We start from the raw sequence: 113,429 nt of genomic DNA, 5'->3' as shown, positions 1-113,429 counted from the left end.
CGTCCTGGGCGGCGGCGCCCGGCTCGGCGACCGGTCGCTCGCCGTCCGGCCCTCCCCGGAGCTCGGCCAGGCCCTGGTCGCGACCGGCTTCGGCTACGTCCAGGAGCGCCGCGCCCACCAGGCCGAGGTGGTCGCACAGCTGCTCCCGCAGGTCCGTGACATCCGCCGCGGCGGCTCCGCGGCCATCGACCTCTGCGACGTCGCGGCCGGCCGGTTCGACGCGTACTACGAGCGCGGCCTCAACCCCTGGGACTTGGCCGCGGGCGAGCTGATCGCGCGCGAGGCGGGTGCCCTGACCGGTGGCCGGGCGGGGGAGCGCGCCTCCGGCGAGCTGCTCCTCGCCGCCCCGGAGGGCCTGTTCGGGATGCTCCAGGAGTTCCTGGAGCGGGCGGGTGCCTGGCACGACTGAGGCCGGTCGGGCCCCGCCCGCCGGACGGAGTCCGGCCAGGCGTCCGAAGCCTGTGAGGCCCCCTGGGGCCGAGCAGTGCGAGGGCGGCCAGGAAGGGTGGTGCCTGACGGCCGGCATACGGAAGGGCCCCCGGAGCCGATGGCTCCGGGGGCCCTTCCGCGTTCGCGGGGTCAGGCGCGGGAGGCGCCGACCTCCACGCCGTGTTCGGCGGCCAGGCGGTGCAGGTCGTCAAGCTCGGCCTGCTCGACCTCCACAAGGAAGTCGTCGCCCGCCTCGCGAGCGCGCGTGAGGTCCGACTGCGTGGTCCTGATGCGGTGCAGCAGTCCTGCGGTGAAAGCGTCCATCGTGCGCCCCCTCGTCGTGGGTCGGTGGCACGGGGAGTGCCGGGGGTGGGTGGATCACGCACTGCCATCTCTGGGGGACAGAGAGCGGTAGGTGGCACGCCACCTACAGGGTGTGATCGCGGGGTGTGCAGTCGTCCTCCCCAGCCCTTTGTGGGCGGAAACCTCAACTGGCCCGTGAACCAGGTGAATTCTTCCGGCGCCCCGCGCGGCCGGCCCGCCCGGACCGGGCGGATCCGGCGCCGTACGGCGGCCCCGCCGCCCGCGCACCCCGCCTTACAGCCGGTTTACGGGCGTTCGGGGCAGGATGGACACGCACAGTCAGTGCGCAGAGCCGCCCGGTCCGCATGCGGGACCAGGGCGCCCAGGAAAGGACTTACGGACGTGCGCGTACTCGTCGTCGAGGACGAGCAGCTCCTCGCGGATGCGGTGGCCACCGGTCTGCGCCGGGAGGCCATGGCGGTCGACGTCGTGTACGACGGGGCCGCCGCCCTGGAGCGCGTCGGGGTCAACGACTACGACGTCGTGGTGCTCGACCGCGACCTGCCCCTGGTCCACGGCGACGACGTCTGCCGCAAGATCGTCGAGCTCGGCATGCCCACCCGGGTGCTGATGCTGACCGCCTCCGGCGACGTCAGCGACCGGGTCGAGGGCCTGGAGCTCGGCGCCGACGACTACCTGCCCAAGCCCTTCGCCTTCAGCGAGCTCACCGCCCGCGTCCGCGCCCTGGGGCGGCGCACCTCCGTGCCGCTGCCGCCCGTCCTGGAGCGGGCCGGCATCAAGCTCGACCCCAACCGCCGCGAGGTCTTCCGCGACGGCAAGGAGGTCCAGCTCGCGCCGAAGGAGTTCGCCGTCCTGGAGGTCCTGATGCGCAGCGAGGGCGCGGTCGTCTCGGCCGAGCAGCTCCTGGAGAAGGCCTGGGACGAGAACACCGACCCGTTCACCAACGTCGTCCGCGTCACGGTGATGACCCTGCGCCGCAAGCTCGGCGAGCCACCGGTGATCGTCACCGTCCCCGGCTCGGGATACCGGATCTGAGCCGATGGCCTCGAACACCACGACCGTCAACGCGCCGCCGAAACCGCACTGGGACCCCCGGGACCCGGTTCGCCCGCTGCTGCGCCCCACCATCCGGATAAGGCTCACCCTGCTCTACGGCGGGATGTTCCTGATCGCCGGCATCATCCTGCTGGCGATCATCTACCTGTTCACCGCGCAGGCCGTCCGGGACACCACCGCCACCCTGCCCTTCAAGGTGGTCAGCGGCACGGTCACGGCCACCACCGACTGGTGCCAGCTGCCCGACAAGTCCACCGGCGACCAGCTCAACAACGCCGTCTCCATGTGTGTGCGGCACCAGAGCGACCTGGCCCTGGACGACCTGCTGCGGCGCTCCCTGTTCGCCCTGCTCGGCCTGAGCATCATCGCCTTCGCCTTCGGCTACGCCATGGCCGGCCGGGTGCTCTCGCCGCTCGGCCGGATCACCCGGACCGCCCGCCAGGTGGCCGGCACCGACCTGTCCCGGCGCATCGAGCTGGACGGGCCGGACGACGAGCTGAAGGAGCTCGCCGACACCTTCGACGAGATGCTGGAGCGCCTGGAGCGGGCCTTCAGCGCCCAGCAGCGCTTCGTCGCCAACGCCTCGCACGAGCTGCGCACGCCGCTGGCGATCAACCGCACGCTCCTGGAGGTCACGCTCTCCGACCCGGCGGCGCCGGTGGAGATCCAGCAGCTCGGCAAGACCCTGCTCGCGACCAACGAGCGCAGTGAGCAGCTGGTCGAGGGCCTGCTGCTGCTCGCCCGCAGCGACAACGAGATCGTCGAGCGCAAAGCGGTGGACCTGGCCGAGGTGGCCTCGCGGGCCATGGACCAGACACGCTCCGAGGCCGAGGCCAAGGGCGTGGAGTTCCGCGGCGAGCGGGCCCCGGCCGTGGTCCAGGGCAACGGTGTGCTCCTGGAGCGGATCGCCCTGAACCTGGTGCAGAACGCCGTCCGGTACAACGTGCCGGAGGACGGCTGGGTGGAGGTCGTCACCACCGTGGCGGAGGGCCAGGCGGTCCTCGAGGTGTCCAACACGGGGCCGGTCGTCCCGGCATACGAGATCGACAACCTTTTCGAGCCATTCCGGCGCCTCCGTCAGGAGCGCACGGGGAGTGACAAGGGCGTCGGCCTCGGCCTGTCGATCGCGCGCTCCGTCGCGCGGGCGCACGGCGGCCGTATCATCGCCGAGCCGCGCGAGGGCGGCGGACTCGTGATGCGTGTCACGCTGCCGACCTGACACACTGCACGAAGCCGACCGGATTTGTTCGCTTTGCGCTGAATTTCCGCTTCTCTTTATCCTGGTCGTTCTGTGTGATCGATCACAGGAAAGAGTGTCCGGCTCTCCACTCTCCGTGTCCGCGAATTCCCTCGGAAAACCCGGAAAAGTCCGGGTTTCCGAGGGGTTGAATGACGGGAAGTACACGGGGTGGCACCCGTGAGGGAGCGCCACAGGACCGTGTACGGTCCGCTTCGCCACCCAACGCCGGTCACTCGTGAGAGGGCGGATTGGGTGTCGATTGAGTAACAGACCTTGATGTGAGGCAAAATCTCCGCCTCAGGTCGGGCACAAGTCCGGCCTCTCACGCGTTACGTGCGCTGGAGACACCGCAACCACCCAGAGGGGGAGAGCAGACATGGCAACGGATTACGACACCCCACGCAAGACCGACGACGACGTCGACTCGGACAGCCTTGAGGAACTGAAGGCCCGGCGGAACGACAAGTCGACCTCGACCGTCGACGTCGACGAGTTCGAGGCCGCCGAGGGCCTGGAGCTCCCGGGCGCCGACCTCTCGAACGAGGAGTTGGCCGTCCGGGTCCTGCCCAAGCAGGCGGACGAGTTCACCTGCATGAGCTGCTTCCTCGTGCACCACCGGAGCCAGCTGGCCCGGGAGAAGAACGGTCAGCCGATCTGCCGCGACTGCGACTGAGATCGAGTGGCCGTGGCAGGCGACACACCGTCTCGGAAGCGACGGCTCCGGCTCCCCGGGAGGCCGAAGGCGTACCAGGGCGGCTCGGGCCCGGCAGAGGGCGTCATGGACGCTCCCTCCGCCGAGCACTCCGCCCTCCTGCCCGCACCTGGCGCACGTGACGACGAGCGAGGCCCCGCGGCCTCGCTCGAAGCATCCGGCGCGCCGGACCCCGCCGGTCACCGGCCGCCCGCTCCTGACGGAGCGGTCGCCCCCGTGGACGGCAGCACCCCGGACACCGGCCGCGACGGCACCCACGAGGGCACCGGCACCGGTGACAGCGCCGGCGGGCGCGGCGTCCTGCGGCGCGTGGCCAATCCCGCGCGCGTCCAGCTCGACCGCATCAAGCTCGACAGCGCCCGCATCGAAGCCGTACGGCGCGGAGTCAGGCGCGGCGGCCAGGGCGCGAAGGCCGGCATCGGCTATCTCGCGGACCGCGTCATGGAGATCGCCCCGCGCGTCCCCGTACGCGACCTGGCGACCCTCCGGCGGCAGTTCCCGGGCCTCGGGCCCGAGCAGATCGCCGACAGACTGATCTCCGGCGCGGCCAACGCCAGCGCCACCGTCGGAGCCGGCGTCGGCGCCGCCGCCATGCTGCCCGTGCCGCCCGCGATGCCCGCCGAGCTGGCCGCCGAGATCACCGGCGTCGCCGCCATCGAGCTCAAACTCATCGCCGAGCTGCACGAGGTCTACGGCCTGCGGCCGCCGGGCTCGCTCACCCAGCGCTCCACCGCGTACCTGGTCTCGTGGACCGAGGAGCGCGGCATCGACCCCACCAAGCCGACCACGGTCAACGCGGCGCTCGGCGGTCAGATGAAGCGCGAACTGCGCCAGCAGATCATGAAGCGCATGATGCGCAACCTGCCGAACCTCACCCCGTTCATGGTCGGCGCGGCCGTCGGCGCCGTGATGAACCGGCGCGACACCAAGAAGGTCGCCGCGCACGTCCGCAAGGACCTGCGGGCCCGCCAGATCCCCTGGGACGCCCTCCCGGCCCTGCCTCCCCTGGAGCAGCCGGAGAACCCCAAGGAGATCGGCTTCTAGCCCCTGGAGGGCCCCTGGGGCCCTCACGGGTTTCCTGCGGGCCGGTCGGCCGGCCCCAGGACCGTCGGTGTTCTTCGTGGCCCTTCGTGGCCCGTCGTGCGGCTAGCGCGCCTCGGCGCGGGCCGCCTCCAGGGCCGTCGCGAGCGCCTGGGGATCACGGCTGGACAGATAGACGTACGGGGTCGGGTCCGCCGGGTCCGTCACCTCGACCCGCACCGCCGTCGGCACATAGCCGCGCATCACCATGAACGCGCGCGGGTCGGCCTTGTACGTGCGCCACGCGCGCGCCTCCTCGGCGTCGAGCACCTCGGGCACCCCCAGCGCCGACGCCGGAATCCGTGCCTCCCCCGCGACCAGCGAGCCCGCGACCACCCGGATCCGGGCGGAGCCGTACGAGGAGACGCCCGCCCCGGCGAGCGCCGTCGCCACGATCAGCCCGGCGAGCGCCGGCACGATACCCAGCGGGAGCATGATCAGGGCGCCGGACAGGCCGAGGAGGGCCGCGATCAGCCACCAGGACCGGGGCGCGGTCAGACGTTCGTCGAAGCTCGGGGCGGTGGAGGGCGCGGAAGGCTGCTGCATGCCCCCAAGCTTGGCACGGCGCGACCCGCGCCCGGCCGCGCGGGTAAGGTCTGCGCCTGTGACTGGAACATCTGCCGCTCTCACCCCGCCGGCCGACGCCATAGCGCCGGTACGCCACCCCGACGCGCCCGTCCCCGGCGAGCCGCTCGGTGCGCACTACGAGTACTGCTTCGGGTGCGGCGGCGGGCAGTCCCACGGGCTGCACCTGGAGGCGCGCGCGGGCGAGGGCGTGACGGTCACCGCGGAGTTCACCGTGACCCCCGACCACCAGGGCGCTCCCGGCCTCGCGCACGGCGGCGTGCTCGCCACCGCGCTCGACGAGACCCTCGGCTCCCTGAACTGGCTGCTGCGGGTCATCGCCGTGACCGGGCGCCTGGAGACCGACTTCGCCCGGCCCGTCCCGGTCGGCACCGTGCTCCACCTCCAGGCCGAGGTCACCGCCGTGCACGGCCGCAAGATCTACTCGACCGCCGTCGGCCGGATCGGCGGGCCCGAGGGCCCCGTCGCCGTCCGCGCCGACGCCCTCTTCATCGAGGTCAAGGTCGACCACTTCATCGACAACGGGCGCCCGGAGGAGATCCGGGCGGCCATGTCCGACCCCGACCAGGTCAGGCGCGCCCGCGCCTTCGAGGTGAACCCCTGATGCGCAATCCCGTCGACGTACTCATCCGCCGAGTGGACCCGGAGGTGCCGCTCCCCGCGTACGGGCACCCCGGTGACGCCGGTGCCGATCTGGTGACCACCGAGGCCGCCGTGCTCGCCCCGGGGGAGCGGGCCGTGCTGCCCACCGGCGTCTCCATCGCGCTGCCGGACGGCTACGCGGCCTTCGTGCATCCGCGCTCCGGGCTGGCCGCCCGCTGCGGCGTCGCGCTGGTCAATGCCCCGGGGACGGTCGATGCCGGGTACCGTGGAGAGATCAAGGTGATCGTCGTCAATCTGGATCCGCGCGAGAGCGTGCGGTTCGAACGATTCGACCGGATTGCCCAACTGGTCGTCCAGCAGGTCGAGAAGGTGCGCTTCCACGAGGTCGCGGAGCTTCCCGGCTCCGCGCGGGCCGAGGGGGGCTTCGGGTCCACCGGCGGTCATGCCGCCGTGGACGGCACTACGGGTGGGAATCGATACGCTTCGGTCGTATCCGACCGGGAAGGACAGTGACGTGTTCGGACGTCGCAAGAAGAGCGGTGCCGCCGAGGACGCCGCCGAGCAGGTCGTCGACGCGGTGGACACCGAAGACACGGCCGACGCCGCCGAGGGGCAGCGCCGGGTGAACCTTCCGCCGGCGCCCCGGCCCGACGGTCCGTGGGACATCTCCGAGGTCAGCAGGCCGGAGGAGGGCCGCGTGGACCTCGGCGGCATCTTCGTGCCCGGCGTCGAGGGCATGGAGCTTCGGGTCGAGGTGGCGGGCGACGCGATCGTCGCGGCCACCGTCGTGCTGCGCGACAGCGCCGTGCAGCTCCAGGCCTTCGCCGCCCCCAAGAAGGAGGGCATCTGGGGCGAGGTCCGCGACGAGATCGCGACCGGCATCACCCAGCAGGGCGGTGCCATCGAGGAGATCGAGGGCCCGCTGGGCTGGGAGCTGCGCGCCCAGGTCCCGGTGCAGCTGCCCGACGGCAACCGGGGCGTCCAGCTGGTGCGCTTCGTCGGCGTCGACGGCCCGCGCTGGTTCCTGCGCGGTGTGATCTCCGGGCAGGGTGCGGTGCAGCCCGAGGCCGCGGGGCTCCTGGAGCAGATCGTCCGGGACACCGTGGTCGTGCGCGGCGAGGGCCCGATGGCCCCGCGCGACCCGATCGTCCTCAAGCTGCCCAGCGACGCCCAGATGGTGCCGGACGGCGTGCAGCAGGAGGACCAGTCCGGCTCCCGCTTCTCCGGCGGCATGGGCCAGCTGCAGCGCGGTCCGGAGATCTCCGAGATCCGCTGACACGGATGCGCTGACATGAATGCGGTGGCACGGATGCGGTGACACGGATCCGCTGACGCCCACGAGGTGAGCAGGCCCGGTGGGCCGTTCCTCCCCGCCCGTACACCAGGTACGGGCGTGGCGGGAGCGGCCCACCGGGCTTTTCGGCAACCGACGGGTGCCCGGGGCAACCGGGTTTTCCACAGGCCTGGCACCGGCGCCCGCCCCATGCACATACTGGCGGCGCACACGTTCGAACCAGGGGGGTACCAGGTGAGTGAGAGCAACGCGCGGACCGGCACGGCCGTCCTCGACGACCCGGCGGCCGCGCCGATGGTCCGGGTGGAGAACCTGCACCGGTCGTACGGGACGGGGGCAGCGGCCGTGCACGCCCTGCGGGGTGTGTCCTTCGACGTCCCGCGCGGCGAGCTGGTCGCCCTCAAGGGCCGCTCCGGCTCCGGCAAGACCACGCTGCTCAACCTGGTGGGCGGCCTGGACACCGCCGACGAGGGGCGCATCGTCATCGACGGCACCGACCTCGCCGATCTCGGCGAGGAGGGACTGCTCGAACTGCGGCGGGACCGGATCGGATTCATCTTCCAGTCCTTCGGGCTCATACCGATCCTCACCGCCGCGGAGAACGTCGGTGTGCCGATGCGGCTGCGCAAGGCCGACCCGAAGGAGCGCGAGGACCGCGTCGCCCTGCTCCTCGCCCTCGTCGGGCTCGCCGATCACACCGCCCAGCGCCCCGGAGAGCTCTCCGGCGGCCAGCAGCAGCGGGTCGCCATCGCCCGCGCCCTCGCCAACCGGCCCGCGCTGCTGATAGCCGACGAGCCGACCGGACAGCTGGACGCCGAGACCGGCCTCGCGGTCATGGAGCTGCTGCGGGCCGTGGTGCGCAGCGAGGGCTGCACGGCCCTGGTCGCCACCCACGACTCCCAGCTCCTCGGCCTCGCGGACCGGGTCCTGGAGCTGCGCGACGGCGAGATCATCGAGCACTGACGAGGCTGTCCGAGCACGGACAAGGCCGCTCATCAGCTGCTCATCAGCCTTCCGGCCGGATGCATCAGGATCACGTCAAGACGGCCCCGAGCGCCGCCACCCGTGCGGAATGTCCGATTAGCTGGACGTAAGGTCTTGGCATGGGACGCGGCAGACTCCGGATCTACCTGGGAGCGGCACCGGGCGTCGGCAAGACGTACGCGATGCTCTCCGAGGCGCACCGCCGTGTCGAGCGCGGCACGGACGTGGTCGTCGCGTTCGTCGAGCACCACGGCCGGCCGCGTACCGAGGTGATGCTGCACGGCCTGGAGCAGATACCCCGGCGGCGGCTCGACCACCGGGGCGGCGTCTTCTCCGAGATGGACGTGGACGCGGTCCTGGCACGGAAGCCGGCCGTGGCCCTGGTGGACGAGCTCGCGCACACCAATGTGCCGGGCTCGCGCAACGCCAAGCGCTGGCAGGACGTCGAGGAACTGCTCGCCGCCGGGATCGACGTGATCTCGACGGTGAACATCCAGCACCTGGAGTCGCTCGGCGACGTGGTCGAGTCGATCACCGGGGTGCGGCAGCGGGAGACCGTGCCGGACGAGGTGGTGCGGCGGGCCGACCAGATCGAGCTGGTCGACATGTCGCCGCAGGCGCTGCGGCGGCGGATGGCGCACGGCAACATCTACCAGCCGGACAAGGTCGACGCGGCCCTGTCGAACTACTTCCGGCCGGGGAACCTGACGGCGCTGCGCGAGCTGGCGCTGCTGTGGACCGCCGACCGGGTCGACGAGTACCTGCGGCAGTACCGGGGCGAGCACAACATCCGCTCCACCTGGCAGGCCCGGGAGCGGATCGTCGTCGGCCTCACCGGCGGCCCTGAGGGCCGCACCCTGATACGGCGCGCCGCCCGGCTCGCCGAGAAGGGCGCGGGCGGCGAGGTCCTGGCCGTCTACATCTCCCGCAGCGACGGCCTCACCGCGGCCTCGCCGAAGGAGCTCGCGGTGCAGCGGACGCTCGTCGAGGACCTCGGCGGCACGTTCCACCACGTGATAGGCGACGACGTGCCGCACGCCCTCCTGGAGTTCGCCCGGGGCGTCAACGCCACCCAGATCGTGCTCGGCTCCAGCCGGCGCCGCACCTGGCAGTACGTCTTCGGGCCGGGCGTCGGCCAGACCGTGGCCCGCGAGTCGGGCCCCGACCTCGACGTGCACATCGTGACCCACGAGGAGGCCAACAAGGGCCGCGGCCTGCCCGTGGCGCGCGGTGCCCGGCTCGGCCGTGCCCGGATTCTGTGGGGCTGGCTGGTCGGCATCGCCGGACCCGCCCTGCTCACCCTGCTGCTCACCCATGTCGACGCGGACCTCGGCCTCGCCAACGACATGCTGCTCTTCCTCACCCTGACGGTCGCCTCCGCGCTCCTCGGCGGCTTCCTGCCGGCCCTGGCCTCGGCGGCCTTCGGCTCCCTGCTGCTCAACTGGTTCTTCACCCCGCCGCTGCACCGGCTGACCATCGCCGACCCGCTGAACATCGTGGCCATCGCCGTCTTCTTCGCCGTCGGCATGTCCGTGGCCTCCGTGGTCGACCTCGCCGCCCGGCGCACCCAGCAGGCCGCCCGGCTGCGTGCCGAGTCCGAGGTGCTGTCCTACCTCGCCGGCAGCGTGCTGCGCGGAGAGACCAGCCTGGAGGCCCTGCTCGAACGGGTCCGGGAGACCTTCTCCATGGAGTCCGTCGCCCTCCTGGAGCGCACCGACGACCTCGAACCCTGGACCTGCGCCGCGAGCGTCGGCGCCCACCCGGCGGTCCGGCCCGAGGATGCCGACGTCGACATGCCCGTCGGCGACCGTCTGGCGCTCGCCCTCAACGGCCGGGTGCTGCCCGCCGAGGACCGGCGTGTCCTCGGCGCCTTCGCCGCCCAGGCCGCCGTCGTCCTCGACCGGCAGCGGCTGGTCGACGAGGCCGAGGAGGCCCGCAAGCTCGCCGAGGGCAACAAGATCCGCACCTCGCTGCTCGCCGCCGTCAGCCACGACCTGCGCACCCCGCTCGCCGGCATCAAGGCCTCCGTCTCCTCGCTCCGCTCCGACGACGTCGAATGGTCCGAGGAGGACCGGGCGCTGCTCCTCGAAGGCATCGAGGAGGGTGCCGACCGGCTCGACCACCTCGTCGGGAACCTGCTCGACATGTCGCGGCTCCAGACCGGCACCGTCACCCCGCTCATCCGCGCCACCGACCTCGACGAGGTCGTCCCCATGGCCCTCGGCGGCGTCCCCGACGGCAGCGTCGAGCTCGACATCCCCGAGACGCTTCCCATGGTCGACGTCGACCGCGGCCTGCTGGAGCGGGCCGTCGCGAACATCGTCGAGAACGCGGTCAAGTACAGCCCCGCCGGCGTCCCCGTGCTCGTCTCCGCCAGCATCCTCGGCGAACGCCTCGAACTGCGCGTCACCGACCGCGGCCCCGGCGTCCCGGACGAGGGCAAGGACGGCATCTTCGAGCCCTTCCAGCGCTTCGGCGACGCCCCGCGCGGCGCCGGCGTGGGCCTCGGCCTCGCGGTCGCCCGCGGCTTCGTCGAGGCCATGGGCGGCACCCTCGCCGCCGAGGACACCCCCGGCGGCGGCCTGACCATGGTGCTCACCCTGCGCACGGCCCGCGGCTCCGCGCCGCCGCCCCCGGACACCAGGGCGGCCGCCCAGGAGACCCTCCACACGTTCACGTGACCCGGGCCCGGCCCGTAACACTCCCTGCACCAACCAACAGGAAGGCCATTCTTCATGACCCGGGTCCTCGTGGTCGACGACGAGCCACAGATCGTCCGCGCCCTGGTGATCAACCTCAAGGCACGGAAGTACGAGGTCGACGCGGCGCCCGACGGCGCCACCGCCCTCCGGCTCGCCGCCGAGCGCCATCCCGATGTCGTCGTCCTCGACCTCGGCCTGCCCGACATGGACGGCGTCGAGGTGATCAAGGGCCTGCGCGGCTGGACCCGGGTGCCGATCCTGGTGCTCTCCGCCCGGCAGACCTCCGACGAGAAGGTCGAGGCGCTCGACGCCGGCGCCGACGACTACGTCACCAAGCCCTTCGGCATGGACGAGCTGCTCGCCCGGCTGCGCGCCGCCGTCCGCCGCGCCGAGCCGGTCGGCCGCGAGGACGGCGTCGTGGTCGTCGAGACCTCGGACTTCACCGTCGACCTGGCCGCCAAGAAGGTGCACCGGTCCGGCAGGGACGTCCGGCTCACCCCGACCGAGTGGCACCTCCTGGAGGTGCTGGTCCGCAACAGCGGCCGCCTGGTGAGCCAGAAGCAGCTGCTCCAGGAGGTCTGGGGCCCCTCGTACGGCACCGAGACCAACTATCTGCGGGTCTACATGGCGCAGCTGCGGCGCAAGCTGGAGCAGGATCCCTCGCATCCGCGCCACTTCGTCACCGAGCCGGGCATGGGCTACCGCTTCGAACACTGAGTCCGGTCCCGGCCGGGCCGTCGGCGGCGGCCGGTACGCTTTCTGTATGAGTGCCGCACCGCGTACAGAGAAGCCCGCCGGGCGCTTCCGCCGCATGCTCGACCGGCTGTCCACCTCGCAGGAGGAGCTGGAGTCGGTGGAGCTCCAGGAGGACTCCGCGGCCTCGGGGTGCACCCGGATCTCCGACTGCCACGACCGCGAGATAGTCAAGGTGACTGGTACGTTGCGGACGGTCACCCTGCGCCCCCGTGCGGGTGTGCCCGCGCTGGAGGCCGAGCTCTTCGACGGCACGGCCCCGCTGGACGTCGTCTGGCTGGGCCGCCGCTCCATCGTGGGCATCGAGCCGGGCCGCAAGCTGATCGCCTCCGGCCGCATCTCCATGAGCCGCGGCCGGCGGGTCCTCTTCAACCCCAAATACGAGCTCCGACCGCTCGGACAGGAGTAGCCGGTGACGTCCGTCGACAAGCCGACCACCACCGACCCGTCGACCGCCGACAAGCCGGCCTCCGGGCGGCACGCCCGGGTCCAGGACCCGCAGGCCCAGACCGACAAGGCGGTGACCGAGGCCGCCCTCTTCGAGGCCTTCGGCGGCGTGCGCGGCATGGTGGAGACGGTCCTGCCCGGACTGCTCTTCGTCACGATCTACACGATCAACAAGAACCTGCATGTCTCGGCGATCGCCGCGCTCGGGGTCTCGCTCGTCCTCGTGGCCGTCCGGCTGATCCGCCGCGACACCGTCAAGCACGCCTTCAGCGGCGTCTTCGGTGTCGCCTTCGGTGTCGTCTTCGCGATGATGACCGGCAACGCCAAGGACTTCTACCTGCCGGGCATGCTCTACACCCTCGGCCTGGCCCTGGCGTACATCGTCACGACCCTGGCCGGCGTGCCGCTGATCGGCCTGCTCCTCGGCCCGGTCTTCAAGGAGAACCTCTCCTGGCGCACCCGCAACCCGGGCCGCAAGAGGGCGTACGCGAAGGCCAGCTGGGCCTGGGGCCTGATCCTGCTCGGCAAGTGCGCGATCCTCTTCCCGCTGTACTGGTGGGCCGACCCGACCAAGTTCGGCTGGGTATCGGTCGCCCTGAAGATCCCGCCGTTCCTGCTCGCGGTGTATCTGACCTGGGTCTTCCTGGCCAAGGCGCCGCCGCCGATCGACGTGTTCGCGGAGATGGAGGCCGAGGAGGAGGCCGAGAAGGCCGAAGAGGCCCGCAAGGCCGCGGCTCAGGGCCGTACGGACGGCTAGCCCAGAGACGTACAGGCGTACAGACGTACAGACGTACAGGCCTACGCGAAGGGGCCCGGGACCTGTCACAGGTCCCGGGCCCCTCCCCGTAGCTCCGTAGGGCCTACTCGCCGCCCGCCTGGCGGACCGAGAGCAGCTCCTCCAGCTGCTCCTCGCGCGCCTGCGTGGCCACGAACAGCAGCTCGTCGCCCGCCTCCAGGGTCTCCTCCGGGCTCGGGGTGAGCACCCGGGCGCCACGGATGATGGTGACCAGGGAGGTGTCCTGCGGCCAGGCCACCTCGCCGACCTGCGTGCCCGCGAGCGCGGACTCCGGCGGCAGGGTCAGCTCGACCAGGTTGGCGTCGCCGTGGCTGAAGCGCAGCAGCCGGACCAGGTCGCCGACGCTCACCGCCTCCTCGACCAGGGCCGACATCAGGCGCGGCGTCGACACGGCGACGTCCACGCCCCACGCCTCGTTGAACAGCCACTCGTTCTTCGGGTTGTTCACGCGCGCGACCACACGCGGCACGCCGTACTCGGTCTTGGCGAGCAGCGAGACGACCAGGTTCACCTTGTCGTCACCGGTCGCCGCGATCACGACGTTGCAGCGCTGCAGCGCCGCCTCGTCGAGCGAGGTGATCTCACAGGCGTCGGCGAGCAGCCACTCCGCCTGCGGCACCCGCTCCACCGAGATGGCGGTCGGGGCCTTGTCGATGAGGAGGACCTCGTGGCCGTTCTCCAGGAGCTCGCCCGCGATGGAACGGCCCACCGCTCCGGCGCCGGCAATAGCGACACGCATCAGTGACCGCCCTCCTCGGGACCCTCGGCGAAGGCTGCCTCGACCTTGTCGATCTCGTCCGTCCGCATCATGACGTGCACGAGGTCGCCCTCCTGGAGCACCGTCTGCGAGGACGGGATGACGGCTTCGCCCAGCCGGGTGAGGAAGGCCACGCGCACGCCCGTCTCGTCCTGGAGGCGGCTGATCTTGTGCCCGATCCACGCCGGCGAGGTGTGCACCTCGGCGAGCTGCACTCCGCCGCTCGGGTCACGCCACAGCGGCTCCGCGCCCGAGGGCAGCAGCCGCCGCAGCATCTGGTCGGCGGTCCAGCGGACCGTCGCGACCGTCGGAATGCCCAGGCGCTGGTACACCTCGGCGCGCCGCGGGTCGTAGATACGGGCGGCCACGTTCTCGATGCCGAACATCTCGCGCGCGACCCGCGCCGCGATGATGTTCGAGTTGTCGCCGCTGCTCACCGCGGCGAAGGCACCGGCCTCCTCGATGCCCGCCTCACGCAGCGTGTCCTGGTCGAAGCCCACGCCGGTGACCCTGCGGCCGCCGAAGCCCGAGCCCAGCCGGCGGAAGGCCGTCGGGTCCTGGTCCACGACCGCGACGGTGTGCCCCTGCTGTTCGAGGGTCTGCGCGAGAGCGGCTCCCACTCGCCCGCAGCCCATGATGACGATGTGCACGTCCCCTTACCCCGCACTCCTGATCGTCTTGCTGACCTGCGAATACACCCTGCTCACAACTTTCCTGGCCCGAGTCGCCCGGCCGCGGCGGACCGCGCACCGACGCGCTGTCCGGACCGAGCTTATGCGGCCACGGTGGCCGGGACCTCACCGGCGGTGGTATCCAGGGAGATTCCGTGCCGATCGGGGCCCGCTGTGGTCTTGACGCTTTCCTAACGCTTACGATCCTCCGCGTGTCAAAACTGACTGACGTGCCCAAACGGATCCTCATCGGACGGGCCCTGAGCAGCGACAAGCTCGGGGAGACCCTTCTCCCCAAGCGGATCGCCCTTCCCGTTTTCGCCTCCGACCCGCTGTCCTCGGTGGCGTACGCGCCGGGTGAGGTGCTCCTCGTCCTCTCCGTCGCGGGCCTGTCGGCCTACCACTTCAGCCCGTGGATCGCGCTCGCCGTCGTGGTGCTGATGTTCACGGTCGTCGCCTCGTACCGGCAGAACGTGCACGCGTACCCCAGCGGCGGCGGTGACTACGAGGTCGCCACCACCAACCTCGGGCCGAAGGCCGGACTGACCGTCGCGAGCGCCCTGCTCGTCGACTACGTCCTCACCGTCGCGGTCTCCATCTCCTCCGGCATCGAGAACCTCGGCTCCGCCGTCCCGTTCGTCGTCGAGCACAAGGTCGCCTCGGCCGTCGCGGTGATCGTTCTCCTCACCCTGATGAACCTCCGGGGCGTCAAGGAGTCCGGCGGCCTCTTCGCCATCCCGACGTACGTCTTCGTCTTCGGCGTCTTCGTCATGATCCTCTGGGGCGCCTGGCGCGGGCTCGTCCTCGGCGACGACATGCGGGCCCCCACCGCCGGCTTCGAGATCAGGGCCGAGCACGGCGGACTCGCCGGCTTCGCGCTGGTCTTCCTGCTGCTCCGTGCCTTCTCCTCCGGCTGTGCCGCCCTGACCGGCGTCGAGGCGATCTCCAACGGTGTGCCCGCCTTCCGCAAGCCGAAGTCGAAGAACGCCGCCACGACGCTGGCGCTCATGGGCGGCCTCGCCGTCACCATGTTCTGCGGCATCATCTTCCTGGCCATGGCCACCGACGTCCGGATGGCCGAGACGCCCGCCACCGACCTGCTGAACAACGGCACCCCGGTCGGCGCGAGCTACGTCCAGGACCCGGTGATCTCCCAGGTCGCCGCCGCCGTCTTCGGCGACGGAACGTTCTTCTTCATCCTGCTCGCCGCCGCCACCGCGCTCGTCCTCTTCCTGGCGGCCAACACGGCGTACAACGGCTTCCCGCTCCTCGGCTCGATCCTCGCCCAGGACCGCTACCTGCCGCGCCAGCTGCACACCCGCGGCGACCGCCTCGCCTTCTCCAACGGCATCGTGGTGCTCGCCGGCGCCGCCGCCCTCCTCGTGTGGATCTACGGCGCCGACTCGACGCGCCTCATCCAGCTCTACATCGTGGGCGTCTTCGTCTCCTTCACGCTCAGCCAGACCGGCATGGTCCGGCACTGGAACCGGCATCTGAAGACCGAGCGCGACCCGGCCAAGCGCCGCCACATGATCCGCTCCCGCGCGATCAACGCCTTCGGCGCCTTCTTCACCGGCCTGGTCCTGGTCGTCGTCCTGGCCACCAAGTTCACCCACGGCGCCTGGGTCGCGCTGCTCGGCATGGTGATCTTCTACGTGACGATGACCGCGATCCGCCGCCACTACGACGCCGTCTCCGAGGAGATCGCCGCCGCCGAGCAGCGCCCGGACGAGTACGTACGCCCCTCCCGGGTCCGCTCCCTCGTCCTCGTCTCCAAGCTCCACAAGCCCACCCTGCGCGCCCTCGCCTACGCCGAGCTCATGCACGCGAGCGAGCTGGAGGCCCTCACCGTCAACGTCGACCCGGCGGAGACCAAGGCGCTGAAGGAGGAGTGGGAGCGGCGCGGCATCAACGTACCGCTGAAGATCCTCGACTCGCCGTACCGCGAGATCACCCGGCCGGTCATCGAGTACGTGAAGACCCTGCGCCAGGAGAGCCCGCGCGACGCCGTCTCCGTCTACATCCCGGAGTACGTGGTCGGCCACTGGTACGAGCACCTGCTGCACAACCAGAGCGCGCTGCGCCTCAAGGGCCGGCTGCTGTTCACGCCGGGCGTGATGGTGACCTCGGTGCCGTACCAGCTCCAGTCCTCCGAGGCCGCGAGGAAGCGGGCGCGCAGGCGCTCGGAGTGGAACGCGCCGGGCTCGGTGCGGCGGGGCCCGGTGGAGAAGGCCCGTAAGGAACCGGCCGGCAAGAGCGACTAGAAAAGTGGAACTAGACTGGTGGGCTGCTGTGAGAACAGCAGCCCACCGTCTCTTTCTCTTCGCTTGCTTACGGAGCCCCCGATCATGCAGAACACCCCTGTGAAGTCCTTGATCGGGGAGGAGTACGAGGTCGAGGTCGGCCCGGTGGCCCACGGCGGCCACTGCATCGCCCGTACGGAGGAGGGCCGGGTCCTCTTCGTGCGCCACGCGCTGCCGGGCGAGCGGGTCGTGGCCCGGGTCACCGAGGGCGAGGAGAGCTCGCGCTTCCTGCGCGCCGACGCGGTCGAGATCCTGGAGGCCTCCAAGGACCGCATCGAGGCGCCGTGCCCCTTCGCGGGCCCGGGCAGGTGCGGCGGCTGCGACTGGCAGCACGCCAAGCCGGGCGCCCAGCGCCGGCTGAAGGGCGAGGTGGTGGCCGAGCAGCTGAAGCGGCTGGCCGGCCTCACGCCCGAGGAGGCGGGCTGGGACGGCACCGTCGTCCCCGCCGAGGGCGACAAGCTCCCGGCGGGCGAGGTCCCGAAGTGGCGCACCCGCGTCCAGTACGCGATCGACCCCGACGGCCGGGTGGGTCTGCGCAAGCACCGCTCGCACGAGGTCGAGGTGATCGACCACTGCATGATCGCCGCCGAGGGCGTCTCCGAGCTGGGCATCGAGCACCGCACCTGGGAGGGCATGGCCTCGATCGAGGCCATCGCCGCGACCGGCTCCCAGGACCGCCAGGTCATCCTGACCCCGCGCCCGGGCGCCCGCCTCCCCATCGTGGAGCTCGACAAGCCGGTGTCGGTGATGCGCGTCGGCGAGAAGGACGGCGGCGTCCACCGCGTCCACGGCCGCCCCTTCGTCCGCGAGCGCGCCGACGACCGCACCTACCGCGTGGGCAGCGGCGGCTTCTGGCAGGTCCACCCGAAGGCCGCGCAGACCCTGATGCTCGCGGTCATGCAGGGCCTGACCCCCCGCAAGGGCGAGACCGCCCTTGACCTCTACTGCGGCGTCGGCCTCTTCGCGGGCGCCCTCGCCGACCGCGTCGGCGACCAGGGCGCGGTCCTCGGCATCGAGTCCGGCAAGCGCGCGGTCGAGGACGCCCGCCACAACCTGGCCGACTTCCCCCGCGTCCGCATCGAACAGGGCAAGGTCGAATCCGTCCTCCCGCGCACCGGCATCACGGACGTCGACCTCATCGTCCTCGACCCCCCGCGCGCCGGCGCCGGCAAGCAGACCGTCCACCACCTGGCCGGCCTGGGCGCCCGCCGCATCGCCTACGTCGCCTGCGACCCGGCGGCCCTGGCCCGCGACCTGGCCTACTTCCGCGAGGGCGGCTACCGGGTGCGGACGCTGCGGGTGTTCGACCTGTTCCCGATGACGCACCACGTGGAGTGCGTGGCGATTCTGGAGCCGGTGAAGTAGGGCGCCTGACCTGGGGTTTTGCGGGTGCGCCGTATGTGCGGTGTGGGCGTTACAGGCGATATCTTGACGCTGAAATGACGCTCATTTGACGCTCGTTCTGATGGGGTGTCAGTCGATTGCCGGGGAGAGCCAGGCCGTGGCGCGCACCGATGAACAGACGCGCTGCGGCGAAGGCGACGGAGCACGGCGAGCGAGGCTCGTCGGCTCCGTTTCGCTCTTGTGCGCTCGATGAGGAAGCGTTGCCGACCATTGCCTGAGAAGGCAGTGCCTATCGCCTCGACGCGCGGCTAATATCCAGCTCTCAGGTACCGGCATGCGTCCGGCCTTTGGCCTGCTGCACGTCTGAAGGAGATCGGAAGCCCGGTGAGCAGTGCTCGTTCTGGTGGGCGGGTGCTGGCTGCCCACCCCGGTGACCCCAAGCGCGTCGGCCCCTACCGGATCATCGGGCGCCTCGGGTCAGGGGGCATGGGCACGGTGTTCGCCGGCCTCGACGCCGCCGGTCTGCGGGTCGCGGTCAAGGTCGTCCACCCTGCCCAGGCGGACGACGCGGAGTTCCGGGCGCGCTTCCGCCGAGAAGTCCAGCTCTCCGCCCGTGTCCAGGGCCCCTGCCTCATACCCCTGATCGCGGCTGACGCCGAAGCACCGTCACCGTGGCTGGCCACTGCCTATGCCCCAGGGCTCACCCTCGATCGGTACATCGCCGCGCACGGGCCGCTGGCCGGTGGAACCCTCTACGCCTTTGCTACGGGCACAGCCCAGGCCCTCGCGGCCATCCACGCCGCGGGTGTCGTCCACAGGGACGTCAAGCCGCAGAACGTCATCCTGACCCCGGTCGGCCCCCGAGTCCTGGACTTCGGCATCGCCCATGCCGCCGACGGCACATCCGTGACGCGCACCGGCATTCTGACCGGAACCCCAGGATGGATCAGCCCCGAGCACTACCGCACCGGTACAACGGGTCCCGAGGGCGACATGTTCGTCTGGGGCGCCCTCATAGCCTTCGCAGCCACCGGTCGCACGCCTTTCGGCGGGGGAGCCCCCGACGCGGTCGCCTACCGGGTCATGTCCGAGGATCCTGATCTGCGTGGCCTTCCTGGCGAACTCCACGCCATCGTGCGCAGCGCTCTCGCCAAGGAGCCGGGGGACCGAGCCACCGCGTGGGATGCTGCCGAGACATGTGCCGTCCTCCTCGCAGCACAGGCCACACAGGTTGCGCCGACGGGTGCGGAGCCGACACTGGTGGGCGATCTCGTCGCTGCCCAGTGGGACGTCCCCACTCTGGACGACCCGAACTGGAGACGTCCTGCCCGTTCCAACAGACGACTCGTCGGCATCGCGGCGGTGGTGGGCACTGTCATAGGTGGCCTGGCGGGTGGAGCGCTGGCCCTGCAGCCCGACAAGACGGAGACGACTTCGACGAGTTCCCGTCCTCCCGCCAGCGCATCCCCCAGCAAGACCGCCACCATGCCGGCTTCCGCTTCACCCGCAGCAAGCTCCCAGGCTGTGGTGGACGCCGCGTCATCCCCTCCTCCTGTGAACGCGGACGAGGCGACGATCGCCACGTGGCGTGCAGCTCGTCGTGCCAAAGGAGAAGCGGAGATCGAGACCGAGGCCGCACTCGGGCACGACCTCAGCTACGGCATGGGCGAGGAGTATAACTACAGCGGTCAGTACGACGTGGGCTACGCCCCGTCCCGGAGAGAGCTCTACATAGCCATTAGCGGCCCGGCCGTGGAGTCACGCGTCGTGCAGGGAGTGGCCAAGAACGCCTGCCTCACCTTGCGCATGATGGCGGGCATCTACAAGTCCCTTCCGTACGACGAGTACGTCCTGGTCGACAACACCACGTCCACGGCGCCGGCGATCGTGTGGGAGGACGACTTCCGCGCCAACACCGGCTGCATCACGCAGACCATCGACCGCACCGCCGCCGACCCCGGGCAGGAGCCGAGCTGGCACCCCACCGAAGAAGGACTGGCCGCGGCCCAGATCCCCAGCGTCGACAAGCGCGAAATCAGAGTGGCAACCGAGGCGGTCCACCAGCTCTTTGTCGACTGGAACGCCAACTCCCGGCTGTTCGAAGACCCCCGCTATATCAGCGACGAGAACACCAGCATCGGCTTCGCTCCGCACGAAGGTGTGATGTACGTGTGGGCCACGAAGCCCGAGTGGGACCAGAGCACACGAGAGGAATGGGCAGAGGCCGCCGCCGGCGTGGCCTGCCAGACTGTTCTCGCGGAATCTCGCACGGGGCAGGAGTGGGGCTACGCCCAGTACGCCGTGGCGGTCCTCGACGGCGCTGGGGGCACGGAGTTCCTGCGTTGGGGCACGGCCGGCAGCTGTACGAGCTGACCTTCCCTCGGCCCTCCATGGTTGCGTCCGGTGGAGGTCAGCCGAACGCGACGTTTGCAGAAGCCGAACGCGGGACCTTTGGCCTGCCAGCCCAGCGAGTGCACCCCGCTGGGCACGCATTGAAGTTTGGTGAGGTTCCACTGGGGCCTACACGCCTTTGGCGTGCCGCGCAGCTTCGCTGCCGAGTGCTTAGAAGGCACTGGCTGGGTTGGGGAGCGGGGTGGCTCTGACCTGCGCGAACATGTCTGGCCGCTGGCTGCTGCCGAAAACTTCGGGCGTTTTCGGGACAGCGGGAGGCCGGGTGGTCCCGTAGGCGATGCGCCGAGCTTCCGACTGGCTCGTCTTTGCGCTCTGGAAGGCGCCTCCGACAGATTCGACCCGGGTGTGGTGTCACTGTTCGATTCGCGCCTGTTCACCGACCGCAATGAGCCGAGGGCCGACATCACCCAGACAACGGCGACCTGCCTGAGATAGGTTGGCGATTTACGTCTGCAATGGGGTGCGGCGGTGACCGGGCTTGCTCCGAACGTCAAGTTCATCGCGGAAGGAATGATCCGTGGTTCCATGGGGCTTCTCGACACGATGCGGGGAGCACGTGACACGGCTATCGCCCTGGGCCACGAACTGGCGCGCCAGCACGGGATGGCAGGGGACGATTATGCCGGGCGAGCCTTTGCCAAGGTGTATGTCTCGGCAGCCTCGGTGACGCTCGACAAGATGGGCTTCAGCTCCTACGTCCTGGGCGAGACGAGCAAGGGGCTGATGCGTAACGCCCGCGAGTTCATGGCCGAGGAGAGCCGCCAGGTCGCCGCCTTCCTCGGGCGGCAGGGTGACCTCACGGCAGGAATGGGTGACCCCGGCGCTGACTGCACTGAGAACTACCTCGGGCTCGGCCAGGAACTCCCCGAGGTGGTGGGAGAGACCGCCTGGTACGAGCAGTACGCCCCCAGCCGCGGCAGTGACCGCTTCCGCGGTTCCCCGGAGAAGATCCGGGACGTGGCCGGTTCGTGGCGCCATGCGGGAGTGCTCATGCAGCGCTTCCTGGAGGACGCGCAGGCCTACTCCCTCACCGCGAGCAAGGCCCACTCCGGAGAGGCCGCCGATGCCTTCCAGACGTACGTCAAGCACAGCGTCGGCCTCACCTGCCCGCCGGCGAAGGCCGAGGAAGGCGAGCCGCTGGTGACGAACCTCGTCGCCGCCTGCACGCAGATCGCCAAAGCATGCGACCGGTACGCCGAGCACGTGGAAGCGGCCAAGGCTAAGATCGCCCAGCACAAGCTGGACCTCTTTGCCGTCGACATGCCCTGGGACCAACCGATGTTCGGGGGCAACGGATACGACGGCGGCCTGCTCGACGCCGTACTCGGAGACACCTGGATCCAGGACCTCGGCTCAGTGGGGCACGCACTGGACTCCTCCGCCGCACGAATCACGCTTCCCGCCGCCGATCCGCCGGCGGCGCCTGCCATCCCCGGATTCCCGTTCCTGCCGCCCCTCATACCCGCGCCGGCGCCCGTGCCGATTGCGCTCGCGTCGTACACGGGGCAGGTGCCGGCGCTCGCCCCGATGAGCAACAAGGTCGACCCCGCGATCTCCTCCGCCGACCCGATTCCGCCGATGCCTTGCACGACGCGTCTGCTCACCGCGGCGGAGCAGCAGCAGTTTCGTACGTGGATGAACGGTCTCCAGACCGGTGGCTTCGCGGGAGGCGGCGGACCGATGGATCCGGACAACGCCTACCAGCTCCGTGTGTCCGGCTATCCCGAGCGGGAGGTGCCGTTGCTCGGCAGCAGACGCGGACCGATGGATCCGGACAACGCCTACCAGCTCCGTGTGTCCGGCTATCCCGAGCGGGAGGTGCCGTTGCTCGGCAGCAGACGCGGACTGATGGTGGACGGCATCCGCCCTCTCGACGGATATCTCGTCGAGGCGAAGCATGTACGGGACCCGGACTGCACGAACAAGAGTTTCCGCACAGTCGACCGGGTCGAGGAAGCATTGACGAAGCCCGTCAAGGTGAACAAACAGGGGAAGATCACTTTCGACCCCGTCATCGACTCCATGTACGCGGGCGACGAGAGGGAACTCGTCCGCTACAAGCAGGCCATGGCCAACCCCGCCAACAGCGAGATCAGGGGCCTGGAGATCGTGACGAACGGACCGGACAACGCCGCCTACTGGCAGTCCATGATGGCGATGACGGGCATGCCCGGCTCGACGCGGTACGTCCCCTGAGTACAAGGAAGACCATGGCCACGGAACGAAACGTCAGGACGAACTTCGCCTTCTATCCCCCCGAGGGGGAGGGTGGAGCCTGGCACGCCACGCTGCAGACCCTGGAGCGGGCACTGCGTGAGGCGTTCCCCGATCCGACCATCGGGCACCGGAGGTCCGGCATCCACGAGATGACCGTGCTGGACTTCGAGATCGAGTTGGCGCCGGACGTGTGGCTGGACGGCACTGCGGCCATCACCGAGCCCGACTATGCCTACATCACCCTCACCGATGTGACGGCGGACGAAGCCGGTGCCTTCGCCGTCTGGCTGCGCGACTCCTTCGCTCCGGCGCCGAACCTGGTGCGCTTCGCCAGCAGCCTTGCCATGGCGAACGGCGAGGACACCCCCTCGCCGCTGCCAGCCGAAGGGGGCCGCGAAGACATCGGTGACCTGCTGCGCCGACACCTCGACGCATTCGACTACTGACCGGCAACCACCAAGCGTCTGCCGCCTGTGTGACGCTGCTTCCCGTTGGTTTAATCGGCCGATGGAACGTAGGGCCGCAGTGTCACAGGCCCGGATACCTTCCGCCGAGCCCAGGAGCGGGTCTCGGCTCGAAGAGGCGGCCCGGCGGGTGCAACGCAGGCCGCTCTGCCTCTGCCCGGACGGGACTTGTGCTGACACTGTCGGCGGGTGACCGGATGTGCGCGCATCTCACCGGTCCCGTGCTGCACGCCAGGCGTCGGTGATGCAGCACTCTTCCATGTCCCACCACCCCTGGGCTATGCCGTGATCGAGGAGCCGCTGGACCTTCGCGAGGTCCACCTCCGGCGGCACATCGAGAGCGACCATGCCGAACCGCTCGATCCCCTCTCCACCCACTCCCAGTTCCGCGAAGGCGTTCAGAACGCTTAACCGCGCCGCGCCAGATCCCTTGTCACGCAGCACGATCAGCCGGATCGTGCAGTTCTGCGACGGCGAGACCACTTGGCCCGCCCAGTGAACGCCGTCCTTGTCGGGGTGGGTGGTGAGGACGTCTCCGCACGCTACGCCGCGTACGAACCAAGGAGTGTTGTCTAGTCGCACGGTGCCATCGCCTTGGTCGAGAGCCCACAGACTCTCCCCTGAGGTGGGCGGCCAATCACCGTCAGTCTCAAGGCGGAAGTGCACCTTCACATGTTCGACTCCGGTCTGCGTCATCCGGTCAGGATGCATGATCTCTCCGATTCGGACCCGTGCGGCCCGTGCTTGAATCGGCGAATGATCGAATGGCAGTTGCCGCGGTACGGGCGCGGGCCGTACGACGAGGTTCCGCCCGTTCTCGAGCGGGTTCTCCGATCGCCGTCCAGCGATGAGGAGGCATGGCAGGAACTCTGGCACCTCCTGGCTACCGAGGGGCTGACCGTCTCGGCGGCGAGCTTTGCCGCGCTCCCGTACCTTCGGGATATCGCCCGCGCCGGTGAGACGACTGTCGTGGACCGGGCGTTGGACCTGGCCGGAGCGATCATGGCGGGAGTCCATCAGGACCACGGCGCCGACGATCTCATCAAGACCTTGGCTCCGGTGATCGTCGAACTGAAGCAGATGGTCTCCCGGCGCCTCAACGACAATGACCTGTCAACGGCGACCGCGATGTCTCTCTTCCGCGCTCATCTCGCATTCGCCGGGGCGAGCGCGTGGAGCCTGGCCGAGTACGACTTCGAAGACGGCTTCTACGGGGTCGGCTGCCCTCACTGCCACCTCCGCGTCACCATCGCGATCGGTATCTACGGCCGCTACTCGGCCCATCGCGACTGGGACCAGGGAGACATCTGCCGCCGCCCTCTCCAGCAAGCCGACCCGAACGACCTCGACGGCTTGGCCGCATGGATGCATGAAACAGCCCGTGACCTCGGCTTTGCCCAGTTGGCAGAGGGGATCACCTGGCTGTTCGGCCGTGCCGAATGCCCCGAATGCGCGAGCACTTTCGTCATCGGGGACCAGTACGCGGCCGAGAACGAACCCCACCACTCATCTGACGGGCCCGTACCTGTTGGAGGCTGGTGACGAGACCCGCACCGCGTGTTTCCCGCCACTAGTGCCGCATCAGGCAACGTTCGCCCTGTCGTGACGTGCCGTCCGGTTGCTGTCGCCGGCAGTGCCGGGCGGCCACAATGATCACGTGGCTGAACGTGTGCGGGTGCGAGAGGTCGATGATGACGAGGGCAGACGGCTGCTGCGGATCATCCGCCGGGGCACCGGCTCGGTGGTGACCTGGCGGCGCGCGCAGATGGTGCTGCTGTCCGCCCAGGGCATGCCGGTGGTGAAGATCGCCGAGGTGACGTTCACCAGCGCGGACCGGGTCCGCGACGTGATCCACAACTTCAACACGGACGGCTTCGACTCGCTCTACCCGAAGTACACGGGAGGCCGGCCGAGAACCTTCACGCTGCCCGAGCGCCGCGAGATCAAGAAGATCGCCAAGTCCAAGCCGACCGAGCACGGCCTGCCGTTCTCGACGTGGAGCCTGACCAAGCTGGCGGACTTCCTGGTCGCCGAGGGGGTGGTCGACGACATCAGCCACGAGGGCCTGCGGGTCCTGCTCCGCGAGGAGGGCGTCTCCTTTCAACGCGTGAAGACCTGGAAAACCTCCCGCGACCCTGACTGCGCGGCGAAGAAGGCCCGCGTCGAGCACCTCTACGCGATCGCCGACGGCGAGGTCATACCCGAGGATGGCGAGCCCGAAGTCATCTTCTGCATGGACGAGTTCGGACCGCTCAACCTGATGCCGCACCCGGGGCGGCAGTGGGCCGAACGCGGCGGGAGGCACAAGAACCCCGACCGCGAACCGAGACCCCGCCGACGGGCGACCTACACCCGCCCGCACGGAGTGCGACACCTGTTCGCCGCTTACGACCTGGGCAAGGACCGGCTCTATGGCCACATCAAGAAGACCAAGAACCGCTCCAAATTCCTGGCGTTCTGCCGATACCTGCGCTCGCTGCACCCGGTGGACATCCGCATCGCGATCGTCTGTGACAACTACTGCCCGCGCCTGACCACGAAGCGGTGCCAGCGGGTCGGGACGTGGGCGGCGGCGAACAACGTCGAGATCGCCTACACCCCGACCAACAGCTCCTGGCTCAACCGGATCGAGGCCCAGCTCACCGCCCTGCGCTACTTCGCCCTGGACGGCACCGACCACGCCAGCCACAAGGCTCAGGGCAGCATGATCCGCCGCTACATCATCTGGCGGAACAAACACACCGCCGACGAACGCCTACACGAAGTCGTCAGCAGGACAAACGTTGCCTGATCTATTCGTCTCTACTCGTCGTCGCGGCACAGGCAGAAAGGGTGGCCGGCCGGGTCGAAGAGCACCCGGATGTTTTCCCGCGGCTGGAACTCCGCAACGGTGGCGCCCAGGGCGACCGCTTCGGCGACTGCTGAGTCCAGGTCGCCGACCTGGAAGTCGAAGTGCATCATCGGGCGCTGGTCCCCGTCAGCCGGTGGCCACACCGGAGCCCGATAGCCGTCCGCCTGCTGGAACACGAAGAACGGTCCTTGCGGGGAGGCGGCCACGACGGCTGTTCCCGGCTCTTCGTGCCCGATGTGCCAATCGAGGAGTTCGGCATAGAACTTCGCCAAACCGCTGGGGTCCGGCGCTTCGATCGTCGTCCCCCACCACATGCCGCCTGTTTGAGATCGCATGCTTGAGCGTATCCGAGGCCCCCACACACGCCGAGACCACCCGTTGACTTCGAAGCGACTCAGCCCGCGCAACACGACAGGGCGAACGTTGCCTGATGCGGCACTAGGTCCTAGATCCGGACGTGGAGGGCTCACGGAGGGTTCGGTGAGCCCTCCACGAGGCTGCGGTGAGTGCTCACGGAATCGCCTCTGACCTGAGGATTCGTCATTCACGGCGGGCTCCGTGAGTCCTCCCTGACGACTTGCGGAAGTCTCCACGAGAGCTCCCTGTGTCTGCGGTGAGGGCTCGCGCGGAATCCCGAGATCGTGGTGCGGGCACGGGGGAGTGCGGACGCCGCTGGGCCGGTTGATCTTCTGGTGCTGGGCGAAGGTGACGATGTGCAGGTATCGCTTGCCGTCCCCGGCCTCGTACCGGCAGATCAGCCCGGCGCCGTGGAGCTGGATCAGGTCGTCCTCGACCGCCTCCGGGCCGTGCTCGCGGCGCAGCGACCACAGCTGGCCGGCGATGACGGCGGCCTGGTCGCGGAACCGGCCCTGGTCGTCGGCCTGGGTGAGCAGCCCGAAGAAGGTCCGCTCGGCGGACAGCGACACCGCCGCGAGGGACTCGGACGAGAACGCCTCGGGCTTGATGGTGCGAATACGGGCGATGGCAATCGACCACCTTTCAGGGAAGGGCTGGGGAATCCGGCGGTGCCGGGGTGCATGGCCAACACAGCCACACCTGGGGCGCAGAAGTCTAGACTTTGCACTGGAATTCCGTACCGTCCGTCGGCATGCCGCGTGGGCGAGTCCCGCAACTGTAGGGCCGAATTCCCGGTCACCGAAATCGCTGCGAGAAATCGCCGGGTGTTTTGCATCGCTCACGGCAGACAGGAATGCCCTTCCGGACTGGCCGGCGCGCAAGCTACAACACCACCCATGCCGCCACGCCCCCTCGTCATCGGACCCGCCGGACACGCCGCCGCCCACGCCATCGAACGCACCCGCACCGCCCGCGGCTACTCCCAGCGCCAGCTCGCCGCCCGCGTCACCGCACTGGGCCAGCCCATGACCTTCACCGCGCTCTCCCGCATCGAACGCACCGTCCGCCGCTGCGACATCGACGACCTCGTCGCTATCGCCACAGCCCTCGGAATCGCCCCGCAGACCCTTCTCGCCAGCGCCCTCACGCCAGGGGCGGCCGGGGTGGGCGAAATATAGCCGACGATCCCCGGTTAGCGAAACCGGGGATTCTCCGGATGATTGTGGGTCCCGGAACGCCCGTCGTGCCGGTCCCTGCCAGAAGTCTGCCCACATCCCCAGAGGACGCCTTGCTTGATCCGCCTACGCGCCGGTTTCAGATTCCCTGCCGCGCACACGTAGTCCCGCTCGTTTCCTCTTCTGCTCCGCTCGGAGATTCCGGCCGTACGTAGAAGCCCTATTCGGCAATCTCGCAGCATTGGCTGGGCTTGTTGCCTCCCGTCCCAGGTAGATCTCTCAATTCTCGTCGCTCTTTCTCCCGCAGAGGAACCGCCTATGGCCCCGCGCCTGCTGTCCATACCTGCCGTCGCCGCAGCCCTGGACGTCGACCGCCGAACGGTCTACCGCTTCATCGCCGCCGGCGAGCTGCCCGTCGTCGACCTGCGCACAGGACCGGCTCGCTCTCGCGTCCGCGTCCCCGCCGCGAGTCTGGACGACTTCATCAACAGCCGGGCGGTCTCCTCGCCCGCGCGGCGCCGCTGAGCAGGATCCAGTCCGCCCCAACGCGAAGCAGGAAGGAACGGAACCACGTATCTCCGGAAGCTGAAGTCCGGTAAATGGCAGGCGACCGTCCGCAACCGGGCTGGAGACCGGTTCAGCGAGTCGTTTCCCCTCAAGGCACAGGCCCGTGCCTGGGGCGCCGAGATGGAGACCCAGTTCGCCCGCGGAAGCATGCGGGACCCCCGAGCCGGCGAAATGGCGTTTCACGAGTGGCATGCCCGCTGGTGGCAGGCCCGCGTCGTCGAGCCCCACACGCTGCGCGGCGACGCCTCCAGCATCAAGAACCACGTGCTGTCCCATTGGGCCGACTGGGAGATGCGGGCCGTCACCCGCATGGAGGTCCAGAGCTGGATCCGTGGACTGGTCGAGAAGGGGGTCGGCGCCTCGGCGATCAAGAGGGCGTACAAACCTACTGTCGTCCATCATGCGTGCGGCCGTCGACGACGATGTCATCGCGGTCAGCCCCTGCCGGAACATCGACCTGCCGCAGATCGCGATCAAGCCCCCGCAATGGTTCACCCTCGATTAGGCGCAGAGCATCGTCGACGAGCTCCCGGCCCCGTGGCGCACGATGTGCCTGCTCGGCTTCTACACGGGGCTGCGCTGGGGCGAACTCGCCGGCCTGCATCGCCATCGGATCGATCAGCGCTGTTCCCGCTTGTTCGTGGTGGAGGTCAACGCCAAGAGCGGCATCAAGGAGTACCCCAAGAGTTCGAGGAGCCGCCGGGAGGTCCCGCTCCCGCCACACGTCCTGGACACACTCGAACGGCACATCCAACCGCTCGACCGTGATGCCCTGGTCTTCACCACCGTCACCAAGGGCGTGCCGGCCGTCGTCTCGACGACGGCAACTGGCGGCGCCAGACCTGGTGGCCGGCCATCGAGAACGCCCACTACTTCGACACCGACGGTGAGCAGCTCCCCGTCCCGCACTATCCGCCCCACTCCATGCGGCACACCTGCGCCTCGTGGCTCGTCCAGAAGGGAGTCTCCCTCTACGAGGTCCAGCACCTCCTCGGCCACGAGAGCTTCCAGACCACCCAGCGCTACGCCCACCTTCAGCCTGATGCCCACAAGGCCGTGCTCGGGGCGTGGGAGCGCCTGGACGTTCCGCTGACCATTGCTGCATGAGCCCGCATGAGAGGTGTGTCCGCCCTAGCCTGCATGGTTAGGACCGGAGACGTCTGCGTGCTCAGGCGGCCTTGGGTTCCTCTCCAGACTGCGATCAGCTCCTCCCTGCCCAGCTCGGGACCGAGCACGTTCCCGCTCATGAGCCCCATTCCGAGGTAGCTAGGGAGCGTCTGGGCAAAGGCCCGAACGGTACGGCTCCCCTCGCTGCATATCTCGCAGAACGGCCGCTTGGCAGCGCAGCTCGCTGGCATGATGGGCGTCCGGGGCGAGCTGCGACCGCAGCAAGGTTGAGCGAGGAGCAATGGGTGGGGACGACGATCAACGGCCGGTTTCTGTTGCTTGCTCAGGAGCCCCGGCGCGGGGGTCTGTCAGAGGTCCGTAAGGCGGTCGATGTCACCACCGAGGGTGGCGACTACGTCGCCGTCAAGCTGCTCAAGCAGCGCGATGACGCTGCTACGAAGATCTTCCTGGAGCGGGAGACGGGAGCGCTTAAGGCTCTCAAGCATCCCAACATCGTGCGCATGCTCGACTCCGGCTGGGATCCCGAAAGTGAGCGGTACTTCATCGCACTGGAGTGGATCGAACGCAGTCTCAAGGATGAGATGGCGGACGGTCGGCCTCTGGACTGGCAGGCCTTCTTCGCCCGTATCGGCAGGCCACTGGCCTCCGCGCTCGCGTACGCGCATGAGCACCAGATCCAACACCGCGACATCAAGCCAGGCAACGTGCTGTTGAGTGGTGACGGCACGGTCAAGCTCGCCGACTTCGGAATCGCCAAGATCCTTTCTGCGGTGACACTCGTCACGGACGAGACAGTGGCCGACTTCCGTTCCAGTCTGTATGCGCCGCCGGAGCAGAGCGAGGCCATCCCGTACGTACGGGATGTCTACGCATATGCAGTCCTTGCGATCCAGGTGCTTTCCCGGAGCAAGGCCAAGGACTATCCCGAACTGTCCACCGTTCTGGACGGGCTGGACCTGGATGCGGAGATCCGGGCGATCCTGAAGTCCTGCATCGACTTCGACCCGCAGAAACGGCCGGCCAACGCCAGTGTTCTGGAGCACCAGCTCCTCGAGGCCGAGCGGGTCTGTGGCAACCGAGACGCACGCCGCCGCAACGGACTCTGGCTGAAGATGACCCGACGTGCAGCCGAGAGCCTCAGCAGTGCCCCGGCTGGCGAGGAGATCGACTGGGTGCGAGCGAAGGCAGATGTACTCCAGGACATCTCCGGCACCGTGCACCTCGACTACGGCTACAACACGCAGACCCAGGAGGTCGACACCAGCACGGTACGGGTGTTCGGCCGGGCGCTGTTCCTGCGTTTGGTCAACGACGAGAACCATCCAGACCGGTGCGTGATCCTCTCTGCAGAGGAGCGGCCGGAGGAATGGATGGCCAAACGCCGTGCCTCAGCCCTCAAGCTCGGCCCTGTTCTGACCTGGACCTTCGACGATCCAGGCGAGGATCCGGCACACCTCGGGCTCAACCTCCTGCTGGACAGTCTTGACGCGCACCTGGAGGCGCGCGAGCAGCAGGACAATGCCCGCGCGAGTAACCAGCTTGGTGACTTGTTCGACGGCTGGCGCCGCGTGCTGGACGCCCGCGAGGACGTCGCGGCCGAGGGTCGGCAGCAGATCGGGTACGAGCGGATGGAAGGGGGTGGCCAGACCCGTGTGTTCCACCTCTCCTCGCCTGATACGGTCATGGAGATCGGCCAGGAGTGGTCGGTTGCTGAGTACCCCTACAGCCGGACTATCGACCGCGGCGAGGTGACCAGCTACACCGGCGATACCGCCGTGCTGCGGATGACACGGCCTGCATCGGTGCTGCCCTCCCGGGGGGTTCTCCTGCCATTTCTCGGGCTGAGTCAGGTCGCCATCAACCGTCAGCGTGATGCTCTGGGCGCTGTTGCTGCTGGCCAGACAGCCAACCCTCGCCTCCGTCAAATCATTGATGATCCTGCGACCATTGCTTCGAGGCCGCCGGCAGAGGTCACCAGCTGGTTCCGTGCCGACCTCGACAAGAGCAAGCGGGACGTCGTCACCCACGCCCTGAGCAGTCAGGAGCTCCTGCTTGTCGAAGGGCCGCCCGGCACCGGCAAGACCACCGTGATCGCCGAGATCGTCGAGCAGACCCTCAAGCGCGATTCGCATGCCCGGATCCTTATCGTGTCCCAGACCCACATCGCCATCGATAACGCGCTCAAGCGCATCCAAGACGCAGGCATCCAAGGCCTAGTTCGCTTGGGCAACGTCGGCGATCCGAGGGTGGCCGAGAGTGTTCAGCCGCTGCTGCTGGACCGGCAGATCAAGAAGTGGACCCAGGGCGTGCGGGCGCGGGCGGAGAAGTACCTGGACGCGGTGGCTACGAGGCGCCAACTGGAGGCTCGTCACCTCAAGGCAGCCCTCGTGCTGGAGGAACTCGCCTCCGTGGCGGCCAGCCTCGCGCACGTGACGGCCAAGCGTGAGGAGCTGTCGAACCGGCCGGCTCCCGATCGAACCACCTCCGCCAGGGATCTCGCCGAGGAGCTCGTCACCACCCGCGCCCGCCAGGAGCAGCTCCTCCAGCAGCGCTCCGAGCTGTTCGCTCAGGTCCAGTCCATGCTCACCGGCGAGCTCACCCTGCGCGAAGACCTCAGTGCTGCCGACGCCCGTGATGCTGTTGAGGTCCTCCTGGGCCCGTCCGGGCCCGGACGGGAGCTGATGGATCTGCTGCGCCTGCAGGGTGAGTGGCTGCAGCGCATCGGCACCGACCAGAACCTCATCGGCGCGTTTCTCCGCACCCGGCAAGTCATCGGCGGTACGGCCCTGGGGTTCCTCGGCCACCGCGCAGTCAGGGATCTGGAGTTCGATCTGTGCATCTTCGACGAGGCGTCGAAGGCGACCGCGACCGAGGCACTGGTACCGCTGGCCCGTGCCAAGCGATGGGTCCTGGTCGGCGACACCAACCAGCTGCCACCCATCGATGAGGATCTGCTGCGCGACGAGAAGGTCATGGCTGACCATCAGCTCATCCCTGAACTCGTGCAGACCACGCTGTTCCAGTACCTCGCCAACCACACGAATGATCCGGTCAAACACCTGCTGCGCGAGCAGTATCGGATGACGCCGGCGATCGGCAACATGATCAGTACCTGTTTCTACAAGGGACAGCTGATCTCGCCCAGCAACCATGAGCTAACCGGATACGCCACGATCAACAAGCCGGTGCTTTGGCTGGACACCAGCGCGCTGCCCGGCCGACGTGAGTCCGACCGGAGCTCTGCCGAAACCAGCATCTCCAATCCCCTGGAGAGCAGGCTGGCGATGAGCCGTTTGGAGGTCATCGACCAGGCCATTGACAAGAAGGTCATCCAGGTTCCCGGCAGCAGGAAGCTGGACGTGCTGGTCATTGCCCCGTACGGGCGCCAGGTCACAGAACTCACGCGACGGCTGGCTTCTCTGAAGCTCAAGCACATCACCCCAGAGGTCCTGTCGGTGGACGCCGTGCAGGGGCGTGAATGCGACCTCGCCGTGTTTTCCGTGACCCGCAGCAACGCCCAGGGACGTTTCGGGTTCCTCGGCCAGCCCTACTGGCGCCGCATCAACGTCGCCCTCAGCCGCGCCCGCTTCGGTCTGATTATCGTGGGTGACGCCGGCTTCTGCCGCAGCAAGCCCGGGGCCCTGCGCGACGTCCTCGACTACATCGGCGCTCACCCGCAGGAGTGCGAGATCCGTGACGCATAGCTTCAGCCCGGACAGCCTGCTGGCTGTCCGCTTTCACAACGCCCGCCCTGGCCTCGAACTGGTCACCATCATCGATGCCGCGTTGCCCGTCGCCCTGATCACGGCCGACGTACTCGCCCAGGACAGCAAGAACCTGCCGTTGTTGGACGAGTTCGTGCTGCGGCTGGTCCAGCAGAGGGTGACCAGCCAACGCGGCATCTCCGGAATGCTCGGCCTGCCCGAGCGCATGGTCGACCAGACCCTCGCCGAGTTGTTCCGTTCCGACGACCTCAGGTGGGCTCCGCCGGCACCAGGAACCGAGCCCGCCAACCTGCGGCTCCGACTGACGGACAAGGGCCGCGTCACCGCCGAGACGGCGGCTGCCGTGGAGCCTGTGCGCGTCAACCAGGCCGTGGTGTACGACCAGATGTTGTGGAAGGTGGCTCCCTACAACCGGAACGCCACCATGCGACGCGGCCAGGCTGAGGATCACGGTCTGATCATGCTGCCCGCCGCTCGGTCCGGGCCCGTTGAGGACGGCGACATCACCGCGGCCGACATCACCGCCCTGCTCCGCGAGAATGGCACGACCAACCGCGAGGTACTCCAAGTCAAGAGCATCTCCCAGGCCCCGTCACGTCGTGTGCTGCCCGTCAAGATCCTCGTGTACGCCGACGAAGAACGCGCCGACATCCAGCTCGGCGTCGTCGTCGACGGCGAGCTCAGTCATGCCCACGAGCTTGTCCTGATCGGCCACGGTGGCGCCAAGGCGCTCGGCATCACCGTTGCCCCGCCGCCCGAACGCCCCGTCCTCGAAGCCGACCTGGAAGCAGCTCGGGTGCCGCTTCAGGAAGTCACCCAGCACCGTGCGGAGCAAGCTGCCTTCCAGCTTGGCGCCCAGCACCCTACCCCAGCACCGCCGGCGACATTGGAGCCTCAGGCGGACGAGATCCGTGCCATTGGTGTCTTCGAGCACCCGGAGATCCTCGAGCAAGCCCTCACCCACGCCCGCCGCCGTCTGCTGCTCATCTCCCCATGGATTAAGAACGCGATCATCACCACCTCGTTCCTTGGCAAGCTGGAGGCCCGCCTGAACCGTGGCGTGAAGATCGACATCGCCTACGGTTACGAGGAGAACGACACCAAGACCGACCCGGCGGCCGTCCGCAAGCTCAATAACCTCGCCGCCCGATACGAGGACAAGTTCACCTTCACCCGCCTGAAGAGCACGCACGCAAAGGTCCTCGTTTACGACGACGTCTGGGTCACCACGTCCTTCAACTGGCTCTCCTTCAAGGGCGATCCCGACCGCACCTACCGGATGGAAGAAGGAAGCCTTGTCCGCAACCGGCAGATCACCGATGTCCAATACACCCGCTACCTCGAACTGATTGACGAACAGCGTCGGTAGCTGTACCCAAAACAGAGTTTCCGGTTTCGCAGTTCCGCATCGGGGAGCAGCGGCTTCGTCGCGGCACTGTGGCGCGCTCGACCGCCGTGGGCAGACTGATTAGCGCGATGCGTGGGCGTTGAGTCGCGCCCATCGAAGGTCAAGCGGCATCACTGTCAGTGCAGCTGTCACCCTGCTGGTCATGACGCACACGGAATTCGGGAACATCTCGTTTCTCTGGGGCTGGTGGACTTTCTTCGAGGCCGTGTGGATCGCCACGCTGTGGCAGAGCCGCACCCGTGTACTGGGTGGCGGAGTGTATCGCCTACCTGGGGTGAGGCGTGTTCGTCGCAACGCTGCCGAAAGGCGCGTCGATGCGCTGCTCGCTGAACTGGAGCGCCTCGATGTACCGGCGGAAGCCTGGCCAAACAGGTGCGACCTCGTTGACCGGTGGCACCGCATCGTCGCCGGGCGGTGCGTCTCAGCTCTTCTGCAGGTGGTTCCCGTCGTGGTTACGGTGGTTCCGTTCTGGTGGGCAGCGTGGGCCGGGGGCGCGGTCGCGCCTTGGATGCCCGGGGTCGTTGCTGGCTTCACTGCCATCTCGCTTACGCTCATGGCGGCTGACTACAGGGCTGCGGTTGTTTCGGACGCGGCTGGGGTCGCTACGGTGGATTCAGTCCGCTTCTTGGAGTTGGTCCTCTTCCCGGCCAGCCGCCGTGCGCAGGACTCGGCACTTGAGGTGTACGGCAGGGGCCTCAGTCGGCTCTGCAACTCTCTGAGTGCGCAGGCGCGCCACACAACTCGCACGATGCCGCCGGAGGCCCGTGAACGGGCGAGGGTCACCACAGAACGCCTGACTGCGGCACTTTCCAGTGCAAGCCAGCGCTACCTCTTCTCTCAGGGAGCAGACCGCGACAGAGCAGTCCGAGACATGGCCTTGCTCGCTGCGGGCGCTCTACGCCAGAGTTGCCGCCCACGTCACCAGCACGACAGCCTGGTGATCATTGAGGGCGTACTCCTGGCGGAAGCGCCAGAGGTGGAGGTGGCGGGGGCAACGGCTGAGCCGCTTAGGGCCCGCCTACTCGCGGGTTTGGGAAGGATGGCGGTGGCTGTGGGCCTCGTTGTCGGGGCATTCCTCTTCCCGGAAGGGGGTATCGTCCCCGATCTCTTGGGTGCTGCTGGGCTCGCCAGCATTGCCTTGGTGTGTGCACCCCTCCGCGAGGCCTTGCATCGAGCCAGGGAACTTATTGTCGGCGGCTCGCCCACCAACGTCGGTTCCCCCGAGCTGGAGGTAGGAGCGCCGGCTTCTCCCGCGGCGGCGTCCTGCGCTCGATGTGTCGGCCGCGAAGTGGGGGGGCACGGCAGGGAGAGTGAGGAACGGCAGGCACGGCAGATGACATAGTGACCAAGAGGAGTGGGCGGTCTGCTTATGGAAGACGTTGAGGTTCGGTGAGGAGTGTCCCCTGCTTGCCATGATGCTCGTTTGACGCTCCGGGCCGAAGAAAGGGTGCTCGGAGCGGGCGTAGAAGCGCGGTGACCTGCGGTTATGAGGGTCTCGGGTTCGGGTGATGACTTTCCGATGACGCACCACGTGGAGTGCGTGGCGATCCTTGAGCCTGCCGACAAGGGCCGCTGACCTGCCGTTTCTCCGAGTGTGCGTGATGGGCGTCACGTGCGTGAGGTGCGATGTCTCGAGGCACGTGACGCACGTGTGACGCATGAACGGCGTCGTTTCTGACTGGTCGTCATGCATGGTTCGGTGGCCGCCTGCGAAGCGCGCAGTCGGGCGGTCGACAGGCCCCCGGAGGGGCGGGGAGACCGGCCGCCGAGCTGTCGGCTGACCTCTCCCTCACATCTGTCGAAGCCGAGTCGGACGTGTGTCGAGATGCTCCGCCGGACCGACCTGTCCGGCACGGGTACGGGCCAGCTGACGGCCGCGCTCGCGCTCACCGTGGTGGAAGCGGCGGCGCGAGTCACCCGTGAGGTGCCGCGCCGCGCCGGTTGAAGGGAAGCCGGCCGAGGGCCACCGCCATGCCGCAGGTGTCGGTGAGCGCCGAGAACACCAGGCCCCCGGCGATCCCCGCCGACAGCAGCTGGAACGCCGGATGCACGAGCAGACCGAGGGCCAGGCCGAGCAGCACCAGGACGCCGGCGGTGAAGCGGACCTGTCGCTCCATCCCCCAGACGGCGCGTACGGGACCGGGCGGGTGCTCAAGCCGGTGACCGGCGGCGGCCCAGGCTCGGGTACCACCGGTGAGGCTGGCCGCCGCGATCCCGTGGGAGGCGAGGACTGTGACGCCCTTCTCGGAGCGGGCGCCGGAGGCGCACACCAGGAGCAGTGGTCCGCTCTCGGCGGCGTCCCGCAGCTCCGCCAGGCTGCCCTCGACGCGCTCCAGGGGAACGTTGACGGCGCCCGGCACGTGGCCGGAGGCGAACTCGCCGGGGGTACGGACGTCGACCACGTTCAGCGCGGCCAGCCGCGGTTCTGCCTCATCGACACTGAGGATGCTGGAAATACTCATGTGGAACCTGCCCTTGGCAGAGATGGGGGACGGCCCCGCACCACCAGCACGGAGCCGTCACCGGATGCTAGGCGTCGCCGAGCGGTTCCGCCGGGAGGCGGACGGTATTGTCACGGGGCTGCCATGACGCCGCCATGCCGTGGCAACAACCCGAGCCGGCGCCGCCCGCGGGCCCCCGTCAGGAGACCGGGCCGCGCTCGCGGGGGATCTGCTCGCCGGCCTCGATCGCGACGGGCAGCCGGTTCTCGGCCGGCGGCAGCGGGCACGTCGCGAAGTCGGTATAGGCACAGGGCAGGTTGGTGGCGCGGTTGAAGTCGAGCACCACGGTGCCGTCGGGCCCGGGCGCGGCCACCGCGAGCTGCCGGTTGGCCGCGTACGTGATGACGCCCGAGGTCGCGTCGGTGAACAGCACCGTGAGGGTCCCGGGTGCGTTTCCGTTGAACGCGGTCAGGCTCAACTCCTGTCCGTCCAGGTGGAAGACGACGCGGCCGGGTGCGTCGTACACGTGCCGAAGACCCTCGACGAAGGCGCCGACCGTGGTCGGCCGCGGCTCGTCGAAGGCTTCGTAGCGGCCCGTGACCACCCAGCGCGGATCGGGCGCGTACGCGGGAGTGCCCGTGAACGCGACCCGCAGCGGGTGGTCGGGGTGCCGCGGCCGGACCACGTCGTGGCCGCCGCGCTTGGCGACCTCGATCACGGTGTCGCCCCACACGGCGTCGATTCCGCCGCGCTCCGGAATGACGCCGAAGAGGTGCCGCGTGCGCACCGCCTCGCCGTCGACGACGAACTCCGTCCCCTCGGCGAGCTCCACGACGACGCCTTCGGGTCCGGTCGACCAGGTCCCCGGCACGCCGGCGAAGCTCTGAGGCTCGGCGGTCAGCCAGTGCAGACCGGTGACCGCGAGGAAGCCGTGCTCCGAGGCGAGCCGGGCGTCCTTGTCCCGGTGCCACTCCTGCCACTCCGCGGCGAAGACCTCCGGATCGGGAACGTCAGCGGTGCTGGTGCGGGCGTCGGGGATGTCATGGACGCTCATACGTCTCCTCCTGGTGCACACGGGCATGAGGTCGTTGTCGGTGGCTATGGCGGCGTCGTACCTGAGGGAAGGTTCAGCCCTTCACCAGGAGGCCGCGGCGGCGCAGCACCGCGCGCTCCACGGGGCTGAAGATCAGCAGGTCGATCGCGACGCCGACGAGCAGGATCAGGATGATGGCCAGGAAGATGCCGGGCATGTCGAAGTTGTTGCGCCCGTTCTCCAGGAGCTGGCCCAGGCCCAGACCCAGGTCGGGGGAGGAGGCGATGATCTCGGCCGCCATCAGGGAGCGCCAGGAGAACGCCCAGCCCTGCTTCAGGCCCGCGAGGTAGCCGGGCAATGCGGCTGGCATGACGATGTGCCAGGCGCCCTTGAGGCCGGTCGCGCCGAGGGTCTTGCCCGCACGCAGGAAGAGCGGGGGTACCTGGTCGACGCCGGCCACCAGGCCGTTGGCGATGGAGGGGACCGCGCCGAGCAGGATCACCGCGAACATCATGGAGTCGTTGAGGCCGAGCCACAGTACCGCCGGGGCCACCCAGGCGACCGAAGGCAGGGACTGCAGACCGGACAGGATCGGTCCGATCGCGGTGCGCACTACGCCCACCCGGGCGACGAGCAGACCGAGCGGCGTACCGATCGCGAGGGCCAGCAGGAAGCCGAGCAGGGCCCGGGAGACGCTGGTCCAGAGGATGCCGAGGAGTGTCCCCTCCATCCACATCGTGGCCAGGCTGTCCCAGACAGCGGACGGCGCGGGCAGCTTGCCCTCGTCGGCGACCTTCAGGGTCACGAGTAGCTGCCACACCGCCACCACGAGCACGATGGCGAGGACCGGCGGCAGGACCTTCTTCAGGAGGACCTCGCGGACGGGCGTACGACTCACCTGCACCGCGTCGAGCGCGTCGAGGCCAGCCTCCAGGCCGGCCAGATCGTCGGCCCGGACGGTCTTCGTCTCAGTGCTGGCCATGGCGGCGGATCTCCCCACGCAGTTCTTCGGTGATCTCGACGGACAACTCCGCCACGGCGGCGTCTTCGATGCGGCGCGGCTGCGGGATGTCGATGGTCCACTCCCGGGCGATCCGGCCGGGCCGGGACGACAGCAGCACCACGCGCTCGGCGAGCCGTACCGCCTCGCGCACGTTGTGGGTGACGAAGAGGACGGAGAGCCGGGTCTCGCGCCAGATCCGGGACAGTTCGTCGTGCAGCACGTCCCGGGTGATGGCGTCGAGCGCGGCGAACGGCTCGTCCATCAGGAGGAGTTGGGAGTCCTGGGCAAGCGCCCGGGCCAGGGCGACGCGTTGGCGCATGCCGCCGGACAGTTCGTGCACCCGCTTGCCGTACGAGCCGCCGAGCCGGACGAGTTCGAGCAGGCGCTCGGCCTCCGGGCGGCGCTCGGCCTTCGGCACCCCGCGCAGCTTGAGCGCGAGCTCGATGTTCTTGCCCGCGGTGAGCCACGGGAACAGTGCGTGCTCCTGGAACATCAGGGCGGGCCGGCCGGCCGTCGTGATCGAACCGGCGGTCGGCGAGTCCAGCCCCGCGACCAGGTTGAGCAGGGTGGACTTGCCGCAGCCCGAGGCCCCCAGGAGGGTGGCGAACTCGCCGGGCGCGACATCGAGCGAGATGTCGTCGAGGACGAGCTGTCCGCCGGCGGGGCCGCCGAAGGACTTCGAGACGTGCTCGATCCGGGCGGCGTGCGTCACCGCCGTACGGCTCTCGTCCTCGCCCTCGCCCTCGCCCTCGGCCTTGGCGAGCGGGGTGGTCGTGGCCATGGTCGTCACCTCCTGGGAGTTCGGGCTGCTACGGGCTCGGGCCTACTTCGCGCCGAGACCGGCGTCGGCGACCTCCGGCTTGCCCGCGGCCTTGAGTACCTTGTTCAGCAGCGTGAGGTCGTAGATGCCCGCCAGCTCGGGCTTCTTCAGCAGGCCGGCGTCCACCGCGTGGTCCGCCTGAGCCTGGAGGGTGGCGGCGAGCGGGTCGTCGGTGATGGTGATGGACGGCCAGGCCGCGTCGATGACCTTGGCCGAGAGCGGCTTGCCGGTCTCCTTCTTCAGCGCCGCGTTCACCGACTCCTTGGCCTTGTCCGGGTTCGCGGTGATCCAGGCGTTGGTCTTCACCGTGCCGCGCAGCACGGCTTCGACGACATCCGGGTGCTCCTTGAGGAACGCCTGCCGCACGATGATGTTCGTGATCACGAACTTCTTGTCCGGCCACAGGTCGGACTCGTCGAGCAGCACCTTCGCGCCCTCGCTGACCAGCTTGGACGCGGTCGGCTCCGGCACCCAGGCGCCGTCGATGGAGCCGGACTTGTAGGCGTCCGGGGTCACCTTGTTGTCCGTACGCAGCACCGAGACGTCGCCCTTGCCGGACTGCGAGTCGACCTTCCAGCCCTTCTCGGAGACCCAGTGCAGGAACGCGACGTCCTGGGTGTTGCCGAGCTGCGGGGTCGCGATCCGCTTGCCCTTGACGTCGTCCAGCGTCTTGATCTTCTCCGGGTTGACCACGAGCTTCACGCCGCCCGAGGCGGAACCGGAGACGATCCGCAGGTTGCTGCCCTTGGACTTGGTGTAGCCGTTGATGGCGGGGGAGGGGCCGATGAAGCCGATGTCGATCGAGCCGGCGTTGAGCGCCTCGATCTCGGACGGGCCGGCGTTGAAGGTGGAGGGCTTGATCGCGGTGCCGCCGAGTTCCTTCTGGAGCAGGCCCTCCTGGACACCCACGAGAGCGGTGGCGTGGGTGAGGTTCGGGAAGTAGCCGATCCTCACCTCACCGGCGGAGAGCTTCTTGGCGTCGGCCGCGACCTTGGGCTGCTCGTCGTCCTCGGCCGCCTGGGAGCCGTAGCCGCAGGCGGTGAGCAGGAGGGGGAGCGCCGCTATGGCGGCGATGGTGCGCAGGGCGGTGAGTGGTCTGGCGGCAGACACGAAGGTGTCCTTTCACGGAATGGGTTTCAGGGAGGTGCGGCGGTGCGACGGCGCGGCGGTGCAGAGGTACGCGACGCGATGCCCTCGGGGCGGGCGCCCGGAGCGCCGTGAGCATTGCCGGGCCCGCCTCACGCGGTCGGCGCGTGCTCGGCCGGGATGAGGACGGCGGTGGCGGAGGCGGTGGCGGTGACGGAGTTCTGCGGGGCGGGAAGACGGATCCGCTGAACGGCCTCAGAGAGGCAGACAGATGGCGCTGGACGTGCGGCCGAGGTCGACGTGCCGGCGGGAGGTGAGACGGGGGAGCGAGCCGTCTGCCTGCTTCAGCGTGCGCACAGCTACTGCCACCTCCAGAATCTCTAGTTTTCCCACCTGGCTGATAGGCATAGTGGCAGAGGCGAGTTTCGGCCCCAAGAGGGATTTCGCATTGTGGACGATCCCGTTTCGTGATCCGAGACGTCGCAGGTCAGCTCGGGGCAGCTCGGGTCAGGTCAGGCGTCCGCTCGTGCCATGGCCTGGCGGCGGCCGTTCAGGTAGTGGTCACCGATGGCGCGCAGGCGGTGGGTGGCCGGGTGGTGGGCTGTCAGGGTGCGGGCATTGCGCCAGAAGCGGTCCAGGCCGAGAGCGTCCCCCAGCTCCAGGACGCGGGTCGTGATGTGAAGGGCCGCCCTGGTCGTGACGGCCTCGGCCGTGGCGACAAGGACGTCCACGGCCGCCGGTTCCTCGGGATCGAGCTCCGTTCCGGCGCTCAGGGCCAGCCCCATCGCGTCCGTCGCCCTCTCGACCACGGCGGCGGCCGTCTGCGCGGCGGAGGCGAGTTCGCCGTACGTGAGGAGCAGGTCGAGGTCGTCGCCCGCCGGTCGGGGGATGCGGGTGTTCCTGCCGAGGTCGCGGGCTTCGATGAGGGCGCCCTCGGCGATGCCCAGGCCGACGTGGCACAGGGCGAGGCGGAGCGCGGGCTCGGCGAGTGCGGTGAACGGCGCGGTCGACTCCTCGTCCTGCGGCCGATTCCCCAGCACCTGCCGGGAGCTGACGACGACGTCGTCCATGACGACCGCGCCCGCGTCGGCGACGCGCTGGCCGAGGCGGTCGCGGGCCGGTTCGGCGATCACGCCCGGGCTGTCGGCCGGTATCCGTACGACGAGCACGTCGCCCGTCACGACGCACGTGGCGTCCAGCACGAACTGGTCGGCGACGGTCACCGCGGTGTCCACGGGGCGGCGCCCGTTCAGTACGTAGCCCGTGTCGAGCGGCGTCAGGGTGAGGTCCGGTCCGCCCGTGTCGTCGTGTGCCGAGCCCGGGGCGCGGACGGTCCCGGCCCACAGCCACTGCTCGCGTACCGCCTCCTCTTCGAGGTCGGACGCACTGTGGTGCCCTGCGTAGAAGCGGCTGCTCCAGGCATGCGTGTAGTGGCGGGCGAGGACTTCGCCGAGGGAGCTGTCCGCCGTGGCGACCTCCCGTATGACGGCGCACCCGGTGCGCCAGTCCGCCCCGCCGCCCGGCAGGGGCGGGGTGAGAGCCGCGAGCAGGCCGGCCTCGCGCAGCCGGGCCGTCTCGTCGGCGGGCGGCCTGCCCGCCTGGTCGCGGACGATCGCGTCCGTGGCGAGGTCGTCCGCCACGTCGCGGGCGGTACGCAGGAGTGCGCGCCGCCAGTCGTGGGTGGACGCGGAGAAGGCCGTGGTCGGTGTCGTCGGCATGGTGCTCACCGGCAGGCCGAAGGGCGGGAGCGCGGCCCGGGGGCCGGGTGCGCGGCGGTGTCATGGTGGTGGGCGGTGGTGGTCATGTGCGGTACTCCCAAGGTGTGTTGAGGGCAACGCGGCGCTCTTCGCGCCGCACCCGTGATCACATTCCTAGTATTCCCATCGAGTTGATAGGGATACTGGGCGGGAGGTGCATGCCTGGCAAGAGGGTGACCGAACGGTGGACGGCCTCGTCTCGTGTACAGAGACGATGGCGGGAGGCGGAGCCTCGCGCGCCGTGTCAGGGATTGGTCCAGGCGGCCGGATCCTGTGCCAGGGAGTGCACGATGTCCGGGAGTTCGCCCGATGAGATGTCCGCCAGCGAGACGCCTTCCAGGATCTGGCGGACGTTCGCGCGCAGGGCCACCCACAGAGGGAGCAGCGCCTCCGCGGGGCCGTTGTACGAGAGCTCCGGCGGGCGCACACCGCGCACGGAGACCAGGGGACCCTCGACCGCCCGCACCACATCGGCGACGGAGATGTCCTCCGCGGCCCTCGCCAGACGGTAGCCGCCGCTGGCGCCGCGCTGGCTGACCACCAGTCCGCCGCGGCGCATGTCGTTGAGGATGCCTTCGAGGAACTTGTGCGGGATCTCCTGCGCCTCGGCGATGGCCTCCGCCTTCAGAGGGCCGCCCTCGGGGGCGCCGGCGAGGAGGAGGGCGGCCCGTACCGCGTAGTCCGCCTTGGCTGAGATCCGCATGAGGGCATTATCCCGCACGACCCGTCGCCGATCACTGCGGGTCGGGCGGGGTGGGACCTGCCCGCTCAGGCAGCGGGCCCCGGACCGGGGCCCGGTCCGGGCCCCGGTCCGGGCCCCGGTCCGGGTCGCGGGCCGGGGCCGTCGGCTGCCGTGGGCGGGGCCGGTCAGGCCGCCACGGGCGTGTAGTGGGCGGCATCGTCGCCCTCGACGACGTAGCTGTGCGCGCCGTCGACCCCGGTGGGAGCGTCCCCGGCGACGGTGACGCGGTGCAGCAGCCGCGGCAGGTCGCCGTAGTCGTCCGGGGCGTAGTGCTGGGTGATGCGGTTGTCGAACAGGACCAGGTCCCCGGCGTTCCAGGAGATCCGGACCAGGTTCTCGGGCCGGGTGACGTACGACTGGAGGAGTCCGAGCAGGACCCGCGACTCCGCCGGGCCGAACCCGACCAGGCTCTGCGCGAACCCGCCGATGAACAGGCCCCGTTCACCGCTCTCGGGGTGGACGCGCACCACGGGGTGGGCGGTGCGGTAGCGGCGTGAGACGAACTGCTTGCGATGTTCGGCGGCCTTCTCGTTCTTCGGCTCGGCGTAGTCGTACGCGTTGGTGTGCACCGCCCACAGGCGGTCGGCGAGCTCGCGCAGCGGCTCCGGCAGGTCCCGATAGGCCGCGGCCGCGTTGGCGATCAGGGTGTTGCCGCCGTACGGCGGGACGACCAGGGCCCGCAGGGTGGACGCCTTGGGCGGGGTGCGGACGAAGGTGACGTCCGTGTGCCAGTGGTTGGCGCGGATGCCCTCGTCGCCGTCCACCGGCAGGATCTGCGGCCGTCCGTCGACGGCCGGCACGGTGGGGTGGGCGTTCGTCAGCTCGCCGAAGAGGGAGGCGAAGCGGAGCTGCCCGTCGTCGTCGAGGTTCTGGTCGCGGAAGACAAGGGCCTTGTGCTCCAGCAGGGCGCCGTTGAGCGCCGTGACGGTATCCGGAGTGAGGTCTCCCGCCAGGTCCAGGCCGTGGATCTCGGCCCCGATGCGGCCGCCGATCCTCCGGATGCCGAAACCGGTCGACGTGGTGGGTGCGGCGGGTGCGGTGGATGCGGTGGGTGTGGCGGGTGTGGTGGTCATGCGGGGCTGGTCCTTTCAGGAGGTGAGGGACAGGGAGGCGGCCGGCCGCGGCAGCCCGTAGTGTTCGCGCAGGGTGCGGCCGGTGTACTCCGTGCGGAACAGGCCACGGGTCTGGAGGATGGGGACGACCTGGTCGACGAAGTGGTCGAGCCCGCCGGGCAGGTACGGCGGCATGATGTTGAAGCCGTCCGCCGCGCCCTGGGTGAACCACTCCTGGAGCTGGTCGGCGATCTGCTCGGCGGTGCCGGCGACGACCCGGTGGCCGCGTCCGCCGCCGAGCCGGGCGATCAGCTCGCGCAGGGTGAGCCCGTCCCGCCGGGCGAGTTCGGCGACGAGCGTGAAGCGGCTCTTGTTGCCGTTGATGGCGTGCTCGGCCGGCAGTTCGGGCAGCGGGCCGTCCAGCGGCAGGCCGGTCAGGTCGGTTCCGAGCATCCCGGAGAGCTGCGCCAGGCCGTACTCGGGCACCTGGAGGTCGGTGAGCTCCTGCTCCAGGGCACGGGCCTCCGCCTCCGTCGAGCCGATGACGGGGCAGATGCCGGGCAGGATCTTCAGGTCGTCCTCCGCGCGTCCCTGGCGGACCACCCTGCTCTTGAGGTCCTTGTAGAACGCCTGGGCGTCGGACAGGGTCTGCTGTGCGGTGAACACCGCCTCCGCGTACCGCGCCGCGAACTCCTTGCCGTCCTCCGACGAGCCCGCCTGCACCAGCAGCGGGTGCCCCTGCGGGGAGCGGGGCACGTTCAGGGGGCCCCGCACCCGGAAGTGCGTTCCCCGGTGGTCGATGGGCCGGACCTTTTCGGTGTCGGCGTAGATGCCGTTCGCGCGGTCGAGGACGATGGCGTCGTCGGCCCAGCTGTCCCACAGTTTGACGGCGACATCGACGAACTCCCGGGCCCGCTCGTAGCGCAGGCGGTGCTCCAGGTGTTCGTCGCGGCCGAAGTTACGGGCCTCGTCGACGGTTCCCGAGGTCACGATGTTCCATCCGGCCCGGCCGCCGCTGAGGTGGTCGAGGGAGGCGAACGCGCGGGCCGTCGTGAACGGTTCGTTGTAGGTGGTGGAGACGGTGGCGATGAGCCCGATGTGGCGCGTGGCGGTGGCCAGCGCCGACAGGAGGGTGAGCGGCTCGAAGCCGCCCAGCGCGTTGTAGCGGGCGTTGCCCCACAGGGCGAGCCCGTCGGCGAGGAACACCGAGTCGAGCAGCCCGCGCTCGGCGGTCCGGGCCAGCTCCTGGAAGTACGTCAGATCGGTGACGCGCTCCGGCGTGGTACGAGGGTGCCGCCAGGCGGCGTCGTGGTGGCCGGCGTTCATCAGGAAGGCGTTCAGGTGCAGATGACGGTGGGGCGGTGATGTGGCCATGGCGATGTCCTAGGTGGATGAGCGGGTACGGGGAGGGGAACGGGGCGGCGGCGAGGCGCGGTTCAGCCGTTCGCGGGGACCCGCCAGGAGCTGAGCCGCCGCTCCAGAGCGACGAGGAGCTGGTTGAAGACCACGCCGATCGCGGAGATCGTGATGATCCCGGCGTACATCTGCGGGATGGCGAAGTTGTACTGCGAGGCGTTGATCAGATAGCCGAGCCCCGCCTTGGCACCGATCATCTCGGCGGCCACCAGGACCAGGATCGACACGGCTCCCGCCAGCCGGACGCCGGTGAACACCGCCGGCACCGACGCCGGCAGGATGACCTTCTGGAACAGGCGTATCGCGGGGAGGTCGAGCGACCGGGCCAGCCGGAGCAGGGTCGGGTCCACGGTCCGTACGGCGCTGATGGTGCTGAGCAGGACCGGCCAGGCGCAGGCGTACACGACGATCGAGATCTTGGACGTCTCACCGATGCCGAGCAGCAGCACGAACACCGGCAGCAGCGCGAGGGCGGCGGTGTTACGGAAGACTTCGAGCAGCGGCCCGAGCAGATCCGCCACCGGCCGGTACCAGCCGATCAGCAGACCGAGGGGTACGGCGAACGCCACCGCGATCCCGAAACCGCTGAGCGAGCGGGTGAGGCTGGCCCGCGCGTTGTCGGCGAGCTGCCCGTCGGCGGCGAGCTGCCACCACGCCTGGGCGACCTCGCTGAACGGGGGAAGGAACGTGCGGTCGACGAGGCCGAGCCGGGGCGCGGTCTCCCACAGCAGGAGCAGCGCGACGACGGCCGCCGACCTGGTGCCGGCCCGGACGAGCCCGTACGCCAGCCGTCGCCCTGCCCACCGCAACCGCCTCGGGCGTGCCGGGGCAGGGACGACGGCCTTCGGGGATGTCTCGGGGCGGGTGGCGAGGCCGGTACCGGCCTCGGTGGTCACGGTGCTCATGCGGCGACTCCTTCCCTTTCCTCCTGCTGGGCCCTGGACACCTCGTCACGGAGCAGGGACCAGATGTGGTGCCGGTAGCGGGCGAACTCGGGGGTGGAGCGCGGGTCGTCGCCGTCCGCCGGGGCGGGCAGGTCGATCGGCACGACCTCCTTGATCCGGCCGGGCCGGGAGGTCATCACGGCCACCCGCTGCCCCAGGTGGACGGCCTCGTCGATGCCGTGCGTGATGAAGACGACCGTCTTCCCGGTGGCCTGCCAGATGCGCCGCAGTTCGTCCTGGAGCGACTCCCGGGTCTGGGCGTCCAGTGCCGCGAACGGCTCGTCCATCAGCAGCACGTCCGGGTCGTACGCCAGGCTGCGCGCGATGGCGACCCGCTGCCGCATCCCGCCCGACAGCTCGTGCGGATGGCGGCCCTCGAAGCCGCTCAGGCCGACCAGATCCAGGAACTCCCGGGCCCGGGCCGCCCGTTCGCGCCGGGGGATGCCGATGGCCTCAAGCCCGAACTCGACGTTGCCCTGGGCGGTGCGCCAGGGCAGCAGCGCGTACTGCTGGAACACGATGCCCCGGTCGAGGCCCGGCCCGGTCACGGGGGAGCCGTCGAGGAGGATGCGGCCCGCGGTGGGCCGGGACAGGCCGCCGAGGAGGTCGAGCAGGGACGACTTGCCGCAGCCGCTGGGCCCCACCACGACGAGGAACTCACCGGCGCCGACGGTCAGATCGACGCCGTCGAGCGCGGTGACGACCGAGCGTGCGCCGTCCTTGCCTTTGACGGGGAACTCCTTGCGCACCCTGTCGACCACTATCTTCGCTGTGTGTGCGGCGGTCACGAGGTCACCTCCCGCTGCGGTTGAAGTCGTTGGTGTAGAGGGCGTCGAGGTGGACCCGGCCGCGGTCGACGTCCCCGCGCCGGCCCAGCCAGTCGATCCAGAGCTGGAGCTCCTTGTCCGTGATGCGCCCGCCGGGCTCGGCCACGCCGTACGACCTCCAGTAGCGCAGGGCGCCGACGTCCTCGTTCCGCTTCCGCTTCCGGACGATCTCCGTCATCCGGGCGACGACCTCGTCGCGAGGGGTGGCGCGCGACCAGTCGAGTGCCCGGCCCACCGCGGTGACGAAGGTCCGTACCGTGTCCGGGTTCTGCTTGATGAAGCGTTCGGTCATGACGTACGTGCCGGCGCTGAAGGAGCCCAGGAGCTGGTGGTCGGTGAACAACGGCCGCAGCCCTCCGCCGGCCAGCGCCTTGTCCCGCAGTACCCCGCCGAGCACGGCGACGTCGATCTGCTTCTGGCGCAGGGACTGTTCGGTGTTCACGGGAGGTACGACGAGGGGTTCGACCTTGTCGGCGTCGGCCGGGGACAGGCCGCCCCGCTGGAGGTAGATGTCGAGCATGGCCTCGGAGTGCGCGCCGAGGGTGTTCATGCCGACCTTCTTGCCGATGAGGTCGCGGGCGGAGCGAACGGGGCTGTCGGCGAGGACGTAGTAGCCGCTGTAGGAGTCCTTGTCGGAGCCGTAGTAGCTGATGACGGCCTTGATCGGGGCGCCGCTCGCGGCGAGCTTGACCACCGCTCCGTTGAACGCGCCGCCGAAGTCGGTCTGGCCGGTGGCCGCCGACTGGATGTCCTGCGGGCCGCTGATGGTGTTTCCGACCCACTCCAGTCTCACGTCCTCCAGGTGGCCGAGGTCCTGTGCGAGTTCGGCGGGGGTGACCTGGCCGGTCCAGCCCTGGTAGCGGAGTGTCTTGGTGCCGCCTTTGGCGGAGCCGCCGCTGCCCGCGGCCGTGCCGCAGCCGACCGCGACGGCCGAGAGGCCGAGCAGGGCGAGGAACTGGCGTCGGTTCGTCGGGGACAACGTGCTCATCGGAACGTCCTGTTCAGAGGGGGACGACGGGGCGAGGGCGGGGGCGAGCGCGCGCGAACCCGTCCACGGCCTGGAGGAGGCAGAGGAAGGGGACGGAAGCGCGGCGCGGATGACGGCCGCCGAATTCCGGAGAATGCAAGAAGCAAGGGAAAGGGCGGCGAAAGGGCGGTGAAAGGGTGGCGTCCGGGGCGGCGGCCTGTGACGTGCCCGCCGACAGGTCGTCCAGCGGGTCGCCCAACGGATCGTCTAGCAGGCGCAGCAGAACACGCAGAGAGCGCTGGCGTGCCGCCGGAGATCGACGTGCAGCCGCGTGCTGAAGTTCGCTGACTGGCTCACGCCGACGAGGCTGGCAGCGGGAATCAGCCACGTCAATGCGGGAAACGATGCCGTCTCATATTCTGAATTTCTCGACATACGCCTGAAGTGCGCCGTTCATCTTTCGCCTCGCGCGTAGTGGCGCTCGACGTAGAACTGGCCGGCGCTGAGCACGGTGGTGACGGCGATGTACCAGAGGGTGGCCACCATCAGCAGCGGGATGACCTGGTACGTCTGGTTGTAGACCAGCTGCACCGAGTACAGCAGGTCGTGCACCGCGAGGACGCTGACGATGCTGGTGCCCTTCAGGGTGCCGATCAGCATGTTCCCCGCGGTCGGGACGATGGAGCGCATCGCCTGCGGGATGACGATCCGGCGCAGGGCGCGCGGCCTGCCGATGCCGAGAGCCTGGGCGGCCTCCGTCTGGCCGGCGTCGACCGAGAGGATGCCGCCGCGCACCACCTCGGCGGCGTAGGCGGCTTCGTGCAGGGTCAGGCCGATGACGGCGGTGAGGGTGGGGCCGAGCAGGTTGACCGTCCTGACGGTGAGGAAGTCGGGCCCGAAGGGGATGCCGATGCCGAGTGTCGGGTAGAGGGCGCCGATGTTGAACCAGAACAGCAGCTGCACCAGCAGCGGGGTGGACCGGAAGATCCACACGTATCCCCAGCTCAGCGTGCGGAGTACGGGGTTGGCCGACAGGCGCAGCACAGCGAGCGGCGTGCCGAGCAGAAAGCCGAGCACCATCACCACGCCGGTCAGCCACAGGGTGAGCAGCAGCCCGTTCAGCACCGCGGTGGTGGTGAAGTAGCGGCCGACCACATCCCACTGGAACGCGCGGTTGCGGACGACGGAGTCGACCACCATCGCGAAGACAAGCAGCGCGGCGGCGGCCGTCAACAGGCGGCCGACGTGCCGGCGCGGCACGATCCGCGGGGGGTCGGCCTCGGGGCCCTGGCCGTCGGAGGCGCTGGGGTTTCGTAGGGGCGGCGGGACGGATGCGGAGACACGGGAGGGTCCTTGGACGTCGGACGGTGAAGCCATCAGAAGGCTCTCCAGGTGAGGGAGGCGCGGGCGGCGGTGACCACCCGGCGGCGTAGGTGCGTGGACTCCGGGCTCCGGGCTCCGGGCAGACACAGCGCGGGGCACCGGGCGGTGGCCGGTCTCCGGCGTCGTCACACTCGCCGCGTCCCTCAACGCGGCCGGTACGGCCGCCGCGCGTGGCGGAGCCGCTCCGGCCTCGATCGTACGGGCGCACCGCGCGCAGGTGTCAACCACGCCGCCTCCAGGAACCGCCCGACAACCGCCCGACACCCGCCCGACGCCGGTCCGGCATCTGGGCCGTGGTTGACGGGAAGCGCGATGTACTGCTCAATTAGGCGCATGAATGCCGAGCAGCGTCTGGTCACGCGCGACCACATCGACTTCGGTCGGGTGTGGTCCGCGGCGTGTTGCGCCTGCGCCTGACGCGGCAGCGGGCCGTCTGACCGGCCCTTCCCTCCCTCGGTGACCCCGTCGCGGGCCGAGTTCCCACCCTCGTAGCACTGTCGTACGCACGTGCTCGGCACGCGCCGGGTCCGCGTACGGACCGTCCTGCGGGACCGGACCTGACACGCGCTGCCGCCGCCTTCCCCGTCCGAGGCCCCTGCCCCGGCGTCGTCACACCTGCTCACGACCTGATTCCCGGCACCTGAAGCGCCGTCAGACCGGCCGCGCCGAAGGCTGCTCTGCTCCGCCGTGCCCGGTCCGTGCCGCTGCACCGCGGTGCGGACCAGAGGACTTGAGGAAAGGCCATCTCCCATGACTCCCGCCGCAGAACTGACGGTGGTTCATGTCCCCATCACCGACCCCCGGGTGCGGCCCCTGCTGCGGGAACTCGGCGACGAGTACTCCCGGCGCTACGGCAAGGACGCGCACGGCGAGATCTCCCGCTACCCCGACGAGGAGTTCACCAGCCCGCACGGCGGCATCCTGCTCCTGCTCCTCGAACACGGCGAGCCGGTCGCGGGCGGCGCCTTCCGCCGGTACGACGCGAACACGGCCGAGCTGAAGCGGATCTGGACGCACTCCGCCCACCGCCGCCGCGGCCTCGCCCGCCGCGTCGTCGCCGAACTGGAGCGCGAGGCGCGCGCCCGCGGCTACCGGCGGATCTACCTGACCACCGGACCGCGCCAGCCCGAGGCCCGCGGCCTGTACCTGGCCACCGGCTACGCCCCGCTGTTCGACACGGAGGCCGACCCGGAGACGATCGGCCCGCTGCCCTTCGAAAAGCACCTGCCGGCAACCGCGACACACCAGGGAAAGGCAGCACACCTGTGAGCCCCCGTGACATCGGAACACGCCCGCGCCGTCTGCGCATCGCCGCCGCCACCACCGCGCTGGTGCCCCTCCTGGCGCTGACCGCCTGCGGCTCCGGCGACCCCTCCGGCGCCACCCCGGCGGGCGCCCAGGCATCGCCGGCGCCGGCCGACGACCCGGTCGCCGCCGTCAGGAAGGTCGACTCCGTCGCCGCCCTGCTGCCCGCCGACGTACGCCGGACGGGCACGTTGCGGATCGGCAGCTCGGTCGGATTCCCGCCCGGCGCGTACTACCCGAACGGGCAGGACAAGCCGCCCGCCGGCCAGGACATCGACATCGCCGACGCGGTGGCCAAGGTCCTCGGCGTGAAGCCGGAGCGGCAGGACGCCTCCTTCGAGACGATCCTGCCCGCCCTCGGCAGCGGCAAGTACGACGTCGGGACCGGCAACTTCGGCGTCACCACCGAACGCCTGAAGACCGTCGACTTCGTCACCTACATCAACGACGGCCAGGGCTTCGCGGTGAAGAAGGGCAACCCCACCCTCACGACGAAGGTCACCGACCTCACCCAGCTGTGCGGGCTGACCATCGGCACCGGCGCCGGCACCACCTTCGAGGCGACCCTCACCGCGAAGAAGGGCGTGTGCGCCGACGCCGGCAAGAAGCCGTACGACGTCAAGGTCTACTCGGAGAACGGTGCGACGCTCACCGCGCTCCAGCAGGGCCGGATCGACGTCGTCATGTCGACCATCAACGGCCTGCGTTACCAGGCGGCCCGGCCCGCCGCGCAGACCGCCTTCCTCGGTGAGTACCACCGCCTCGACGTCGGCTTCGCCTTCAAGAAGGACTCCCCGCTCACCAAGGCGTTCCAGGCCGCCGTCAACGAGCTGATCAAGAACGGCACATACGCCCGGATCCTCAAGAAGTGGGGCACCACCGCCTCCGCGATCGACACCTCCCAGATCAACCCGCCCGAGCACGCATAAGAGTTGAGCAGGAACTCCACGATGGCTCTCACCGCCGATTCCACCGCCGATTCCACCGCCGCGCCACCGGGCGCGGCCTCTCCGGGCACCGGCCCCGAGACACGACCCGCCCCGGACGACCCGGCCTCGCTCAAGGTCGTCCCCGCCCGCCACTACGCCCGCTGGGCGGCGGCCGTCGCCGTGATCGTCCTGGTCGCCCAGTTCGTGCACGGTCTTGTCACCAACCCGGTCTGGGAGTGGGGCGTCTTCCGCGCCTACTTCCTGTCCGAGACGATCGTCCAGGCGGTGTGGGTGACCCTCCAGCTCACCGCGTACGCCACCGTGCTCGGCTTTCTGCTCGGCACCGTCCTGGCGTTCATGAGGCTGTCGCGCAGCCCGGTGCTGCGGACCGTCGCCTGGTCGTACATCTGGATCTTCCGCTCGATCCCGATGATCGTCCAGCTGGTGTTCTGGTTCAACCTGAGCGCTCTGTACGGGGAGTTGGGCGTCGGCATCCCCTTCGGACCGGTGCTCTGGTCCGTCGACAGCAACAGCCTCATCGGCACCATCGGTGCCGCCGTGATCGGGCTGACGCTGCATCAGGCCGCTTACGCCGCCGAGATCGTGCGCGGCGGCGTGATCGCCGTCGACCACGGGCAGCTGGAGGCGGCCGCCGCACTCGGCATCCCCCGGCTGCGGCAGATCCGCCGGATCGTGCTGCCGCAGGCCATGCGGGCCATCCTGCCCACGGCCGGCAACGAGATCATCGGCCTGCTCAAGGGCACCTCGGTGGTGTACGTGATGTCCATCGGCGAGCTCTTCTACCAGGTGCAGGTGATCTACGGCCGCAACGGCCGGGTGATCCCCCTGCTCCTTGTCGCCACCGCCTGGTACGTGCTCCTCACCACCCTGCTGTCGGTCGCGCAGTACTACGTGGAGCGCCGCTTCGCCCGGGGCGCCGACCGTACCCCGCCGCCCACCCCGCTCCAGCGCGCCCGGCGCTTCCTGGCAGCGCAGCGCCTCGCCGCCGCCTCCCACCACCCGACGGAGAAGACATGAACGACGTCATGGTGGACGTCCACGGCGTCCACAAGAGCTTCGGCCCGCTGGAGGTGCTGCGCGGCGTCGACCTGACGGTCCGCGCCGGTGAGGTCACCGTGATCCTCGGCCCCTCCGGCTCCGGAAAGTCCACGCTGCTGCGCACCATCAACCACCTGGAGAAGGTCGACCAGGGCTGGATCAGCATCGACGGCGAGCTCATCGGCTACCGCCGCTCCGGCAGCAAGCTGTACGAGCTGAAGGAGAAGGACGTCCTCAGACAGCGCACCCACATCGGGTTCGTCTTCCAGGACTTCAACCTCTTCCCGCACCTGACCGTCCTTGACAACCTGATCGAGGCCCCCGTCTCCGCGCTGCGCCGCCCGCGCAGGGAAGCGGAGGAGACCGCCCGCCGGCTCCTCGACCGGGTCGGCCTCGCCGACAAGGCCGACACCTATCCGCGGCAGCTCTCCGGCGGCCAGCAGCAGCGCGTGGCCATCGCCCGCGCACTCGCCCTCCAGCCCAAGGTGCTGCTCTTCGACGAGCCCACCTCGGCGCTCGACCCGGAACTCGTCGGCGAGGTCCTCGATGTCATCAAGGACCTGGCCCGCACCGGCACCACCATGATCGTCGTGACCCACGAGATCGGCTTCGCCCGCGAGGTCGCCGACACCGTGGTGTTCATGGACGGCGGTGTCGTCGTGGAGCAGGGCCCGCCCGCGGCCGTACTCGACGACCCGAGGCACGAGCGCACCCGCGCCTTCCTCTCGAAGGTCCTCTGACCACCCCCCTCCGCCCCTCACCCGCGATTCCCGTAAGCAAGGAGCATGCCCATGTCCACCACCTCGATCACCCGCCGCACCACCGCCGCCGCGCTGGGGCTGACCGCCGCCCTCGTCCTCGCCGCGTGCGGCAACCCCTCCGACGGCGGTACGACCGAGGTCGCCGCCGCGTCGGGCGGCACGGTGAAGATCAACCTGAGCCCGGACCAGAACCGCGTCACCACCGGCAAGGTCGACGCGATAGCCGCCGAGGTCCCGGAGGAGATCCGCAGGCGAGGCACCCTGGAGATCGTCGACTCCTCCGGATCGGCCGCGCCGCTGACCTTCTTCGCCACCGACAACAAGACCGTCATCGGCGTCGAGCCCGACATCGCCTATCTGGTCGCCGACGTGCTCGGCCTCAAGCCGCACATCAACACGGTCTCCTGGGAGAACATCTTCGTCGGCCTCGACAGCGCCAAGTACGACGCCGGCTTCAGCAACATCACCGTCACCGAGGAGCGCAAGGAGAAGTACGACTTCGCCACCTACCGCGAGGACAACCTGGGCTTCGAGGCGAAGAAGGGCAGCGGTCTGAAGATCACCGGGCCCGCGGACGTGGCGGGCAGGACCGTCGCCGTGAGCAGCGGCACCAACCAGGAGAAGCTGCTCGTCGAGTGGAGCAAGGAGAACGAGAAGGCCGGACGCAAGCCGGTGGACATCAAGTACTACCAGAACGACAGCGACACCTACCTCGCCCTCCAGTCCGGCCGCATCGACCTCTACCTCGGTCCCAACCCGACCGCCGCCTACCACGCGGCCACCACCGGCAAGACCGAGGTCGTCGGCACCTACTCCGGTGCCGGGGCCGGCCTCCAGGGCCTCATCGCGGCCACCACCAAGAAGGACAGTGGCCTGGCCAAGCCGCTCGCCGACGCGCTCAACGAGGTCATCAGGAACGGCACGTACGCCAAGGTGCTCCAGCGCTGGGGCCTGTCCGACGAGGCCGTGACCACGTCCGCGATCAACCCGCCCGGTCTGCCCAAGACCAACAAGTAGCCGTCGAGGGAAGCGGGGCCGCGGTACGCCGTGATCCGCCGCCTCACGCGGCCCCGCACCCGTCCCCTGTCATGTCCCACGCTCCCGAAGGGTCCGCCATGGCCACCGTCCTGTCCGTCTCCGGAAGCCCCTCCGCCACCTCTCGTACCGCCCGGCTGCTGCGCCATCTGGACCGGCGGCTCACGGCCCAGGGACACGAGGTGGTCCCGCTGGACGTCCGTGCCATCCCCGCCGAGGCCCTCCTCGGCGCCGACTTCCGTCACCCGGCGATCGTCGAGGCGACCGAGCTGTTCGCCCGCGCCGACGGGGTCGTGATCGGCACGCCCGTCTACAAGGCCGCCTACTCCGGACTGTTGAAGTCCCTGCTCGACCTGCTGCCGCAGTACGCCCTGATCGGCAAGACGGTCCTTCCGCTGGCGACCGGCGGGACCACCGCGCACGTCCTGGCGATCGACTACGCCCTGCGCCCCGTGCTCAGCTCCATGGGGGCCGCGCACATCGTCCAGGGCTGGTTCACGCTCGACAAGGACATCGAGGTGGGCGACGACGGCACCCTGACCGTCGCGCCGGGCGCCGCCGAGGCCCTCGGCCAGGTCGTCGACCAGTTCTCCGACGCCCTCGGCAGCCGTACGGCACTGCCGGCGGTCGCCGGACGAGCAGCCTGACCGTGACCGCCGCCCCCCGCCCGGTCCCGCAGACTCACTCAGGACGGTCACCCGTGTCTTCCACCGGTTCTCTTCCCGCGCCCGTGTCCGCAGCCGAGCCCGGCGGTCTCGCCCGTACGGGTCCGACGCTCGCCGAACTGCTCGACTTCGCGCGCCGTACCGCCTCCGACAGCGCGCTGGTCGCCGCCCTCCCGCTGCACCCCGAGGACCGCACCTGGATCCGACTCGCCGGTCCGGGCGGCAGCGAGGCGTGGCTCATCGGCTGGCCACCGGGCTCCGGCACCGGCTGGCACGACCACGGCGGCTCGCGGGGCGCCTTCGTCACCGCGGACGGCGAGTTGACCGAACAGTCCCTCGCCGCCCAGCTGCCCACGGAAGGGTGGCGGACGCTCGAACTCGCCGACGGCATCGACCGCGAGCGGCGGCTGGGCGCCGGGCAGGGGCGCGGCTTCGGCCCCCACCACGTCCACCAGGTGCTGAACCGCTCCGCCGAAGCGCACGCCGTCTCCGTCCACGTCTACCACCCGCCCCTGCCGCTGATCCGGCGCTACAGCCGTACGGGGCCCGTGCTGCGACTGGAGACGGTCGAGCAGCCGGAGGAGTGGACGTGACGCGCACACCGGTGCGGGGCATCGACGCCCTGCTGGCCCGGGCCCGCTCGGAACTGGACCGGCTCGGCCCGCTGGAGGCCGCCGAAGCCGCCGCTTCCGGTGCGCTGCTGGTCGACATCCGCTACGCCGCGCTGCGCGAGCGCGACGGCACCATCCCCGGCGCGCTGATCGTCGAGCGCAACGAGCTGGAATGGCGGCTCGATCCGCTCTGCGATCACCGGTCGCCCGAGGTCACCGACCATGACCGAACCGTCGTGGTGGTGTGCAACGAGGGGTACGCGTCCAGCCTCGCAGCGGTGTCGCTGCGGCAGCTGGGGCTGCACCGGGCGACGGACCTGGACGGCGGGTTCCAGGCGTGGCGGCGGGCCGGCCTGCCCGTGGAGCCGCCCAGCGCCGGCTGAGGTCTTGACGCCGGTCGAAGGGCGCCGGACACTCCCATACAGAATCCCTAGTGGATAGGTGGGAAAAATGGAGTGTCCGGAGTCGCCCGCCGCACCCTCGCGCACCCGAAGCCGGACCGGACACCCAGGGAGACACATGCCCGCCGCACCCCTGACCACCCTGTCGTTCCTCCCGTCCCTGCCGTCGTTCCGGGGCAGGATCGGCCGCGACGCGCGCAGCGGCTACTACGCCGTGCCGCGCCGTTTCCGCCTCCATCTCACGCCGTCCTGCCCCCACTGTCTGCGGATCGCCATCACCCACAGCCTGCTCGGCCTGGAAGAGACACTCCCCGTGGTGCTGCTTCCGGCCGTGCCCGACGGACCCGACGGCGGACACTCCGCTCTGCGCCCGCTGTACGAGGCCGGTTCGCACCGGCACAAGGGACCCGCCGCCGCGCCGGTGTTGAGCGACACCTGGACGGGGCGGATCGTCAGTACGCACGCCCCGGACATCCTGAGTGACCTCGCCCTGCGCTTCGCGGGTGACGCTCCCGACCGGCCCGTGCTGTACCCGCACGGCGCGGAGGCCGAGATCGAGGCGGTTGAGCACCTCTGCGAGTACCGGATCGACGAAGCCGCACAGCACGCCGGCCAGGCCGGTGTCGACGCCACTGCGCGCCGGACGGCCCTCGGCTCGCTGCTCCGGACCCTGGTCTCACTGGAATGGCGGCTCGCCGACCAGGAGTTCCTGCTGGGTGACGAACCGACCGCCGCCGACGTGTGGTTGTGGGTGTCGCTGGTCCAGCTCGACACCGTGCACCGCCTGCATCTGGACGCCACCGCGGTGCACGCCGTGGCCGACCATCCGCGTCTGTGGGCCTACGCACGGAGACTGGCCGCCCACCCCGCCTTCGGCCGGCACCTCGACCTCGACGGCATCGCCCGCAGGCACCATGCCCACTGCAGGGGACTGGAGGCCGCGGGGGCGGCGGTGCAGATCCTGGACTGGGCGGCTCACATCGCGGGCGGGGCCGCCGTACGGCACTGCCCGCCCCGCAAGGAGCATCCGGACGGTTTCATGGAGCCGAAACACGCTCTCCACCTTCGTCCGTCCGGCTCCGCCTAGGCTGCGAGAACAGGGGGAAACCTGCCGTGCCGGAGCGTGCGGCAGGCCCCGGCCCGAGCGGAACGAGCAACGGAAGAACGGAGGTGACGGTGTCGTCCCCCGTCTTCGCCTTCCTCTTCCTCTTCCCCTTCTCCGATTCCCGTGTGCTCGTCCCGGCTGTCGCGGTTCTGGTCGCGCGCGGCTGCGTCCGCCTGTACTCCCGCCCCCACATCGATCTGCAACGGGTGGCCGGCGCCCTCTGTCGTTCCTGACCCGTTCCCCGCCGTCGAGTCCTCCGTACGAGGGCCGATGACCCCTACGGTCGACCAGGAAGGCCTCTTCTCATGTCCGCACATCCCCCTCTTCATCTCGCCGTGGCGCTGGACGGCACCGGCTGGCATCCGGCCGCGTGGCGTGAGCCGGACGCCCGGCCCCACGACCTGTTCACCGCCCGCTACTGGGCCGACCTCGTCGCCGAGGCCGAACGCGGCCTGCTCGACTTCGTGACGTTCGAGGACGGCCTCGGGCTGCAGTCCTCGCACCCCACGGAGCCGGACGGGCGCACCGACCAGGTGCGCGGGCGGCTGGACGCCGTGCTCGTCGCCGCCCGGATCGCACCGCTGACCCGGCACATCGGGCTCGTACCGACCGTGGTGGCCACACACACCGAGCCGTTCCACATCTCCAAGGCGATCGCCACCCTGGACCACGTCAGCGCCGGGCGCGCGGGCCTGCGCGTCCAGGTGAGCGCACGGCGGAACGAGGCGGCGCACTTCGGCCGCCGCACCTTCCTGTCCCTCAGCGCCGGGTACCGGGACACCCCGGCCGGCCGGGACCTGGTCGCCGACCTCTTCGAGGAGGCCGCCGACCACGTCGAGGTGGTGCGCCGCCTGTGGGACAGCTGGGAGGACGACGCCGAGATCCGCGACGCAGCCACCGGACGCTTCATCGACCGCGACAAGCTGCACTACATCGACTTCGAGGGCCCGCACTTCCGGGTCAGGGGCCCCTCGATCACCCCTCGGCCTCCGCAGGGCCAGCCCCTCGTCAGCGCGCTCGCGCACGGCGGCGTGGCGTACCGGCTGGTGGGCCGTTCCGCCGACATCGGCTACGTCACCCCGCACGACACCGACCAGGCCCGCGCCGTCGTCGCCGAGATCCGTGCCGCCCAGGCCGCCGCGGGACGGGCGGGGGAGCGGCTGCACCTCTTCGGTGACCTGGTGGTGTTCCTCGACGACGATCCCGCGGCGGCGAAGTACCACAAGGCCCGCCTGGACGACCTGGCGGGCTACGCCTACACCAGCGACGCCAAGGTGTTCACGGGCACGCCCGGGCAACTGGCGGATCTGCTCCTCGAGTTCCGCGAGGCGGGCCTGAGCGGCTTCCGGCTGCGCCCCGGAGTGATCGGCCACGACCTGGAACAGATCACACGGGGCCTGGTGCCCGAGCTCCAACGCCGAGGCGCTTTCCGGCAGGCCTACGAGGCGGACACCCTGCGGGGGCTGCTCGGACTCTCCCGCCCCGCGAACCGCTACGCCGCCGCCGTCTGAAGCAGGAGTCGTACCACCATGACGAACCCGACCACCGGTAAGCCCCTGAAGCAGATCCATCTCGCGGCTCACTTCCCCGGCGTCAACAACACCACCGTGTGGAGCGACCCGCGGGCCGGCAGCCACATCGAGTTCAGCTCGTTCGCGCACTTCGCACGGACCGCCGAACGCGCCAAGTTCGACTTCCTGTTCCTCGCCGAGGGACTGCGACTGCGCGAACAGGGCGGCCGGATATACGACCTGGACGTGGTGGGCCGGCCCGACACCTTCACCGTCCTGTCCGCGCTCGCCGCCGTCACCGAACGTATCGGCCTGACCGGCACCATCAACTCCACCTTCAACGAGCCCTACGAGGTGGCCCGCCAGTTCGCCAGCCTGGACCATCTCTCCGACGGACGCGCCGCCTGGAACGTCGTCACCTCCTGGGACGCCTTCACCGGCGAGAACTTCCGGCGCGGCGGCTTCCTCCCGGAGGACCAGCGCTACTCCAGGGCCGAGGAGTTCCTGTCCACCGCCACCGAACTGTTCGACTCCTGGCAGGGCGACGAACTCGTCACCGACCAGGAGTCCGGCATCTTCCTGACGGACGCGCAGGCCGGAGCCTTCGTCCACCAGGGGCAGCACTTCGACATCGCCGGCCGGTTCAACGTCCCGCGCAGCCCGCAGGGCCGTCCGGTCATCTTCCAGGCGGGCGACTCGGACGAGGGCCGCGAGTTCGCCGCCGCCCAGGCGGACGCCATCTTCAGCCGGCACAGCACCCTGGAGGCCGGCCGGGCCTTCTACACCGACGTCAAGGGACGCCTCGCCCGCCACGGGCGAACCCACGACCAGCTGCTCATCCTGCCCGCGGCGACCTTCGTACTCGGCGACACCGACGCCGAGGCGCAGGAGCTGGCCCGTGAGGTACGGCGCCAGCAGGTCAGCGGCCAGACGGCGATCGCGTACCTCGAACACGTCTGGAACCGGGACCTGTCCGCCTACGACCCGGACGGCCCGCTCCCCGACATCGACCCGGCCCCCGGCGAGAACACCGTCGCCCGCGGCCGGGCCAGTGTCCGGGAGTTCCGTGACTCGCTCGCCGTCGCCCGGCAATGGCGCGAACGCGCCGCGGCCGACAAGCTGTCGATCCGGGAGCTGGTCATCGAGACCACCGGCCGTCAGTCGTTCGTCGGCTCCCCGGCCACCGTCGCCGACACCATCGACCACTTCGTCCAGACGGACGCCGCCGACGGCTTCATCCTGGTCCCGCACCTCACCCCCGGCGGCCTCGACGAGTTCGCCGACACCGTCGTCCCGCTGCTTCAGGAACGCGGAGTGTTCCGCCACGACTACACGGGCACCACGCTCCGGGACCACCTGGGCCTGGCGCACCCCGACGCCCGCGCGCAGGCAGAGGCGGAGGCGCAGGCGCAGGCGGAGGCGGAGTCGGAGAACCGGCGGGTGGCGTCGTGAAGTTCCTGGCCATCACCCTCATCGTGCACGCCCCGGACCCGGTGACCGGGATCCAGAAGCCCACCCAGGAGCGCTTCCGCGAGGTGATCGACAACGCGCTGCTGGCCGAGGAACTCGGCTTCGACGGCTTCGGCGTCGGCGAGCGCCACGAGCGGCCGTTCATCTCCTCCTCGCCACCGGTCGTGCTCAGCCACATCGCCGCGCTCACCTCGCGCATCCGGCTGTTCACCGCCGTCACCACGCTCAGCCTGCTCGACCCGGTGCGCGCGTACGAGGACTACGCGACCCTGGACCACCTGTCCGCGGGCCGCCTCGACCTGATCATCGGCAAGGGCAACGGCACCGCGCAGCGCGAGCTGTTCCACGTCACTCCCGAGGACCAGTGGGACCGCAACGCCGAGGGCTACGAGCTGTTCCGCCGCATCTGGCGGCAGGACAAGGTGAGCGCCTCCCCGCGCTTCCGCCCCGGGCTGACGGACGCCGAGGTGTGGCCGAGGCCGCTCCAGCAGCCCGTACGGGTCTGGCACGGCAGCGCGACCAGCCGGGAGTCGGTCGACCTCGCCGCCCGCTACGGAGATCCGCTCTTCTCGGCCAACGTCACCCATCCGATCGAGCCGTACGCCGAGCTGATCCGCCACTACCGGGAGCGCTGGGAGCACTACGGCCACGATCCGGCCCGGGCCGTCGTCGGCGCGGGAACGGCCGGCTACCACGCGGCCCGGACCTCGCAGGAGGCCGTCGCCGCGTACCGGCCGGTGTTCGAGGGCCAACTCGCCTTCCAGAAGAGCCTGGGCCTGGAGCCGGTGTTCACCACCCTGGAGGACTTCGTCGAACGCAGCTCGGCGCTGATCGGCAGCCCGCAGCAGATCATCGACAAGGTGCACCGCTACCACGAGCGGTTCGGACACAGCGTGCTCCACCTGCAGGCCGACGCGAGCGGACTCCTCCCCGCCCAGCACCGGGCCTCGCTCGAACTCTTCCAGTCCGAGATCGCGCCGGTGCTGCGACGCGAGATCCCCGACCCGCCGTTCCCCTGGGCCCCGGTCACCGCGGCACCCGAGCCCGATCTCACTTCCGTACCAGCGCCCGCGCCCACCGACCGCTGAGGAGCACCACCGACCATGTCCGGCATCCCTCTCGGAGTCCTCGACCTCGTCCCGGTCCCGTCCGGCTCCAGCGTCACGCAGGCGCTGCGCGACACCATCGACCTGGCCCGGCAGACCGAGCGGTTCGGCTACACCCGCTACTGGTTCGCCGAGCACCACCTCAACCCGGGCGTGGCCGGGGCCTCTCCCGCCGTCGTACTGGCCCTGACCGCCTCGGCCACCTCCACCATCAGAATCGGCTCCGGTGCCGTACTGCTCGGGCACCGCACCGCCCTGTCCACCGTCGAGGAGTTCGGCCTGATCGACGCCCTGCATCCCGGGCGGCTCGACCTGGGTCTCGGCCGCTCCGGCGGACGCCCCTCCGGGCAGACGGCGGACCCCCGGCCGACCACGACCCCCGTCGTCGACGGTCACGCCCCCAACGGCCTGAAGATCCCGCCCCGGTTCTCCTTCGAGCACCTGATCGGCTCCCCGCGCTTCCGGCTCCAGCAGCAGCTCCTGCACCAGCCCGGCGCCCGCCCCCAGGACTACGGCGAGCAGGTCGACGACATCCTCGCCCTCCTGCGCGGCGCCTACCGCGCCGCGGACGGGACCGAGGCGCACGCCGTCCCCGGCGAGGGCGCGGACCTGGAGGTCTGGATACTCGGCAGCAGCGGCGGACAGAGCGCCGACGTCGCCGGCCGCAACGGCCTGCGCTTCGCCGCCAACTACCACGTCAGCCCGGCCACCGTACTGGAGGCGGCCGAGGGCTACCGCGCCGCGTTCCAGCCCTCCGACCACCTCGACAAGCCCTACGTCAGCGTCTCCGCCGACGTCGTGGTCGCCGAGGACGACGAGACCGCCCGCGAACTCGCCACCGGCTACGGCCCGTGGGTCCGCAGCATCCGCACCGCCGAGGGCGCCATCCCCTTCCCGACCCCGGACGAGGCCCGCGCCCACGCCTGGACCGAGGCGGACCGGGCCCTGGTCGCCGACCGCGTCGACACCCAGTTCGTCGGCTCACCCGGGCGGGTCGCGGACCAGCTCGAACAACTCCAGGAGGCCACCGGCGCCGACGAACTGATCATCACCACCATCACTCACGACCACGCCGACCGGGTGCGCTCCTACCAGCTCCTGGCAGAGGAGTGGCAACGGCGATGAGCCGTTCGCGGTCCGGTCCCTGATGCTGTGGGGCGGCGTTCCCCGGGTCGGCCGGCCCGTGCGTCCTGTCGAAGTCGGCGATCAGCTCGTCCAGGTCGTCCCGCTCGATCTGGCCCTTCGGCGACGTCGGGCGGGCCGCGAGGCGGGAGATCCGCCGTCCGTCCGCCGGGCGGCTATATCGTCCGAGGGCGGGACGGCGACCGCCGCTCCGCACCCGACCGTGAGGGCCCGTCACCGTGACCGGACGCAGCACCGCGCCAGCCGCCGAGGGCCCGAGCCGGCCGGAGGCCGTCGGTGAGGCGCGTTGGCCGATGGCCACGGCGGTCGTCACCGCGATGGTGCTGACCGTCCTGCTTCCCGACGATCTGCGGCTTGCGCCCCGCTGGGTGCTTCCGGTCGTCGAGGGGCTGTTGCTCGTCGCGCTGATCGCCGGCGACCCGGGGCGGATCGACCGGCGCTCGACCGTACTGCGCACCCTGTCGATCGCCCTGGTGGGCGTGCTCGCGCTGAGCGCCGTCTGGTCCACGGTCCAGCTGATCGACGACATCCTCCACGGCGGGAAGGAGACGGCCTCCGCCACCAGCCTGCTGCAGTCGGGCGGCACCGTGTGGGCCGGTACCGTGCTCGCGTTCTCCCTGCTGTACTTCGAACTCGACAGCGGCGGGGCCGCCGCCCGCGCCCATCACATGCCCCGCTCGCCCGAGCTCGCCTTCCCGCAGCAGCTCACCCCCGAAGTGGCGAGCGCCGACTGGCGGCCCCGCTACGTCGACTACCTCTACCTCGCCCTCACCAACGCCACCGCGTTCAGCCCCACCGACGTGATGCCGCTGGCCCCCTGGGCCAAGATCGCCATGGGTGTGCAGTCCCTGGTCTCGCTGCTCATCCTCGGTCTGGTGGTGGCCCGCGCCGTCAACGTCCTCGCCTGACCCGCGGTCAGCTGCCCGAGGGCGGCGTCGTCCAGCCGTTGCGCACGGCGTGGGCGCCCAGCTGCATCCGGGTCTGTACCCCGGCCAGGTCCATGAGCCGGCGCAGGCGCCGGTGCAGCGTGCGCGGTGACAGGCCGAGCTGGGTCGCGGCCGTGAGGTCCGTGAGGCCGGCCAGGAGCAGTGCGAGGATGTGGCGGTCGAGCTCGGTCGGGCCTTCGGGGCCCGCCTCGACGATCCCGTCGCTTTCGTCTCCCGTGTCCGATGCCGGGTCCGACAGCTGGAGCGGCCGGGCCGCGCGCCACACCGTCTCGAACAGCGCGTCCAGCGCGTCGAGGAGACCGCTGCGGTGCAGCAGCACCGCGCCGGGTTCTCCCGCCGGGGTGACCGCGAGCGGGACCAGGCCGAGATCGGCGTCGGCGAGCACGAGTTTCATCGGCACGTGGTCCGCGACCCGCAGTTGTACGCCGTTGCGTACGGACTCGATGGCGTCGTGGACGATGCCCGGCTCGGCAAGCACCTCGCGGTCCAGTACGGCGCGGAAGCGCACCCCGCGGCCGAGGGCCAGGGGCTCGGCCGTGTTCTCGTCGGGCGGCAGGGCGACGAAGGGAGCGGTGATGAAGGAGCGGACCTGGGTCCGGGCGGCCTGCTGCACCTGGAGGAAGCGGTGCCGGATGGCGTCGACGCCGGTGACGACCTCGATCAGGTCGGAGATGCTGCTGCCGGTCATCGCGGCCCGGTGTTCCTCGGCGAGGGTGACCAGGGCCTGCTCGGCCGTGCGCAGTGCGTCCCGGCGCCGGCCGATGAGGGCGCCGAGGGCCATGGCCGGTGGCGCCGCGGTGAAGCGGGCGTCCGCCGACCTGGTCGCGAGGCCCCACTCGACCAGGCGCGACAGGGCCTTGTCGACGGGGGCGTGGGACAGTGCGAGGTGGTCCGAGAGAAGGGCCGCTGTGGTGTCGGGCCGTCCGATGAGCGCCCGGTAGACGCGCTCCTCGTCGGGTTCGAGCCCCAGGGCGTTCAGCATCGGCGTTCGACTCTCCTCCGCTTGCCGCAGCGGGGAGAGTATGCGCCACGGTGGCAGACCGTGGAAAGACCCTGATGGGAGCGGGTGCGCGGGGAAGGGCCCCGGGGCGTCGCCGCCCCGGGGCCTGATGGTGCGGCTCATCGCAGGCCGTACGCCCGGATGATCTCGTTCGTGACGCCGTAGCCCTGGTCCGTCTCGGCGCTCGCGCGGAGCGAGACGAAGCCGCCGGGCTTCCGGGCCGTCCTGAAGGAACCCGTCCAGGAGCCGTCGGCGCCCTTGGCCAGGGTCACCTTCTGCCAGGTGGCGCCGTCGTCGTACGAGACGTCCAGCGTCACCGTGGTGACCTTGCCCGGCACGGTGCCCTGGTCCATGGACACCGGCTTGAGCGCGATCTGCTGGGTCGCGTCGGCCCTGACGTCACCGTGCAGGTCCGTCTCCAGCCGGTAGTCCAGGTTCAGCACCGAGAACGGCTCGAAGTCGTCCGCGTCGACGGTGCCGGACCTGAAGGTCCACTCGGTGTGGGTGCGCGTCGACAGCCGGAAGAGGCCGGCGGGCCGCTCCGCGTCGAGGACGGCGCGGTAGGGAAGGTCACCGGCCGGCACCTCCACCCACTGCATGTCCGCGCTGTTCGGGTTGTCGTGGATGAGCGTGTCGCCCTGGAAGATCCGCAGGTGGGTCGGCGTCCCGCCCCACGGCAGGTAGCCGCCGAGGCGCAGGGTGTCGTCGGCGGAGGCCCACGGCTGCACGTTCCAGGTCATGTAGTTCTGCCAGCGCGAGTTGTAGACGCCGAAGGACTCGTTCTGGCCGGGCCGGGTCACCGGGGCGAACCAGTCCAGACGGGTGGTGCTGCCCTTGGCGTACGTGTTGTCACCGGACACCAGCGACCACGGCAGCTCTGTGCCGATGCCCTGGGTGTGGAACTCCCGCCAGACCTGGCCCGGGGTCACCCATTCGGTACGGGTGCCCGGGTGCCGTTCGGCCTCGGGGAAGTTGAACGACGGGCTGAGGGTGAAGTCGGACCGATAGCCCTCGGCGAGGCGGCCGCCCGCGGCCGCGTGGTAGCGGGCGTCGATCCGGGCGAGGTCGGCCTTGGTGGGCTGGTACACCAGCGCACGGTCCGGCACCTGGCCGGGGTAGTCACGGGTCAGGTCGTAGACGAACGGCGTGTACTCGGTCTGTCGCACGGTCAGCTTGAGGTTGCCGGCCCTGGCCTTCGCGACGAGGGCCCGTCCCGCGTCGCGATGCACGGTGGCGACCGGGATGGCGGACTCGCCGACGTACTCCAACAGGCCGCCGACACCGTCGTTGACCACGATCAGGGCCTTCGCCCCCGCCGCGACCGCTGCCGCGGTGCGCTCCTCCGGCGTGACCTCGTCACCGCGCTCGACGACGGCGACCTTGCCCTTCGCGCCGAGCCGCGCGTAGTCGGCGGCCGCGCCCTTGCCCGCGTAGACCGCGGTCAGCCGGTCCGTGGCGGTGCCCAGGGCGCTGCCGCCCTGCACCAGGGTCTCGACGTCGAGCCGGCCGTCGGCGGTGCTCAGGCCGAGCTGCGGCTCGCCCTTGCGCCAGCGGGTGATCAGCGTGAACTCGCCCTGCGTCATCGGCTCCGTCGGGGAGACGTAGACGTCGTCGTACGTCGGCGGCAGCACATACGCGCCGCGGTAGTCCCACCACGCGTCGAAGCCGGTGTAGTGGACGTTGAAGTCGACCTTGCGCTGCCGGTCCTGGGTGCGCTGCGGCGCCTCGGTCCGCAGCAGGTGCGCCTTGCTCGCGTCGAGGACGACGTCCGCGGAGGCGTCCTTGAGCACGGTCTCCGGGTCGACGAGGACGGCCAGACCGGAGCGGTCCGCCCGCTCGCCGGTCACGTCGAGGTAGGCCGCGACGGTGTACCGGCCGGGGGCCATCCGCAGGGTGGTGGAGCCTTCGACGTAGAGCGACCAGGGCCAGCCGTCGCCGGCCAGGTTGACCGAGACCCAGCCGGCGGCGGGCCTGCCGTCCCGGCCGACCAGCTTGATGTTCAGGTCGTAGCGCTCCTCCTCCTTGAGCAGCGCCACGGAGGTGCGGGTCACCGGCTGTCCGGTGGCCGCGTCGGTGCCGATCACGTAGCCGACGTGCCGCCCGGCCGAGGCGGCCTGCGGGTCGCCGGTCACCGGGACGGCGGCGGTGCCGCCCGCCGGGACGGTCACCGTGGTGGCGCCCAGCGAGAACGGGCCGCCGGCGCCGGTCAGCGCCAGGTTCAGCGTGACGTCGGCGGAACCGGAGTTGGTGAAGGTCAGGTCCTTCGTGACGGCGACGTCGCTCGGCTCGTGCGGCCAGGTGTAGTTGCCGAAGAAGAGCGATCCGGTGCCGCGGACCGCGGTGCGCACGGCGGCGGTCACGTCGAGACGGCCGGTGCCGACCTCGTACGGCGAATACACGGCGTCGAGGCCCTTCGCGGTGCTCATCAGATGTTCCTTGAGCTGCGCGCCGGTCCAGTCCGGGTGCTGCTGTGCCAGGAGCGCCGCCGCGCCGACGACGTGCGGGGTGGCCATCGAGGTGCCGCTGAGGGTGCGGTAGAGGCCCTCGCCGCCGTCGGTCATCTTCTGTGAGCGGGCCGCGGTGATGTCCACGCCCGGCGCCGCGATGTCCGGCTTCATGCCACCGGAGTACGCCAGCGGGCCGGTGCTGGAGAAGTACGCGAGCCGGTCCTGCTTGTCCGTGGCCGCCACGGTCAGCGCCGCGGCCGCCGCGCCCGGGGTGGAGATGGTCTCCGGGCCCGCGTTGCCGGCGGCGATGACGAACAGCGTGCCGTACTGCGCGGAGAGCGCGTCGACCAGCTGCGACATCGGGTCGCTGCCGTCCGTGGGGTAGGAGTCGCCGAGGCTCATGTTGACGACGTCGGCGCCGGATTCGGCGGCCCACTGCATGCCGGCCATGACCCAGGAGTCCTGGCCCGAGCCCTCCGCACCGCCGAGCACCTTGCCCACGTAGAGGTCGGCGCCGGGCGCGACGCCCTTGTTCGCGCCACCGGACGCGGCGCCCGAGCCGACGATCGTGCCGGCCACATGCGTGCCGTGCCCGTTCACGTCGGTGACGCCCTCACCGGGTACGAAGCTGGTCGTGCCGTCGATCAGACCCGCGAAGTCGGGGTGGTTGACGTCGATGCCGGTGTCGAGCACCGCGACCTTGACGCCCTTGCCGGTGTATCCGGCCGCCCATGCCTCGGGCGCTCCGATCAGCGGCACGCTCTCCTTCAGGTCGGCCTTCACGCGCCCGTCGAGCCACAGCTTGGCCACGCCCGCGCCCAACCGCGTGCTGCCCTGCGGCGCCACGGTGTTCCAGAAGGTGCGGGCCTGCCTCTTCTCGGTGCTGAGCGCGGCACCGCCGATGCCCTTGAGCGTGCGGGTCAGCCTGCTTCCCCGGGGAGCGGTCGGTTCGGCAGCCGCGCGGGACTTCGGCGGGGTGTACGTCGCGATCAGCGGTACGGCGCCCGACGTCGCGTCGTCGTAACCCATCTCGATCAGGTCGGTGACGTTGAACAGGCGCCGGTCGAGCCTGCCGGCTCCCAGCAGCGGCCCGGCCTCGTCCGGGATGACGAACAGGTCGCCCTGGATCTCCTGGAGTCTCACGCCGCCGAACGCGTTGTCGGGTCGGTCGACCTCGGCGATCTGCTTGCCGTCGGCGGTCGTGGTGACCGTGACCACGTCGCCGGTGACCAGGGTGACCTCATGGGTCGCCGAGGGCTTGGCGGGGACGGGCGGTCTGCTCGGAGCCGCCTGGGCCGGCCCGTGCGCGAGGGCGAGGCCCGAGGCCAGGAGGGGCACCGCGAGGGCCGCCGAGATCAACCGCCGGCGCCTGCGCCGGCGGGCGGAAGGACAGGCGGAAGGAGGAAAGGGGGAGGACATGGCACGGGTCTATCGACCGGTGAACACCGTCGTGAAGGCGTGGTGGCGGCAAGTCCTCGCCATGGCAAAGGCTTGCCAGCGCGTGAAGCGTACGAATCCGGCCGGAAGGGTGCGTGTACGGAGGCGGCTGCGGCGACCCCGGCCGGCTCGGCGCGCTGCCGTGCGCTGCCGTTCACCGACATGCGCCGACGTGCGCGGTCGGACGGTGGAGGCCAGATTGGAGGTGTCCGAGGCACCGGACGGCGGTGACGTCGGGGCGGACCGACCCGGGAGGAACCTGGCATGACGACCCATGGACAGGCGGCGCTGGTGCTCGTCGTCGGCGTCGCCGGGTCGGGCAAGTCGACCGTGGGGCGCCTTCTCGCCGAGCGTCTTGGCTGGGCGTACCGGGACGCGGACGAGTTCCACTCCGAGGCCGACCGCGCCAAGATGGCCGCCGGCCATCCCCTCACGGACGCCGACCGGGTGCCGTGGCTGGACGCGATCGGCGCATGGATGGACCGGACGATCGCGGCCGGCCGACAGGCCGTCGTCACCTGTTCGGCGCTCAAGCGCGCCTACCGGGACGCGCTGCTCGCAGGGCGCCCCGAGGTGCGTCTGGTCTATCTGCACGGTTCGCGCGAGCTGCTCGCGTCCCGGCTGGCCGGGCGCCACGGGCACTTCTTCCCGGCGGACCTGCTGGACAGCCAGCTCGCGGTGCTCGAAGAGCCGGAGCCGGACGAGCACCCGTTGGTGGTCGAGATCGACCGGTCCCCGGAGGCCGTCGCCGCGGCGGCGCTGGCGCTGATGTCCGAAGGCCCGGCCCAAGTCTCGACCGCCGGCCCCACGGGCGACTCATGGCGGCTGGTCCGGGGGGACCAGAGCGCGGTGGTGGTCCAGCTGGGCGGCGCCCTGCGCGAGTACGCCGTGAACGGCCGGCCGTTGCTCGACGGCTTCTCCGCCGGGTCCGCCGTCACGGGCGGGCGGGGGCAGCTGCTCGTCCCGTGGCCCAACCGGGTGGGCGACGGACGCTACCTCTTCGAGGGCAGGAGTCTGCAACTGCCCCTGACCGAGGTGGAGAAGCGCAACGCGATCCACGGACTGCTGCGCTGGAGCCTGTGGCACCTGCTCGCCCGCACCGACGACTCGGTGCTGCTCGGTACGACGCTCTGCCCCCAGCCGGGGTACCCCTTCCTCCTCGATGTCCGGGTCGAGTACCGGCTGGACGCGGACGGGCTGAGCACCGCAGTCCGCGCGACCAACCTCGGGACGGAGCCCGCGCCTTACGGAGTGGGGCAGCATCCCTATCTGACGGTCGGGACCGACCTCGTCGACAGCGCGGTGCTGACCGTTCCCGCGCGGTACCTGCTGCGGACCGACGACAGGGGCCTGCCCGTCGGCCGGGAGGACGTCGACGGCACGCCGTACGACTTCCGCACCGCCCGCCCCATCGGCGATCTTCGCCTGGACACCGCCTTCACCGGGCTCGACCGCGGCCCGGACGGCCGGGCGGTCGTACGCCTCGCCCACCCCTCCGGACCGCACGGCGTCGACCTCTGGCTCGGCGAGGGGACCCGCTACGTGCAGGTGTTCACGGGTGACACCCTGGCCGGGTCCCAGCGGCGGCGGGGCGTGGCGGTGGAGCCCATGTCCTGTCCGCCGGACGCCTTCCGCAGCGGCACGGATCTCACCGTGCTGCAGCCGCACGCGACGCATGTGCTGCGGTGGGGTCTGAGCCCCTGGGGACACTCATGACCCCTGACGACTTCCGGGAGCTCTACGAGCGCCTGCGAGGACAGGCGGTGCGAGAGGCGGCGCGGCCGGTGGTGGACGGCCGGTGCGGGGCACTTCGTCATCTGACGCCTGAGCGGGTGGCGGCGGCCGCCGCCGAGGTCCGCATCGGGCGCACCGTGTCGCTGGCGGCCCCGATCGACACCGTGCGGGGCCCCGACGATCCCGAGCCCGCGGTGCACCGGATGACCGGACCGGGCCCGGGAAGCATCGGCTCGGACGCACTGCAATTCGCCACGGACCGCTTCGCCATGAACGTGCACGGGGACGCGGACAGCCATCTCGACGCCCTCTGTCACGTCATCTACGGCGGAGAGCTCTATGGCGGGGTGCCCGCGAGCACCGTGACCGCCGAGGGCGCCCGCAGGCTCTCCGTGGACCTGGTCGAGAACGGCGTCGTCGGCCGGGGCGTGCTCCTCGACATCCCGCGGCTGCGCGGCGTGCGCTGGCTGGAGCCCGGCGACCATGTGACGCCGGGCGATCTGACGGCGGCCGAGGCCGCGCAGGGCGTCCGCGTCGGACCGGGCGACCTGCTGTTCGTCAGGGTGGGGCACCGTCTTCGGCGCACCGAACTCGGGCCGTGGAACGCGGCCGAGGCGCGAGCGGGTCTGCACCCGACGGCCGTGGAGTTCCTGGCGGAGCGCCAGGTCGCGGTCCTCGGGAGCGACGGCAACAACGACACGGCGCCCAGCGCGGTGCCGGACCTCGCCTTCCCCGTACACGTCCTGGCCATCCACGCCCTGGGCATCCACCTCATGGACTACCTGCAGTTCGAGGATCTCGCCCCGGTCTGCGCGCGGTCGGGCCGCTGGAGCTTCCTATGTGCGGTCGCGCCGCTGCGGCTGACCGGCGGCACGGGGTCGCCCGTGAACCCGATCGCGGTGCTGTGATGGTGACGGTGACTTCGACGAGCGCCGGGCCGACCTGCTCCGGTCGCCGACCACGGGGTACGGGGATAGCTTCGTCGGAGGTGGGACCGCTGGAGCCTCGCCCAGCGGGGCGCCAGGCGCCTGACACCAGGTCGGGGCCCTGATCCCAAGGACGGTGGTCGCCGTGGGCGACGCCCCTCACTATGACGTCATCATCATCGGCACCGGCGCCGGCGGAGGGACTCTCGCCCATCGCCTCGCCCCGTCGGGCAAACGCGTCCTGCTCGTCGAACGCGGCGGCTATCTGCCCCGCGAGCGCGACAACTGGGACTCGACGGCCGTGTTCGTGAAGGGCAAGTACCGGGCCCCGGAGTTCTGGCTCGACAAGCACGGCACCGAGTTCCCGCCCGAGGTCAACTACTACGTCGGCGGCAACACCAAGTTCTACGGGGCCGCCCTCTTCCGGCTGCGGCCCGAGGACTTCGGCGAGCTGCGTCATCACGGCGGCCTCTCTCCCGCCTGGCCGATCCGGTACGAGGACCTGGAGCCGTACTACACCCAGGCCGAGCACCTGTACCTGGTCCACGGACGGCACGGCGAGGACCCCGGCGAGGGCCCGGTCAGCGCGCAGTACGCGTATCCGCCCGTGGAGCACGAGCCGCGCATCCAGCAGCTGAGCGACGACCTGGAGAAGCGCGGCCTGCACCCGTTCCATCTGCCGATCGGCGTCGATCTGACCCAGGAGGACGGGGGCCGGCCCACCCACTCCAGCGCCTGCATCCGGTGCAACCGGGTCGACGGCTTCCCGTGTCTGGTGCGCGCCAAGTCCGACGCCCAGGTGATCTGTGTCGAGCCTGCGCTGGAGCACCCCAACGTCGAGATGGTCACGGACACCCACGTGGTGCGCCTGGAGACCGACGACCGGGGGCGCAGGGTCAGCGCGGTCGTCGGCCGGCTCCCCGACGGCTCGGAGGTGCGGTTCACGGCGGACGTGGTGGTCGTCTCCTGCGGGGCGGTCAACTCCGCCGCTCTGCTGCTCGCCTCGGCGAACGAGCACCATCCCAACGGCCTTGCGAACAGCTCCGACGTGGTCGGCCGCCACTACATGCGGCACAACAACATGGCCCTGATGGCGGTGTCGAAGGAACCCAACGACACCCAGTTCCAGAAGACCCTGGCCCTGCACGACTGGTATCTCGGCGCGGACGACTGGGACTTCCCGCTGGGCGGCATCCAGATGCTGGGCAAGTCGGACGCCGAGCAGATCCACGGCGAGGCGCCCCGGTGGGCCGGTGCGGTGACGCCCGACATGCCGTTCGAGGTACTCGCCCATCACGCCGTCGACTTCTGGCTGTGCGGCGAGGACCTGCCGATGCCCGACAACCGGGTCACCCTCGACGGCGACGGCCGCATCCGGCTCACCCTCGACGAGAAGAACAACATCGAGGGCCTGAAGCGGCTGCGGCACAAACTGCAGGGAATGCTCGGCCACTTGGGCATGCACGAGCACCATCTGCTGTCCCACAGCATCTATCTGCACAAGGGCATGCCGATCGGGGCGACCGCGCACCAGGCGGGCACCGTGCGCTTCGGCACCGATCCCGCCGACTCCGCGCTCGACGTGAACTGCAAGGCCCACGACCTCGACAACCTGTACGTCGTGGACACGAGCTTCTTCCCGAGCATCGGCGCGGTCAACCCGTCCCTGACGGCCATCGCCAACGCGCTGCGGGTCGGCGACCACCTCCTGGCCCGGCTGAACTGAGCAGGAGCACCGTGCACGGGGCCGGCCGGTGGTCCGTACGGACGAAGGCACCCACCCCAACGGCCCCATGACCCTTCCGAGGAGATGCCGACCACCTCATCGGGTGATTGCGTGGCTGAGCCCGGCCCGAGCCGGCGCCGGGCTCAGCGCTTGCGCGCAGCGAGGAGGCACAACGGCATGGATTCCACGGTGGGAGCGCCGCAGGGCGTGATCCCGGCGCGTCTGCTGCACGGCCAGAAGGCCCTGGTCACCGGGGCCAACTCGGGCATCGGCAAGGCCACGGCCATCGCCCTGGGCCGGGCCGGCGCCGACGTGGTGGTGAACTACGTGGCGGGTCGCGAGGCCGCCGAGGAGGTGGCCGAGGAGATCGCCTCGTTCGGGGTGCGCTCGGCGGCCTACGAGGCGGACGTGTCCCAGGAGGACCAGGTCGTCGCCATGACGGACCGGATGGTCAAGGAGTTCGGCACCGTCGACATCCTCGTGGCGAACGCGGGGCTCCAGCGTGACGCCGCGGTCATGGAGATGACCCTCGCCCAGTGGCAGAAGGTCATCGACGTCAATCTCACCGGTCAGTTCCTGTGTGCGCGCGAGGCCGCCAAGGAGTTCCGGCGCCGGGGCGTGAACCCCGAGGTGTCCCGGGCCGCCGGAAAGATCATCTGCATGAGTTCGGTGCACCAGATCATCCCCTGGGCGGGACATGTGAACTACGCGTCGTCCAAGGGCGGTGTGCAGATGATGATGCAGACCCTGGCCCAGGAGCTCGCGCCGGAGAAGATCCGGGTGAACGCGGTCGCCCCGGGGGCGATCAAGACGCCGATCAACCGCGCGGCCTGGGAGACGCCCGAGGCACAGAAGGACCTGTTGCGGCTCATCCCGTACGACCGGATCGGCGACCCCGACGACATCGCCCACGCCGTCGTCGCGCTCGCGTCCGATCTCATGGACTACGTGGTGGGGACCACCCTGTACGTCGACGGCGGTATGACGCTCTTTCCCGGATTCGCCACCGGAGGCTGACGCGCTCCCGGTCCTTCACCCACCGATCCGACGAAGGCGCGTATGCCTCTCTCGCTCCAGCTCCTTGCGGAGGCCCCGGCCCAGCTCCTGCCGGCCCGGGAACTCATGGCCTTCACCCTGGCCGCCCACATCATCCTGGTCCCGCTCGGCGTGGCCTTCCCCCTCATCACCCTGGTCATGCACTACCGCGGACTGCGCCGGAACGACGCCACCGCGCTGCTTCTGGCCCGGCGCTGGTCGGCCGTCATGGCGGTGCAGTTCGCGCTCGGCATCGTCACCGGCACGGTGCTGTCCTTCGAGTTCGGTCTGCTGTGGCCCGGTCTGATGGGACGGTGGGGCGATGTCTTCGGCGTCGGGTTCGGCGTCGAGGGCTGGGCCTTCTTCCTGGAGTCCGTACTCATCGCCATCTATCTGTACGGGTGGCGGAGGCTGAAGCCGCGGACCCACTTCCTCCTCGGGCTGCCCCTGCCGTTCGCCGCGCTGCTCGGGGCGTTCGGCATCCTGGCCGCCAACTCCTGGATGAACACGCCGCAGGGCTTCTCGCTCGACTCCGCGGGCAATCCGGTCGACGTGAACGTCTGGAAGGCGATCTTCACACCGATGTTCGGCCCGGAGTACTGGCACTTCGTCGTGGGCATGATCCTCACCGCGGGCTTCGTGGTGGCCGGTGTCTACGCCACGGGCTGGCTGCGCGGCCGCCGGGACCGCTACCACCGGCTCGGGTTCACCGTGCCGTTCACCATCGCCGCCGTCGCCGCGCCCGTGCAGTTCGTGCTCGGCGACTCCATCGCCCGGTCGGTGTTCCACAAGCAGCCGGTGAAGTTCGCCGCGATGGAGATCGTCTGGAAGACGGACACCCGGGTCCCGGAGTATCTCTTCGGGCGCCTGCAGGAGGACGGGAGCGTCAAGGGCGGCCTCAAGATCCCGCTGCTCGACTCCTTCCTGGCCGGATTCAGCCCGAACACCGAGGTGGTCGGGCTGACCTCCGTCCCGGCCGACCAGCGGCCGACGGCCACTCAGGCGACCATCGCCCACTGGGCCTTCGACCTCATGGTCCTCATCGGGTCCGCGCTCGTCCTGCTTGCCCTCTGGTACGGGCTCGTCTGGCTGCGGCACCGCCGGCCGCCCGCTTCCCGCTGGTTCTACGGCGCCGCGGCCTGTGCCGGTGCCGGCTCGGTCGTGGCCGTCGAGTCCGGTTGGATCGCCACCGAGGTGGGACGCCAGCCCTGGATCGTCTACGAGAACATGCGGGTCGCCGAGGCCGTGACCTCGACCCGTTCCACCAGCCTGTGGATCATGTTCGGCGTGGTGGCGGCGGTGTACGCGTTCCTCTTCGGCTCGTTCCTCGTCGTCCTGCTGAAGATGCGCACCCGCTGGCGGCTCGCCGACGAGCAGCAGGCCGCGGTGGCGGGCGCCCCCACACCGGAGGACGACATCCCGTACGGTCCGCGCGCTTCGGTTCCCGCCGGTGACGTGCCCGCCGCCGGCCCCGCCCCCGGCCCCGGAGCCGGCCGGTCCGGGGGTGAGGGCTCATGACCGCCGACCTCGTCGCCGTGGTGCTGCTCCTGGCCGTGACCGCGTACGCCTGCGCGGGCGGTACGGACTACGGGGCCGGCTTCTGGGACCTGACGGCCGGCGGGGCGGAACGCGGCCGGCGTCCCCGGTGGCTCATCGACCACGCCATGGCTCCCGTGTGGGAGGTCAACAACGTCTGGCTGATCTTCGTTCTGGTCGTCATGTGGACCGGCTTCCCCGTCCTTTTCCAGACCGTGTTCACCGCGATGTGGCTCCCGCTCGCCCTGGCCGTCGTGGGCATGGTGCTGCGGGGCGCCGGTTTCGCGCTCCGCAAGCCCACCCAGCGGCTCGCCGGACGACGCCTGTACGGTGCCGTGTTCGCGTGCGCCTCGCTCGTCACGCCGTTCTTCCTGGGCGCGGCCGTCGGCGGGGTCGCGTCGGAGCGCGTGGCTCCCGGCACCGAGGCCTCGGCGGACGTCTGGGCCGGCCCGACCTCGGTGGTCTTCGGACTCGTCGCCGTCGCGACCACGGCGTTCCTCGGGGCGGTGTTCCTCACCGGGAACGCCCGCAGGTTCGACGCGCCCGAGCTGGTCGGCTACTTCAGGCGGCGGGCACTGGCCAGTCTCGCCGTGCTCACCGTCCTCGCCGTGGTCACCGGGCTCGTCACCCACGAGGACGCCCCCTACGTGTGGCACGGGCTCACCCACGGCCTGGGGCTGCTCTTCGTCCTCGTGGCCGGAGCGGCCGCCCTCGCCACGGCCTGGCTGCTGCTGCGGACACCGGGCACCTGGGTACGCGTCACGGCGGTGGGCGTCGTCGCGTGCGCCATCGTCGCCTGGGGCATGGCCCAGCGCCCGTACCTCCTCCCGACCTCGCTGACGGTGTCCGACGCCGCGGGCGCGCCCTCCACGCTGACCTGGCTGGCGATCGTCACCCTCGTGGCCCTCCTTGTCGTCATGCCGGCCGTCTTCCTCCTCTACTGGCTGGACACCCACGGTGAGCTGGAGGAACTCACCGACCCCGAACTGCGGAAGCCGGAATGAGCGAAGACGAGATCCTGCTCGGCCTCGCCCTGACGGTGGTGCTCGCCACCGCCTCGCAGATCCTGGCGAGCAAGCTGCGCGTCCCCGCCCTCGTCGTGCTGCTGCCCGTCGGGTTCGCCGCCGGCGCGATGACGGACACCATCCAGCCCGACAAACTCCTCGGGCCGGCCTTCTCGGACCTGGTGTCCCTGTCGGTCGCGGTGATCCTCTACGACGCGGGGCTCGGACTCGACCTGCGCAAGCTGGCCGGCCACACCCGGCGGGTCGTGGGCCGGCTGCTCGTGTACGGCGTGCTGCTCACCTTCCTCGTGGTCGCGTCGGTGTCGCCGGCGATGTTCGGCATGGACCTGCGCGTGGCCGCGATGCTCGGCGTGATCCTCGTCGTCTCCGGGCCCACGGTCGTGGGGCCGCTGCTCGACTTCGTACGGCCGACCGACAAGGCGCGGCGCATCCTGATCTGGGAGGGGACGCTGACCGACCCGATCGGTGGCATCCTCGGCGCGCTGACCTTCCACGCGGTGGCCACCTCGCACCGCATCGACCTCGGCCGCGGCTACCAGTTGGGCCAGTTCTTCATCAGCATGGCCGTGGGTCTGGTCGGCGGAGCCGTGGGCATCGCACTGCTGTGGTTCACCCTGCGCATCCTCCGGCTCGGCGAGACCCTGGGGACGCTGGCGCAGCTCGCCATCGTGATCGGTGTGTCGGCGGGCTGCGACATCGTGCGCGACGACACCGGGCTGATCGCCGCGATCGTGGCGGGCCTCGCTGTCGCCAACATCCGCGGCTTCGACATGCCCGCGCGCCGGCCCTTCTTCGAGACGCTCGTCCAGCTGATCATCGGGCTGCTCTTCGTCTCCATCTCCTCCACCGTCACCCCGGCGTCGGTGGTGCCGGTGCTGCTTCCCGCGCTCGGCCTGATCGCGATCCTCGTCCTGGTCGTACGCCCCCTCGTGGCCTTCGGCGCGACCGCGCGTACGGACCTGTCACGGGGAGAGCGCGCCTTCATCGGCTGGATGGACCCACGCGGCATCGTCGCGGCCTCCACGGCCTCGGCCTTCTCCGCCGGCCTGGTCGAAGAGGGGGTGCCCGGAGCGTCGAAGATCCTTCCGGTGACCTTCCTGGTGATCGTGGGAACCGTGCTGCTCTACGCACTGACGGCGGCGCCGGTGGCCCGACGCCTCGGTGTCGTCAAGGCGGCGGGCACCCGGGTGCTCCTGGTGGGCGGCGAGCCATGGGTGGTCGACCTCGGCAGGGCGCTGCGCTCCGCGGGACTCGACGTGCTGATGTGGGCGGGTCTCGACGAGGAGCGGGAGCGGATCCGGGGTACGGGTCTCGAACTGGCCAAGGGCGAACTCCTCGCCACGGCCATCAACCCCGGGGCGCGTCTCGAGGGCGTGACGGCGGTCTTCCTGGCCACGGACGACGACGACTTCAACGCGCTCGCCTCGATCGTGATGCAGGACAACGTCGACGGACCGGTCTACCGGGTGGGCCCGCCGCAGGACAGCCACGGTGTGGTCGCCCCGTACACCGGCGCCCACATCCTCTTCGGGCGCTCCCTGGTGCGCCACGTCCTCGCGGAGCGCTACCGGCGCGGCGCCCGGTTCATGGTGCTGCCGGCCGGCGAGCCGCTGCCGCCCGGGCACGACACGCTGTTCGTGGTGCGGGCCGACCACCAACTGGATCCGGTCACGGAGCGGCAGGAGAGCGCCCCCCGGGACGGGGACGCTCTCGTCCTCCTCGGGCCCGCGCCTACCGACGCCGCTCCTGGAGCATCGAGTCCAGGGTGATGGCCGCGTCGATCAGGGCCAGGTGCGTGAACGCCTGGGGGAAGTTGCCCAGTTGCCGGCCGGTCAGGTCGATCTCCTCGGAGTACAGGCCGAGGTGGTTGGCGTACGTGAGCATCTTCTCCAGGACCAGCCGGGCCATGTCGAGGCGTCCGGCCCGGGCCAGGGCGTCGACGTACATGAAGGTGCACAGCGAGAAGGTGCCCTCGGAGCCGCGCAGCCCGTCCGGGGACGCCTCCGGGTTGTAGCGGTAGACGAGGCTGTCGCTGACCAGTTCGCGCTCCATCGCGTCCAGGGTCGACTTCCACATCGGGTCGTCCGGCATGATGAATCCGACGGTCGGCATGCGCAGCAGCGCCGAGTCGAGGACGTCGTCGCCGTAGTGCTGGACGAAGGCCTGCTTCCCGGTGTCCCAGCCGCGGTCGAGCACCTGCGCGTAGATCTCGTCCCGTGCGTCCACCCAGCGTCCGCCGGCGGCGGGACGGCCGTCGTCGTAGGCGATCCGCAGGGCGCGGTCGAAGGCCACCCAGGACATCACCCGGCCGTACGTGAAGTCCTTGCGGCCGCCGCGGGTCTCCCAGAGCCCTTCGCCGGGCTGGTCCCAGTGGTCGACCAGCCAGTCGAGCAGGGTGTGCAGCGCGGTCCAGCCGCCGTGGTCGAGGTGCATGCCGTGCTCGTGCGCGAAGTAGATGCTGTCGAGCGCCTCGCCGTAGATGTCCAGCTGGAGCTGGGTCGCGGCCCCGTTGCCGATACGGACGGGGGCGGAGCCGCGGTACCCCTCCCAGTGGTCGAGGGTCTCCTCGACCAGGTCGGCGGTGCCGTCCACCCGGTACATGATGTTCAGCGGCCCGGAGCCGTTCTCCCGGCCCGCGTCCTGCTTCACCCGGTCGTGCAGCCAGTTGATGAACGCGGACGCCTCCTCCCTGAAGCCCAGGCCCAGCAGGGCGTACACGGAGAACGAGGCGTCACGGATCCAGGTGAACCGGTAGTCCCAGTTGCGCTCTCCGCCCAGTTGCTCGGGCAGCCCCGCCGTGGGGGCGGCGACCAGGGCGCCGGTCGGCGCGTACGTCATGAGCTTCAGCGTCACGGCGGAACGTTCCACCGCCTCCCGCCAGCGTCCGGTGTAGGTGGACTGGCCCAGCCACGAGCGCCAGAAGCCGACCGTCTCGTCGAAGAGCCGCTGGAACTCCTCCAGCCGGACCTCGTGCGGGGGCCCGTCCGGGGACGATTCCACGACCAGGCCGCGCTGCTGCCCCGCCCGCAGGGTCAGGGAGAAGCGCACGTCCTTGTCGTCGGTCGTGAGGGTGTTCACCAGCCGTTCGTCCTGCGGCTCGCGGACGGTGTGGACGGCGAGGGTGAGGTCCTCCGAGGTGAACAGGGCTCCCTGCTCGGTGAGGTGGACCTGGTGCTGCTTGCGGCCGTAGTCGAAGCGCGGGGCGATCTCTCCCTCGAACGTCATGCTGCCGCGGACACAGCGCAGCATGCGGACGATCCGGTGCCGGTCGGTCGCGGTCCGTCCGGTCACCGGCATCAGGTCGACGACCTCCCCCGCCCCGTCCTCGGTCATGAACCGGGTCACCAGAACGGCGGTGTCCGGGTGGTAGAGCTGCTTGGTGGTGTACGTGCCCGCAGCGGGCCGCACGCTGAAGTGACCGCCCTCGCGCCGGTCGAGCAGAGCGCCGAAGACGCTGGGCGAATCGAACCGCGGACAGCAGAACCAGTCGATCGTCGCCTCGGTCGTCACGAGGGCCGCGGTCTGCAGATCACCGATCAGGCCGTGGTCCTCGATCAGGGGATAGTCGTCCATCGTCGACCCCTTTCACCCCCGTTTCAGCCCGGTCGACCGCGCTCGGGGCGCGGTCACGCCGTGGTCGGAGCGGACCGGGCGCACCCGATCAGCTTAGGTCGCCGTCGCCGCTCCGTCCTGGCGGCCCGGTTCGCCCGAGGTGACGGCGGTACCGCTGCCCTGCGCCGGTGCGGGAATCGCCCTAGCGTGTTCGCATGACCTCCTGGGCCACCAGATTCCGGTTGCGGCAGTACGTCAAATCCAGCCTGTGGATCGTGCCCCTGCTCGGTCTCGTCCTCGGCACCCTGCTCGCCGAGCTCGCGCGGGCCGCCGACGACACGAAATGGCTGCCCGGCGACTGGAACTACTCCGCCACGACGGCGAGCGGTGTGCTCACCGCCATCGTGGGCGCGATGGTGGCGCTGCTCGGCTTCGTCGTCACCATCGGCGTCCTGGTGGTGCAGCAGGCCACGGGCACCCTCTCGCCCCGGTACATGCGCCTGTGGTACCGGGACCGGCTGCAGAAGGCGGTTCTGGCGACCTTCGCGGGAACGTTCGCGTTCGCCTTCTCCCTGCTGCGCAGCGTCGAGACCGACTCGGTGCCGGACTTCGGGGTCGCCCTGGCGGGCCTGGCGGTGGCCGTCAGTCTCGTGCTGCTGCTCATCTACCTGAACCGGTTCATCCACAATCTGCGGCCGGTGGCCGTCGCCGAGCTGGTGGCGCGCATGGGAGAGGCCGTCTTCACCAGCGGCGCGGCGCAGATCCGGGGCGCGTCCGCCCGGGGATCCGAAGCCGTGCCGTCGGACGGTCCGGTGCTGCGCGTCCGTACCGTACGGGGCGGCGCCCTCCAGGCCTTCGACGTACCCGGCCTGGTCGCGGAGGCGGCCCGCCACGACTGCGTCTTCGTCGTGACCCGGCTGATCGGGGACTTCGTACCGCCGGACACCGTACTCGTCGAGGTCCACCCGGCCGGGGACGCGTCCGCACCCGTGTCCCGGCCGGACCCGGCGCGCGTGACCGGTCTCATCGCCCTGGGCCCCGAGCGCACGATCGACCAGGACGCCGCCTTCGCCCTGCGGGTCCTCGTCGACATCGCCATCCGGGCACTGTCCCCGGCGGTGAACGACCCCACGACCGCCGTGCAGGTGATCAACTACATCGAGTGGCTGCTGCACACGGTGGGCAGGACACGACTTCCCGGCCGCTATGTGCTGGCCGACCGGCAGGGAAGGGCCCGGCTCGTGCTGCCGGGGCGCGACTGGGAGAGCTATCTGCAGCTCGCTACCTGCGAGATCATGGCCTACGGCAGCACGTCCGTGCAGATCTGCCGACGCCTGCGGGCGATGCTGGAGGGGCTGCTCGACACCCTGCCGCCGGAGCTGCACCCCTCGGTGCACGCGCAGTTGAGCCTGCTGCGGGAGTCGGTCGAGCGGGAGTTCGCCGATCCGGACCGCCGTGCCGTCGCGCAGCAGGCGGACCACCAGGGCATCGGCGGGCAGTCCTGCTGACTCAGCTGAGTTCGTAGATGCTGCGGCTGGTCAGCCAGAGGCCCACGACCAGGGACAGGACGACGACCGCCTGGTCCTGGTGGGTCGTGATCGTACGCATCAGATCCTGGAGCCGGGCGTCCGCCCGAGCGGGCCGGAACGTCACGTACAGCTCCATGGCCAGCAGGGTGGAGCTGGCCAGCAGGCAGTAGAACGCCAGCGTCAGCCAGGTCAGGACATGCGACAGGTCGGCGTTCATCACGGTCAGGGCACCCGCCGCGACCATGCCCCAGGGCTGGAGCAGTACGGCCATGCCGGCGGCCGACCAAGCGGAGGCGTTGCGCAGCTTCCCCAGCCAGGCAGGCTCTTCCCTGGGCCGGCTCTCCTTGCGGTGCTTGTACGCGCCGTACAGGATCAGGCCCACGCCGATGGCGAGCTTGACGGCGAGGGCGGCGGTCGACGGAGCGCTGTGCTTCTTGGGCGGTGTCCCGTCGGTGAGCAGCAGGACACCGGCGATCACCAGGACGAGGCACGCCAGCCAGGCAAGGACGAAGACCAGGCCCTTGCGCAGGCCACGGTCGCCGGACAGCAGCAGGATCAGCGCCATGATCGGCAGCGGGTGGAACGCGATCGCCAGGCCGATGAGGATCAGGTCGAGTGTCATCTGCGGGCGCTCTCGTCATCGGGGCCGCGGGCGGGTCTGCCGAACCCAGCCAGCCATGAACCCTCGGTACGTGCGAGAGGTGGACGCCCATTGGAGCGAGCCGCCCCGCAGGGGCGCGTTCCGTCCGTTCGCGCCACCCGTCCGGCGGACTCCCCGCGCGGGCCGCGGGAGGCGCTCGTAGCGTCGGGACCGGACGAGAACCCCGTACCACCTGGGAGTGGCGATGACGGACGAGTCGATGGAGAAACTGGCCACGGAGGCATGGCTCTACGGGTATCCGCTGGTCACGGCGGCGGTGACGAAGCGCGACATGACGGCGGTCCCGGCTCGGGACGACGCGCGGCGGAAGGCCCCGGTCAACCAGTTCTGCTACATGCGCACCACGCCGGACGCCGCCTTCACCGAGGTCGTCTCGCCGAACGCCGACACCCTGTACTCCAGCGCCTGGCTCGACCTGTCCGATGAGCCGCTGGTCCTTGCCCTGCCCGAGTTCGGTGACCGGTTCTGGATGGTCCCGATCCTGGACGCCTGGTCGAACGTCTGCGCCGTCGTCGGGCAGCGCACGAGCGGTCCGTCCGCCGGCCCGTTCCTGATCGCCGGGCCCTCCTGGTCGGGCCCGGCCCCCGCCGGTCTGACGCTGCTGACGTCGCCCACCGCCGTGAACTGGATCATCGCCCGCTACGCGACGAGCGGTCCCTCGGACTTCGCGTCCGTCAACCGGCTCCAGGACGGCACGCGGCTGATCCCGCTGTCGGAGTGGACCGGCGACCCCGACGCCTACGCCCCTCCCACCGACGTCCCCGTCCCGGCCGGCGCCGACACCACGACGGCGCCCGTCGACCAGGTCCACGCGCTCAGCGGCCGCGCGTACTTCGCCCTGCTCAACCGGATGATGGTCGACAACCCTCCGGCCCCCGCCGACGCCCCGTTCCTGGGCACCCTCACCAAACTCGGCATCGCGCCCGGCGCGAGCCTGGACGACCTCTCCGCCGAGGAACTCGCCATCCTGGACGCGGGTGCGCGGCGCGGGCCGGAGGTCCTGCGCGAGCTGCTCGCCGAGGCGGAAGCCGCCGGCTCCGGCGGGTGGACCGTGCACCGGGGCCTGGGCGACTACGGAACCGACTACGCCAAGCGCGCGGTCATCACCCGGTTCGGGTACGGGGCCAACCTCGACGCCGACGCCCTGTACCCCCACGCCACCACCGACTCCGAGGGCCGGCCCCTCGACGGAGCCCACACCTACGTACTGCACTTCGACGCCGGGCAGACCCCGCCCGTCGGCGGCTTCTGGTCCCTCACGATGATGAACGAGCGTCAGCTCTTCGCCGACAACCCGCTGGACCGCTACGCGATCGGCGACCGCAGCGGCATGCGGACCAACCCCGACGGCTCCCTGGACATCTACGTCCAGCACGCGAACCCCGGCCCCGACCGCGAGAGCAACTGGCTCCCCGCCCCCGCGGGCAGCTTCAACGTCTTCCTGCGCCTGTACTGGCCCGAGGAGCCCGCCCTCACCGGCGGATGGACCCCGCCGACGCTGCGCCGCACCGACTGAAAGGCGCCCCGGCCCCTCACACCGGCGGGTTCCCGTGCTTCCGCTCGGGGATCTGGGCGTGCTTCTGGCGGAGCATCGCCAGGGCGCGGGTCAGGGTGCGGCGGGTGGCGGACGGGTCGATGACGTCGTCGACCAGGCCGCGTTCGGCGGCGTAGTAGGGGTGCATCAGCTCGGACCTGTACTCCTTGATGAGGCGGGCGCGGGTCGCGTCGGGGTCGGGGGAGGCGGCGATCTCGCGGCGGAAGACGACGTTCGCCGCGCCCTCCGCGCCCATCACCGCGATCTCGTTGGTCGGCCAGGCGAAGGAGAGGTCGGCGCCGATCGAGCGGGAGTCCATCACGATGTAGGCACCGCCGTAGGCCTTGCGGAGGACCAGGGAGATGCGCGGGACCGTCGCGTTGCAGTAGGCGTAGAGGAGCTTGGCGCCGTGGCGGATGATGCCGTTGTGCTCCTGGTCGACACCCGGCAGGAAGCCCGGTACGTCGACCAGGGTGACCAGCGGGATGTTGAAGGCGTCGCAGAACTGGACGAAGCGGGCGGCCTTCTCCGAGCCGTGGATGTCGAGGACGCCGGCGAGCGCCGTGGGCTGGTTCGCGACGATGCCCACCACATGCCCGTCCAGGCGGGCGAGCGCGCAGACCACGTTCTGCGCCCAGCCCTCGTGGACCTCGAAGAAGTCCCCGTCGTCGACGATCTCCTCGATCACCGCGCGCATGTCGTACGCCTGCTGGGGGCCGGCCGGGACCAGGGAGGTCAGCGCGTCCGTGGGGCGGTCCGGCGGGTCGTCGGTGCGGACCACCGGGGGCAGCTCGCGGTTGTTCTGGGGGAGGAGGGAGAGCAGGTGGCGGACGTCCGCCAGGCAGTCCGCCTCGTCGTCGTAGACGAAACCGGACACCCCCGACACCCCGGCGTGCACGTCCGCGCCGCCCAGGCCGTCATGGGTGATCTGCTCCCCGGTCACCGCCTGCACGACGTCCGGGCCGGTGATGAACATCTGCGAGGTGCCCCGCACCATGAACACGAAGTCGGTCAGCGCGGGGGAGTAGGCCGCGCCGCCCGCGCACGGGCCCAGGATCACGCTGATCTGCGGGATCACCCCGGAGGCGCGGGTGTTGCGGCGGAAGATGCCCCCGTACCCGGCGAGCGCCGTCACACCCTCCTGGATCCGCGCGCCCGCGCCGTCGCTCAGGCCGACGACGGGCGCGCCCGCCGCCTCCGCCAGGTCCATCACCTTGTGGATCTTCTCCGCGTGGGCCTCGCCCAGGGCGCCGCCGAAGACGCGGAAGTCATGGGCGTACGCGAAGACCGTGCGGCCGTGCACCAGGCCCCAGCCGATCACCACGCCGTCGCCGTGCGGCTTGCGCGCCTCCAGGCCGAAGCCCGAGGCGCGGTGCCGGCGCAGCGGCTCGATCTCGGTGAACGTGCCCTCGTCGAAGAGGAGTTCGAGCCGTTCCGGGGCGGTGAGCTTGCCCTTCGCGTGCTGGCGCCGGGTGGCCTCGGGGTCGGGGCCGCGGCTCAGCTCCTCCTTGAGGCGTTGCAACTCGTCGGTGGAGCGGCGCAGATCGGGCTCGGGAGTGGGGGAGGGGACGGGGGAGGTGGGGGAGGCGACGGGTGCCGGACTGTCGGTGAGCAGCTCGTCGAAAGTCGTCATTGCGGCACCGTAGAGCGCCGTACTCGAAGCCTCCGGTACCTCCTCTGGAGGACCGCTCGACCGGTCAAGGGGCCGAAGGACCCTGGTTTCCCCGGGGCCTGCCGCGCCCGGTTACCGCGCCCGGTCCGCCGTCGCCGCCCTCAGCGCGTGGTCCGGGTCGCCCGAGAGCACCGCCCGGTGCAGGTCCTGGAGCGCCAGTGACGGTTCGAGGCCCAGTTCGCGGACGAGCGAACCCCGCAGGCGCTGGTACGCCTCCAGGGCGCGCCAGCTGCCGCCCGTGCGGTGCAGGGCGCGCATCAGCTGGGCGCAGAAGCCCTCGTGGAGGGGGTGGCGGGCGGCGAGGACCCGGAGTTCGGGGACCACCTCGGCGTGCCGGCCGAGCCGCAGATCCGCCTCGATGCGGCGTTCGAGCGCCGTGGTGCGCTGCTCGTTGAGCCGCAGCACCTCCAGTTCGAGCACCGATCCCGCCGGTACGTCGACCAGGGCCGGGCCCTGCCACAGGCCGAGGGCCCGGCGCAGCAGGTCGGAGGCGGCGCGGTGGTCGCCGACCTCGAAGGCGGTGGCGCCGGCCGCGGCGAGCCGGTCGAACTCGTGGGCGTCGACCCGGCCGGGCTCCACCTGGAGCAGATAGCCGCCGAACCGGGTGACCAGGATGTCCTTCGCGTCGCGCCGCGGGTCGCCGTCCAGTGCGGCGGTGAGCCGGCGGCGCAGCTGGAGGATGTACGTCTGCAGGGTGGTGGAGGCGCTGCGCGGGATGCACTCGCCCCAGATCTCCTCCATCAGCGTCGGCACCGACACCACCCGGTCGGCGTGCAGCGCGAGCAGCGCGAGCAGCTGTCGTGGCTTGGCGGCACTGGGCACGACCGACACGCCGCGTTCCTGCGCGGCGAGCGACCCCAGGATCTGGATGTCCATGGGCTTTCTCCCCCTCTGGGCCACGGCCGTCGGCGTCCCCGTGACGGCCCGTTCGGAGTCCGGCACTCGAGATTCGCACCGGCGCGACTCGGGGCCCAGTGAGGGGAGCACGACCCCCCGCATGAAAATGTCATGTCGCTCCGATGAGTGCTGCACTGCCGGAGGTTCCTGTTCCGACAGCAGACTCTGGCCAGACGCCGACGACCGGATCCGGTCACTCGGCGCGGACGGTTCCGAGCGGGTGACGTGCTTCGTCTTCGCACTTTCCACGTCCGCCCGCCCACTTCGTTCATTCTTGGGGGCACACGCATATGAACATCACCGAGGACATCCTTCGCCTTCTTCCGTCGGACGCGCGCACCGGTGAGTCCGGGCCGGCCGGCGGGGCAGCGGCCGGCATTTCGGTGGAGAGTCTCACCCGTCCCGACTCGGCAGGCGCGGCCTGGTGCTTCTGCATCGCCACCGCGTCCGACGCCCGGGTGGGTGCGTGACCGAGGCGCACAGCCCGGCCCGCGGCCCGTTCGTGGCGTTCAAGCGCCACGTGCGGGCCGTGTCGGTCCCGGGGGAGGCGGTGTTCGTGTGGTCCGACCAGGACATGACGGCCGTGCGCGGTGCGGGCGCGGAAACCCTCCTCGGTCTGCTCGACGGCAGACACACCCTGCCCGAACTGCTCGCGGAGGCCGCGGCGATGATGCCGGCCGACGTGGCGGGCGGGGTGGTACGGCAGCTGGCCGAGGCCAATCTCGTGGGGTACCGCCACGGCGGCCCCGGCCCGTCCGTCTCGGCCGAGCGCTCGGCGGCGGAGGCGTACTGGGACCGGGCCGGTCTCGACGGCGCGGCCGCCGACCGTGAGGTGCGCGGCCGGCTGGTGTCGGTGATCGGGGTCGGCGCGGTGGACGGCGAGGCCGCCCGGGCGGCCTGCCGGGCCTCGGGCCTCACCCCGGTCGGCGCGGACGCCGACGCCGACTTCGCCCTCGTCCTGTGCGAGGACTATCTGATGCCCGGACTGCGGGAGGTGGCCGAGCGGTTGCGGGCCGCGCGGCGCCCGTGGCTGCTCGCCAGCCCCTTCGCCGCCGAGCCGTGGATCGGCCCGGTCTTCGAGCCGTACGGCGGCCCGGACGGCGGCCCGTACGACGGTGCCGGCAACGGCGGTCCGGACGGCGGCGCCCACCACAGCAGCGCCCTCACCAGCGGCGCCCACGGCGACGGAAGAGGCGACGGCCACGGCCAGGGCCAGGGCCAAGGTGACGGCCATGGCCACGGCCAGGGCCAAGGCGGCGCCCACGGTCACGGCGACGGTGACCGCCAAGGCGCCGGCCCCTGCTGGGCCTGTCTCGCGCACCGGCTCCGCGAGCACCACCGCGGCGAGCTCTCCGTACGCCACGCCCTCGGTCTCGACCGGCCGGGCGCGCGGCCCGAGTCCTCGCTGCCCGCCGTACGGGCCGTGGGCCTGCACAGCGCCGTCCTGGAGACGGCCAAGTGGCTGGCGGGGCTGCGCACCGCCGAGCAGCGGGCGGTGTGCGTCCTGGACGGCCTCACCCTGCGCACCACGCACCACCCGGTGCGGCGGCGGCCGCAGTGTCCCTCCTGCGGGGACCCCTCGCTGGTCGCCGAGCAGGCCCGCCGGCCGGTGGTGCCGGTGTCACGGCCCAAGGCCGAGGGCTCCGGCAGCAACGACCGGGCGCTGTCCGCCGAGCAGCTCCTTGAGCGGTACGGGCATCTGATCGGCCCGGTCACCGGCATCGTGACGGAGGTCCGCCCCATGGCCGGACTCCCCGAGGGCCTGTACGCGTACGACTCCGGGCACAACCTGGCGCTGCGCGGGCACTCGGCGGCGGGCATGCGGCAGGTGCTGCGGGCCCGCAGCTCGGGCAAGGGCGCGACGGCGGCCGAGGCCCGGGCCAGCGCGCTCGGCGAGGCGGTGGAACGTTACTGCGCCTCCCGGCAGGGCGACGAGGCCGTGATCACCGACTCGCTCACGGGCCTCGGCGAGAGCGCCGTCCACCCCAACACGTACCAGCTGTTCCACGCACGCCAGTACGTCGGCCGGGAGCGCTGGAACGCCACGCACACCCCCTTCCACCAGGTGTGCGCGCCCTTCGACCCGCACCGGCCCACCGACTGGACCCCCGTGTGGTCGCTCACCGCCGGCGTCCACCGGCTGCTGCCCACCTCCACGCTGTACTTCGACTGCACGCCCGGCGGCGCGCCGGACGGGCTGTGGGCCGACTCCAACGGCAACGCGGCGGGCAGCAGCACCGAGGACGCCCTGGTGCAGGGCTTCCTCGAACTCGCCGAGCGGGACGCGGTGTCGGTGTGGTGGTACAACCGGCTGCGCCGGCCGGGCATCGACCTCGACGCCTTCGACGCGCCCTGGCTCGCGCGGCTGCGCGAGGCCCTCGGCCGGGCGGGCCGCCAGGTCTGGGCGCTCGACCTCACCTCCGACCTCGGGATCCCGGTCATGGTGGCGGTCTCCCGGCGCGCCGGTGCCGGACTCCCCGACGCCGTCTACGGGTTCGGGGCCCACTTCGACCCCCGCCTCGCGCTGCGCCGGGCGCTCACCGAGATGGTCCAGATGCTGCCGCCCGCGGCCGCCGGAGCCGCGCCCCAGGCCCCTGAGCAGCCCCATCTGCTGCCCGACCCGGGGCAGTTGCCCCGTACCCCCGCCGCCTGGCCGACCTATGCCCGCAAGCCCGACCTGCTCGCCGACGTCGACGCGGTCCGCTCCCTCGTCGCCGCGCACGGCCTGGAGCTGCTCGTCCTCGACCAGACCCGGCCGGACGTCGGAATCCCGGTGGTGAAGGTACTGGTGCCCGGACTCCGTCACTTCTACGCGCGGTTCGCGCCGGGACGGCTCTACGACGTGCCCGTACGGCTCGGGGAACGCGTCCGGCCGACGCCGTACGAGGAGCTCAACTCCGTACCGCTGGCCCTGTAGTTCGCGTGCGGCTCGTGTGTACGTCGCGTGTGACGCTGTACAGGTCCCGGATCCGCCGGGTGTCGGATTATAGTTCGGTCTCGCACACTCCCGACATCCATGCGAGGAGTCGATCATGGCGGGCCGTTTCCGGGCCACGGACAACGACCTCATCCACATCGAGGAGCACGGGGAGGGGGCGTTACGGAGCACGGGGCCGCGGAACGCGCCGCGGACACCGCCCGCCATGGCCGCCGCGCCGGACGGCGGAGGCGGCGGGCGCGGCGGCCGGGGCCTGCTGGCGCCGCGGTTCGCCCGGGGCATCAGCACCGTGGTCTTCGCGGGGTACGGCGTCGTCACCCTGCTCAACGTGCAGAACGCGGTGTCGAGCCCGCTCGGGCTCGTCCTGTGCACCCTCGCCGTGGGTGCGCTCTACACCCTGCAGATCATGCTGGCGTCGCCCGGCGCCCGCCGCTGGTCCGGCCGGCGCCGGGCGGCCATCCTGGTCACCCAGGCCGGCCTCACCTTCGGGCCCATGGTGTGGCTCGGCATCGCCTGGGGAAGCATGGCGGGACCGCTGGCCGGATCGATTCTCCTGATGCTTCCCGGCCGGTGGGCCTGGTCCTGCTACGGCGCGGTCACGCTGGCCATCCTCGGCTGGTCGGCGGTCAGCGAGAGGATCTCCACCCTGGAGACCGGCTACTACGCCGTCTCCACCGCGCTCACCGGCCTGGTCATCTACGGGCTCACCCGGCTCACCGACCTCGTGCGCGAAGTCCACGACGCCCGCGCCGAGATGGCCCGGATGGCGGTCACCCAGGAACGCCTGCGGTTCGCCCGGGACCTGCACGACCTGCTCGGCTACAGCCTCTCCGCCATCACCCTCAAGTGCGAGCTGATCCACCGGCTCACCCCGGTCAACCCCGAGCGGGCGCGGGAGGAGGTCGCCTCGGTGCTCGGCGTCGCGCGGCAGGCGCTCGCCGACGTACGGCTCGTGGCCAGCGGGTACCGGGACATGTCCCTCGTCGCGGAGGCCGAGTCGGTGGCCGAGGTGATGGCGGCGGCCGATGTCGAGACACGGGTGGACATCGACTGCGGCCGGCTCCACCCGTTGGTGGACACCGTGCTCGCGACGGCCCTGCGCGAGGGCGTCACCAATATGCTCAGGCACAGCAAGGTGCAGTCGTGCACCGTCACGGTGCGGGTCGAAGGAGAGGCGGTGCGACTGGACCTGGTCAACGACGGCGTCGTCGCGCCGGACCGGCCCGACGCCCCCGGCCGCGGCAGCGGGCTGGGCAACCTGCGCACCCGGCTCGCCGCGATCGGCGGTTCGATGCGGGCCGGGGTCGAGCCCGGCGACCCGCCGAACCGCTTCCGGCTGACGGCCGTCGCCCCGCTCAGGCCGCCCAAGGGCGAGGAAACGGAACCGCGGCTGCCGCACGGGCGCCTGGAGGCCTGCCTGGCCGCCGTGGAGAGCGCGGGCGGTCGCGGTGACGCGGGCGGCGGTGGAGACGCAGAGGGTGGTGGAGGCACGGATGCCGGTGGTGGAGACGTGAGCGCGGGCGGCGGTGGAGACACGAGCGCGCCCGGGGAAGCGGGCAGACGCGGAGACGCGGGCAGACGAACCGTCTGAGCGCGCACAGAACACATCGGGGGAGCACATGCTGACGATCAAGATCCTGCTCGCCGAGGACGTGCACATGGTCCGCGGTGCGCTGGTCGCGCTGCTGGAACTGGAGCCGGACCTTCAGGTCGTGGCGTCGGTCCCGCGCGGGGACCTCATCGTGGCGTCGGCCCTGGAGGCCCGGCCGGACGTCGCCGTCATCGACATCGACCTGCCCGGTGTCGACGGGCTCACCGCGGCGGCCGAGCTGCACGAGCGGCTGCCGGACTGCCGCACCCTCATCCTCACCAGCCTCGGCAGACCCGGGACCCTGCGCCGGGCGATGGCCGCGCGGGTCTCCGGCTTCCTCCTGAAGGACTCCCCGCCGGCCCGGCTCGCCCAGGCGGTGCGCTCGGTCGCCTCCGGCCAGCGGGTCATCGACCCCGAACTCGCCCTCAGCGCCTGGGAGGCGCCCGACAACCCGCTCTCCCCGCGCGAGACCCAGGTGCTGCGGCTCGCGGCCCGCGGCGCCGACGCCGCGGAGATCGCCGACCACCTCTTCCTCACCCAGGGCACCGTGCGCAACTACCTCACCGCCATCGTCGACAAGCTCAACGCGCGTAACCGCATCGACGCCATCCGGATCGCGGAGGAGGCCGGCTGGATCCCGTAACCCGGCTGGATCCCGTAGCCAGGCCCCCCGGGTGCATGGCCCGGCCCCCGGGTGTCAGCCCTCCGCCAGCGGCCCCGCGTCCAGCTTCGACAGCACGCCCGCCAGATGCACCGCGTCGCTCTCCGGGCCACGGCACACCGCCAGACACTCCGGCCCCCGCGTCCCCGCGATCCGGCGCAGGAACGGGGTGAGCACCGCCCGCGGCCCGATCTCCACCACATGGCTCGGCCCCTGCTGGGCCAGCATCCGGCGGGCCGCGTCGGCGAACCGTACCGGCGTGGTGATCTGCGCCGTCCAGTACGCCGTCGTCAGCGGCTCGTCGTACTCCCGCCCGTACACCGTGGAGTAGTACGGCAGTTCGGGACGCCCGCCCGCCACATGCCGGGCCGCGGCCTCGAAGCGCGGGGTCACCGGCTCCATCAGCGGTGACTGGAAGGCGTGCTGCACCTGGAGGAAGGTGCTCGCGATGCCGATCGCCGCGAGCCGCTCGCGGACCCGCTCCAGACCCTCGACCGGACCCGAGAGCACCGTGGCGCGCGCCGCGTTGACCGCGCCGATCGTCACCTGAGGTTCGTCCGCCGCCGCGTCGGCCGCCTCGAAGGGGCTCGCGCAGGTCGCCATCATCCCGCCGCCGGACGGCAGATACTGCATGAAGGCGCCGCGCGCGCAGACCAGCCGCGCCGCGTCGTCCAGCGCGAGCGCCCCGGCGACCACGGCCGCCGCGAGCTCGCCGATGCCGTGCCCGAGCACGGCCACCGGACGCACGCCCTCCTCCTCCACCAGCGTCATCGCGAGCGCGTAACCGACCGCGAAGAGGGCCGGCTGGGTCAGCGCCGTCTGGTGCACCCGTTCGTCGCCGCCGAGGATCAGCCCGGCGACCGAGCGGCCCAGATACGGGGCGACCGCCTCGTCCGCCGTGCCGAGATGCCGCCGGTACGCGGTGAGTTCACGGTGCAGTCCCTCGGTCATCCGGGGATGCTGGGCACCCTGCCCGGTGAACACGAACGCCGCCCGCACCCGGCCCGAGTTGCGGCGCATCCCGTGCCGCATCGCCAGATGGTGGGCGAGATCGCGCACGGTCGGATGGGCCCACAGGTCCGCCGGGTCGAACAGCGGGCCGAACCGCTCCTCGATGTCCCCGCACAGACTGAGCATCGCCACCGAGTCGATCCCCCAGGCGGACAGGTCCTCGTCGTCGTCGACCGCCCGCCCCGCGTACCGGGCGATCCGCTCGGTGAGCCAGGTGGCGAACTGCCTCTCGTCGGGTGCGCCCGGTGCCTTGCCGTTCATGTCTTCCCCCTCATGTCCTGCCCCCTGCCGCTCGTCCCACCCGGGTCGGCAGTTCCGCCGACCCGGTCGCCCGCCGCTAGCGGCGCGGGCCCGCCGCTCCCACCAGGTCGTCGGCCAGGTACTGGTGCAGCGGCCGCAGGCCGCCGCTCAGGAACAGGCGGCGCATCGCCACCCGTTCGACCTTTCCGCTGCTGGTGCGCCGGACGGTGCCGGGGCGCACCAGGAGCACGCCCGCCACCGCCACCTGGAACTCCTCGCTCAGACAGCGCCGTACGTCCGTCACCAGCTCCTCCAGATCGAGCGCGTACCGCTGGTGGGTGCGCAACTCCTGGACCACGACCACCCGTTCGCGCTCGCCCGGGACCGAGAAGGCCGAACCCGTGCCGAACAGCGAGCTGACCCGCTGGACCGTGCGCTCCACGTCCTGCGGATAGAGGTTGCGGCCCGCGACCATGATCACGTCCTTCAGCCGGCCGGTGACATAGAGCCGCCCGCCGTCCACCGTGCCCAGGTCGCCGGTGCGCATCAGACCGCCGGTGCCGTCGGCCGTCACGGCCCCGAAGCGTTCGGCGCTCGCCTTGCGGTCGCGCCAGTACGCCGCGGAGACCCCGGGACCGCCCACCCAGATCTCGCCGATCCGCCCGTCCGGCAGCACCCGGCGGCTCTCCGGGTCCACGATGAGCACCTGCCCGGCCGCCGCCGCCACGCGGCCGACGGACACCAGGGAGGTACGGGCGCGCCGTCCGGGCGCGGCCTCGCGCACCTCGCCCTGTTCCAGGGCCTCGGTGTCGACCGTACGCTCGCCGTCCGCCGCCGGGCCGCCGGAGACGAGCAGCGTGGCCTCGGCGAGCCCGTACGCCGCGTGCAGCGCGTCCGGGCGCAGCCCCGCGGCGGCGAAGCGCTCGGTGAACGCCCGCCGGGTCTCGGCGCGCACCGGCTCGCCGCCGGATACCGCCACCCGCCAGCCCGACAGGTCCAGCCCGTCGAGCTCCTCGTCCGAGATCCGCCGGACGCACAGGTCGTACGCGAAGTCGGGGGCGCCGCTCACCTCGATCCCGTACCGCCCGATCGCCTCCAGCCAGCGGGCCGGCCGTCGCACGAAGGCTTCGGGCGAGAGGGTGACGGAGGTGCCGCCGAGCCAGAGCGGGTGGAGCAACTGCCCGACCAGGCCCATGTCGTGATGGAACGGCAGCCAGCCGCCGATCCGGGCGTCCGGGCCCGCGCCGAGCAGCCGGGCCAGGGCCTCCTGGTTGGCGAGGAGGTTGCGGTGGGTCACCACCACACCGTTGGGGCTGCCGGTGGAACCGGACGAGAACTGCAGATAGGCCACGGTGTCCGGATCCGGCTCCGGCAGCCGCTCGGCGCCCGTCCCGCCGACCGCGTCGGCGGCCAGGCACGGCACCGAGCCGTGACCGTGCCGGGCGAGCAGCCGGGACACGTCCGGCGCGAGCGCCGCGCAGGTCAGCGCGGCCCGCGGTGCGGTCTGCCGGACGATCCCGGCCACCCGCTCCTCGTGATGGCTCCGCCCGTCGTAGGGCGGCACCGGTACGGCGACGGCGCCGGCGTACAGACACGCCAGGAACGACACCGCGAACTGGCTCCGGGACTCGTGGAGCAGCAGCACCGGCTCCCCGGTGGCGCCGTCGGCGACGAGCCGGCCGGCGAGCCGGCGGGCCTGGGCGTCGAGCGCGCGGTACGTGAGCGGGGCGGGGCGACCGCGTTCGTCGCTGTCCGGCAGCAGGAGCAGCGCGGTGCGCTCCGGTGTCCGCTCGACTCTGTCGGTCATCAGTTCGGTGAACGTGCGATGGTCGCTCATTCCGGCCCCCTGCGTGTCGTACGGGCGCTGACGCCCCCGACGTCGGCGCCCGTTTCACCCGCCACTCGACCGTAGGCACGGCGGCTGGAAGGGCACTTGACCGCGGCTGGGCCGGGAAGCGGGCGGAACGGGCCCGCACGGGGCTTGCGGAGTCAGTGCGCCGCGGTCCAGCCGACCCGCGGGCGCACCCGCCGCGCCGCGCCCCAGGGGGCGCGCGCGGCCCCGGCCGCCGGGTCCTGGGACTCCTCCGCCGCGGCCGCCGCACGCAGTCTGGCCAGCAGAACGGCCGTGAGCGCCGCGAGTTCCACGGGGTCCGGCCGCCCCCGTACGACGACGAAGGCGGGCTGCGTCTCGGTGGTCTCGTCCATGGGCCGATGCTGGGACCGGCGTCTCGGGACGGCCTCGGGAAGCCCTCGGGCGGTCCTCGTGCGGTCCTCGGAGAGGGGGACGGGAGGGAGGACGGGAGGGGGGACGGGACGGGCCGCGGGCGGGGCGCCCCGACGGGCGCGCCGGGGAGTGCCGGTGAGCGGGCTGCCGGCGAGCGGGCTGCCGGTCGGCGGGTCCGGTAGGCGGTCCGTCAGCGGGAGGGCAGCGGACGGGCCGGGTCCACGGTGACGCGGGCGGTGGCCGCCAGGCCGTCGAAGCGGGCACGCCAGGAGGCGCTCGTCCGGACGCGCTCGTCGGCCGCGGGGTCGTGCCACCACAGCAGACCCGTGTACGCGTACGGGTCGGCGACCGAGCGGAACAGCCGGCTGCCGCCGAAGGCCTCCTCGGACACGCACAGGCCGATCAGCGAGCCGAAGTCCAGCTCGAACCGGTCCGGGTCGGCGGCGCGGTGCACCGCGGCCCGCAGCAGGACGAGCAGGGCGGCCGTGTCGGGCGTGCCGTTCGGGGCCATCCGGCCGACGGTGACGAGGAGTTCGGCCTCCGCCGGTGCGGGCGGGGCCGCCGGCTCCTCGCGCGCCGCGCGCAGCAGCCGGTTCAGGCCGGTCCAGTTCTCGACATGGACGTACGCGCCGGGGCGCCCGGTCAGGGCGGCGGTCACCCGGGAGACGAAGCCCTTGCGGGACTCCCGGCGGCGGGCGTAGGCGAGCAGGCCGGGCTCGAACGCGCCGGGCGGCGCGGTGGTGGTGAAACGGTCGATCACGGTCAGTTCTGGCTCACGCTCGCTTGGATACACCGCCCGGCCCCCCTTCTCGTCCCGGTGGCGCGTGCAGTCCCGGCCATCGGATCACAGGCCGCTCGAGAACCGCTTGAGGGCGGCCCGGAGACTCAAGGCCCGGCCCGCGCACGAGAGTTCCTCGAGGAACCACCGAGCCGCCGCGGGGATCGTGGCCTTCCCGAAGTCCCTGAAGGGAGGACCCGACATGCCCGCGACCGGAAACCACGACGCCGTCGCCACCCGCGTGCTCCTCGGGCGGCTCGCGCGGTCGGTGTGGACCTCGCTCGTCGCCTACGGATCCATGTGGGTGCCCGTGGACGAGAACCCGCTCTGGCAGCGGTACCAGCAGGCCATGGCGGCGGACCCGCGCACCGATGACCCGAGGACCGCGAACCTGCGGACCGACGACGGAACCGATTCTGGCCGGAAGACCTCGAGCGCGAATTGAGCGGTCGCGGGCGGGGCGGCGGACGGGGGGAGAGGAACGGAGGGAAGGCATGACGACGGTGGTGGACCCGGTGGACTCCTCGGAGGTCGCCGTCCAGGAACGCATCGCCCGGCTCGAACACGAATTCGGCGACATCGACGACCCGGGCAATCCCCTGGGCGCCCAGCAGTTCCTGGCCGCCGACGAGGGGCAGCGGCTGCTGCCCGCCGCCGAGCGGCTGCTCGACGCCTTCGGCCTGAACGCCGAGTTCGTGCCCGCCGGCCTCGGCGGGCGGCTCGGCCGGCTCGACGCGCTGGCCCGGGTCCTTCGCGTGGTGTTCCGCCGCGACGCCGCCCTCGGCCTGGGCTACGGCCTCACCTCGTACCTCGCCGCCGTGGCCGTGTGGACGGCCGGCACTCCGGACCAGCGCCGGGAGACCGCCGGACTGCTGCTCGCCCACGGCCGGATGGCCTGCGCCTACCCCGAGCCGCCGCAGGGCAACGACTTCCTGCGCAACCGGCTCACCGCCCTGCCGGACGGCGCCGGTTACCGCATCGGCGGCCGCAAGGAGGCCCTCAACAACGGGGCCCGGGCCGGCGCCCTCGTCCTCTTCGCCGACACGCCCGACGGGCTCAGCGCCCTCCTGGCCCCGGGACCCGCGCACCCCGACGGCGCCGGCATCCGGCTGCTGCCGCGCCACCCGACCACCGGCGTGCGCGGCTGCGCCGTCCAGGGCCTCGCCTTCGACGGCCCGCGCCCGCCCACCGGGCGGCTGCTCGGACCGGCGGGCGGCGGGACGCGCCTCGCGGAGCACGTCTTCCCGCTCACCCGCAGCGCCGGTCTGTCGATGGCCCTCGGCTGCGCCGACACCGCACTGCGCACCACCACGGCCTTCGCCCGCTCGCGGCGGCAGCGCAGCCCGGCCTCGCTGCACTCCTCGCGGACCCGCACCGCGCTCGTGAACGCCTTCGCCGACCTGCTGGTGTGCGACTGCCTGTCGCTCGTCGCGACCCGGGCGGCGCACGTCCTGCCGCGCGAGAGCCGGACGCTGGGCGCCGTCGCCAAGTACCTGCTGCCGATGGTCCTCACCGAGACGATGGACGACCTGTCGATCGTGCTCGGCTCCGAGGCCTATGCCACCAGCGGCGGTTACGCCATCTTCCAGAAGACCGCGCGCGACCTGCCGATGCTGGGCCTGGGCAGCGCGGGCGCCTCGGCGAGCCGGGCGGTGCTCGTGGCACAGGTGCTGCGCCTGCCCGGGCTCGGCACTGCGCGGGACGACGGCGCCGGACTCGCCCGCCTCTTCCGGCCGTTCGACGCCGGACTGCCGCCGTGCGAGGTGTGGGAGAACGGGCTGCCCGCCGACCGGGACTCGCTGCTCGGCTCCCTGGAGGAATCGGTTCGGCATGCCGACGGCCCGCTCGCCCCGGCCGCCGGGGTGCTCGTCGAGCAGCTGGCCGTGCTGCGCGAGGGCTGCGCCGGACTCGCCGCCCGGCCCGCCGGACAGCCCCCCGGCCCCCGCGCCTTCGCCCTGGCCGACCGCTACGCGCTGCTCGTCGCGGGCGCCGCCTGCCTCGGCGTATGGCGCCACCGTCCGTCCGGCGGCTTCCTGGCCGGCCCGGACTGGGCGGCGACCGCGCTCACCCGCGTCGCCGGCCGGCTCGACCGCGCGGCGGTCCGGATGCCCGAGGCGTCCGCCGACCACCTGCTCGCCGAGCTGCTCCACCGCTTCGACGACGCGCGCAGCTACGACCTGTACGCGACGGCGCTCGGGCGCTCGTGACCGGGCACAAGGCGTGATCGGAAGGCAGGAGGGACGACATGGAGCAGCCGGTGCGGCACCGCGGGGGCGGGGGCTCGTGGGAGGAGGTGCGGGACGCGGTCGCGGGGCGCGGCAGCTGTGTGGTGTACGCGGCCGTCGACGACTGGGTTCCGGCGGACGTCGGCGCGCCGGAACTCGCCGCCGACCTCGGCCGGGACGACTACGCACGCCTGGTCCGGATGCCCGCCTCGCGCAACCGGGACCGGTTCGTCGCCGCCCGGCTGCTGCTGAAGCACGCGGCGGGCGCGGTGTTCGGGGCCCCGCCGCACGAGCTGGAACTCGCGTACAAACCAGGCGGCCGCCCGTATCTGCGCGGCATCGACCAGCTGGAGATCGGCCTCAGCCACACCGAGGGCCTCCTCGTGGTCGGCTTGACCAGGGTCGGCCGGATCGGCGTGGACACCGAGCCCGCCGACCGGCGGATGCTGGAGCTCGGCACCGAGCACAAGGCCTGTACGCCGTACGAGCTGGAGTGCCTGGAGCGGGTGCCGCCGGAGCGGCGCAACCGGGAGCTCGTGCGCCTGTGGACGCTCAAGGAGGCGTACAGCAAGGCCATCAGCCAGGGGCTGCGGTTCCGTTTCACCGAGTTCGGCTTCAGCCCGCCCGGCGGACCGATCCGCATGCTGCTGCCCGACGGGACACCCCGTACGGGACGGGAGTGGACCTTCCACAGCTGGCTGGTGGAGGACGCCTACACCGTCAGCGCCGCCGTGAAGGACCCCGGCTTCGGAGACGGCACGGCACAGGGCTCCAGCGCCAGTTGAGCGACGGCCGAGGGGCTGCGGTGACCCTCTCCTCGCGCATCTGACCGAAAAGATGCGGCACGCAAAGGCCATACGAGCGCGGCGTACGAAGGGGGATCGGGTGCAGCGCTATCTCGCGGTCCGGCCGGGGCCCGCCACGGACGGGGTCCGGCTGTTCTGCTTCCATCACGCCGGCGGAGGCGCCATGACCTTCGCCGGCTGGCAGCGGCGCATCGGCCCGGACGTGTCCGTCCTCCCGGTGCGGCTGCCCGGCCGGGAGACCCGGCGGCGCGAGGAACGGATCACCGACGGCGCACGGCTCCTCGACGAGCTCCAGGACGACCTGGGCCCGCTGCTCGACGAGCCGCACGCCTTCTACGGGCACAGCCTGGGGGCGCTCGTCGCCTACCGGTTCGCCGAGCACCGGACGCGCGCCGGGCTGCGCCCGCCCGAGCTGCTCTCGGTCGGCGCCTGCTCGGCGCCGCAGCTGCCCGCCCCGGTCCTGGAGACCCTGCTCAGCCCGGAACTCCCGGACGAGGAACTGATCCGGGCGCTCGGCGACAAGGAGTCCATCCCCGCGCCGCTGCGCAACCGCATCGGCTGGCTCGCCGGCACCCTCGCCACCCTGCGCACCGATCTCCTCCTCGCCCAGGACCTGCGGTCCACACCCGTGACCGCGCTGCCCTGCCCCCTCGACGCCTACGCGGGCGAGGTCGACCCGCTGGTCTCCGCGGCCGAGGTGCGCGCCTGGCAGGAGTGCACCACCACCCGTTTCCGGCTGCGGACCGTCCGCGGCACGCACTTCTTCGTACGGGGCCGAGACGTGCCCCGTGCGATGGGGGAGGCCCTGCGGGCCCCCGCGACAGGACCTGGTGCGGCGCGACCCGGCACGGCACCGCGCCAGGCCGGCTGATCCACGTAACCCGAAGGAGATCCGCGCATGGACATCAGCGTGCTCGGCCCGTTCCGGGCCACCCTGTCCGGGGTGCCGGTGCACCTCACGGCGGTCAAACCGCGCAAGGTCTTCGCGCTGCTCGCCCTCCAGGCGGGCGAGGTCGTCTCGGTGGCCTCGCTGGTCGAGGAGGTGTGGGGCGAGCATCCTCCGCGCAGCGTCCAGACCACCCTGCAGACCTACATCCTGCAGATCCGCAACGCCATCGGGGCCGCGCTCGGCGTCGGCGACGGCATCGAGCGCGCGACCCTGCCGAACGGCGCCAAGAGCGTGCTCGTCACCGAACCCGGCGGCTACCGGCTCGACGGCCACGGCGGTGTGCTCGACGCCCACGAGTTCGACGCGCTGGCCTCGGCCGGGCACCGGGCCCTGCACCAGGGCGACTGGCCGGACGCCTCCTCGTACTTCGGCCAGGCGCTCTCGCTGTGGCACGGGCGGGCGCTCGCCGACGTGCAGTGCGGGCCGCTCCTGGAGGTCGAGGCCACCCGGCTCGACGAGTCGCGGATGAGCGTCCTTCAGCGCCGGATCGAGGCAGACCTGAGGCTCGGGCGCCATCATGAGCTGGTCGGCGAGCTCTCCGGGCTCGCCGCGCGCCACCCCCTGCACGAGGCGGTGCACGAGCAGCTGATGCTCGCGCTGTACCGGGTCGGGCGCCGCAGCGACGCCCTGGCCGTCTACCGGCAGCTGCGCCGCTGCCTGAACCAGAGCCTCGGACTCGACCCCTCGCCCAGCGTCGAGCACCTGCACCAGGCGGTGCTCGACTCCTCGCCGCGGCTGGACCTGGAGACCGCGGGAGCCGTGGGCGTACAGCTGGCGAGCGCCAAGTGACCCGTCCGCACCACCCTTCGAAGGAATCGAGAGGATGCATCGTGACTGACATGACCCTGTCCGAGCTGGGGGCGCTCCTGCTCGAGTGCGTCGGCGCCCCGGAGGAGGGCATGGCGCTGGAGGGCGAGGAGGCCCTCGACACCCCGTTCCTGGAGTTCGGCTACGACTCGCTCGCGCTCCTCCAGGCCACCAGCGTGATCAACCGCACGTACGGCATCGTCCTCGACGACGACGCCGTCATGGAGGCCGAGACCCCGCGGATGCTCCTCGCGCTGATCGGCACGGCCCCGCGGGCCGGCGCGGTCCGCTGACCCGACCCACCCCACACGTACCGGACGAGGAGGAAACCGATGCCCTACGCAGCCATCACCTACCGGGTCAAGCCGGGCCACGAGGAAGAGATCGCCAAGATCTTCAACGACTTCCAGAGAGTCGACACGCCCGACTTCACCGGCACCGACGGCGAGCAGGCCGGCCGGCTGCTCGGCACGGCCGTGTTCCTGAAGGACGACGTGGTCGTACGGGTCATCCACTACGAGGGCGACTTCGCGGCCGTCGGCCGGCACATGGCCGCCCAGCAGGGCGTCCACACCGCCGAGGCCGCGCTCCTTCCGTACCTCGCCGAGCCCCGCGACACCCGCTCGCCGCAGGCGTTCGCCGCGTACTTCCGCGAGGCCACCATGCGCACCCTGGTGCAGCTCACGGTGGACACCCACCCCACGGGGGCCGGGGCGTCATGACCGAGGTGCTGTCCGTCGTGGCCGTGCTCGGCAGCGGGGTCACGGCCGGAGTGCTGTTCGCCGTCGCGCTGAGCGTGCTGCCCGCGCTGTTCGCGATGGAGACCGGCACCTATGTGCACGCCCACCAGCTGCTCGGCCGCAACTGGGACCCCACGATGCCGGTCATCGTGCTGAGCAGCACGCTGGTCGACGCCGTGCTCGCCGTCGCGGCCGACGGCACCGCCCGGGTGCTCTTCGCGGTCGCCGCGGTGCTGCTGCTCGGCGTGTCCGGGGTGTCCCATCTGTGCAACGTCCCCATCAACCGCCGCGTCAAGGCGATCACCGACCCGGCGGTCATCCCGCCGGACTGGGAGGACCCGCGGCCGCTGTGGCGCCGGTTCCACTATCTGCGCACGACCCTGGCCGTCCTGGCCCTGATACTCAACGGGGCGGCCCTCACGGCGATCTGACCTTCTGACACACCCGTCGGGCCGCACTCCCGGGACTCCCGGAGTGCGGCCCGACGGGTGCTGTGTCATGCCCGCGCGGGCAGGTCCCGTACGGAGATCTGGGCGACCGTGTTCAGCAGACTGCGCCGGAAGGTGGCCACGAAGCCCTCGACCGTGTCCGTGTCCCGCGGCCGGCTCAGATACGGCTTCAGCTTCCGCTCCACCTCGCGCACGCCCGGCTGCGAGGCCATGTGCCGGGCCACGGCCTCCAGGTCGCCCGTGTACTCGATGACCCGGACCAGGGTGTCGTCGCGCAGGAACACCGCGGTGGCCAGGATCGTGCCGGCCTGCTCGCCCCTGGCGTCCTCGACGCGACTGCTGCGCACCCGCTTGAAGTCCCCGAAGATCTCCGTGAGTTCCTTCTCGTACCCCGGCTTGATGTCGTACGTGATCGCTGCGAACGGCATGCCCGTGCCCTTTCCCTCACCGGTGACCGGCTCTGACAGTGGTGCCGCCAGGCAAGCCCGCCCCCCTCGGGCCCCGCTCGAACTCACCTCACCAGAGCGGGACTTGAGGACCTTGAGGCACTGGAGAGGACTTCGAGCGGCCCTCCAGACGCCGGTGCGACGTTCTCCCGTGACCACCGACCATCGGGAGGACCCGTGCACCGCACCCTGATCGTCGCCAAGCTGCGGCCGGACCGGACGGACGACATCGCGAGGATCTTCGAGGAGTCCGACGCCACCGACCTGCCGCACATGATCGGCGTGAGCCGCCGCACCCTGTTCCGGTTCCACGGCCTGTACTTCCACCTGGTGGAGGCCGACGGCGACATCGGCGCCAACCTCTACCGCGCCCGCAGCCACCCGCTCTACGACGACATCAACACCAAGCTCGCCGCGTGCGTGGAGCCGTACGACCCGGACTGGAAGGAACCCAAGGACGCGATGGCCACGCCCTTCTACATCTGGACCAAGGAAGGAGGGCGGATCCAGTGACCACCGCCATCACCCGCACCGTGAAGGTGGCCGCCGACGAGGTCGCGGCCAACACCAAGCGCGGCGGAGACATCCGCGTCACCCTCAGCCCCAAGACGGTCGGCTGCACCTCCGGCTTCGGCGGTGTCCTGGGCCTGGAGCCCGGCGACTGGATCACCGAGCACTACCACCCGTACTCCGAGGAGTTCCTGCACGTCGTCGAGGGCACCCTGGAGATGACCCTGGACGGCAAGGACGTCGTCACGCTCGGCCCCGGCGACTCGCTGTGCGTGCCGATCGGCGTCCGCCACCGGCTCGTCAACACCGGTGACGCCACCGCCCGCTGCGCCTTCCACCTGTCGCCGCTCGCGCCGCGCCCCGAGCTCGGCCACGTCGACACCGAGCAGGCGCAGCGCCCCGAGCAGGCCAACCCGGACGTGGGCGGTGCCCGGTGACCCGACGGGCCGTCATCACCGGCATCGGCGCGGTCGTGCCGGGCGGGGTGGGCAGGGAGGCCTTCTGGCGGACGCTGTCCGAGGGCCGCACCGCCACCCGGCGGATCAGCCTGTTCGACCCGGCGGCGTTCCGCTCGCAGGTGGCCGCCGAGGTCGACTTCGACCCGGCGGCCGCCGGCCTCACCGCCCGGCAGATCCGGCGCATGGACCGGGCGGCGCAGTTCGCCGTGGTCTCCGCCCGCGAGGCGGTCGCGGACAGCGGCATCGAGCTGTCCGCGCTCGACCCCGCGCGGATCGCGGTCTCCCTGGGCAGCGCGGTCGGCTGCACCATGGGCCTGGAGGAGGAGTACGTCACCCTCTCCGACGGCGGCAAGCGGTGGCTGGTCGACCACGAGTACGGCGTGCCGCACCTGTACGGCTACATGGTGCCGTCGACCCTCGCGGTCGAGGTCGCCTGGGAGACCGGCGCCGAGGGCCCGGTCGCGCTGATCTCCACGGGCTGCACCTCCGGTCTCGACTCCATCGGGCACGGCGTGCAGCTCATCGAGGAGGGCACCGCCGACGTCGTCGTCACCGGCGCCACCGACGCCCCCATCTCGCCCATCACCTCCGCCTGTTTCGACGCGATCAAGGCGACCACCCCGAACAACGCCGACCCGGAGCACGCCTCCCGTCCCTTCGACGGCGACCGCGACGGCTTCGTGCTCGGCGAGGGCTCGGCCGTCCTGGTCGTCGAGGAGCGCGAGGCGGCGCTCGCCCGGGGAGCCCGGATCTACGCCGAGATCGCCGGCTTCGCCAGCCGCAGCAACGCGTACCACATGACCGGTCTCAAGCCCGACGGCCGCGAGCTGGCCGAGGCCGTCACCGTCGCCCTCGACCGGGCCCGGCTCGACCCCACCGCCGTCGACTACATCAACGCGCACGGCTCCGGCACCAAGCAGAACGACCGCCACGAGACGGCCGCGTTCAAGCGCAGCCTCGGGCAGCACGCGTACGACATCCCGGTCAGCTCCATCAAGTCGATGATCGGGCACTCGCTGGGCGCGATCGGCTCCATCGAGGTGGCCGCCTGCGCGCTGGCACTCGACCGCCAGGTGGTGCCGCCGACGGCCAACCTGAAGACCAAGGACCCGCTCTGCGACCTGGACTACGTGCCCGTCACCGCCCGGGAGCACGCCATGGACACCGTGCTCACCGTCGGCAGCGGTTTCGGCGGATTCCAGAGCGCCATGGTCCTGACCCGCCCCGGCACCGCCCGGGCCGCGTGAAGGGGGAGTGACCATGACGAGCGGACCGACCACGACGAACTCGGTGACCGGGGCGCCTCTCGCGAACGCCGCCCCCGTCGTCACGGGGCTCGGCATCGTCGCGCCCACCGGTATCGGCGTCGCCGCCCACTGGGCCTCGGTCCTGGCCGGCAAGTCCGGCATCGGCCGGATCGGGCGCTTCGACCCGAGCCCCTACCCGGTGCGGTACGCCGGGCAGGTCCCCGGCTTCGACACCGCCGAGCGGGTGCCCAGCCGGCTGATCGTGCAGACCGACCACTGGACGCATCTCGCCCTCGCGGCCGGCGAGGCCGCCCTCGCCGACAGCGGCGCCGACCTCGACGCCATCGGCGAGTACGAGATGGCCGTGGTGACCTCCTCGTCCTCCGGGGGCACCGAGTTCGGCCAGAAGGAGATGACCGCCCTCTACCAGCACGACCCCGGCTGGGTCGGCGCCTACCAGTCCATCGCCTGGTTCTACGCCGCCACCACCGGACAGCTCTCCATCCGGCACAAGATGCGCGGCCCGTGCGGCGTGCTCGCCTGCGAGCAGGCCGGCGGCCTCGACGGCATCGCCCAGGCCCGGCGCCTGCTGCGCGGCGGCTCGCGCCTGGTCGTCACCGGCGGCACCGACGCCTCCCTCTGCCCGTACGGCCTGACGGCCCAGCTCACCACCGGCCGCCTGTCCACCGTCCCGGACCCGGAACGCGCCTACCTGCCCTTCGCCGCCGAGGCCTCCGGCCATCTGCCCGGCGAGGGCGGCGCGATCCTGGTCCTGGAGACCGCCGAGGCCGCCGCCGAGCGCGGCCTGGGCACCGGCTACGGGCGGATCCTCGGCCATGCCGCGGGCTTCGACCCGGCCCCCGGGTCCGGCAGGCCGCGCGCCCTGCGCCGTACCGCCGCCCAGGCCCTCGCCGACGCCGGCCTCACCCCCGCCGACATCGACGTCGTCTTCGCCGACGCCTCCGGCGTCCCGGCCGACGACCGCGACGAGGCGGAGACGATCACGGCGCTCTTCGGCCCGCGCGGCGTGCCCGTCACCGCGCCCAAGACCCTCACCGGCCGGCTCTACGGCGGCGGCGCGCCGCTCGACGTGGCCACCGCGCTGCTCGCGCTGCGCGAGGGCGTGATCCCGCACACCGCTCACGTCCAGGAGCCCGCCCCCGGCCTGGACATCGACCTGGTCACCGGCACGCCGCGGGAACTGCCGCTGCGCCACGCCCTGGTCCTGGCGCGCGGCCACGGCGGCTTCTCCTCCGCCCTGGTGCTCGGCCGCTGACCCCCACCGACCACCACCCATCGAGGGAGTTCCCATGGCAGGACACACCGACAACCACATCGTCATCGACGCCCCGATGGACGTCGTGTGGGACATCACCAACGACGTCCCCGGCTGGCCGGACCTGTTCAGCGAGTACGCCTCCGCCGAGGTCATCGAGCGCGACGGCGACACCGTCGTCTTCCGCCTCACCATGCACCCCGACGAGGACGGCAACGTGTGGAGCTGGGTATCCCGGCGCACCGGCGACCCGGCCGCCCGCACCGTGCGCGCCGAGCGCGTCGAGACCGGCCCCTTCGAGTTCATGCACATCTACTGGGAGTACACGGAGGAGCCCGGCGGCGGCGTGCGGATGCGCTGGGTGCAGGACTTCCACATGAAGCCCCAGGCCCCCGCGACCGACGAGGCGATGACCGAGCACCTGAACGTCAACACCAAGGTGCAGATGGAGCTCATCAAGGAGCGGGTCGAGGCCGCCGCACGGGCCCTCACCCGCTGAGGAGGCCGCCGTGCTGAACGTACTCGCGCCCCTGCTCCTCCTCGCCAACGGCCTGGCGGCCGGCGTGCTGCTCGGCACCCAGCTCGGCGGCTTCCCCTACATGGCCTCACTGCCGGTGAACCGCTACGTCTACGCCCACGCGTTCCTCGGGCAGCGCTACGACCCGACCATGCCGATCTGCCTGGTCGGCACCGTCGTCCTGGACGTGGTCCTGGCGGTGTCGGCGCCCGACCCGACCGCCCGGGTCCTCTTCGCCGTCGCGGGGTTCCTCACCGCGACCACCCCGGTCATCGCCGTCCTCAAGAACGCGCCGGTCAACCGGTGGATGCGCACCCTCGACCCGGACAACCTGCCCGCCGACTTCAAGGATCCGCGCCCGGAGTGGGGCGCGTGGAACACCCGGCGCAGCTGGATCACGGTCCTCGCCCTCGCCGTCAACTGCACGGCGCTCGGCTTCCTGCTCTGAGCTCGTACCCCTTGTCTGCCTGTCCGCTTGTCTGAAGGGAATCCCCATGGACCTCGAACTGCGGGGCAAGAAGGCCCTGGTCACCGGTGGCACCCGCGGTGTCGGCCGGGGCGTCGTCCTGGCGCTCGCCCGCGCCGGTGTCGACGTCATCACCTGCTACCAGAACGACAGCGACCACGTCGCCTCCCTGGAGCGGGAGCTCAAGGAGACCGGCGGCGACCACCACGTGTTGCGCGCCGACCTGTCCCGGCCCGAGGAGATCGCCACCCTGCTCGGCCGGGTGCGCGAACTGCACGGCGACCGCCTCGACCTGCTCGTCAACAACGCCGGCACCATCAGCCACATCCCTTACGCGGACCTGTCGCTCGACGAGTGGCAGCGGATATTCGCCACCAACGTCACCGGCGCCCATCTCGTCATCCAGCACGCCCTGCCGCTGCTCGGCACCGGCTCCTCCGTGGTGACCGTCGGCTCCCGCGCCGTCGAGGCCGGCATCCCGCTGCGCGCCCACTACACCGCCACCAAGGCCGCGCTCGCCGGCCTGAACCGCTCCCTGGCCAAGGAGTTCGGCGCGCAGGGCATCCGCTTCAACCTGCTCGCGCTCGGCGTCGTCGAGACCGAGAACTTCCACGCCATGCCCGCCGAGCAGCAGAAGCTGATGAAGGAGCGGTACGGCGCCAAGACCGCCCTCGGGCGGCTCGGCACCCCCGACGAGGTGGCCGGCGCCGTGCTGTGGCTCGCCAGCGACCTGTCCCGCTATGTCACCGGCAACACGATCGGCGTCGACGGGGGGATCTCCTGATGGCCTTCCGGGTGATGCTGCGCATGGAGATCGAGCCGGGCAAGGAGGCAGACTTCGAGAAGGCCTGGCTGGCGGGGACCGAGGCCGTCACCGGCCACCCCGCCAACCTCGGGCAGTCGCTCGCCCGCGAGGAGGGCGGCCCGGACAGCCACAGTACGTATGTCATCGTCAGCGACTGGGTGGACGAGCCGCGGTTCCGCGAGTTCGAGAACAGCCCGGCCCACCTGGAGCACCGGGCCACCCTCCACCCGTACCGCAGGGGCGGCACGTTCCACGTGATGCGGGTGCTCCACGGCATCGAGGGCCGGGCGGCCGCCGATGCCCGCTGAGGCCCAGGGCCAGGGCCAGGTACGTGTCGTGGTGTACCAGGCCGCGTACGACGACGAGCAGCTCGCCGCCGTCCGCGCGGCCTACCACCAGGTCAGCGAACGGCTCGCGAAGGTGCCCGGCATGCTCGGCAACGAACTCCTGCGCAGCCCCGCCGACCCCACCGCGCTCGCCGTGATGAGCCGCTGGGAGTCGATGCGGGCGTTCCTGGCCTGGGAGGCCGGTGCCGAGCATCGCGAGGACACCGCCCCGCTGCGGCCCTTCCGCGACACCCGTACGCCCGTCCCCTTCGCGGTGTACGAGGTGGACGCCGCGTACTGACCGCACCGCAGCCCGTACCCGTACACGCACTCCGAAGAGAGAGAACCCACCATGGCAGAGCGTCAGTTGGCGTTCATCGGGCTCGGCAGCATGGGCGGCGGCATGGCCCGGCGGCTCCTGGAGACCGGGCACACGCTGACCGTCCACAACCGCACCGCGCAGAAGGCCGCGCCGCTCGCCGAGGCGGGCGCCCGGCTCGCCGCCACCCCCGAGGACGCCGCGGCCGGACATCGTCTCGTCCTGCTCAGCCTCAGCGACGAGAAGGCCGTCGAGGAGGTCCTGTTCGACCGGGTGGTCCCGGTCCTCGCCCCCGGCTCCGTCGTCGTCGACACCTCCACCGTGTCCCCGGGGTACGCCCGCGAGGCCGCCGCCCGGCTCGCGGACAAGGGCCTGCGCCGGGTGGAGGCCTGCGTCGTCGGCAACCCGCTGCAGGCCCGCAAGGGCGAGCTGCGGGTCTTCGTCTCCGGGGCGCCGGAGGACCTGGAGGAGGTACGCCCGGTCCTGGAGGCCTTCGGCAGCGAGATCGTCCACGTCGGCGCACCCGGCACCGCGACCAGCCTCAAGCTCATCCTGAACCTGCTGCTCGGCGCCCAGGTCGCCGCCCTCGCCGAGGCCGTGGCCTACGGCACCGCGGCCGGCCTCGACCGGGACCAGCTCATCGGCGTCGTCGCGTCCAGCGGCTTCAGCTCGCTCGTGATGCGCTTCCGCGCCGACCTGATGCTCAGGCGGAGCTACGAGCCGGCCTTCTTCCGCTCCGAGCTCATGGCGAAGGACATCCGGATCGCCCTGGCGGCCGCCGCCGAGCAGGGCGCCGCGATGCCCGTCCTCGACGTGGTGCACGAGCGGTTCAACGAGGTGATCGCGGCCGGTGACGGCGACAAGGACGCGTCGGTGCTCGTCGAGCACCGGCCCGGGGAACCGACGAGGTTGGGAGGGTGACATGGTGCTGAGCACCACCCGGAGCACGCTCCGGAACACCGACGTCCTGGTGGTCGGCGGAGGGATCGCGGGTCTCTCCGCCGCCGTCTTCCTCGCCCAGCAGGGCGTGGACTGCCTGCTCGTCGAGCGGCGGCCCGAACTGTCCGGACACCCCAGGGCCCGCGGAGTGCATCCGCGGGCCATGGAACTGATGCGCGCCGCCGGCGTCGAGGACGAGCTGCGCGGCACGCCCTCGGCCCGGCGGCTCGCCGGCAACTCCGGTGTCATCGCGGCCCGTTCGCTGGCCGGACCCGAACTCGGCGTGCTCGACGAGAAGTACGTCATGGACGTGGGCGCCGACATCGGCTCGCTGTCCCCGACCGGCTGGTGCCTGTGCCACCAGGGCGAACTGGAGGACGTGCTGCGCGGCCGCGCCGAACGCCTCGGCGTCGCCCTGCGGTTCGGCACCGAACTCGTCTCCTTCGAGCAGCACGGCGCCGGGCTCACGGCCCTGGTCAGGGACCGGACCACGGGGGCCGAGCGGACGATCGAGGCGCGCTATCTCGTGGCCGCCGACGGGGCTCACAGCGGCATCCGCGAGACCCTCGGCGTCTGCTTCGAGGGCGAGACCCTCGGCCACTACCTCAACATCCATTTCGAGGCCGACCTCACGGCACCGCTCGCCGGGCGCCGCTTCCTCATGTGCTACACCGCCGGGGACGAGGTGCGCGGCGCCCTGATGCCGCTGGACAACGCCTCGGACTGGCTGCTGCACGTCGTGTACGACCCGGCGGCGACGGACGTCGACTCCTTCACCGACGAGCGGTGCGCCGAGCTCGTCCGGGCGGCCACCGGGGTGCCCGGCCTGCGGCCGCGGATCCGCTCCGTCTCGCCGTGGGACGGCGCCGCCCGGACGGCCGGCCGGTTCCGCGACGGACGGGTGTTCCTGGTCGGCGACGCCGCCCATGTGATGCCGCCGAGCGGCGGCTTCGGCTCCAGCACCGGCATCCAGGACGCGCACAACCTGGCCTGGAAGCTCGCGGCCGTCCTGGACGGCTGGGCGGGGGAGGCCCTGCTCGACAGTTACGACGAGGAGCGCCGGCCGATCTGCCGGGCCACGGTCGAGCAGGCCGCGCTGCGCTCCAAGGACCGGCCGCGGCTCACCGCCGGCGGAGCCGACGGGACCGGCGAACGGCCGGCCGTGCACCCGGGCATCGTCGAGGACGCCCAGGTGTGGCTGTCCTGGCGCTACCGCTCCTCGGCCGTCACCTCGTGGGACGACGGCGTACTGCCCGGGTACGGCGTGTGGTCGGCCGAGAACGACGGGCGGCCGGGCGGCCGTGCCCCGCACCTGCGGCTGCGCAGGGGCGGCGCCGAACTCTCCGTGCTCGACCTGTTCGGCGACCGGCCGGTCCTGCTCACCGGGCCTGACAACCGCGCCTGGCAGGAGGCCGCCCGGGCCGTCTCTCACGAGCTCGACCTGCCGCTCGCGGTGCACGGCATCGGTGCCGAGCTGACCGACGTCGACGACCGCTGGCCCGAGCTGTACGGGGTGACGGCGCAGGGCGCGGTCCTGGTCCGCCCGGACGGGGTCGTCGCCTGGCGCTGCGCGGACGCCCCGATCTTCGCCCGCGACACGCTGCGGGCGGTACTGGTGAGGCTGCTGGCCCGGTAGTCCTGCGGGGCGGCGAAAGGCGCCGGCCGCCGAGGATCTTCCTCGGCGGCCGGCGCCTTTCGGCGTGCTGTCCGGATCAGTAGCGGTAGTGGTCCGGCTTGTACGGGCCCTCGACCTTGACGCCGATGTAGGCGGCCTGCTCGGGGCGGAGGGTGGTGAGCTTGACGCCCAGGGAGTCGAGGTGGAGGCGGGCGACCTTCTCGTCGAGGTGCTTGGGGAGCACGTAGACGTCGGTCGGGTACTCCTCCGGCTTGGTGAAGAGCTCGATCTGGGCCAGCGTCTGGTCCGCGAAGGAGTTCGACATCACGAAGGACGGGTGACCCGTCGCGTTGCCCAGGTTGAGCAGCCGACCCTCGGACAGCACGATCAGGACCTTGCCGTCCTCGAACGTCCAGGTGTGGACCTGCGGCTTGACCTCGTCCTTCACGATGCCCGGGACCTTCGCCAGACCGGCCATGTCGATCTCGTTGTCGAAGTGACCGATGTTGCCGACGATCGCCTGGTGCTTCATCCTGGCCATGTCGGACGCCATGATGATGTCCTTGTTGCCGGTGGTGGTGACGAAGATGTCGGCGGTCTCCACGACCTCGTCCAGGGTGGTCACCTGGTAGCCGTCCATGGCGGCCTGGAGGGCGCAGATGGGGTCGATCTCGGTGACGATCACGCGGGCGCCCTGGCCGCGCAGGGACTCGGCGCAGCCCTTGCCGACGTCGCCGTAGCCGCAGACCACGGCCGTCTTGCCGCCGATGAGGACGTCGGTGGCGCGGTTGATGCCGTCGATGAGGGAGTGGCGGCAGCCGTACTTGTTGTCGAACTTCGACTTCGTCACGGCGTCGTTCACGTTGATGGCGGGAAAGAGGAGAGCGCCGTCGCGGTGCATCTCGTAGAGACGGTGGACGCCGGTCGTGGTCTCCTCGGTCACGCCGCGGATGCCGGCGGCGAGCGTGGCCCAGTCCAGGGTGGAGTTCTTGAGGAGCTCCAGGATGATGCGGAACTCTTCGTTGTCGGCGGTCGACGGGTCCGGCACCGCGCCCGCCTTCTGGTACTCGACGCCCTTGTGGACGAGGAGGGTGGCGTCGCCGCCGTCGTCCAGGATCATGTTGGGCCCGCCCTGCGCGCCCGGCCAGGTGAGCGCCTGCTCGGTGCACCACCAGTACTCCTCCAGGGTCTCGCCCTTCCAGGCGAAGACCGGGATGCCGGCGGCGGCGATGGCGGCGGCGGCGTGGTCCTGGGTCGAGTAGATGTTGCAGGAGACCCAGCGGACCTCGGCGCCGAGGGCGACCAGGGTCTCGATCAGGACGGCCGTCTGGACCGTCATGTGGAGGGAACCGGTGATGCGGGCGCCGGCGAGCGGCTGGGTCTTGGCGTACTCGCGGCGGATGGACATCAGGCCGGGCATCTCGTGCTCGGCCAGCGTGATCTCCTTGCGGCCGAACGCGGCCAGGGAGAGGTCCGCGACCTTGAAATCGTGGGTGGGGCGGTCGGAAGACGGCATGTCGACTCCAGTCGTCGTCAGGGTCAGGCGGCGGTGAGCAGGGAAGGAGTCCGTCCGGGAACGAGATTGCGATGGATCTCCACCGCGGCGGACGAACTGTTGAGCGTGATGTAGTGCAGTCCGGGCGCGCCCTCGGCGAGCAGCCGCTCGCCCATCGCGGTCGCGTGCTCCACCCCGATCCGGTGCCCTTCCTCGGGGCGGCCCCGTGCCGCCTCCAGGCGCCGGGCCAGAGCGGGCGGGAATGCGGCGCTGCTCAGCTCGGCGAAGCGGCGGATCTGGTCGAAGCCGGTCGCCGGCATGATCTCCGGGATGATCGGGGTGTCGCAGCCGGCCGCCGCGACCCGGTCGCGCAGCCGCAGATAGTCCTCCGGGTCGAAGAACATCTGGGTGATCGCGTAGTCGGCACCCGCCCGGCACTTGGCGACGAAGTGCCTGATGTCGCTCTCCCAGTCGGGCGAGCGCGGGTGCCGCTCCGGGAAGGCCGCGACGCCGACACTGAACGAGCCCGATTTCTTGAGCAGTTCGACCAGCTCGGCCGCGTACGTGAGGCCCTGGGGGTGAGCGGTCCAGGCGCCCTGCGGGTCGCCGGGCGGGTCGCCGCGCAGGGCGAGGACGTCGTGGATCCCGGCGTCCACGTAGCGGCCGATGATCCGGCGGAGCTCGGTGACCGAGTGGCCGACGGCCGTCAGATGGGCGACGGGCCGAAGGGTCGTCTCGGTCAGGATCCGCTCGGTGATGGCCACCGTGCGGTCGCGGGAGGAGCCGCCGGCGCCGTACGTCACGGAGACGAAGTCCGGCGCGAGCGCCTCCACGCGCCGGATGGCGTTCCAGAGGGTCTGCTCGCCTTTCAGCGTCTTCGGCGGGAAGAACTCGAAGGAGAAGGTCGGCTTCACCTGCGGCCTCCCGCGTTGAAGTAGGTCGCCTCGGGGTGGTGGACGACGAAGGCGTCCGTGGAC

At 71.1% G+C, this 113,429-nt stretch carries 106 protein-coding genes and 1 pseudogene (2 of these 107 running past the window's edge); 73 read left to right on the top strand and 34 right to left on the bottom strand.

The genetic code is table 11. The annotated features are described in order from the left end of the window. Nucleotides 1-409, top strand: partial view of an inositol monophosphatase family protein gene (locus tag AB0C73_RS13365; RefSeq protein WP_362528480.1) — the 3' portion only. Its footprint begins 392 nt before the window's first position; the window shows 409 of its 801 coding nt (coding positions 393-801); the start codon falls outside the window, past its left edge; it ends in the stop codon at nt 407-409. A 170-nt stretch (nt 410-579) separates the two neighbouring features. Here AB0C73_RS13365 and AB0C73_RS13360 read toward each other — a convergent pair whose 3' ends face one another. Continuing rightward, entirely contained in the window at nt 580-753 is a 174-nt protein-coding gene (locus AB0C73_RS13360) for a hypothetical protein (protein ID WP_362528478.1), read from the bottom strand. Nucleotides 754-1,134: 381 nt separating this feature from the next. Here AB0C73_RS13360 and AB0C73_RS13355 point away from each other — a divergent pair, with 381 nt between their 5' ends. The 4 genes from AB0C73_RS13355 to AB0C73_RS13340 all read left to right on the top strand — a co-directional run bounded on the left by AB0C73_RS13355 (nt 1,135) and on the right by AB0C73_RS13340 (nt 4,805). After that, on the top strand, nt 1,135-1,788 hold the full coding sequence (locus tag AB0C73_RS13355) for a response regulator transcription factor (RefSeq protein ID WP_265864944.1): 654 nt from the start codon (nt 1,135-1,137) through the stop codon (nt 1,786-1,788). A gap of 4 nt (nt 1,789-1,792) precedes the next feature. Next, nucleotides 1,793-3,028, top strand: coding sequence for a HAMP domain-containing sensor histidine kinase (locus AB0C73_RS13350; protein WP_362528475.1), 1,236 nt, complete (start codon nt 1,793-1,795; stop codon nt 3,026-3,028). Between the two features lie 397 nt (nt 3,029-3,425). Then, complete coding sequence (locus AB0C73_RS13345) at nt 3,426-3,722, top strand: DUF4193 domain-containing protein (protein WP_003955561.1); 297 nt, start codon at nt 3,426-3,428, stop codon at nt 3,720-3,722. Between the two features lie 12 nt (nt 3,723-3,734). Then, on the top strand, nt 3,735-4,805 hold the full coding sequence (locus tag AB0C73_RS13340) for a hypothetical protein (RefSeq protein WP_362528473.1): 1,071 nt from the start codon (nt 3,735-3,737) through the stop codon (nt 4,803-4,805). Nucleotides 4,806-4,907: 102 nt separating this feature from the next. Here the strand turns inward: AB0C73_RS13340 and AB0C73_RS13335 are convergent, their stop codons facing one another. Further along, nucleotides 4,908-5,387 (bottom strand): DUF3093 domain-containing protein, encoded by a 480-nt coding sequence (locus AB0C73_RS13335; protein ID WP_362528471.1) that lies wholly within the window; start codon nt 5,385-5,387, stop codon nt 4,908-4,910. Between the two features lie 58 nt (nt 5,388-5,445). Between AB0C73_RS13335 and AB0C73_RS13330 the strand changes: the two genes are divergently transcribed. The 8 genes from AB0C73_RS13330 to AB0C73_RS13295 all read left to right on the top strand — a co-directional run bounded on the left by AB0C73_RS13330 (nt 5,446) and on the right by AB0C73_RS13295 (nt 12,966). After that, nucleotides 5,446-6,030: a PaaI family thioesterase gene (locus AB0C73_RS13330; protein WP_362528468.1), complete on the top strand. Its 585-nt coding sequence runs from the start codon at nt 5,446-5,448 to the stop codon at nt 6,028-6,030. After that, the gene (dut, locus tag AB0C73_RS13325; RefSeq protein WP_362528465.1) at nt 6,030-6,542 is read left to right on the top strand and encodes a dUTP diphosphatase; all 513 of its coding nucleotides are present in this window, start codon (nt 6,030-6,032) and stop codon (nt 6,540-6,542) included. The genes AB0C73_RS13330 and dut overlap by 1 nt, the downstream gene beginning before the upstream one ends. Before the next feature lies 1 nt (nt 6,543). After that, nucleotides 6,544-7,305 (top strand): DUF3710 domain-containing protein, encoded by a 762-nt coding sequence (locus AB0C73_RS13320; protein ID WP_362528463.1) that lies wholly within the window; start codon nt 6,544-6,546, stop codon nt 7,303-7,305. Between the two features lie 312 nt (nt 7,306-7,617). Further along, on the top strand, nt 7,618-8,286 hold the full coding sequence (locus tag AB0C73_RS13315; protein ID WP_362528711.1) for an ABC transporter ATP-binding protein: 669 nt from the start codon (nt 7,618-7,620) through the stop codon (nt 8,284-8,286). 140 nt (nt 8,287-8,426) lie between these two features. Then, nucleotides 8,427-10,988: a sensor histidine kinase KdpD gene (locus AB0C73_RS13310; protein ID WP_362528461.1), complete on the top strand. Its 2,562-nt coding sequence runs from the start codon at nt 8,427-8,429 to the stop codon at nt 10,986-10,988. A gap of 54 nt (nt 10,989-11,042) precedes the next feature. Next, complete coding sequence (locus tag AB0C73_RS13305; RefSeq protein ID WP_362528460.1) at nt 11,043-11,726, top strand: response regulator; 684 nt, start codon at nt 11,043-11,045, stop codon at nt 11,724-11,726. 46 nt (nt 11,727-11,772) lie between these two features. Then, a complete protein-coding gene (locus tag AB0C73_RS13300; protein WP_362528458.1) occupies nt 11,773-12,171 on the top strand; it encodes an OB-fold nucleic acid binding domain-containing protein in 399 nt (132 codons plus the stop codon). Nucleotides 12,172-12,174: 3 nt separating this feature from the next. Beyond that, nucleotides 12,175-12,966, top strand: a complete 792-nt coding sequence (locus AB0C73_RS13295; protein WP_362528455.1) for a DUF3159 domain-containing protein — start codon at nt 12,175-12,177, stop codon at nt 12,964-12,966. A gap of 103 nt (nt 12,967-13,069) precedes the next feature. On the opposite strand, the gene AB0C73_RS13290 is transcribed toward AB0C73_RS13295, so the two are convergent. Both AB0C73_RS13290 and AB0C73_RS13285 read right to left on the bottom strand, forming a co-directional pair. Continuing rightward, nucleotides 13,070-13,744 carry a TrkA family potassium uptake protein gene (locus tag AB0C73_RS13290; protein ID WP_362528452.1) on the bottom strand — a complete coding sequence of 225 codons (675 nt, stop codon included), beginning with the start codon at nt 13,742-13,744 and terminating at the stop codon, nt 13,070-13,072. Then, nucleotides 13,744-14,412, bottom strand: a complete 669-nt coding sequence (locus AB0C73_RS13285) for a TrkA family potassium uptake protein (RefSeq protein WP_362528449.1) — start codon at nt 14,410-14,412, stop codon at nt 13,744-13,746. Before AB0C73_RS13285 ends, AB0C73_RS13290 begins: the two co-directional genes overlap by 1 nt. Nucleotides 14,413-14,645: 233 nt before the next feature. On the opposite strand from AB0C73_RS13285, the gene AB0C73_RS13280 reads away from it, so the two are divergent. From AB0C73_RS13280 to AB0C73_RS13260, 5 genes are all read left to right on the top strand, one after another. Beyond that, nucleotides 14,646-16,697 (top strand): APC family permease, encoded by a 2,052-nt coding sequence (locus AB0C73_RS13280; RefSeq protein ID WP_362528447.1) that lies wholly within the window; start codon nt 14,646-14,648, stop codon nt 16,695-16,697. Between the two features lie 84 nt (nt 16,698-16,781). Then, on the top strand, nt 16,782-18,101 hold the full coding sequence (locus tag AB0C73_RS13275; RefSeq protein ID WP_362528444.1) for a class I SAM-dependent RNA methyltransferase: 1,320 nt from the start codon (nt 16,782-16,784) through the stop codon (nt 18,099-18,101). 363 nt (nt 18,102-18,464) lie between these two features. Next, entirely contained in the window at nt 18,465-20,453 is a 1,989-nt protein-coding gene (locus AB0C73_RS13270; RefSeq protein WP_362528441.1) for a serine/threonine-protein kinase, read from the top strand. Between the two features lie 507 nt (nt 20,454-20,960). Beyond that, a complete protein-coding gene (locus AB0C73_RS13265) occupies nt 20,961-22,688 on the top strand; it encodes a restriction endonuclease fold toxin-2 domain-containing protein (RefSeq protein ID WP_362528438.1) in 1,728 nt (575 codons plus the stop codon). Between the two features lie 14 nt (nt 22,689-22,702). Further along, nucleotides 22,703-23,155, top strand: a complete 453-nt coding sequence (locus tag AB0C73_RS13260) for a hypothetical protein (protein ID WP_362528435.1) — start codon at nt 22,703-22,705, stop codon at nt 23,153-23,155. 228 nt (nt 23,156-23,383) lie between these two features. Here the strand turns inward: AB0C73_RS13260 and AB0C73_RS13255 are convergent, their stop codons facing one another. After that, nucleotides 23,384-23,869, bottom strand: a complete 486-nt coding sequence (locus AB0C73_RS13255) for a DUF4265 domain-containing protein (RefSeq protein WP_362528433.1) — start codon at nt 23,867-23,869, stop codon at nt 23,384-23,386. Nucleotides 23,870-23,929: 60 nt separating this feature from the next. Here AB0C73_RS13255 and AB0C73_RS13250 point away from each other — a divergent pair, with 60 nt between their 5' ends. Continuing rightward, nucleotides 23,930-24,715 carry a hypothetical protein gene (locus AB0C73_RS13250; RefSeq protein ID WP_362528431.1) on the top strand — a complete coding sequence of 262 codons (786 nt, stop codon included), beginning with the start codon at nt 23,930-23,932 and terminating at the stop codon, nt 24,713-24,715. Nucleotides 24,716-24,830: 115 nt separating this feature from the next. Then, complete coding sequence (locus AB0C73_RS13245) at nt 24,831-25,964, top strand: IS630 family transposase (RefSeq protein ID WP_362528429.1); 1,134 nt, start codon at nt 24,831-24,833, stop codon at nt 25,962-25,964. A gap of 11 nt (nt 25,965-25,975) precedes the next feature. On the opposite strand, the gene AB0C73_RS13240 is transcribed toward AB0C73_RS13245, so the two are convergent. Next, a complete protein-coding gene (locus tag AB0C73_RS13240) occupies nt 25,976-27,007 on the bottom strand; it encodes a VOC family protein (RefSeq protein WP_362528709.1) in 1,032 nt (343 codons plus the stop codon). A gap of 270 nt (nt 27,008-27,277) precedes the next feature. Between AB0C73_RS13240 and AB0C73_RS13235 the strand changes: the two genes are divergently transcribed. The 6 genes and pseudogenes from AB0C73_RS13235 to AB0C73_RS13210 all read left to right on the top strand — a co-directional run bounded on the left by AB0C73_RS13235 (nt 27,278) and on the right by AB0C73_RS13210 (nt 35,726). Next, nucleotides 27,278-27,559 (top strand): helix-turn-helix transcriptional regulator, encoded by a 282-nt coding sequence (locus AB0C73_RS13235; protein ID WP_362528426.1) that lies wholly within the window; start codon nt 27,278-27,280, stop codon nt 27,557-27,559. Between the two features lie 315 nt (nt 27,560-27,874). Continuing rightward, nucleotides 27,875-28,081 (top strand): helix-turn-helix domain-containing protein, encoded by a 207-nt coding sequence (locus AB0C73_RS13230; protein WP_033204269.1) that lies wholly within the window; start codon nt 27,875-27,877, stop codon nt 28,079-28,081. 891 nt (nt 28,082-28,972) lie between these two features. After that, nucleotides 28,973-29,230: pseudogene (locus AB0C73_RS13225) on the top strand (site-specific integrase); the annotation flags it as partial. A gap of 305 nt (nt 29,231-29,535) precedes the next feature. After that, on the top strand, nt 29,536-32,955 hold the full coding sequence (locus AB0C73_RS13220; RefSeq protein WP_362528423.1) for an AAA domain-containing protein: 3,420 nt from the start codon (nt 29,536-29,538) through the stop codon (nt 32,953-32,955). Next, on the top strand, nt 32,945-34,345 hold the full coding sequence (locus AB0C73_RS13215; RefSeq protein WP_362528421.1) for a hypothetical protein: 1,401 nt from the start codon (nt 32,945-32,947) through the stop codon (nt 34,343-34,345). Before AB0C73_RS13220 ends, AB0C73_RS13215 begins: the two co-directional genes overlap by 11 nt. 181 nt (nt 34,346-34,526) lie before the next feature. Next, nucleotides 34,527-35,726: a hypothetical protein gene (locus AB0C73_RS13210; protein WP_362528419.1), complete on the top strand. Its 1,200-nt coding sequence runs from the start codon at nt 34,527-34,529 to the stop codon at nt 35,724-35,726. A 571-nt stretch (nt 35,727-36,297) separates the two neighbouring features. Here AB0C73_RS13210 and AB0C73_RS13205 read toward each other — a convergent pair. The 14 genes from AB0C73_RS13205 to AB0C73_RS13140 all read right to left on the bottom strand — a co-directional run bounded on the left by AB0C73_RS13205 (nt 36,298) and on the right by AB0C73_RS13140 (nt 49,849). Then, nucleotides 36,298-36,846: a rhodanese-like domain-containing protein gene (locus tag AB0C73_RS13205; RefSeq protein WP_362528416.1), complete on the bottom strand. Its 549-nt coding sequence runs from the start codon at nt 36,844-36,846 to the stop codon at nt 36,298-36,300. A gap of 178 nt (nt 36,847-37,024) precedes the next feature. Continuing rightward, complete coding sequence (locus AB0C73_RS13200; RefSeq protein WP_362528413.1) at nt 37,025-37,879, bottom strand: DUF1684 domain-containing protein; 855 nt, start codon at nt 37,877-37,879, stop codon at nt 37,025-37,027. A gap of 73 nt (nt 37,880-37,952) precedes the next feature. Beyond that, entirely contained in the window at nt 37,953-38,840 is an 888-nt protein-coding gene (locus AB0C73_RS13195; protein WP_362528410.1) for an ABC transporter permease subunit, read from the bottom strand. Next, nucleotides 38,827-39,642, bottom strand: a complete 816-nt coding sequence (locus tag AB0C73_RS13190) for an ABC transporter ATP-binding protein (protein ID WP_362528408.1) — start codon at nt 39,640-39,642, stop codon at nt 38,827-38,829. Before AB0C73_RS13190 ends, AB0C73_RS13195 begins: the two co-directional genes overlap by 14 nt. Nucleotides 39,643-39,684: 42 nt before the next feature. Then, nucleotides 39,685-40,791: an aliphatic sulfonate ABC transporter substrate-binding protein gene (locus AB0C73_RS13185; RefSeq protein WP_362528406.1), complete on the bottom strand. Its 1,107-nt coding sequence runs from the start codon at nt 40,789-40,791 to the stop codon at nt 39,685-39,687. Nucleotides 40,792-41,022: 231 nt separating this feature from the next. Next, complete coding sequence (locus AB0C73_RS13180) at nt 41,023-41,175, bottom strand: putative leader peptide (RefSeq protein ID WP_362528403.1); 153 nt, start codon at nt 41,173-41,175, stop codon at nt 41,023-41,025. A 104-nt stretch (nt 41,176-41,279) separates the two neighbouring features. Continuing rightward, complete coding sequence (locus AB0C73_RS13175; protein ID WP_362528402.1) at nt 41,280-42,485, bottom strand: acyl-CoA dehydrogenase; 1,206 nt, start codon at nt 42,483-42,485, stop codon at nt 41,280-41,282. A gap of 283 nt (nt 42,486-42,768) precedes the next feature. Then, a complete protein-coding gene (locus tag AB0C73_RS13170) occupies nt 42,769-43,227 on the bottom strand; it encodes an Rrf2 family transcriptional regulator (RefSeq protein WP_362528400.1) in 459 nt (152 codons plus the stop codon). Nucleotides 43,228-43,391: 164 nt separating this feature from the next. Then, complete coding sequence (locus AB0C73_RS13165) at nt 43,392-44,339, bottom strand: TauD/TfdA family dioxygenase (RefSeq protein ID WP_362528397.1); 948 nt, start codon at nt 44,337-44,339, stop codon at nt 43,392-43,394. Between the two features lie 15 nt (nt 44,340-44,354). After that, entirely contained in the window at nt 44,355-45,692 is a 1,338-nt protein-coding gene (locus tag AB0C73_RS13160; RefSeq protein WP_362528395.1) for an LLM class flavin-dependent oxidoreductase, read from the bottom strand. A gap of 62 nt (nt 45,693-45,754) precedes the next feature. Further along, a complete protein-coding gene (locus AB0C73_RS13155; protein WP_362528393.1) occupies nt 45,755-46,639 on the bottom strand; it encodes an ABC transporter permease in 885 nt (294 codons plus the stop codon). Further along, nucleotides 46,636-47,466 carry an ABC transporter ATP-binding protein gene (locus AB0C73_RS13150; protein ID WP_362528391.1) on the bottom strand — a complete coding sequence of 277 codons (831 nt, stop codon included), beginning with the start codon at nt 47,464-47,466 and terminating at the stop codon, nt 46,636-46,638. The genes AB0C73_RS13155 and AB0C73_RS13150 overlap by 4 nt, the downstream gene beginning before the upstream one ends. 4 nt (nt 47,467-47,470) lie before the next feature. Next, on the bottom strand, nt 47,471-48,493 hold the full coding sequence (locus tag AB0C73_RS13145; protein WP_362528388.1) for an ABC transporter substrate-binding protein: 1,023 nt from the start codon (nt 48,491-48,493) through the stop codon (nt 47,471-47,473). 432 nt (nt 48,494-48,925) lie between these two features. Then, nucleotides 48,926-49,849, bottom strand: coding sequence for an amino acid ABC transporter permease (locus AB0C73_RS13140; RefSeq protein ID WP_362528386.1), 924 nt, complete (start codon nt 49,847-49,849; stop codon nt 48,926-48,928). A gap of 756 nt (nt 49,850-50,605) precedes the next feature. On the opposite strand from AB0C73_RS13140, the gene AB0C73_RS13135 reads away from it, so the two are divergent. The 15 genes from AB0C73_RS13135 (at nt 50,606) to AB0C73_RS13065 (ending at nt 63,864) form a co-directional block, all read left to right on the top strand. Further along, entirely contained in the window at nt 50,606-51,124 is a 519-nt protein-coding gene (locus AB0C73_RS13135; protein WP_362528384.1) for a GNAT family N-acetyltransferase, read from the top strand. Nucleotides 51,125-51,183: 59 nt separating this feature from the next. Continuing rightward, complete coding sequence (locus tag AB0C73_RS13130) at nt 51,184-52,089, top strand: ABC transporter substrate-binding protein (RefSeq protein WP_362528707.1); 906 nt, start codon at nt 51,184-51,186, stop codon at nt 52,087-52,089. A gap of 21 nt (nt 52,090-52,110) precedes the next feature. Next, entirely contained in the window at nt 52,111-53,127 is a 1,017-nt protein-coding gene (locus tag AB0C73_RS13125; protein WP_362528382.1) for an amino acid ABC transporter permease, read from the top strand. Beyond that, nucleotides 53,124-53,888, top strand: coding sequence for an amino acid ABC transporter ATP-binding protein (locus tag AB0C73_RS13120; protein WP_362528381.1), 765 nt, complete (start codon nt 53,124-53,126; stop codon nt 53,886-53,888). The genes AB0C73_RS13125 and AB0C73_RS13120 overlap by 4 nt, the downstream gene beginning before the upstream one ends. A 51-nt stretch (nt 53,889-53,939) precedes the next feature. Continuing rightward, nucleotides 53,940-54,926: an ABC transporter substrate-binding protein gene (locus tag AB0C73_RS13115; RefSeq protein WP_362528379.1), complete on the top strand. Its 987-nt coding sequence runs from the start codon at nt 53,940-53,942 to the stop codon at nt 54,924-54,926. A 98-nt stretch (nt 54,927-55,024) separates the two neighbouring features. Continuing rightward, complete coding sequence (gene ssuE / locus AB0C73_RS13110) at nt 55,025-55,591, top strand: NADPH-dependent FMN reductase (protein WP_362528377.1); 567 nt, start codon at nt 55,025-55,027, stop codon at nt 55,589-55,591. An 83-nt stretch (nt 55,592-55,674) separates the two neighbouring features. Continuing rightward, nucleotides 55,675-56,202, top strand: coding sequence for a cysteine dioxygenase (locus AB0C73_RS13105; protein ID WP_362528374.1), 528 nt, complete (start codon nt 55,675-55,677; stop codon nt 56,200-56,202). Further along, nucleotides 56,199-56,603 carry a rhodanese-like domain-containing protein gene (locus AB0C73_RS13100; RefSeq protein ID WP_362528372.1) on the top strand — a complete coding sequence of 135 codons (405 nt, stop codon included), beginning with the start codon at nt 56,199-56,201 and terminating at the stop codon, nt 56,601-56,603. Before AB0C73_RS13105 ends, AB0C73_RS13100 begins: the two co-directional genes overlap by 4 nt. A gap of 136 nt (nt 56,604-56,739) precedes the next feature. Next, a complete protein-coding gene (locus AB0C73_RS13095) occupies nt 56,740-57,708 on the top strand; it encodes a glutathione S-transferase C-terminal domain-containing protein (protein WP_362528371.1) in 969 nt (322 codons plus the stop codon). A gap of 26 nt (nt 57,709-57,734) precedes the next feature. Then, nucleotides 57,735-57,959 (top strand): putative leader peptide, encoded by a 225-nt coding sequence (locus AB0C73_RS13090; RefSeq protein WP_362528368.1) that lies wholly within the window; start codon nt 57,735-57,737, stop codon nt 57,957-57,959. Nucleotides 57,960-58,031: 72 nt separating this feature from the next. Then, nucleotides 58,032-59,237, top strand: coding sequence for an LLM class flavin-dependent oxidoreductase (locus AB0C73_RS13085; protein ID WP_362528366.1), 1,206 nt, complete (start codon nt 58,032-58,034; stop codon nt 59,235-59,237). Nucleotides 59,238-59,255: 18 nt separating this feature from the next. Then, the gene (locus AB0C73_RS13080) at nt 59,256-60,689 is read left to right on the top strand and encodes an NtaA/DmoA family FMN-dependent monooxygenase (protein WP_362528364.1); all 1,434 of its coding nucleotides are present in this window, start codon (nt 59,256-59,258) and stop codon (nt 60,687-60,689) included. Then, nucleotides 60,686-61,795, top strand: a complete 1,110-nt coding sequence (locus AB0C73_RS13075) for an LLM class flavin-dependent oxidoreductase (RefSeq protein WP_362528362.1) — start codon at nt 60,686-60,688, stop codon at nt 61,793-61,795. The genes AB0C73_RS13080 and AB0C73_RS13075 overlap by 4 nt, the downstream gene beginning before the upstream one ends. A 15-nt stretch (nt 61,796-61,810) precedes the next feature. Continuing rightward, nucleotides 61,811-62,938, top strand: coding sequence for an LLM class flavin-dependent oxidoreductase (locus AB0C73_RS13070; RefSeq protein ID WP_362528359.1), 1,128 nt, complete (start codon nt 61,811-61,813; stop codon nt 62,936-62,938). Nucleotides 62,939-63,174: 236 nt separating this feature from the next. Then, complete coding sequence (locus tag AB0C73_RS13065) at nt 63,175-63,864, top strand: hypothetical protein (protein WP_362528358.1); 690 nt, start codon at nt 63,175-63,177, stop codon at nt 63,862-63,864. A 7-nt stretch (nt 63,865-63,871) separates the two neighbouring features. Here AB0C73_RS13065 and AB0C73_RS13060 read toward each other — a convergent pair whose 3' ends face one another. Continuing rightward, nucleotides 63,872-64,885 (bottom strand): transcriptional regulator TrmB, encoded by a 1,014-nt coding sequence (locus tag AB0C73_RS13060; protein WP_362528356.1) that lies wholly within the window; start codon nt 64,883-64,885, stop codon nt 63,872-63,874. Nucleotides 64,886-65,022: 137 nt separating this feature from the next. Next, nucleotides 65,023-68,709, bottom strand: coding sequence for a S8 family serine peptidase (locus tag AB0C73_RS13055; RefSeq protein ID WP_362528354.1), 3,687 nt, complete (start codon nt 68,707-68,709; stop codon nt 65,023-65,025). Between the two features lie 342 nt (nt 68,710-69,051). On the opposite strand from AB0C73_RS13055, the gene AB0C73_RS13050 reads away from it, so the two are divergent. The 7 genes from AB0C73_RS13050 to AB0C73_RS13020 all read left to right on the top strand — a co-directional run bounded on the left by AB0C73_RS13050 (nt 69,052) and on the right by AB0C73_RS13020 (nt 78,538). Beyond that, nucleotides 69,052-70,503, top strand: coding sequence for a gluconokinase, GntK/IdnK-type (locus AB0C73_RS13050; protein WP_362528352.1), 1,452 nt, complete (start codon nt 69,052-69,054; stop codon nt 70,501-70,503). Then, a complete protein-coding gene (locus AB0C73_RS13045) occupies nt 70,500-71,429 on the top strand; it encodes a cyclase family protein (RefSeq protein WP_362528350.1) in 930 nt (309 codons plus the stop codon). Before AB0C73_RS13050 ends, AB0C73_RS13045 begins: the two co-directional genes overlap by 4 nt. A 163-nt stretch (nt 71,430-71,592) precedes the next feature. Beyond that, nucleotides 71,593-73,173, top strand: a complete 1,581-nt coding sequence (locus AB0C73_RS13040; RefSeq protein WP_362528348.1) for a GMC family oxidoreductase — start codon at nt 71,593-71,595, stop codon at nt 73,171-73,173. A gap of 177 nt (nt 73,174-73,350) precedes the next feature. Continuing rightward, nucleotides 73,351-74,190: an SDR family oxidoreductase gene (locus AB0C73_RS13035; protein WP_362528346.1), complete on the top strand. Its 840-nt coding sequence runs from the start codon at nt 73,351-73,353 to the stop codon at nt 74,188-74,190. 42 nt (nt 74,191-74,232) lie between these two features. Beyond that, nucleotides 74,233-75,726 (top strand): cytochrome ubiquinol oxidase subunit I, encoded by a 1,494-nt coding sequence (locus AB0C73_RS13030; protein WP_362528343.1) that lies wholly within the window; start codon nt 74,233-74,235, stop codon nt 75,724-75,726. Next, on the top strand, nt 75,723-76,748 hold the full coding sequence (locus tag AB0C73_RS13025; RefSeq protein WP_362528341.1) for a cytochrome d ubiquinol oxidase subunit II: 1,026 nt from the start codon (nt 75,723-75,725) through the stop codon (nt 76,746-76,748). The genes AB0C73_RS13030 and AB0C73_RS13025 overlap by 4 nt, the downstream gene beginning before the upstream one ends. Next, a complete protein-coding gene (locus tag AB0C73_RS13020) occupies nt 76,745-78,538 on the top strand; it encodes a cation:proton antiporter (protein ID WP_362528338.1) in 1,794 nt (597 codons plus the stop codon). Before AB0C73_RS13025 ends, AB0C73_RS13020 begins: the two co-directional genes overlap by 4 nt. On the opposite strand, the gene AB0C73_RS13015 is transcribed toward AB0C73_RS13020, so the two are convergent. Beyond that, nucleotides 78,501-80,342, bottom strand: a complete 1,842-nt coding sequence (locus AB0C73_RS13015; protein ID WP_362528335.1) for a glycoside hydrolase family 15 protein — start codon at nt 80,340-80,342, stop codon at nt 78,501-78,503. The two genes, AB0C73_RS13020 and AB0C73_RS13015, sit on opposite strands and share 38 nt — an antisense overlap. A 194-nt stretch (nt 80,343-80,536) precedes the next feature. Between AB0C73_RS13015 and AB0C73_RS13010 the strand changes: the two genes are divergently transcribed. After that, nucleotides 80,537-81,829, top strand: a complete 1,293-nt coding sequence (locus tag AB0C73_RS13010; RefSeq protein WP_362528333.1) for a DUF2254 domain-containing protein — start codon at nt 80,537-80,539, stop codon at nt 81,827-81,829. A gap of 1 nt (nt 81,830) precedes the next feature. On the opposite strand, the gene AB0C73_RS13005 is transcribed toward AB0C73_RS13010, so the two are convergent. After that, nucleotides 81,831-82,472 carry a GAP family protein gene (locus AB0C73_RS13005; RefSeq protein ID WP_362528331.1) on the bottom strand — a complete coding sequence of 214 codons (642 nt, stop codon included), beginning with the start codon at nt 82,470-82,472 and terminating at the stop codon, nt 81,831-81,833. A gap of 223 nt (nt 82,473-82,695) precedes the next feature. Between AB0C73_RS13005 and AB0C73_RS13000 the strand changes: the two genes are divergently transcribed. Then, nucleotides 82,696-84,027 carry a DUF1254 domain-containing protein gene (locus AB0C73_RS13000; RefSeq protein ID WP_362528329.1) on the top strand — a complete coding sequence of 444 codons (1,332 nt, stop codon included), beginning with the start codon at nt 82,696-82,698 and terminating at the stop codon, nt 84,025-84,027. A 16-nt stretch (nt 84,028-84,043) separates the two neighbouring features. On the opposite strand, the gene AB0C73_RS12995 is transcribed toward AB0C73_RS13000, so the two are convergent. Both AB0C73_RS12995 and AB0C73_RS12990 read right to left on the bottom strand, forming a co-directional pair. Beyond that, nucleotides 84,044-85,678: an acyl-CoA carboxylase subunit beta gene (locus tag AB0C73_RS12995; RefSeq protein WP_362528326.1), complete on the bottom strand. Its 1,635-nt coding sequence runs from the start codon at nt 85,676-85,678 to the stop codon at nt 84,044-84,046. A gap of 111 nt (nt 85,679-85,789) precedes the next feature. Continuing rightward, entirely contained in the window at nt 85,790-86,593 is an 804-nt protein-coding gene (locus tag AB0C73_RS12990) for an AfsR/SARP family transcriptional regulator (protein WP_362528324.1), read from the bottom strand. Nucleotides 86,594-86,904: 311 nt separating this feature from the next. Between AB0C73_RS12990 and AB0C73_RS12985 the strand changes: the two genes are divergently transcribed. The 4 genes from AB0C73_RS12985 to AB0C73_RS12970 all read left to right on the top strand — a co-directional run bounded on the left by AB0C73_RS12985 (nt 86,905) and on the right by AB0C73_RS12970 (nt 91,786). Then, on the top strand, nt 86,905-87,084 hold the full coding sequence (locus AB0C73_RS12985) for a hypothetical protein (RefSeq protein ID WP_362528322.1): 180 nt from the start codon (nt 86,905-86,907) through the stop codon (nt 87,082-87,084). Further along, nucleotides 87,081-89,531 carry a TOMM precursor leader peptide-binding protein gene (locus AB0C73_RS12980; RefSeq protein ID WP_362528320.1) on the top strand — a complete coding sequence of 817 codons (2,451 nt, stop codon included), beginning with the start codon at nt 87,081-87,083 and terminating at the stop codon, nt 89,529-89,531. Before AB0C73_RS12985 ends, AB0C73_RS12980 begins: the two co-directional genes overlap by 4 nt. A 115-nt stretch (nt 89,532-89,646) precedes the next feature. Then, nucleotides 89,647-91,143 (top strand): histidine kinase, encoded by a 1,497-nt coding sequence (locus tag AB0C73_RS12975; protein WP_362528318.1) that lies wholly within the window; start codon nt 89,647-89,649, stop codon nt 91,141-91,143. A 28-nt stretch (nt 91,144-91,171) separates the two neighbouring features. Continuing rightward, a complete protein-coding gene (locus tag AB0C73_RS12970; protein ID WP_362528315.1) occupies nt 91,172-91,786 on the top strand; it encodes a response regulator transcription factor in 615 nt (204 codons plus the stop codon). Between the two features lie 54 nt (nt 91,787-91,840). Here the strand turns inward: AB0C73_RS12970 and AB0C73_RS12965 are convergent, their stop codons facing one another. The 4 genes from AB0C73_RS12965 to AB0C73_RS12950 all read right to left on the bottom strand — a co-directional run bounded on the left by AB0C73_RS12965 (nt 91,841) and on the right by AB0C73_RS12950 (nt 96,039). Beyond that, on the bottom strand, nt 91,841-93,076 hold the full coding sequence (locus tag AB0C73_RS12965; protein ID WP_362528312.1) for an acyltransferase domain-containing protein: 1,236 nt from the start codon (nt 93,074-93,076) through the stop codon (nt 91,841-91,843). 76 nt (nt 93,077-93,152) lie between these two features. After that, nucleotides 93,153-94,892 (bottom strand): fatty acyl-AMP ligase, encoded by a 1,740-nt coding sequence (locus AB0C73_RS12960; RefSeq protein ID WP_362528310.1) that lies wholly within the window; start codon nt 94,890-94,892, stop codon nt 93,153-93,155. A 152-nt stretch (nt 94,893-95,044) separates the two neighbouring features. After that, a complete protein-coding gene (locus AB0C73_RS12955) occupies nt 95,045-95,260 on the bottom strand; it encodes an acyl-CoA carboxylase epsilon subunit (protein WP_362528308.1) in 216 nt (71 codons plus the stop codon). Between the two features lie 209 nt (nt 95,261-95,469). Continuing rightward, nucleotides 95,470-96,039, bottom strand: a complete 570-nt coding sequence (locus AB0C73_RS12950) for a hypothetical protein (RefSeq protein WP_362528305.1) — start codon at nt 96,037-96,039, stop codon at nt 95,470-95,472. Between the two features lie 220 nt (nt 96,040-96,259). Between AB0C73_RS12950 and AB0C73_RS12945 the strand changes: the two genes are divergently transcribed. From AB0C73_RS12945 to AB0C73_RS12910, 8 genes are all read left to right on the top strand, one after another. Further along, complete coding sequence (locus tag AB0C73_RS12945; protein WP_362528302.1) at nt 96,260-96,502, top strand: hypothetical protein; 243 nt, start codon at nt 96,260-96,262, stop codon at nt 96,500-96,502. A 49-nt stretch (nt 96,503-96,551) separates the two neighbouring features. Then, a complete protein-coding gene (locus AB0C73_RS12940; RefSeq protein ID WP_362528299.1) occupies nt 96,552-98,264 on the top strand; it encodes an acyl-CoA dehydrogenase family protein in 1,713 nt (570 codons plus the stop codon). Nucleotides 98,265-98,302: 38 nt separating this feature from the next. Further along, the gene (locus AB0C73_RS12935) at nt 98,303-99,067 is read left to right on the top strand and encodes a 4'-phosphopantetheinyl transferase superfamily protein (protein ID WP_362528296.1); all 765 of its coding nucleotides are present in this window, start codon (nt 98,303-98,305) and stop codon (nt 99,065-99,067) included. Nucleotides 99,068-99,167: 100 nt separating this feature from the next. Further along, a complete protein-coding gene (locus tag AB0C73_RS12930) occupies nt 99,168-99,959 on the top strand; it encodes an alpha/beta fold hydrolase (protein WP_362528293.1) in 792 nt (263 codons plus the stop codon). A gap of 27 nt (nt 99,960-99,986) precedes the next feature. Beyond that, a complete protein-coding gene (locus tag AB0C73_RS12925; RefSeq protein ID WP_362528291.1) occupies nt 99,987-100,826 on the top strand; it encodes an AfsR/SARP family transcriptional regulator in 840 nt (279 codons plus the stop codon). Nucleotides 100,827-100,867: 41 nt separating this feature from the next. After that, nucleotides 100,868-101,137 carry an acyl carrier protein gene (locus tag AB0C73_RS12920; RefSeq protein WP_362528288.1) on the top strand — a complete coding sequence of 90 codons (270 nt, stop codon included), beginning with the start codon at nt 100,868-100,870 and terminating at the stop codon, nt 101,135-101,137. A gap of 39 nt (nt 101,138-101,176) precedes the next feature. Beyond that, nucleotides 101,177-101,566 (top strand): SchA/CurD-like domain-containing protein, encoded by a 390-nt coding sequence (locus AB0C73_RS12915; RefSeq protein ID WP_362528285.1) that lies wholly within the window; start codon nt 101,177-101,179, stop codon nt 101,564-101,566. Further along, nucleotides 101,563-102,015 carry a DUF1772 domain-containing protein gene (locus AB0C73_RS12910; RefSeq protein ID WP_362528283.1) on the top strand — a complete coding sequence of 151 codons (453 nt, stop codon included), beginning with the start codon at nt 101,563-101,565 and terminating at the stop codon, nt 102,013-102,015. Before AB0C73_RS12915 ends, AB0C73_RS12910 begins: the two co-directional genes overlap by 4 nt. Nucleotides 102,016-102,080: 65 nt before the next feature. Here AB0C73_RS12910 and AB0C73_RS12905 read toward each other — a convergent pair whose 3' ends face one another. Beyond that, nucleotides 102,081-102,461 carry a SchA/CurD-like domain-containing protein gene (locus tag AB0C73_RS12905; RefSeq protein WP_362528280.1) on the bottom strand — a complete coding sequence of 127 codons (381 nt, stop codon included), beginning with the start codon at nt 102,459-102,461 and terminating at the stop codon, nt 102,081-102,083. A gap of 195 nt (nt 102,462-102,656) precedes the next feature. On the opposite strand from AB0C73_RS12905, the gene AB0C73_RS12900 reads away from it, so the two are divergent. The 11 genes from AB0C73_RS12900 to AB0C73_RS12850 are packed head-to-tail and all read left to right on the top strand — an operon-like array spanning nt 102,657 to nt 110,978. Next, nucleotides 102,657-102,992, top strand: coding sequence for a TcmI family type II polyketide cyclase (locus AB0C73_RS12900; RefSeq protein ID WP_362528278.1), 336 nt, complete (start codon nt 102,657-102,659; stop codon nt 102,990-102,992). Next, nucleotides 102,989-103,426: a cupin domain-containing protein gene (locus tag AB0C73_RS12895; protein WP_362528275.1), complete on the top strand. Its 438-nt coding sequence runs from the start codon at nt 102,989-102,991 to the stop codon at nt 103,424-103,426. Before AB0C73_RS12900 ends, AB0C73_RS12895 begins: the two co-directional genes overlap by 4 nt. Beyond that, nucleotides 103,423-104,694, top strand: coding sequence for a beta-ketoacyl-[acyl-carrier-protein] synthase family protein (locus tag AB0C73_RS12890; RefSeq protein ID WP_362528272.1), 1,272 nt, complete (start codon nt 103,423-103,425; stop codon nt 104,692-104,694). Before AB0C73_RS12895 ends, AB0C73_RS12890 begins: the two co-directional genes overlap by 4 nt. A gap of 13 nt (nt 104,695-104,707) precedes the next feature. Next, nucleotides 104,708-105,970: a ketosynthase chain-length factor gene (locus AB0C73_RS12885; protein ID WP_362528270.1), complete on the top strand. Its 1,263-nt coding sequence runs from the start codon at nt 104,708-104,710 to the stop codon at nt 105,968-105,970. Between the two features lie 34 nt (nt 105,971-106,004). Further along, a complete protein-coding gene (locus AB0C73_RS12880; RefSeq protein WP_362528267.1) occupies nt 106,005-106,469 on the top strand; it encodes an SRPBCC family protein in 465 nt (154 codons plus the stop codon). Nucleotides 106,470-106,479: 10 nt separating this feature from the next. Then, nucleotides 106,480-106,935: a DUF1772 domain-containing protein gene (locus tag AB0C73_RS12875; protein WP_362528265.1), complete on the top strand. Its 456-nt coding sequence runs from the start codon at nt 106,480-106,482 to the stop codon at nt 106,933-106,935. A 46-nt stretch (nt 106,936-106,981) separates the two neighbouring features. Then, entirely contained in the window at nt 106,982-107,737 is a 756-nt protein-coding gene (locus AB0C73_RS12870) for an SDR family oxidoreductase (RefSeq protein WP_362528262.1), read from the top strand. Next, entirely contained in the window at nt 107,737-108,066 is a 330-nt protein-coding gene (locus tag AB0C73_RS12865; protein ID WP_362528259.1) for an antibiotic biosynthesis monooxygenase family protein, read from the top strand. Before AB0C73_RS12870 ends, AB0C73_RS12865 begins: the two co-directional genes overlap by 1 nt. Then, the gene (locus tag AB0C73_RS12860; protein WP_362528256.1) at nt 108,056-108,385 is read left to right on the top strand and encodes an antibiotic biosynthesis monooxygenase family protein; all 330 of its coding nucleotides are present in this window, start codon (nt 108,056-108,058) and stop codon (nt 108,383-108,385) included. The genes AB0C73_RS12865 and AB0C73_RS12860 overlap by 11 nt, the downstream gene beginning before the upstream one ends. Nucleotides 108,386-108,436: 51 nt before the next feature. Next, on the top strand, nt 108,437-109,324 hold the full coding sequence (locus AB0C73_RS12855) for an NAD(P)-dependent oxidoreductase (RefSeq protein WP_362528253.1): 888 nt from the start codon (nt 108,437-108,439) through the stop codon (nt 109,322-109,324). A 1-nt stretch (nt 109,325) separates the two neighbouring features. Next, nucleotides 109,326-110,978, top strand: a complete 1,653-nt coding sequence (locus AB0C73_RS12850) for an FAD-dependent monooxygenase (RefSeq protein ID WP_362528251.1) — start codon at nt 109,326-109,328, stop codon at nt 110,976-110,978. A gap of 76 nt (nt 110,979-111,054) precedes the next feature. Here the strand turns inward: AB0C73_RS12850 and ahcY are convergent, their stop codons facing one another. The 3 genes in view from ahcY to metH are tightly spaced (at most 23 nt apart) and all read right to left on the bottom strand, a layout consistent with a single transcriptional unit that may run on beyond the window. Next, a complete protein-coding gene (gene ahcY, locus AB0C73_RS12845) occupies nt 111,055-112,473 on the bottom strand; it encodes an adenosylhomocysteinase (protein WP_362528249.1) in 1,419 nt (472 codons plus the stop codon). Between the two features lie 23 nt (nt 112,474-112,496). Further along, nucleotides 112,497-113,366 (bottom strand): methylenetetrahydrofolate reductase [NAD(P)H], encoded by an 870-nt coding sequence (gene metF / locus AB0C73_RS12840; protein ID WP_362528247.1) that lies wholly within the window; start codon nt 113,364-113,366, stop codon nt 112,497-112,499. Beyond that, nucleotides 113,363-113,429 carry the 3' portion of a methionine synthase gene (gene metH / locus AB0C73_RS12835; protein WP_362528244.1) on the bottom strand. It continues 3,407 nt past the right edge of the window, so 67 of the gene's 3,474 nt are visible here — the last part of the coding sequence; its start codon lies beyond the right edge, outside the window; its stop codon occupies nt 113,363-113,365. The genes metF and metH overlap by 4 nt, the downstream gene beginning before the upstream one ends.

Source organism: Streptomyces sp. NPDC048623 (assembly GCF_040650755.1).
GTDB lineage: Bacteria > Actinomycetota > Actinomycetes > Streptomycetales > Streptomycetaceae > Streptomyces.
This window is presented reverse-complemented; position numbering and strand designations above follow the sequence as displayed.

Excerpts from the sequence above, each read along its gene's own strand:
- AB0C73_RS13360 (WP_362528478.1), bottom strand. The coding sequence starts at position 753 with ATGGACGCTTTCACCGCAGGACTGCTGCACCGCATCAGGACCACGCAG.
- AB0C73_RS13350 (WP_362528475.1), top strand. The coding sequence starts at position 1,793 with ATGGCCTCGAACACCACGACCGTCAACGCGCCGCCGAAACCGCACTGG.
- AB0C73_RS13345 (WP_003955561.1), top strand. The coding sequence starts at position 3,426 with ATGGCAACGGATTACGACACCCCACGCAAGACCGACGACGACGTCGAC.
- AB0C73_RS13335 (WP_362528471.1), bottom strand. The coding sequence starts at position 5,387 with ATGCAGCAGCCTTCCGCGCCCTCCACCGCCCCGAGCTTCGACGAACGT.
- dut (WP_362528465.1), top strand. The coding sequence starts at position 6,030 with ATGCGCAATCCCGTCGACGTACTCATCCGCCGAGTGGACCCGGAGGTG.
- AB0C73_RS13315 (WP_362528711.1), top strand. The coding sequence starts at position 7,618 with ATGGTCCGGGTGGAGAACCTGCACCGGTCGTACGGGACGGGGGCAGCG.
- AB0C73_RS13310 (WP_362528461.1), top strand. The coding sequence starts at position 8,427 with ATGGGACGCGGCAGACTCCGGATCTACCTGGGAGCGGCACCGGGCGTC.
- AB0C73_RS13305 (WP_362528460.1), top strand. The coding sequence starts at position 11,043 with ATGACCCGGGTCCTCGTGGTCGACGACGAGCCACAGATCGTCCGCGCC.
- AB0C73_RS13300 (WP_362528458.1), top strand. The coding sequence starts at position 11,773 with ATGAGTGCCGCACCGCGTACAGAGAAGCCCGCCGGGCGCTTCCGCCGC.
- AB0C73_RS13290 (WP_362528452.1), bottom strand. The coding sequence starts at position 13,744 with ATGCGTGTCGCTATTGCCGGCGCCGGAGCGGTGGGCCGTTCCATCGCG.
- AB0C73_RS13275 (WP_362528444.1), top strand. The coding sequence starts at position 16,782 with ATGCAGAACACCCCTGTGAAGTCCTTGATCGGGGAGGAGTACGAGGTC.
- AB0C73_RS13260 (WP_362528435.1), top strand. The coding sequence starts at position 22,703 with ATGGCCACGGAACGAAACGTCAGGACGAACTTCGCCTTCTATCCCCCC.
- AB0C73_RS13255 (WP_362528433.1), bottom strand. The coding sequence starts at position 23,869 with ATGACGCAGACCGGAGTCGAACATGTGAAGGTGCACTTCCGCCTTGAG.
- AB0C73_RS13250 (WP_362528431.1), top strand. The coding sequence starts at position 23,930 with ATGATCGAATGGCAGTTGCCGCGGTACGGGCGCGGGCCGTACGACGAG.
- AB0C73_RS13235 (WP_362528426.1), top strand. The coding sequence starts at position 27,278 with ATGCCGCCACGCCCCCTCGTCATCGGACCCGCCGGACACGCCGCCGCC.
- AB0C73_RS13230 (WP_033204269.1), top strand. The coding sequence starts at position 27,875 with ATGGCCCCGCGCCTGCTGTCCATACCTGCCGTCGCCGCAGCCCTGGAC.
- AB0C73_RS13210 (WP_362528419.1), top strand. The coding sequence starts at position 34,527 with ATGACGCACACGGAATTCGGGAACATCTCGTTTCTCTGGGGCTGGTGG.
- AB0C73_RS13205 (WP_362528416.1), bottom strand. The coding sequence starts at position 36,846 with ATGAGTATTTCCAGCATCCTCAGTGTCGATGAGGCAGAACCGCGGCTG.
- AB0C73_RS13200 (WP_362528413.1), bottom strand. The coding sequence starts at position 37,879 with ATGAGCGTCCATGACATCCCCGACGCCCGCACCAGCACCGCTGACGTT.
- AB0C73_RS13195 (WP_362528410.1), bottom strand. The coding sequence starts at position 38,840 with ATGGCCAGCACTGAGACGAAGACCGTCCGGGCCGACGATCTGGCCGGC.
- AB0C73_RS13190 (WP_362528408.1), bottom strand. The coding sequence starts at position 39,642 with ATGGCCACGACCACCCCGCTCGCCAAGGCCGAGGGCGAGGGCGAGGGC.
- AB0C73_RS13180 (WP_362528403.1), bottom strand. The coding sequence starts at position 41,175 with ATGCCTATCAGCCAGGTGGGAAAACTAGAGATTCTGGAGGTGGCAGTA.
- AB0C73_RS13175 (WP_362528402.1), bottom strand. The coding sequence starts at position 42,485 with ATGCCGACGACACCGACCACGGCCTTCTCCGCGTCCACCCACGACTGG.
- AB0C73_RS13170 (WP_362528400.1), bottom strand. The coding sequence starts at position 43,227 with ATGCGGATCTCAGCCAAGGCGGACTACGCGGTACGGGCCGCCCTCCTC.
- AB0C73_RS13165 (WP_362528397.1), bottom strand. The coding sequence starts at position 44,339 with ATGACCACCACACCCGCCACACCCACCGCATCCACCGCACCCGCCGCA.
- AB0C73_RS13160 (WP_362528395.1), bottom strand. The coding sequence starts at position 45,692 with ATGGCCACATCACCGCCCCACCGTCATCTGCACCTGAACGCCTTCCTG.
- AB0C73_RS13155 (WP_362528393.1), bottom strand. The coding sequence starts at position 46,639 with ATGAGCACCGTGACCACCGAGGCCGGTACCGGCCTCGCCACCCGCCCC.
- AB0C73_RS13145 (WP_362528388.1), bottom strand. The coding sequence starts at position 48,493 with ATGAGCACGTTGTCCCCGACGAACCGACGCCAGTTCCTCGCCCTGCTC.
- AB0C73_RS13140 (WP_362528386.1), bottom strand. The coding sequence starts at position 49,849 with ATGGCTTCACCGTCCGACGTCCAAGGACCCTCCCGTGTCTCCGCATCC.
- AB0C73_RS13135 (WP_362528384.1), top strand. The coding sequence starts at position 50,606 with ATGACTCCCGCCGCAGAACTGACGGTGGTTCATGTCCCCATCACCGAC.
- AB0C73_RS13125 (WP_362528382.1), top strand. The coding sequence starts at position 52,111 with ATGGCTCTCACCGCCGATTCCACCGCCGATTCCACCGCCGCGCCACCG.
- AB0C73_RS13120 (WP_362528381.1), top strand. The coding sequence starts at position 53,124 with ATGAACGACGTCATGGTGGACGTCCACGGCGTCCACAAGAGCTTCGGC.
- AB0C73_RS13115 (WP_362528379.1), top strand. The coding sequence starts at position 53,940 with ATGTCCACCACCTCGATCACCCGCCGCACCACCGCCGCCGCGCTGGGG.
- ssuE (WP_362528377.1), top strand. The coding sequence starts at position 55,025 with ATGGCCACCGTCCTGTCCGTCTCCGGAAGCCCCTCCGCCACCTCTCGT.
- AB0C73_RS13095 (WP_362528371.1), top strand. The coding sequence starts at position 56,740 with ATGCCCGCCGCACCCCTGACCACCCTGTCGTTCCTCCCGTCCCTGCCG.
- AB0C73_RS13085 (WP_362528366.1), top strand. The coding sequence starts at position 58,032 with ATGTCCGCACATCCCCCTCTTCATCTCGCCGTGGCGCTGGACGGCACC.
- AB0C73_RS13080 (WP_362528364.1), top strand. The coding sequence starts at position 59,256 with ATGACGAACCCGACCACCGGTAAGCCCCTGAAGCAGATCCATCTCGCG.
- AB0C73_RS13070 (WP_362528359.1), top strand. The coding sequence starts at position 61,811 with ATGTCCGGCATCCCTCTCGGAGTCCTCGACCTCGTCCCGGTCCCGTCC.
- AB0C73_RS13060 (WP_362528356.1), bottom strand. The coding sequence starts at position 64,885 with ATGCTGAACGCCCTGGGGCTCGAACCCGACGAGGAGCGCGTCTACCGG.
- AB0C73_RS13050 (WP_362528352.1), top strand. The coding sequence starts at position 69,052 with ATGACGACCCATGGACAGGCGGCGCTGGTGCTCGTCGTCGGCGTCGCC.
- AB0C73_RS13045 (WP_362528350.1), top strand. The coding sequence starts at position 70,500 with ATGACCCCTGACGACTTCCGGGAGCTCTACGAGCGCCTGCGAGGACAG.
- AB0C73_RS13035 (WP_362528346.1), top strand. The coding sequence starts at position 73,351 with ATGGATTCCACGGTGGGAGCGCCGCAGGGCGTGATCCCGGCGCGTCTG.
- AB0C73_RS13030 (WP_362528343.1), top strand. The coding sequence starts at position 74,233 with ATGCCTCTCTCGCTCCAGCTCCTTGCGGAGGCCCCGGCCCAGCTCCTG.
- AB0C73_RS13025 (WP_362528341.1), top strand. The coding sequence starts at position 75,723 with ATGACCGCCGACCTCGTCGCCGTGGTGCTGCTCCTGGCCGTGACCGCG.
- AB0C73_RS13020 (WP_362528338.1), top strand. The coding sequence starts at position 76,745 with ATGAGCGAAGACGAGATCCTGCTCGGCCTCGCCCTGACGGTGGTGCTC.
- AB0C73_RS13015 (WP_362528335.1), bottom strand. The coding sequence starts at position 80,342 with ATGGACGACTATCCCCTGATCGAGGACCACGGCCTGATCGGTGATCTG.
- AB0C73_RS13010 (WP_362528333.1), top strand. The coding sequence starts at position 80,537 with ATGACCTCCTGGGCCACCAGATTCCGGTTGCGGCAGTACGTCAAATCC.
- AB0C73_RS13005 (WP_362528331.1), bottom strand. The coding sequence starts at position 82,472 with ATGACACTCGACCTGATCCTCATCGGCCTGGCGATCGCGTTCCACCCG.
- AB0C73_RS13000 (WP_362528329.1), top strand. The coding sequence starts at position 82,696 with ATGACGGACGAGTCGATGGAGAAACTGGCCACGGAGGCATGGCTCTAC.
- AB0C73_RS12995 (WP_362528326.1), bottom strand. The coding sequence starts at position 85,678 with ATGACGACTTTCGACGAGCTGCTCACCGACAGTCCGGCACCCGTCGCC.
- AB0C73_RS12990 (WP_362528324.1), bottom strand. The coding sequence starts at position 86,593 with ATGGACATCCAGATCCTGGGGTCGCTCGCCGCGCAGGAACGCGGCGTG.
- AB0C73_RS12985 (WP_362528322.1), top strand. The coding sequence starts at position 86,905 with ATGAACATCACCGAGGACATCCTTCGCCTTCTTCCGTCGGACGCGCGC.
- AB0C73_RS12975 (WP_362528318.1), top strand. The coding sequence starts at position 89,647 with ATGGCGGGCCGTTTCCGGGCCACGGACAACGACCTCATCCACATCGAG.
- AB0C73_RS12970 (WP_362528315.1), top strand. The coding sequence starts at position 91,172 with ATGCTGACGATCAAGATCCTGCTCGCCGAGGACGTGCACATGGTCCGC.
- AB0C73_RS12965 (WP_362528312.1), bottom strand. The coding sequence starts at position 93,076 with ATGAACGGCAAGGCACCGGGCGCACCCGACGAGAGGCAGTTCGCCACC.
- AB0C73_RS12960 (WP_362528310.1), bottom strand. The coding sequence starts at position 94,892 with ATGAGCGACCATCGCACGTTCACCGAACTGATGACCGACAGAGTCGAG.
- AB0C73_RS12955 (WP_362528308.1), bottom strand. The coding sequence starts at position 95,260 with ATGGACGAGACCACCGAGACGCAGCCCGCCTTCGTCGTCGTACGGGGG.
- AB0C73_RS12945 (WP_362528302.1), top strand. The coding sequence starts at position 96,260 with ATGCCCGCGACCGGAAACCACGACGCCGTCGCCACCCGCGTGCTCCTC.
- AB0C73_RS12940 (WP_362528299.1), top strand. The coding sequence starts at position 96,552 with ATGACGACGGTGGTGGACCCGGTGGACTCCTCGGAGGTCGCCGTCCAG.
- AB0C73_RS12935 (WP_362528296.1), top strand. The coding sequence starts at position 98,303 with ATGGAGCAGCCGGTGCGGCACCGCGGGGGCGGGGGCTCGTGGGAGGAG.
- AB0C73_RS12925 (WP_362528291.1), top strand. The coding sequence starts at position 99,987 with ATGGACATCAGCGTGCTCGGCCCGTTCCGGGCCACCCTGTCCGGGGTG.
- AB0C73_RS12915 (WP_362528285.1), top strand. The coding sequence starts at position 101,177 with ATGCCCTACGCAGCCATCACCTACCGGGTCAAGCCGGGCCACGAGGAA.
- AB0C73_RS12910 (WP_362528283.1), top strand. The coding sequence starts at position 101,563 with ATGACCGAGGTGCTGTCCGTCGTGGCCGTGCTCGGCAGCGGGGTCACG.
- AB0C73_RS12905 (WP_362528280.1), bottom strand. The coding sequence starts at position 102,461 with ATGCCGTTCGCAGCGATCACGTACGACATCAAGCCGGGGTACGAGAAG.
- AB0C73_RS12885 (WP_362528270.1), top strand. The coding sequence starts at position 104,708 with ATGACGAGCGGACCGACCACGACGAACTCGGTGACCGGGGCGCCTCTC.
- AB0C73_RS12880 (WP_362528267.1), top strand. The coding sequence starts at position 106,005 with ATGGCAGGACACACCGACAACCACATCGTCATCGACGCCCCGATGGAC.
- AB0C73_RS12870 (WP_362528262.1), top strand. The coding sequence starts at position 106,982 with ATGGACCTCGAACTGCGGGGCAAGAAGGCCCTGGTCACCGGTGGCACC.
- AB0C73_RS12865 (WP_362528259.1), top strand. The coding sequence starts at position 107,737 with ATGGCCTTCCGGGTGATGCTGCGCATGGAGATCGAGCCGGGCAAGGAG.
- AB0C73_RS12860 (WP_362528256.1), top strand. The coding sequence starts at position 108,056 with ATGCCCGCTGAGGCCCAGGGCCAGGGCCAGGTACGTGTCGTGGTGTAC.
- AB0C73_RS12855 (WP_362528253.1), top strand. The coding sequence starts at position 108,437 with ATGGCAGAGCGTCAGTTGGCGTTCATCGGGCTCGGCAGCATGGGCGGC.
- AB0C73_RS12850 (WP_362528251.1), top strand. The coding sequence starts at position 109,326 with ATGGTGCTGAGCACCACCCGGAGCACGCTCCGGAACACCGACGTCCTG.
- ahcY (WP_362528249.1), bottom strand. The coding sequence starts at position 112,473 with ATGCCGTCTTCCGACCGCCCCACCCACGATTTCAAGGTCGCGGACCTC.